Annotated in this window: 111 protein-coding genes, 5 tRNA genes and 1 pseudogene (2 of these 117 only partly in view); 35 read left to right on the forward strand and 82 right to left on the reverse strand. The window is 68.0% G+C overall.

The features are described from left to right. The 21 genes from carB to AB4Y94_RS09580 all read right to left on the reverse strand — a co-directional run. A protein-coding gene (carB, locus tag AB4Y94_RS09480; protein ID WP_441727530.1) for a carbamoyl-phosphate synthase large subunit crosses the window boundary here: on the reverse strand, positions 1-1,856 show its 5' portion. It extends 1,459 nt beyond the left edge of the window; 1,856 of the gene's 3,315 nt are visible here — the first part of the coding sequence; it begins with the start codon at positions 1,854-1,856; its stop codon lies off the left edge, out of view. Beyond that, positions 1,856-2,992 (reverse strand): glutamine-hydrolyzing carbamoyl-phosphate synthase small subunit, encoded by a 1,137-nt coding sequence (carA, locus tag AB4Y94_RS09485; RefSeq protein ID WP_441727781.1) that lies wholly within the window; start codon positions 2,990-2,992, stop codon positions 1,856-1,858. Before carA ends, carB begins: the two co-directional genes overlap by 1 nt. A gap of 100 nt (positions 2,993-3,092) precedes the next feature. Further along, positions 3,093-3,653, reverse strand: a complete 561-nt coding sequence (locus AB4Y94_RS09490) for a PH-like domain-containing protein (RefSeq protein ID WP_441727532.1) — start codon at positions 3,651-3,653, stop codon at positions 3,093-3,095. Further along, the gene (locus AB4Y94_RS09495) at positions 3,646-4,995 is read right to left on the reverse strand and encodes a dihydroorotase (RefSeq protein WP_441727533.1); all 1,350 of its coding nucleotides are present in this window, start codon (positions 4,993-4,995) and stop codon (positions 3,646-3,648) included. Before AB4Y94_RS09495 ends, AB4Y94_RS09490 begins: the two co-directional genes overlap by 8 nt. Continuing rightward, positions 4,996-5,946, reverse strand: coding sequence for an aspartate carbamoyltransferase catalytic subunit (locus AB4Y94_RS09500; protein WP_441727535.1), 951 nt, complete (start codon positions 5,944-5,946; stop codon positions 4,996-4,998). Beyond that, positions 5,943-6,527 carry a bifunctional pyr operon transcriptional regulator/uracil phosphoribosyltransferase PyrR gene (gene pyrR / locus AB4Y94_RS09505; RefSeq protein ID WP_441727537.1) on the reverse strand — a complete coding sequence of 195 codons (585 nt, stop codon included), beginning with the start codon at positions 6,525-6,527 and terminating at the stop codon, positions 5,943-5,945. The genes AB4Y94_RS09500 and pyrR overlap by 4 nt, the downstream gene beginning before the upstream one ends. 126 nt (positions 6,528-6,653) lie before the next feature. Then, a complete protein-coding gene (locus AB4Y94_RS09510; RefSeq protein WP_441727538.1) occupies positions 6,654-7,358 on the reverse strand; it encodes a DsbA family protein in 705 nt (234 codons plus the stop codon). 130 nt (positions 7,359-7,488) lie between these two features. Next, positions 7,489-7,908, reverse strand: a complete 420-nt coding sequence (gene nusB, locus AB4Y94_RS09515) for a transcription antitermination factor NusB (RefSeq protein ID WP_441727540.1) — start codon at positions 7,906-7,908, stop codon at positions 7,489-7,491. Further along, the gene (gene efp, locus AB4Y94_RS09520) at positions 7,908-8,468 is read right to left on the reverse strand and encodes an elongation factor P (RefSeq protein WP_441727542.1); all 561 of its coding nucleotides are present in this window, start codon (positions 8,466-8,468) and stop codon (positions 7,908-7,910) included. Before efp ends, nusB begins: the two co-directional genes overlap by 1 nt. Before the next feature lie 151 nt (positions 8,469-8,619). Beyond that, positions 8,620-9,057: a type II 3-dehydroquinate dehydratase gene (gene aroQ / locus AB4Y94_RS09525; RefSeq protein ID WP_441727544.1), complete on the reverse strand. Its 438-nt coding sequence runs from the start codon at positions 9,055-9,057 to the stop codon at positions 8,620-8,622. A gap of 46 nt (positions 9,058-9,103) precedes the next feature. After that, positions 9,104-10,186, reverse strand: coding sequence for a 3-dehydroquinate synthase (aroB, locus tag AB4Y94_RS09530; protein WP_441727546.1), 1,083 nt, complete (start codon positions 10,184-10,186; stop codon positions 9,104-9,106). Then, complete coding sequence (locus AB4Y94_RS09535; RefSeq protein WP_441727548.1) at positions 10,183-10,713, reverse strand: shikimate kinase; 531 nt, start codon at positions 10,711-10,713, stop codon at positions 10,183-10,185. Before AB4Y94_RS09535 ends, aroB begins: the two co-directional genes overlap by 4 nt. Continuing rightward, on the reverse strand, positions 10,714-11,958 hold the full coding sequence (gene aroC, locus AB4Y94_RS09540) for a chorismate synthase (protein ID WP_441727549.1): 1,245 nt from the start codon (positions 11,956-11,958) through the stop codon (positions 10,714-10,716). Between the two features lie 96 nt (positions 11,959-12,054). Continuing rightward, positions 12,055-12,954 carry a shikimate dehydrogenase gene (locus tag AB4Y94_RS09545; RefSeq protein ID WP_441727551.1) on the reverse strand — a complete coding sequence of 300 codons (900 nt, stop codon included), beginning with the start codon at positions 12,952-12,954 and terminating at the stop codon, positions 12,055-12,057. Positions 12,955-12,964: 10 nt separating this feature from the next. Beyond that, positions 12,965-14,263 carry an endolytic transglycosylase MltG gene (mltG, locus tag AB4Y94_RS09550; protein WP_441727553.1) on the reverse strand — a complete coding sequence of 433 codons (1,299 nt, stop codon included), beginning with the start codon at positions 14,261-14,263 and terminating at the stop codon, positions 12,965-12,967. Then, complete coding sequence (ruvX, locus tag AB4Y94_RS09555; protein WP_441727554.1) at positions 14,264-14,734, reverse strand: Holliday junction resolvase RuvX; 471 nt, start codon at positions 14,732-14,734, stop codon at positions 14,264-14,266. Positions 14,735-14,739: 5 nt separating this feature from the next. Next, positions 14,740-17,394, reverse strand: coding sequence for an alanine--tRNA ligase (alaS, locus tag AB4Y94_RS09560; RefSeq protein ID WP_441727556.1), 2,655 nt, complete (start codon positions 17,392-17,394; stop codon positions 14,740-14,742). A gap of 54 nt (positions 17,395-17,448) precedes the next feature. Beyond that, the gene (locus AB4Y94_RS09565) at positions 17,449-17,682 is read right to left on the reverse strand and encodes a hypothetical protein (protein WP_441727558.1); all 234 of its coding nucleotides are present in this window, start codon (positions 17,680-17,682) and stop codon (positions 17,449-17,451) included. Between the two features lie 45 nt (positions 17,683-17,727). Continuing rightward, positions 17,728-18,099 carry a DUF948 domain-containing protein gene (locus tag AB4Y94_RS09570; protein WP_441727560.1) on the reverse strand — a complete coding sequence of 124 codons (372 nt, stop codon included), beginning with the start codon at positions 18,097-18,099 and terminating at the stop codon, positions 17,728-17,730. 112 nt (positions 18,100-18,211) lie between these two features. After that, the gene (rpsD, locus tag AB4Y94_RS09575; protein ID WP_441727562.1) at positions 18,212-18,841 is read right to left on the reverse strand and encodes a 30S ribosomal protein S4; all 630 of its coding nucleotides are present in this window, start codon (positions 18,839-18,841) and stop codon (positions 18,212-18,214) included. 221 nt (positions 18,842-19,062) lie between these two features. Continuing rightward, on the reverse strand, positions 19,063-20,439 hold the full coding sequence (locus AB4Y94_RS09580) for a replication-associated recombination protein A (RefSeq protein ID WP_441727564.1): 1,377 nt from the start codon (positions 20,437-20,439) through the stop codon (positions 19,063-19,065). 44 nt (positions 20,440-20,483) lie between these two features. Here AB4Y94_RS09580 and AB4Y94_RS09585 point away from each other — a divergent pair, with 44 nt between their 5' ends. The 3 genes from AB4Y94_RS09585 (at position 20,484) to AB4Y94_RS09595 (ending at position 23,318) form a co-directional block, all read left to right on the forward strand. Next, positions 20,484-21,290 (forward strand): peptidylprolyl isomerase, encoded by an 807-nt coding sequence (locus tag AB4Y94_RS09585; protein ID WP_441727566.1) that lies wholly within the window; start codon positions 20,484-20,486, stop codon positions 21,288-21,290. Between the two features lie 138 nt (positions 21,291-21,428). Next, positions 21,429-22,661 (forward strand): DUF349 domain-containing protein, encoded by a 1,233-nt coding sequence (locus AB4Y94_RS09590; protein ID WP_441727568.1) that lies wholly within the window; start codon positions 21,429-21,431, stop codon positions 22,659-22,661. Between the two features lie 96 nt (positions 22,662-22,757). Next, a complete protein-coding gene (locus AB4Y94_RS09595; RefSeq protein ID WP_441727570.1) occupies positions 22,758-23,318 on the forward strand; it encodes a hypothetical protein in 561 nt (186 codons plus the stop codon). Here the strand turns inward: AB4Y94_RS09595 and AB4Y94_RS09600 are convergent. The 16 genes from AB4Y94_RS09600 to AB4Y94_RS09675 form a co-directional block, all read right to left on the reverse strand. Continuing rightward, complete coding sequence (locus tag AB4Y94_RS09600; protein ID WP_441727572.1) at positions 23,315-25,567, reverse strand: RelA/SpoT family protein; 2,253 nt, start codon at positions 25,565-25,567, stop codon at positions 23,315-23,317. The genes AB4Y94_RS09595 and AB4Y94_RS09600 overlap by 4 nt on opposite strands. A 24-nt stretch (positions 25,568-25,591) precedes the next feature. Then, on the reverse strand, positions 25,592-25,933 hold the full coding sequence (locus tag AB4Y94_RS09605; protein WP_441727574.1) for a rhodanese-like domain-containing protein: 342 nt from the start codon (positions 25,931-25,933) through the stop codon (positions 25,592-25,594). After that, a complete protein-coding gene (secF, locus tag AB4Y94_RS09610) occupies positions 25,930-26,943 on the reverse strand; it encodes a protein translocase subunit SecF (protein ID WP_441727576.1) in 1,014 nt (337 codons plus the stop codon). Before secF ends, AB4Y94_RS09605 begins: the two co-directional genes overlap by 4 nt. Continuing rightward, positions 26,943-28,700, reverse strand: coding sequence for a protein translocase subunit SecD (gene secD, locus AB4Y94_RS09615; protein ID WP_441727578.1), 1,758 nt, complete (start codon positions 28,698-28,700; stop codon positions 26,943-26,945). Before secD ends, secF begins: the two co-directional genes overlap by 1 nt. Before the next feature lie 66 nt (positions 28,701-28,766). After that, positions 28,767-29,156, reverse strand: coding sequence for a preprotein translocase subunit YajC (gene yajC / locus AB4Y94_RS09620; RefSeq protein ID WP_441727580.1), 390 nt, complete (start codon positions 29,154-29,156; stop codon positions 28,767-28,769). Between the two features lie 76 nt (positions 29,157-29,232). Then, complete coding sequence (ruvB, locus tag AB4Y94_RS09625; RefSeq protein WP_441727582.1) at positions 29,233-30,267, reverse strand: Holliday junction branch migration DNA helicase RuvB; 1,035 nt, start codon at positions 30,265-30,267, stop codon at positions 29,233-29,235. Further along, a complete protein-coding gene (gene ruvA / locus AB4Y94_RS09630; RefSeq protein ID WP_441727584.1) occupies positions 30,264-30,926 on the reverse strand; it encodes a Holliday junction branch migration protein RuvA in 663 nt (220 codons plus the stop codon). The genes ruvB and ruvA overlap by 4 nt, the downstream gene beginning before the upstream one ends. Then, on the reverse strand, positions 30,923-31,561 hold the full coding sequence (gene ruvC / locus AB4Y94_RS09635; protein WP_441727586.1) for a crossover junction endodeoxyribonuclease RuvC: 639 nt from the start codon (positions 31,559-31,561) through the stop codon (positions 30,923-30,925). The genes ruvA and ruvC overlap by 4 nt, the downstream gene beginning before the upstream one ends. Before the next feature lie 5 nt (positions 31,562-31,566). Further along, on the reverse strand, positions 31,567-32,331 hold the full coding sequence (locus AB4Y94_RS09640) for a YebC/PmpR family DNA-binding transcriptional regulator (RefSeq protein ID WP_441727588.1): 765 nt from the start codon (positions 32,329-32,331) through the stop codon (positions 31,567-31,569). Between the two features lie 284 nt (positions 32,332-32,615). Next, positions 32,616-33,209, reverse strand: coding sequence for a pyridoxal 5'-phosphate synthase glutaminase subunit PdxT (gene pdxT, locus AB4Y94_RS09645; RefSeq protein ID WP_441727590.1), 594 nt, complete (start codon positions 33,207-33,209; stop codon positions 32,616-32,618). A gap of 11 nt (positions 33,210-33,220) precedes the next feature. Continuing rightward, positions 33,221-34,123: a pyridoxal 5'-phosphate synthase lyase subunit PdxS gene (gene pdxS, locus AB4Y94_RS09650; RefSeq protein WP_441727592.1), complete on the reverse strand. Its 903-nt coding sequence runs from the start codon at positions 34,121-34,123 to the stop codon at positions 33,221-33,223. A gap of 79 nt (positions 34,124-34,202) precedes the next feature. Next, entirely contained in the window at positions 34,203-34,787 is a 585-nt protein-coding gene (locus tag AB4Y94_RS09655) for an HIT family protein (protein ID WP_441727594.1), read from the reverse strand. Continuing rightward, positions 34,788-36,719 carry a threonine--tRNA ligase gene (thrS, locus tag AB4Y94_RS09660; protein ID WP_441727782.1) on the reverse strand — a complete coding sequence of 644 codons (1,932 nt, stop codon included), beginning with the start codon at positions 36,717-36,719 and terminating at the stop codon, positions 34,788-34,790. Positions 36,720-36,799: 80 nt separating this feature from the next. Beyond that, positions 36,800-37,879, reverse strand: a complete 1,080-nt coding sequence (locus AB4Y94_RS09665) for a hypothetical protein (RefSeq protein ID WP_441727596.1) — start codon at positions 37,877-37,879, stop codon at positions 36,800-36,802. Beyond that, a complete protein-coding gene (locus AB4Y94_RS09670) occupies positions 37,872-38,429 on the reverse strand; it encodes a HEAT repeat domain-containing protein (RefSeq protein ID WP_441727598.1) in 558 nt (185 codons plus the stop codon). The genes AB4Y94_RS09665 and AB4Y94_RS09670 overlap by 8 nt, the downstream gene beginning before the upstream one ends. A gap of 44 nt (positions 38,430-38,473) precedes the next feature. Further along, positions 38,474-39,055 carry a hypothetical protein gene (locus tag AB4Y94_RS09675; protein WP_441727600.1) on the reverse strand — a complete coding sequence of 194 codons (582 nt, stop codon included), beginning with the start codon at positions 39,053-39,055 and terminating at the stop codon, positions 38,474-38,476. 173 nt (positions 39,056-39,228) lie between these two features. On the opposite strand from AB4Y94_RS09675, the gene AB4Y94_RS09680 reads away from it, so the two are divergent. Together AB4Y94_RS09680 and AB4Y94_RS09685 are read left to right on the forward strand one after the other, a co-directional pair. Beyond that, positions 39,229-40,173 carry a hypothetical protein gene (locus AB4Y94_RS09680; protein WP_441727602.1) on the forward strand — a complete coding sequence of 315 codons (945 nt, stop codon included), beginning with the start codon at positions 39,229-39,231 and terminating at the stop codon, positions 40,171-40,173. A gap of 87 nt (positions 40,174-40,260) precedes the next feature. Then, the gene (locus AB4Y94_RS09685; RefSeq protein ID WP_441727604.1) at positions 40,261-41,454 is read left to right on the forward strand and encodes a hypothetical protein; all 1,194 of its coding nucleotides are present in this window, start codon (positions 40,261-40,263) and stop codon (positions 41,452-41,454) included. A 147-nt stretch (positions 41,455-41,601) separates the two neighbouring features. Here the strand turns inward: AB4Y94_RS09685 and AB4Y94_RS09690 are convergent. The 3 genes from AB4Y94_RS09690 to AB4Y94_RS09700 form a co-directional block, all read right to left on the reverse strand. Continuing rightward, positions 41,602-41,673, reverse strand: a tRNA-Val gene (locus tag AB4Y94_RS09690). Positions 41,674-41,702: 29 nt separating this feature from the next. Further along, positions 41,703-41,773 (reverse strand) — tRNA-Cys (locus AB4Y94_RS09695). Positions 41,774-41,835: 62 nt separating this feature from the next. Beyond that, positions 41,836-41,907, reverse strand: a tRNA-Gly gene (locus tag AB4Y94_RS09700). 158 nt (positions 41,908-42,065) lie between these two features. On the opposite strand from AB4Y94_RS09700, the gene AB4Y94_RS09705 reads away from it, so the two are divergent. The 4 genes from AB4Y94_RS09705 to AB4Y94_RS09720 all read left to right on the forward strand — a co-directional run bounded on the left by AB4Y94_RS09705 (position 42,066) and on the right by AB4Y94_RS09720 (position 43,942). Further along, a tRNA-Val gene (locus tag AB4Y94_RS09705) sits at positions 42,066-42,141 on the forward strand. Between the two features lie 145 nt (positions 42,142-42,286). Beyond that, the gene (locus AB4Y94_RS09710; RefSeq protein WP_441727606.1) at positions 42,287-42,718 is read left to right on the forward strand and encodes a hypothetical protein; all 432 of its coding nucleotides are present in this window, start codon (positions 42,287-42,289) and stop codon (positions 42,716-42,718) included. Beyond that, positions 42,715-43,353, forward strand: coding sequence for an RES family NAD+ phosphorylase (locus AB4Y94_RS09715; RefSeq protein WP_441727608.1), 639 nt, complete (start codon positions 42,715-42,717; stop codon positions 43,351-43,353). The genes AB4Y94_RS09710 and AB4Y94_RS09715 overlap by 4 nt, the downstream gene beginning before the upstream one ends. Before the next feature lie 103 nt (positions 43,354-43,456). Further along, positions 43,457-43,942, forward strand: coding sequence for an HNH endonuclease signature motif containing protein (locus AB4Y94_RS09720; RefSeq protein ID WP_441727609.1), 486 nt, complete (start codon positions 43,457-43,459; stop codon positions 43,940-43,942). Between the two features lie 89 nt (positions 43,943-44,031). On the opposite strand, the gene AB4Y94_RS09725 is transcribed toward AB4Y94_RS09720, so the two are convergent. Next, a complete protein-coding gene (locus tag AB4Y94_RS09725) occupies positions 44,032-45,252 on the reverse strand; it encodes an ammonium transporter (RefSeq protein ID WP_441727611.1) in 1,221 nt (406 codons plus the stop codon). Between the two features lie 183 nt (positions 45,253-45,435). Further along, the gene (gene zapE / locus AB4Y94_RS09730) at positions 45,436-46,488 is read right to left on the reverse strand and encodes a cell division protein ZapE (RefSeq protein ID WP_441727613.1); all 1,053 of its coding nucleotides are present in this window, start codon (positions 46,486-46,488) and stop codon (positions 45,436-45,438) included. A gap of 151 nt (positions 46,489-46,639) precedes the next feature. Between zapE and AB4Y94_RS09735 the strand changes: the two genes are divergently transcribed. Beyond that, a complete protein-coding gene (locus AB4Y94_RS09735; protein ID WP_441727615.1) occupies positions 46,640-47,542 on the forward strand; it encodes a sulfurtransferase in 903 nt (300 codons plus the stop codon). 45 nt (positions 47,543-47,587) lie between these two features. Next, positions 47,588-48,025 (forward strand): SufE family protein, encoded by a 438-nt coding sequence (locus AB4Y94_RS09740; protein WP_441727617.1) that lies wholly within the window; start codon positions 47,588-47,590, stop codon positions 48,023-48,025. Here the strand turns inward: AB4Y94_RS09740 and AB4Y94_RS09745 are convergent. Further along, positions 48,015-49,208 carry an alpha/beta hydrolase family protein gene (locus AB4Y94_RS09745; RefSeq protein ID WP_441727619.1) on the reverse strand — a complete coding sequence of 398 codons (1,194 nt, stop codon included), beginning with the start codon at positions 49,206-49,208 and terminating at the stop codon, positions 48,015-48,017. The genes AB4Y94_RS09740 and AB4Y94_RS09745 overlap by 11 nt on opposite strands. A 64-nt stretch (positions 49,209-49,272) precedes the next feature. Between AB4Y94_RS09745 and AB4Y94_RS09750 the strand changes: the two genes are divergently transcribed. The 4 genes from AB4Y94_RS09750 (at position 49,273) to AB4Y94_RS09765 (ending at position 54,537) form a co-directional block, all read left to right on the forward strand. Further along, a complete protein-coding gene (locus AB4Y94_RS09750; protein ID WP_441727621.1) occupies positions 49,273-49,869 on the forward strand; it encodes a DUF3000 domain-containing protein in 597 nt (198 codons plus the stop codon). Then, positions 49,862-51,079 carry an HRDC domain-containing protein gene (locus AB4Y94_RS09755; protein WP_441727622.1) on the forward strand — a complete coding sequence of 406 codons (1,218 nt, stop codon included), beginning with the start codon at positions 49,862-49,864 and terminating at the stop codon, positions 51,077-51,079. Before AB4Y94_RS09750 ends, AB4Y94_RS09755 begins: the two co-directional genes overlap by 8 nt. A 77-nt stretch (positions 51,080-51,156) precedes the next feature. Continuing rightward, entirely contained in the window at positions 51,157-52,356 is a 1,200-nt protein-coding gene (locus AB4Y94_RS09760) for a thiolase family protein (protein WP_441727623.1), read from the forward strand. Positions 52,357-52,359: 3 nt separating this feature from the next. Continuing rightward, positions 52,360-54,537: a 3-hydroxyacyl-CoA dehydrogenase NAD-binding domain-containing protein gene (locus AB4Y94_RS09765; RefSeq protein WP_441727624.1), complete on the forward strand. Its 2,178-nt coding sequence runs from the start codon at positions 52,360-52,362 to the stop codon at positions 54,535-54,537. Between the two features lie 125 nt (positions 54,538-54,662). Here AB4Y94_RS09765 and AB4Y94_RS09770 read toward each other — a convergent pair whose 3' ends face one another. From AB4Y94_RS09770 to AB4Y94_RS09780, 3 genes are read right to left on the reverse strand one after another with little or no spacing between them, the layout of a single operon-like run. Further along, positions 54,663-55,652 (reverse strand): aldo/keto reductase, encoded by a 990-nt coding sequence (locus AB4Y94_RS09770; protein ID WP_441727625.1) that lies wholly within the window; start codon positions 55,650-55,652, stop codon positions 54,663-54,665. Further along, positions 55,649-56,068 (reverse strand): MerR family transcriptional regulator, encoded by a 420-nt coding sequence (locus AB4Y94_RS09775; RefSeq protein ID WP_441727626.1) that lies wholly within the window; start codon positions 56,066-56,068, stop codon positions 55,649-55,651. The genes AB4Y94_RS09770 and AB4Y94_RS09775 overlap by 4 nt, the downstream gene beginning before the upstream one ends. Before the next feature lie 42 nt (positions 56,069-56,110). Next, the gene (locus AB4Y94_RS09780) at positions 56,111-56,968 is read right to left on the reverse strand and encodes a LysR substrate-binding domain-containing protein (protein WP_441727627.1); all 858 of its coding nucleotides are present in this window, start codon (positions 56,966-56,968) and stop codon (positions 56,111-56,113) included. 52 nt (positions 56,969-57,020) lie between these two features. On the opposite strand from AB4Y94_RS09780, the gene AB4Y94_RS09785 reads away from it, so the two are divergent. Continuing rightward, the gene (locus AB4Y94_RS09785) at positions 57,021-58,379 is read left to right on the forward strand and encodes an MFS transporter (RefSeq protein WP_441727628.1); all 1,359 of its coding nucleotides are present in this window, start codon (positions 57,021-57,023) and stop codon (positions 58,377-58,379) included. Positions 58,380-58,431: 52 nt separating this feature from the next. Here AB4Y94_RS09785 and dxs read toward each other — a convergent pair whose 3' ends face one another. The 5 genes from dxs to dut form a co-directional block, all read right to left on the reverse strand. After that, complete coding sequence (gene dxs / locus AB4Y94_RS09790; protein WP_441727629.1) at positions 58,432-60,387, reverse strand: 1-deoxy-D-xylulose-5-phosphate synthase; 1,956 nt, start codon at positions 60,385-60,387, stop codon at positions 58,432-58,434. 114 nt (positions 60,388-60,501) lie between these two features. Further along, positions 60,502-63,351, reverse strand: coding sequence for an aconitate hydratase (locus AB4Y94_RS09795; protein ID WP_441727630.1), 2,850 nt, complete (start codon positions 63,349-63,351; stop codon positions 60,502-60,504). Positions 63,352-63,506: 155 nt separating this feature from the next. Then, complete coding sequence (locus AB4Y94_RS09800) at positions 63,507-64,286, reverse strand: DUF3159 domain-containing protein (RefSeq protein WP_441727631.1); 780 nt, start codon at positions 64,284-64,286, stop codon at positions 63,507-63,509. Between the two features lie 16 nt (positions 64,287-64,302). Beyond that, positions 64,303-64,887: a DUF3710 domain-containing protein gene (locus AB4Y94_RS09805; protein ID WP_441727783.1), complete on the reverse strand. Its 585-nt coding sequence runs from the start codon at positions 64,885-64,887 to the stop codon at positions 64,303-64,305. A gap of 32 nt (positions 64,888-64,919) precedes the next feature. Then, a complete protein-coding gene (dut, locus tag AB4Y94_RS09810; RefSeq protein ID WP_441727632.1) occupies positions 64,920-65,408 on the reverse strand; it encodes a dUTP diphosphatase in 489 nt (162 codons plus the stop codon). Between the two features lie 38 nt (positions 65,409-65,446). Here dut and AB4Y94_RS09815 point away from each other — a divergent pair, with 38 nt between their 5' ends. Then, complete coding sequence (locus AB4Y94_RS09815; RefSeq protein WP_441727633.1) at positions 65,447-65,944, forward strand: DUF3093 domain-containing protein; 498 nt, start codon at positions 65,447-65,449, stop codon at positions 65,942-65,944. A gap of 21 nt (positions 65,945-65,965) precedes the next feature. On the opposite strand, the gene AB4Y94_RS09820 is transcribed toward AB4Y94_RS09815, so the two are convergent. Then, positions 65,966-66,259, reverse strand: a complete 294-nt coding sequence (locus tag AB4Y94_RS09820) for a DUF4193 domain-containing protein (RefSeq protein ID WP_441727634.1) — start codon at positions 66,257-66,259, stop codon at positions 65,966-65,968. Positions 66,260-66,457: 198 nt separating this feature from the next. Here AB4Y94_RS09820 and sepH point away from each other — a divergent pair, with 198 nt between their 5' ends. The 4 genes and pseudogenes from sepH to AB4Y94_RS09840 all read left to right on the forward strand — a co-directional run bounded on the left by sepH (position 66,458) and on the right by AB4Y94_RS09840 (position 69,226). Continuing rightward, positions 66,458-67,624, forward strand: coding sequence for a septation protein SepH (gene sepH / locus AB4Y94_RS09825; protein ID WP_441727635.1), 1,167 nt, complete (start codon positions 66,458-66,460; stop codon positions 67,622-67,624). 116 nt (positions 67,625-67,740) lie between these two features. Next, positions 67,741-68,034, forward strand: a complete 294-nt coding sequence (locus AB4Y94_RS09830; RefSeq protein WP_441727636.1) for a DUF6504 family protein — start codon at positions 67,741-67,743, stop codon at positions 68,032-68,034. Between the two features lie 167 nt (positions 68,035-68,201). Beyond that, a pseudogene (locus AB4Y94_RS09835) lies at positions 68,202-68,747 on the forward strand (DNA glycosylase AlkZ-like family protein); the annotation flags it as partial. Between the two features lie 14 nt (positions 68,748-68,761). Next, a complete protein-coding gene (locus AB4Y94_RS09840; protein WP_441727637.1) occupies positions 68,762-69,226 on the forward strand; it encodes a DNA glycosylase AlkZ-like family protein in 465 nt (154 codons plus the stop codon). A gap of 40 nt (positions 69,227-69,266) precedes the next feature. On the opposite strand, the gene AB4Y94_RS09845 is transcribed toward AB4Y94_RS09840, so the two are convergent. Further along, positions 69,267-70,121: a hypothetical protein gene (locus tag AB4Y94_RS09845; RefSeq protein WP_441727638.1), complete on the reverse strand. Its 855-nt coding sequence runs from the start codon at positions 70,119-70,121 to the stop codon at positions 69,267-69,269. Between the two features lie 194 nt (positions 70,122-70,315). On the opposite strand from AB4Y94_RS09845, the gene AB4Y94_RS09850 reads away from it, so the two are divergent. Both AB4Y94_RS09850 and AB4Y94_RS09855 read left to right on the forward strand, forming a co-directional pair. After that, on the forward strand, positions 70,316-71,998 hold the full coding sequence (locus AB4Y94_RS09850; protein ID WP_441727639.1) for a hypothetical protein: 1,683 nt from the start codon (positions 70,316-70,318) through the stop codon (positions 71,996-71,998). Positions 71,999-72,072: 74 nt separating this feature from the next. Beyond that, entirely contained in the window at positions 72,073-73,110 is a 1,038-nt protein-coding gene (locus AB4Y94_RS09855) for an FUSC family protein (RefSeq protein WP_441727640.1), read from the forward strand. Between the two features lie 126 nt (positions 73,111-73,236). On the opposite strand, the gene AB4Y94_RS09860 is transcribed toward AB4Y94_RS09855, so the two are convergent. Together AB4Y94_RS09860 and AB4Y94_RS09865 are read right to left on the reverse strand one after the other, a co-directional pair. Then, positions 73,237-73,800 carry a YceI family protein gene (locus tag AB4Y94_RS09860; RefSeq protein WP_441727641.1) on the reverse strand — a complete coding sequence of 188 codons (564 nt, stop codon included), beginning with the start codon at positions 73,798-73,800 and terminating at the stop codon, positions 73,237-73,239. A 112-nt stretch (positions 73,801-73,912) separates the two neighbouring features. After that, entirely contained in the window at positions 73,913-75,127 is a 1,215-nt protein-coding gene (locus AB4Y94_RS09865; RefSeq protein WP_441727642.1) for a glycoside hydrolase family 3 N-terminal domain-containing protein, read from the reverse strand. 73 nt (positions 75,128-75,200) lie between these two features. Between AB4Y94_RS09865 and AB4Y94_RS09870 the strand changes: the two genes are divergently transcribed. Next, positions 75,201-75,989, forward strand: a complete 789-nt coding sequence (locus AB4Y94_RS09870; protein ID WP_441727643.1) for an oxygenase MpaB family protein — start codon at positions 75,201-75,203, stop codon at positions 75,987-75,989. Positions 75,990-76,010: 21 nt separating this feature from the next. Here AB4Y94_RS09870 and AB4Y94_RS09875 read toward each other — a convergent pair whose 3' ends face one another. Next, on the reverse strand, positions 76,011-76,940 hold the full coding sequence (locus tag AB4Y94_RS09875; RefSeq protein WP_441727644.1) for a hypothetical protein: 930 nt from the start codon (positions 76,938-76,940) through the stop codon (positions 76,011-76,013). A 91-nt stretch (positions 76,941-77,031) separates the two neighbouring features. Here AB4Y94_RS09875 and AB4Y94_RS09880 point away from each other — a divergent pair, with 91 nt between their 5' ends. From AB4Y94_RS09880 to AB4Y94_RS09900, 5 genes are all read left to right on the forward strand, one after another. Next, on the forward strand, positions 77,032-78,129 hold the full coding sequence (locus AB4Y94_RS09880; protein WP_441727645.1) for an NAD(P)H-dependent flavin oxidoreductase: 1,098 nt from the start codon (positions 77,032-77,034) through the stop codon (positions 78,127-78,129). Positions 78,130-78,158: 29 nt separating this feature from the next. After that, positions 78,159-78,686, forward strand: coding sequence for an Lrp/AsnC family transcriptional regulator (locus AB4Y94_RS09885; protein ID WP_441727646.1), 528 nt, complete (start codon positions 78,159-78,161; stop codon positions 78,684-78,686). 107 nt (positions 78,687-78,793) lie between these two features. Next, positions 78,794-80,068 (forward strand): pyruvate dehydrogenase (acetyl-transferring) E1 component subunit alpha, encoded by a 1,275-nt coding sequence (gene pdhA / locus AB4Y94_RS09890; RefSeq protein WP_441727647.1) that lies wholly within the window; start codon positions 78,794-78,796, stop codon positions 80,066-80,068. Continuing rightward, entirely contained in the window at positions 80,065-81,084 is a 1,020-nt protein-coding gene (locus AB4Y94_RS09895) for an alpha-ketoacid dehydrogenase subunit beta (protein WP_441727648.1), read from the forward strand. Before pdhA ends, AB4Y94_RS09895 begins: the two co-directional genes overlap by 4 nt. Continuing rightward, positions 81,081-82,544 carry a dihydrolipoamide acetyltransferase family protein gene (locus tag AB4Y94_RS09900; RefSeq protein WP_441727649.1) on the forward strand — a complete coding sequence of 488 codons (1,464 nt, stop codon included), beginning with the start codon at positions 81,081-81,083 and terminating at the stop codon, positions 82,542-82,544. Before AB4Y94_RS09895 ends, AB4Y94_RS09900 begins: the two co-directional genes overlap by 4 nt. A gap of 197 nt (positions 82,545-82,741) precedes the next feature. Here AB4Y94_RS09900 and AB4Y94_RS09905 read toward each other — a convergent pair whose 3' ends face one another. From AB4Y94_RS09905 to paaA, 6 genes are read right to left on the reverse strand one after another with little or no spacing between them, the layout of a single operon-like run. After that, complete coding sequence (locus tag AB4Y94_RS09905; protein ID WP_441727650.1) at positions 82,742-83,515, reverse strand: enoyl-CoA hydratase/isomerase family protein; 774 nt, start codon at positions 83,513-83,515, stop codon at positions 82,742-82,744. 48 nt (positions 83,516-83,563) lie between these two features. Beyond that, positions 83,564-84,691: a 1,2-phenylacetyl-CoA epoxidase subunit PaaE gene (gene paaE, locus AB4Y94_RS09910; protein WP_441727784.1), complete on the reverse strand. Its 1,128-nt coding sequence runs from the start codon at positions 84,689-84,691 to the stop codon at positions 83,564-83,566. Then, on the reverse strand, positions 84,688-85,242 hold the full coding sequence (paaD, locus tag AB4Y94_RS09915; RefSeq protein ID WP_441727651.1) for a 1,2-phenylacetyl-CoA epoxidase subunit PaaD: 555 nt from the start codon (positions 85,240-85,242) through the stop codon (positions 84,688-84,690). Before paaD ends, paaE begins: the two co-directional genes overlap by 4 nt. Positions 85,243-85,256: 14 nt before the next feature. Continuing rightward, the gene (gene paaC, locus AB4Y94_RS09920) at positions 85,257-86,087 is read right to left on the reverse strand and encodes a 1,2-phenylacetyl-CoA epoxidase subunit PaaC (protein ID WP_441727652.1); all 831 of its coding nucleotides are present in this window, start codon (positions 86,085-86,087) and stop codon (positions 85,257-85,259) included. 15 nt (positions 86,088-86,102) lie between these two features. Then, on the reverse strand, positions 86,103-86,411 hold the full coding sequence (gene paaB, locus AB4Y94_RS09925) for a 1,2-phenylacetyl-CoA epoxidase subunit PaaB (RefSeq protein WP_441727653.1): 309 nt from the start codon (positions 86,409-86,411) through the stop codon (positions 86,103-86,105). Further along, positions 86,411-87,397, reverse strand: coding sequence for a 1,2-phenylacetyl-CoA epoxidase subunit PaaA (gene paaA / locus AB4Y94_RS09930; protein WP_441727654.1), 987 nt, complete (start codon positions 87,395-87,397; stop codon positions 86,411-86,413). Before paaA ends, paaB begins: the two co-directional genes overlap by 1 nt. 90 nt (positions 87,398-87,487) lie before the next feature. On the opposite strand from paaA, the gene AB4Y94_RS09935 reads away from it, so the two are divergent. Further along, positions 87,488-88,111, forward strand: a complete 624-nt coding sequence (locus AB4Y94_RS09935; protein ID WP_441727655.1) for a TetR/AcrR family transcriptional regulator — start codon at positions 87,488-87,490, stop codon at positions 88,109-88,111. A 120-nt stretch (positions 88,112-88,231) separates the two neighbouring features. Here the strand turns inward: AB4Y94_RS09935 and paaZ are convergent, their stop codons facing one another. The 4 genes from paaZ to AB4Y94_RS09955 form a co-directional block, all read right to left on the reverse strand. Then, complete coding sequence (paaZ, locus tag AB4Y94_RS09940; RefSeq protein WP_441727656.1) at positions 88,232-90,313, reverse strand: phenylacetic acid degradation bifunctional protein PaaZ; 2,082 nt, start codon at positions 90,311-90,313, stop codon at positions 88,232-88,234. Positions 90,314-90,344: 31 nt separating this feature from the next. Continuing rightward, positions 90,345-91,529 (reverse strand): acetyl-CoA C-acyltransferase, encoded by a 1,185-nt coding sequence (locus tag AB4Y94_RS09945; RefSeq protein ID WP_441727657.1) that lies wholly within the window; start codon positions 91,527-91,529, stop codon positions 90,345-90,347. Between the two features lie 168 nt (positions 91,530-91,697). After that, positions 91,698-92,258 (reverse strand): hypothetical protein, encoded by a 561-nt coding sequence (locus tag AB4Y94_RS09950; RefSeq protein ID WP_441727658.1) that lies wholly within the window; start codon positions 92,256-92,258, stop codon positions 91,698-91,700. Between the two features lie 79 nt (positions 92,259-92,337). Then, positions 92,338-92,814, reverse strand: coding sequence for a hypothetical protein (locus AB4Y94_RS09955; protein WP_441727659.1), 477 nt, complete (start codon positions 92,812-92,814; stop codon positions 92,338-92,340). A gap of 51 nt (positions 92,815-92,865) precedes the next feature. Here AB4Y94_RS09955 and AB4Y94_RS09960 point away from each other — a divergent pair, with 51 nt between their 5' ends. Next, positions 92,866-93,441 (forward strand): NADPH-dependent FMN reductase, encoded by a 576-nt coding sequence (locus tag AB4Y94_RS09960; protein WP_441727660.1) that lies wholly within the window; start codon positions 92,866-92,868, stop codon positions 93,439-93,441. A gap of 27 nt (positions 93,442-93,468) precedes the next feature. Here AB4Y94_RS09960 and treZ read toward each other — a convergent pair whose 3' ends face one another. The 5 genes from treZ to AB4Y94_RS09985 all read right to left on the reverse strand — a co-directional run bounded on the left by treZ (position 93,469) and on the right by AB4Y94_RS09985 (position 101,431). Continuing rightward, positions 93,469-95,235 (reverse strand): malto-oligosyltrehalose trehalohydrolase, encoded by a 1,767-nt coding sequence (treZ, locus tag AB4Y94_RS09965; protein ID WP_441727661.1) that lies wholly within the window; start codon positions 95,233-95,235, stop codon positions 93,469-93,471. Further along, the gene (gene treY, locus AB4Y94_RS09970; RefSeq protein ID WP_441727662.1) at positions 95,225-97,582 is read right to left on the reverse strand and encodes a malto-oligosyltrehalose synthase; all 2,358 of its coding nucleotides are present in this window, start codon (positions 97,580-97,582) and stop codon (positions 95,225-95,227) included. Before treY ends, treZ begins: the two co-directional genes overlap by 11 nt. Then, positions 97,579-99,801, reverse strand: a complete 2,223-nt coding sequence (gene glgX / locus AB4Y94_RS09975) for a glycogen debranching protein GlgX (protein WP_441727663.1) — start codon at positions 99,799-99,801, stop codon at positions 97,579-97,581. The genes treY and glgX overlap by 4 nt, the downstream gene beginning before the upstream one ends. 93 nt (positions 99,802-99,894) lie before the next feature. Next, on the reverse strand, positions 99,895-100,935 hold the full coding sequence (locus tag AB4Y94_RS09980) for an LLM class flavin-dependent oxidoreductase (RefSeq protein WP_441727664.1): 1,041 nt from the start codon (positions 100,933-100,935) through the stop codon (positions 99,895-99,897). 109 nt (positions 100,936-101,044) lie between these two features. Next, positions 101,045-101,431, reverse strand: coding sequence for a YchJ family protein (locus tag AB4Y94_RS09985; RefSeq protein WP_441727665.1), 387 nt, complete (start codon positions 101,429-101,431; stop codon positions 101,045-101,047). 80 nt (positions 101,432-101,511) lie between these two features. Between AB4Y94_RS09985 and AB4Y94_RS09990 the strand changes: the two genes are divergently transcribed. From AB4Y94_RS09990 to AB4Y94_RS10000, 3 genes are all read left to right on the forward strand, one after another. Continuing rightward, the gene (locus tag AB4Y94_RS09990) at positions 101,512-102,168 is read left to right on the forward strand and encodes an SDR family oxidoreductase (RefSeq protein WP_441727666.1); all 657 of its coding nucleotides are present in this window, start codon (positions 101,512-101,514) and stop codon (positions 102,166-102,168) included. Between the two features lie 111 nt (positions 102,169-102,279). After that, positions 102,280-103,074 (forward strand): ABC transporter ATP-binding protein, encoded by a 795-nt coding sequence (locus AB4Y94_RS09995; protein ID WP_441727667.1) that lies wholly within the window; start codon positions 102,280-102,282, stop codon positions 103,072-103,074. Further along, positions 103,067-103,867 carry an ABC transporter permease gene (locus AB4Y94_RS10000; RefSeq protein WP_441727668.1) on the forward strand — a complete coding sequence of 267 codons (801 nt, stop codon included), beginning with the start codon at positions 103,067-103,069 and terminating at the stop codon, positions 103,865-103,867. The genes AB4Y94_RS09995 and AB4Y94_RS10000 overlap by 8 nt, the downstream gene beginning before the upstream one ends. A 116-nt stretch (positions 103,868-103,983) precedes the next feature. Here the strand turns inward: AB4Y94_RS10000 and AB4Y94_RS10005 are convergent. From AB4Y94_RS10005 to rplU, 10 genes are all read right to left on the reverse strand, one after another. Next, positions 103,984-104,060 (reverse strand) — tRNA-Ala (locus tag AB4Y94_RS10005). Positions 104,061-104,133: 73 nt separating this feature from the next. Then, positions 104,134-104,511 (reverse strand): ribosome silencing factor, encoded by a 378-nt coding sequence (gene rsfS, locus AB4Y94_RS10010; protein ID WP_441727669.1) that lies wholly within the window; start codon positions 104,509-104,511, stop codon positions 104,134-104,136. 40 nt (positions 104,512-104,551) lie between these two features. Continuing rightward, positions 104,552-105,640, reverse strand: coding sequence for a hypothetical protein (locus tag AB4Y94_RS10015; RefSeq protein WP_441727670.1), 1,089 nt, complete (start codon positions 105,638-105,640; stop codon positions 104,552-104,554). After that, the gene (gene nadD, locus AB4Y94_RS10020) at positions 105,637-106,239 is read right to left on the reverse strand and encodes a nicotinate-nucleotide adenylyltransferase (RefSeq protein ID WP_441727671.1); all 603 of its coding nucleotides are present in this window, start codon (positions 106,237-106,239) and stop codon (positions 105,637-105,639) included. Before nadD ends, AB4Y94_RS10015 begins: the two co-directional genes overlap by 4 nt. A 12-nt stretch (positions 106,240-106,251) precedes the next feature. Beyond that, on the reverse strand, positions 106,252-106,455 hold the full coding sequence (locus tag AB4Y94_RS10025) for a hypothetical protein (protein WP_441727672.1): 204 nt from the start codon (positions 106,453-106,455) through the stop codon (positions 106,252-106,254). Between the two features lie 63 nt (positions 106,456-106,518). After that, positions 106,519-107,856, reverse strand: a complete 1,338-nt coding sequence (locus AB4Y94_RS10030) for a glutamate-5-semialdehyde dehydrogenase (RefSeq protein WP_441727673.1) — start codon at positions 107,854-107,856, stop codon at positions 106,519-106,521. A 9-nt stretch (positions 107,857-107,865) separates the two neighbouring features. Next, complete coding sequence (gene proB / locus AB4Y94_RS10035) at positions 107,866-108,672, reverse strand: glutamate 5-kinase (RefSeq protein WP_441727674.1); 807 nt, start codon at positions 108,670-108,672, stop codon at positions 107,866-107,868. After that, positions 108,669-110,258 (reverse strand): GTPase ObgE, encoded by a 1,590-nt coding sequence (gene obgE / locus AB4Y94_RS10040; RefSeq protein WP_441727675.1) that lies wholly within the window; start codon positions 110,256-110,258, stop codon positions 108,669-108,671. The genes proB and obgE overlap by 4 nt, the downstream gene beginning before the upstream one ends. Before the next feature lie 92 nt (positions 110,259-110,350). Beyond that, positions 110,351-110,608, reverse strand: coding sequence for a 50S ribosomal protein L27 (rpmA, locus tag AB4Y94_RS10045; protein WP_441727676.1), 258 nt, complete (start codon positions 110,606-110,608; stop codon positions 110,351-110,353). A 19-nt stretch (positions 110,609-110,627) separates the two neighbouring features. Then, complete coding sequence (gene rplU, locus AB4Y94_RS10050; RefSeq protein WP_441727677.1) at positions 110,628-110,936, reverse strand: 50S ribosomal protein L21; 309 nt, start codon at positions 110,934-110,936, stop codon at positions 110,628-110,630. Between the two features lie 222 nt (positions 110,937-111,158). Between rplU and AB4Y94_RS10055 the strand changes: the two genes are divergently transcribed. Next, positions 111,159-111,431: a DUF4031 domain-containing protein gene (locus tag AB4Y94_RS10055; RefSeq protein ID WP_441727678.1), complete on the forward strand. Its 273-nt coding sequence runs from the start codon at positions 111,159-111,161 to the stop codon at positions 111,429-111,431. Positions 111,432-111,509: 78 nt separating this feature from the next. Here AB4Y94_RS10055 and AB4Y94_RS10060 read toward each other — a convergent pair whose 3' ends face one another. Beyond that, a protein-coding gene (locus AB4Y94_RS10060; protein ID WP_441727679.1) for an Rne/Rng family ribonuclease crosses the window boundary here: on the reverse strand, positions 111,510-111,793 show its 3' portion. 2,497 nt of this gene lie beyond the right edge of the window; only the last 284 of its 2,781 coding nucleotides appear in the window; its start codon lies off the right edge, out of view; the stop codon is at positions 111,510-111,512.

Genomic DNA, 111,793 nt, shown 5'->3' on the forward strand with positions numbered 1-111,793 from the left:
ACGTCTTCCAGGGTGAGCGGTTCAAAGTAGAGCCGGTCGGAGGTGTCGTAGTCGGTGGAGACCGTCTCCGGGTTGCAGTTGATCATGATGGTCTCGTAGCCGGCGTCGGAGAGCGCGAACGAGGCGTGCACGCAAGAGTAGTCGAACTCGACGCCCTGCCCGATCCGGTTCGGGCCGGAACCGAGGATGACGACCTTCTTGCGGTCGCTCGGGACGACCTCGGTCTCCTGGTCGTAGCTCGAGTAGTGGTACGGGGTGAGCGCGGGAAACTCGCCGGCGCAGGTGTCGACGGTCTTGAACACCGGGCGCACGCCGAGGATGTGCCGGATCTTGCGGACATCCGCTTCACCGAAGCCGCGGAGTTCGCCGATCTGGGCGTCGGAGAAGCCGTGGTCCTTGGCGAGCCTGAGGGTGTCGGTGTCGAGGGTGTCTGAACCGGCGACCCGGTCGGCGATGTCGTTGATCAGCACGATCTGGTCGATGAACCAGGGGTCGATCTTGGTGGCTTCGAAGACCTGCTCGATGCTGGCGCCCTTCCGGAGCGCCTGCTGCACGGTCACGATGCGGCCGTCGGTCGGGATCTCGGCGGCGACCAGCAGGTCTTCGAGGCTGCGGGTCTCTGCTCCCCAGTGGAACGACGACCCGCGCTTCTCCAGCGAGCGGAGCGCCTTCTGCAGCGCCGACGTGTAGCTGCGGCCGATGGCCATGGCCTCACCGACCGACTTCATGGTGGTGGTCAGGCGCGGGTCGGCGGCGGGGAACTTCTCGAACGCGAAGCGGGGCACCTTGACCACGACGTAGTCGAGGGTGGGTTCGAAGCTGGCCGGAGTCACCTTGGTGATGTCGTTCGGGATCTCGTCGAGCCGGTAGCCGATGGCCAGTTTCGCGGCGATCTTCGCGATCGGGAAGCCGGTGGCCTTCGACGCCAGCGCGCTGGAGCGGGACACCCGCGGGTTCATCTCGATGACGATGATCCGGCCGTCGGCGGGGTCGATCGCGAACTGGATGTTGCAGCCGCCGGTGTCGACGCCGACGGCGCGGATGATGTCGATGCCGATGTCGCGCAGCTTCTGGTATTCGCGGTCGGTGAGGGTGAGCGCGGGGGCGACCGTGATCGAGTCCCCGGTGTGCACGCCGACCGGGTCGACGTTCTCGATCGAGCAGACGACAACGGTGTTGTCGGCCGTGTCGCGCATGAGCTCGAGTTCGTATTCCTTCCAGCCGAGGATGGACTCCTCGAGGAGAACCTCGGTGGTGGGGCTCTGGTGCAGCCCGTCGCCGACGATCCGGCGGAGTTCGGCCTCGGTGTACGCGAACCCGGAACCGAGGCCACCCATCGTGAACGAGGGTCGCACCACCAGCGGGTAGCCGAGGTCCTCGGCGAAACCGACCGCCTCGTCGACGGTCCTCGCGATGAACGAGCGGGCGACGTCCGCCCCGGCCTCGATCACCAGGTCCTTGAAGATCTGGCGGTCCTCGCCCTTGTGGATGGCCTCGAACTTGGCGCCGATCAGCTCGACGTTGTACTTCTCGAGGATCCCCAGTTCGTGGAGCTGGATCGCCGCGTTCAGGGCGGTCTGCCCGCCCAGGGTGGGCAGTATCGCATCCGGTCGTTCCTTGATGATGATCGACTCGATGATCTCCGGGGTGATCGGTTCGATGTAGGTCGCGTCGGCGAAGTCCGGGTCGGTCATGATGGTGGCCGGGTTGGAGTTCACCAGGATGACGCGGACGCCCTCCTCGCGCAGTACCCGGCAGGCCTGGGTGCCGGAGTAGTCGAACTCGCAGGCCTGGCCGATCACGATCGGCCCCGAGCCGATGACGAGGACGCTGTTGATGTCGTCGCGCTTGGGCATTACTTGCTGTCTCCTGCTCCGGCGGCCGCGTTTCGGGCGACCACCACGTCCCTGAACCGGTCAAAAAGGTGGTTGGCGTCGTGCGGGCCGGCCGCGGACTCCGGGTGGTACTGCACGCTGAACGCGTCGATGTCGAGGCAGCGGATGCCCTCGACCACGTTGTCGTTGAGGCTGTAGTGGCTCACTTCGACCCGTCCGAAACCGGCACGGGAGTCGCTGACACCCTCGATCGGCATGTCGACGGCGAAGCCGTGGTTCTGCGAGGTGATCTCCACCCGCCCGGTGCTCTTGTCGAGGACCGGCTGGTTGATGCCGCGGTGGCCGAACGGCAGCTTGTAGGTGCGGAACCCGAGGGCGCGCCCGAGGAGCTGGTTGCCGAAGCAGATGCCGAAGTAGGGCAGGCCGGCGCGCAAACACTCCTGCAGCAGCGTGACGTGGGCGTCGCTGGCAGCCGGGTCGCCGGGGCCGTTGGAGAAGAACAACGCGTCGGGCTTCAGCGAGAGCACGTGATCGCTGGTGACCGACTGCGGCAGCACCAGCACCTCGAAGCCGCGTTCGGCGAGGTAGTCGAGGGTGGACTTCTTCACCCCCAGGTCCAGCACCGCCACCGACCCGATCCGCTCCCCCTGTGCCGGCACGCTGAACGGATCGACCGTCGACACCTGGTCGGAGAGGTTCTGGCCGCGCATCTGCGCGCCGGACTGCACCAGCTCGAGCTGCTCGCTGTCGGAGAGGGAGAACCGGTCGCCGGAGAAGACGCCGGCGCGCATGGCGCCGGCCGAGCGGATGTGGCGGGTGAGCGCGCGGGTGTCGATGCGGCTGATGCCGACGACACCGCCGGCCTCCAGGTCGGAGTCGAGGCTCCGCTGCGAGCGGAAGTTCGACACCGTGCGGGACGGCTCGCGGACCACGAATCCGGCGACCCAGATCCGGCGGGACTCCATGTCCTCGTCGTTGGCCCCGGTGTTGCCGATGTGCGGCGCGGTCATCAGAACGATCTGGCCGGCGTACGAGGGGTCGGTCAGGGTTTCCTGGTAGCCGGTCATGCCCGTGGCGAAGACGATCTCGCCGAGCGTCTGGCCGGTGGCACCGTAGGCGTCACCCACGAAGCGGCGGCCGTCCTCGAGGACGAGCACGGCGGGACCCGGCCGGGCGCCGGCCGTGGTGGCTGGCTCGTTCGCGGGCTCGTTCGTGCCGTCGGTGGCGGGCTTGCTGGTTGGGTCTGAGTAGCTCACGCTACGCCTCGCTTTCGGTGGTTCCAGAAGGGAAATTCGCTGCGGGAGCGATAGAACGGATCGCGTCGGTGAGCCGGGCACGGTCGGCCGGGTCTGTGACGCGGAAGTAGCTGTCGACATCCGTTGCCGGGCTGCCGGCGGTTGCCCCTGACGCGGGCGCCTCGGGAAGCCGCCAGCCGAGGAGCAGCAGCCCGTCGGACTCGACGGCGCGGTCGATGGTCCAGGTGGCGCGGCTGAGCCGGAGGACGGCGCCGACCGGGATGAACACGGGGCGCTCCCCCGCCAGGGCGAGGAGGACGCCGTCGGGGCGGACGGTGAGGTCGGCACGGGCCCGGAAGCCGAGCCCGCGGATGGCGAGGCGTTCCAGCGGCTGGTCGCGGGGGGTGGTGGCCACGTACAGGGCGGGCACGGTGGCGAGGCCCACAGCGTCGGTGTCCGGCACCGGGTAGCTCGCCTGGAGGCCGGCGTCGCGGGCGCGCCGCTTCCACCAGCTCCGTGCCATCAGCGCGAGGACGCCGAGCACCACGATGATGACGATGACGGTGGGGATGGCCCTATCCACGGCGTGGCTCCTTCGCGGTGCTGATCTGTTCCGGATCGCGCAGCACACCGTCGAGTACCGTCGGTCGGCCGCGGTGGAAGGTGGCCTGCACCCGTCCGGGCAGGGTCATCGCGAGGTAGGGCGAGTTGATGCCCTGCCCGGCGAGGTCGCCGGTGCCGAACACGCGGCTGGCTGCCGGGTCGTAGAGGGTGAGTTCTGCGGGCGCGCCGGCCTGTACAGGCCGGCCCTGGCCGTCCAGCCGTCCGATGCGGGCTGGGGTGCTGGAGAGCACCCGGGCGATATCGGCCCAGTCGAGGTGCCCGGTGGCGACCACCGAGGCGTGCACGACGGACAGCGCGGATTCGAGGCCGACCATGCCGTTGGCTGCCGCGTCCCACTCGCAGTCCTTGGCTTCGACCGGATGCGGGGCATGGTCGGTGGCGACGATGTCGATGGTGCCGTCGGCCAGGCCGGCCCGGAGCGCTTCGACGTCTTCCCGCCGGCGGAGCGGCGGATTCACCTTGTACCGGGCGTCATAGCCGGACACGAGTTCCTCGGTGAGGAGCAGGTGGTGCGGGGTGGCCTCGGCGGTCACCGGGATGCCACGGGCCTTCGCCCAGCGGATCACGTCGACCGAACCGGCGGTGGAGACGTGGCAGATGTGCAGGCGCGAGCCGACGTGTTCGGCCAGCAGCACGTCCCTGGCGATGATCGACTCCTCGGCGACCGCCGGCCAGCCGGCCAGGCCGAGGACGGCCGAGAGCGCTCCCTCGTTCATCTGGGCGCCCTGGGTGAGGCGGGGTTCCTGCGCGTGCTGGGCGACGACCCCGTCGAACGCCTTGACATATTCGAGGGCCCGGCGCATGAGGAGCGGGTCCGCGACGCAGTTGCCGTCATCGGAGAACACCCGCACCCGGGCCCTGCTGGCCGCCATGGCGCCCAGTTCGGCCAGCCTCTCGCCCGCCAGGCCGACGGTGACGGCGCCGATCGGCTGCACGGTGACGTAGCCGGCCTGCTCGCCGAGGGCGAGCACCTGCTCGACCACGCCGGCGGTGTCCTGCACCGGCGAGGTGTTGGCCATCGCGAAGATGCCGGTGAAGCCGCCGGCCGCGGCAGCCCGGCTGCCGGTGAGCACGGTCTCGCTCTGCTCGTAGCCGGGTTCCCTGAGGTGGGTGTGCAGGTCGACCAGGCCGGGCAGGGCGATCAGGCCGTCGGCGTCGACGCGGGTCGCCCCGGCCGCCGACAGCCCGGATCCGAGCTCGGTGATCAGCCCGCCGGCCAGCAGCAGGTCGGCCCGTGAACCGTCGGGCAGGGTGGCGCCCTGGATCAGGTAACGCTCGGTTGTTGGTGATTCCACCGACATCTATGAATCCTCCCGGTCACCGGACAACAGCAGGTACAGCGCGGCCATCCGCACTGAAACGCCATTGGTGACCTGTTCGCGCACTGTCGATTGGGCTGAATCGGCCGCCGCCGATGAAATTTCGAGGCCGCGGTTCATCGGCCCGGGGTGCATCACAATGGTATCCGGACCCAGCCGGCCGAACCGCGCGTTGTCGAGGCCCCAGCGCCTCGAGTACTCGCGGCTGTTGGGGAAGAAGGCGTCGCGCATCCGCTCGGCCTGGATGCGGAGCATCATCACCACGTCGGGGCCGGACGCGATCGCAGCGTCGAGGTCGAACCCGATCCTGGCGGGCCAGCCCGAGGTGTCGGAGGGCACCAGGGTGGGCGGCGCGACCAGTGTGACGTCGGCGCCGAGGCTCGCGAGCAGCCACAGGTTCGACCGGGCGACGCGCGAGTGCAGGATGTCGCCGACGATGGTGACCGTGACGCCGTCGAGGTCACGTCCGCGTGAGCCGGCGCCGTGCAGCCGGCGGCGGATGGTGAACGCGTCGAGGAGCGCCTGGGTGGGGTGTTCGTGGGTGCCGTCGCCGGCGTTGATGATACCCGCGTCGATCCAGCCGCTGTCGGCAAGCACCTGCGGCGCGCCGGAGGCGTGGTGACGGATGACCACCCCGTCGGCTCCCATCGCGGCGAGCGTCTGCGCGGTGTCTTTGAGGCTTTCGCCCTTCGACACGCTGGAGCCCTTGGCGCTGAAGTTGATCACGTCGGCGGAGAGCCGTTTCGCTGCGGCTTCGAATGAGATCCGGGTGCGGGTGGAGTCCTCGAAGAACAGGTTGACGACGGTCTTGCCGCGGAGGGTGGGGAGCTTCTTGACCTCGCGGGTGGCGACATCCGCCATGTCTTCGGCGATGTCGAGCAGGTCGATCGCCCGGTCGCGGCCGAGGTGCTGGGTGGAGAGCAGGTGCCTCATGCGCCGGCCTCGATGCCGGCCGTGCCGGCGCCGGTCGCGTCGCTGCGGGCAGTCTCGATGCTGACGAATTCGTCGCCGTCGGTCTCGACGAGGTGCACGTTGATGCGTTCGTCGGCGGAGCTGGGCAGGTTCTTGCCCACGAAGTCGGCGCGGATCGGCAGTTCCCGGTGCCCGCGGTCGACGAGCACGGCCAGGCGCACGCTCTTCGGCCGGCCGTGGTCGTTCAGCGCGTCGAGCGCGGCGCGGATGGTGCGACCGGAGTAAAGCACATCGTCGACCAGCACCACGGTCTTCCCGTCGATGCTGCCGGGCACGTGGGTGGGCGCGGGTGTGCGGGTCCGGGTGCGGGAGAGGTCATCCCGGTACATGGTGACGTCGAGGGCGCCCACCGCGACATCCGTCGCGCTGGGTTCGATCCTCTGGATCGTGTCGGCGATGCGGCGCGCCAGCAGCACACCCCGAGTGGGGATGCCGAGGATGACCAGGCCGTCCGGGCCGCGATTGGACTCCAGGATCTCGTGGGAGATCCGAGTCAGCGCACGATCGATGTCAGCTTGTTGCAGCACGGTGCGTGCCATCAAACCGACCTCCTTCCCCGTCTCACAGGACGGCTCTTAAAGGATGTCTGTTGTTACCGGGAGTGAGCTTATCAGGCTGGGAGGCCGCGGCTCGCCGTGCCGGTCGGAGCGCGTCCAGTCCGAGCGCGTTCAGTTGGAGCTGATGAACGCGGCCAGGGCTGTGGCGTCGTTGACCTTGCCGGTGTAGCTGGTGCCGTTCACGAGCACGGTGGGGGTGCCCGTGACGGCGTCGATGTCGGCGCCGGGGATCGGGCCGGCGAGGGCATCGTCGTTGGCCTGCTGGACCCAGGAGTGGTAGCGGTCGTCGGTGACGCACTCGGTGATGTCCGGCGCCCCGGCGTCGTTCGCCATGCTGATCAGCTGCTTGTCGGTCAGCCCACTCGAGTTCTCTGCCGGCTGGTCGGCGTACAGGGCCGCGAAATAGGACAGGGTCGAGGAGGCGTCGGCCGCGGCCACGCAGGTGAGGGCGGCGGATGCCCTGGTCGAGTAGTCGGTCCCCCGCGATGCGCGGTTGAGGAAGGTCATGGTGTGCAGCTGCAGCGTGATCGCGCCGTCGGCGACCAAGCCGGACAACTGCCGGCCGTTGGCTTCCTCGAATGTGCCGCAGATCGGGCACATCGGGTCGAAGTAGACGTCGACGACCTTCTCGCCGGTGCCCACCGAGAGGAACCCGTCGTCGAAGTGTGCGCCGCCGACGGTGCCGGTGGGCAGCGGGGCGCTTGAGGCGCTGCTGCCGGTGCCGCTGTCCGCCGCCGGTGTGCAGCCGGCCAGGCCGAGGGTCGCGACCGCGGCGACGGCCGTGACCAGGATGCGGAATCTGCGGGACTGGACCATGTGCTGGCTCTCCTGGTTACGGGTGGTGTGAACCGGACGGGCGGAAGCGCGTCTGGTTCAGGCGTTTCTGTTTCAGGCGTGACGGCGCTCAGGCTGCCTGGCTCGGGTTGCCCGGCTCAGGATGTCCGGATCAGGCCGACGGGGCGGTCTGGGCGATGCGACCGAGCAGTCCGTTCACGAACCCGGCCGAGTCATCCGTTGAGAGCACCTTGGCGGCCTCGACGGCTTCATCGATCGCGACCGCGTGCGGCACGGCGTCGTTGAACAGGATCTCCCAGATGCCGATCCGCAGGATCGCGCGGTCGATGATCGGCATGCGGGCCAGGGTCCAGCCCTGCGAGTACGTCTCGATCAGTTCGTCGATCTCGTCGCGGTGATCGACGACGCCGTCGACGATCTCCCGCGCGTACAGCCAGGAGGCGGCGCGGTTGGGCTCGCTGGCCGCGCGTTCGGCCTCGGTGGCCAGCGACTGCGCAATGGTGATCTGCCGCACGTCGGCGACGTACAGGATGTCGATCGCGCGCTTGCGCGCTTTAGTGCGAGCGCTCACTAGTTGACGCGGCCGAGGTAGTCACCGGTTCGGGTGTCGACCTTGACCTTGGTGCCCTGCTCGAGGAACAGCGGGACCTGGATCTGGTAGCCGGTCTCGACGGTGGCGGGCTTGGTGCCGCCGGTCGAGCGGTCGCCCTGCAGGCCCGGCTCGGTGTAGGTGATTTCGAGCGTGACGGATGCCGGCAGCTCGACATACAGCGGGTTGCCGTCGTGCAGGGCCACGGTCACGGACTGGTTCTCGAGCATGAAGTTCGCGGCGTCGCCGACGACGGCGGCGGGAACGCTGAGCTGATCGTAGTCGGACACGTCCATGAACACGTATGAGTCGCCGTCGGCGTACAGGTACTGGAAGTCGCGCCGGTCGACGTTCTCGGTCTCGATCTTCGCCCCCGCGTTGTAGGTGCGGTCGACGGTCTTGCCGCTGACGACGTTCTTCAGCTTGGTGCGGACGAACGCGCCGCCCTTGCCGGGCTTGACGTGCTGGAACTCGATGACGGTCCAGAGTTGGCCGTCGATCTTCAGGACGACGCCATTCTTGATGTCGGCGGTAGATGCCATGGGTGTGGAATTCCGTTCAATTGAAGTTGTGCGGCCGAAGGGCCTCAAACGAGTCTACGTGCCCGAGCTCGCTCCGCGAAAACGCACTTGTTGGGGCTAAGAGGCGCGGATAACCCCAACAAGTGCAGGTTCGCGGGGCCCAGGCGGGGGGTCAGGGGGTGCGGACGATGTAGTCGAGGGCGAGGCGGTAGGAGTCGAAGCCGAATCCGGCGATCACCCCGGTGGCGATGGCACTGACCACGCTGGTGTGGCGGAACGTCTCCCGGGCGTGCGGGTTGGAGATGTGCACCTCGACCAGCGGGATGCCGGCCTTCGTCACCAGGGCCGCGGCATCGCGCAGCGCGTAGCTGTAGTGGGTGAACGCGGCCGGGTTCAGGATCACCGGATGCGCGTTGTCGACGGCTTCGTACAGCCAGTGGATGAGCTCCGCCTCGTCATCGGTCTGGCGCACGTCGATCGTGACGTCCTCGGGGGCGGCGGCGACCAGCAGGGTGCGCAGCTGGGCGAGGTCGGCGGACCCGTACACATCGGGCTCGCGACTGCCGAGCCGGCCGAGGTTGGGGCCGTTGAGGACGAGGACTGTGCGCATCGTCCCAGCCTAGGGGTGGGCACGCCCCATCGACGCAACGGCTGGGCTAGGACCCGATCTCCTGGTATGCGGCGAACAGCAGGGAGGTGTCGGGGCCCTCGAGCACCGTCGGCTTGCCGATGTCGTCGAGCACGATGAAGCGCAGCATGCCGCTGCGGGTCTTCTTGTCGCGTTGCATGGTGGCCAGCAGCGTGTTCCAGCGTCCCACCGGGTACTCGGTGGGCAGGGTCAGGGAGCTCAGGATGCTGCGGTGCCGGTCGACCGCCGCGTCGGAGAGCCGCCCGGTGAGCCGGGCGAGCTCTGCGGCGAACATCATGCCCACCGCGACCGCCGCACCGTGTCGCCAGCCGTACCGTTCGGCGTGCTCGACGGCGTGCCCGAGGGTGTGGCCGTAGTTCAGGATCTCCCGGAGACCGGCCTCCGTGAAGTCCTCCCCCACGATCCGCGCCTTCATCCCGATCGCCAGTTCCACGACCCGGCGGAACTCGGGCGTCGTCGGGTCGGTGGCGACGGCGACATCCGCTTCGATGATGTCGAGGATCTCCGGGACCTGGATGAAACCGGCCTTCACGATCTCCGCGAAGCCGGCCAGGATCTCATTCCGCGGCAGGTCGTCGAGCGTGTCGAGGTCGCACACGACGGCTGCGGGCGCGTAGAAGGTGCCGACCAGGTTCTTGCCCTCAGCGGTGTTGATGCCGTTCTTGCCGCCCACTGCTGCGTCGACCATGCCGAGCACGCTGGTCGGGACCTGCACCAGCTTCACGCCACGCAGCCAGGTGGCCGCGACGAAGCCGGCCAGGTCGGTGACGGCGCCGCCGCCGAAGCCGATCACGGCATCCGTGCGGCTGAAATCGGCCTGGCCCATCACCTGCCAGCAGAACGCGGCCACCTCGACGCGCTTGGCGGCCTCGGCGTCCGGTACCTCGGCGATCAGCACCTGATAGCGGTCGAGGAGGCTCTCCCGCAGCGCGACGGCGCGCGCGCCGAGCGTCGAGGTGTGCACGATCAGCACCTTTTTCACGGTGTCGCCGAGCTGCTCGCCGACGCCGGAGAGCAGCCCGCGCCCGACCAGGACGGGGTAGCTGCCGCCGTTGGTTCCGTTGACGGTGATGGCGGTGGTTTCGGTCATGGTCTCTCGTTCTTCCCGTTCTGGTTGACCCAGTCGACGATGTCGGCGGCGATCCGCTCGACGGGCCGGGTCGAGGTGTCGAAGCGGATGCTCGCCAGAGCCTCGTAGGTCGGCCGGCGTTGGTCGTAGATTCGTTGCCAGTCGCTGACGCCGTTGCGAAGCAGCGGCCGCTTCGGCCCACGGATGCGGCTCTTCACCGCGGCGGCGTTTGTGTACAGGTACACGACGGTGCACTCCGCGAGGTCGGCCTGGGTGCCGGGGTGCAGCACCGCTCCCCCGCCGAGGGACACCACGGCCTCGGTGGCCAGGGCCTCGACCACGGCCTCCCGCTCGAGCACCCGGAAGTAGTCCTCACCCTCACGCGCGAAGATCTCACTGATCGGCCCGTACGCGGCGACGATGCGCTTGTCGGTGTCGATGAGGGGCATGCGGAGCTCTCGCGCGACGCGTTTGCCGATCTTGGTCTTGCCCGACGCCATCGGACCGATGAAGACGAGCGGGAACAGCGGTGCCTGGTGCCCGGCCATCTACGGCGCGCTGACGCTGGCCGCGCCGGTCTTCAGGTTCGCCGGGATGTGGGCGAGGTAGGACTCCAGGTTGCGGCGGGTCTCGTCGATGGAATCGCCGCCGAACTTCTCCAGCACCGAGTTCGCCAGCACCAGGGCGACCATGGCCTCGGCGACGACGCCCGCCGCCGGGACGGCGCAGACGTCTGAGCGCTGGTGGTGGGCCTGCGCCGTTTCACCGGTGGCGACGTCGACCGTGCGGAGCGCGTGCGGGATGGTGGCGATCGGCTTCATCCCGGCGCGGACCCGCAACACCGTTCCGGTGCTCATGCCGCCCTCTGTTCCGCCGGCCTTGTCGCTTGCACGGTTGATCACCGGCTGCCCGGCGGTCTGCGGCGACCCGGCATCCGTCGACTGGAACAGTTCGTCGTGCGCCTCGGAACCGCGACGGGTGGTGGTGAGGAAGCCGTCGCCGACTTCGACGCCCTTGATCGCCTGGATACCCATCAGGGCGGCAGCCAGCTGCGAATCCAGCCGGCGGTCCCAGTGCACGAACGAGCCGAGCCCGGGCGGGAGGTTGTACGCGAGCACCTCGACGACGCCGCCGAGGGTGTCGCCGTCCTTATGGGCGGCGTCGACCTCTGCCACCATCAGGGCGGATGTCGCCGGGTCGAAACAGCGCAGCGGATCCTCGTCGAGGCGGTCGACGTCGGCCGGCACCGGCAACGGGGAACCCTCGGGCACCCGGACGGTGCCGATAGACAGGGTGTGGCTGACCAGGGTGATGCCGAGCTCGTCGAGGAAGCCACGCGCAACGGCGCCGAGCGCCACCCGCGCCGCGGTCTCGCGGGCGCTCGCGCGTTCCAGCACCGGGCGGGCCTCGTCGAAGCCGTACTTCTGCATGCCGACCAGGTCGGCGTGTCCGGGCCGGGGACGGGTGAGGGGTGCGCCACGGCCGCGCGCGCTCCGGTCGGAGTCCCCGGCCACCGGCTCGGGGCTCATCACCTCGGCCCACTTGGGCCATTCGGTGTTGCCGATGCGCAGGGCAACCGGGCCGCCGAGGGTGAGCCCGTGGCGCACTCCCCCGGAGATGTTCAGTTCGTCCTGCTCGAATTTCATGCGCGCACCCCGGCCGTAACCGAGTTTTCGGCGCGCAAGGTCACGGCGGATCGCATCAAGTGTGACCGGGATCCCAGCGGGCAAACCCTCGACAATGGCGATGAGTTCGGGGCCGTGGGACTCTCCGGCGGTGAGCCAACGAAGCATGGGTCTATCCTTCCACAGGCGCCACCATCACCCGCGCCGTCGCCGGTGCTGCCACGTATGGCGCCGCGTGTGGCGGCAGCGACCCGGGTCGTCGGCTCAGGCGGTGAGCGCAGCCCGCATCGCCTCGAGGACCTCGTCCTCGCGCGGGAGCGGTTCGAAGGGGTCGCCGGAGACGAAGATGCGCACCTGCACCAGCGCCTGGTGCAGCAGCATCGCGAGGCCCGAGAGCACCTCTCCCCCGGCATTCGCCCAGGAGCGGGCGAGCGCGCTCGGCCAGGGCGCGTAGCTCACGTCGAACAGGACGGCCCGGCGGCGCACCGGCTCCGGCACCTCGGCGCCTCCGGGCACGGCGCTGCCGAGGTCGATGCCGCCGGGCAGGGTGCTGAACACGAGTTCGCTGGGTCGGTCGGCGCCGAGGCTGTCGAAGCCCGCCACCGTCACGACCAGGCCGACTGTGCGGCCGAGTTCAACCAGGTGCGCCGCCTTCGCGGGGCTGCGCAGCACCACCTCGACGCCTTCGGCACCGAGCTCGGCGGCGGCGACCATGGCGGAGGATGCCGTCGCGCCGGCGCCGAGGATGGTCGCGTGGGTGACGCTGGTCACCCGGACCTCGGCGAGTGCGCGGACCAGGCCGGCGACATCCGTGTTGAAACCGGACAGGCTGCGCCCCGCCTCCGGCCCCGCGCCGCCGTCCCGGAACAGCACCGTGTTCGCCGCGCCGGTGAGCGCGGCCACCCGGTCGAGGTCCGACACCAGCGGCAGTACGGCCTGCTTGAGCGGCATCGTCAGCGAGAGGCCGCGCCAGGACGCGTCGAGGCCGGCGATGAACGCGGCGAGCCCGTCCGCGTCCACCTGGTGCGCCTCGTACGTCCAGTCCAGCCCGAGGGCGAGGTAGGCGGCGTGGTGAAGCGCCGGAGACTGCGAGTGCGAGATCGGGGAGCCCAGCACGGCGAGGCGTGTCGCAGCGGGCGGGAGCGGATTCGTGTCGGTTGCCATGAGTGCGTTTCTACCCGTATTCCGGGTGGTCGTCCATCCAGGCCAGCCACTTGGCGACGGCGGCGTCGTGCTCCGACTCCGTGGTGGAGAAGATCGTCTCCCCGGTGTCGAGGTTCCAGGTGACGAAGTACAGCCAGGGGCCGTCCGCCGGATGCAGGGCGGCGTCGATGGCCTGGTCGCCGGGGTTGGAGATCGGGCCCACCGGCAGTCCGGGGTGCACGTAGGTGTTGTAGATGTTGCCGGCGTCGGCCCGTTCGGCATCGGTCGTGGTCACGAGGTGGGTGTTTCCGGTGCCGTAGGCGACGGTGGCATCGGACTGCAGCAGCCCGCTCGGCCATTGGGCGGGATCGAGACGGTTGAGGAACACCCGGGACACCTTGTAGTAGTCGTCGGCGAGGCCGGCTTCTCGTTGCACCAGGGAGGCCAGGATGATGGTGCGCCACCGGTCTGCCGGAGCAACGCCCGCCTGGTCAAGAGCCTTGAACGCGCGGTCGACCATCGTCTTCAGCGCGTCGTGGGCCGTCGTCCCCGGGGGGAACGTGTAGGTGGCGGGGAACAGGAAGCCTTCCAGCTTGGTCGCCTCCGGCGGGAGGCCGAACGAGCCGACGTCGGCCGCCGCCGCCTGCAGGTCGGCCACCGGAATGTCGGTGCCCTCCGAAATGGACTGCAGCACGTCGGCTTCGGCGAGGCCCTCCTGCACGAGCACGGTCTGCTCCAGTTTGTTCTTCGGGTCGAGGAGGGCGACCAGCGCGGAGCGCGCGCTCATCTTCGTGGCCAGCTGGTACGCGCCCGGGTGGAACACCGGGGCGGGGCTCTCCTTGAGCAGCAGGTTGTAGAACGCGTCGTAGCTCTTCACGACGTTCTTGTCCACCAGGGTGTTGGCAATGTCGGAACCGTTCTCGCCCTCGTGGATCATCACCACCACCTTCTGGTCGCCGGTGCCGGTGTAGTCGGCCGGGCCCTGGGTGGCGGCGAGGATCTGGCTGAGCGGGCCCTGCAGGGCGATCGCGCCGACGCCGAGCATGGCGAGGAACACCACCAGGACGATGAGGCATCCCCAGGCGCCCTTCCGGCTGCGCTTCTCCCGCGGGGGCTCGCCACCGAGCTGCGCGCGGCGGCTGGAGCGGGTGCCACGGCGCTGATCGGCCTCACGTGCGGCCTTGCGGCTGGTCGGGACGAACGATCCCTGACCGCCCGGGTCGCTCGCTGAGCGGCCGGCGGCAGAGCCGCCGAGGAAGTGGTCCCAGTCGATGGATGACGGGTCACCGGGCCCGCCATTGGGCTCGGTGGGAATCGGCGGAAGCGACACTTACAGCCTCTCGGTGGGGGCGACGGGCGAGCCGGGCGGCTTTCCGGAGGCACGTTCGGTGTCGAGGGCGTGCTGCAAAATTATAGTCGCGGCGACCTGGTCGACCACTGGACGCTGCGTTTTCGCCTTCCGGCCGGAGGCACGGAGCGCCGACTGCGCGGCGACGGTCGAGAGCCGTTCGTCGACCAGGCGCACCGGCACGCCCACCGCTTGGGCCAATGACTCGGCGAACCGCACCGCGTCGTTGGTGGAGGCTGTGGTGGCGCCGGACAGTGCCAGCGGCAGCCCGACGATGATCTCCACGGCGTCCAGCTCCGTGGTGATGACAGCGATGCGGGCCAGGTCGCTGCTGCCGCCGAGGTCCCGCGGCACGGTCTCAACCGGCGTGGCCAGCATCCCGTGCGCGTCGGTGCGCGCCACGCCGATCCTGGCCATGCCGACATCGATTCCCAGCCGTACGCCGTGGCGCATGGCGGTCACACCCGGAGGGCCGCGTGTACGGCATCGAGTGCGGCCGGGATCGCGTCCGGGTCGGTGCCGCCACCCTGGGCGAGGTCGTCCTTGCCGCCGCCGCCACCGCCGAGTATCCCGGCGGCCTGCCGGGCGAGGGCCCCGGCGCGCGCACCGGAGTCGCGTGAGGCCGGGTTCGTGGCGACGATGACGACCGGCTTGCCGGCCACGACGGCCGCGAGGGCAACAACGGCCGGGTCGCTGCCGAGGCGTTCCCTGGTCGCCGTCACCAGCATCCGCAGGTCGTCCGCTGAATTCAGTGCGCCGAGGTCCTGGGCGACCACGGTGAACGCACCCGCCCGTGAGGCGCTGGCCACCAGGGCCGGCACCCGGTCGGTGAGGGCGCGGGCTTCGAAGGCGGCGATCTTCTTCTCGGCCGCTTTCAGGTTCTGCACCAGGTCGTTGATACGCTCGGGCAGTTGCTCACGCGGCGTCTTGAGGTTGGCGGTGAGCTGGGAGACGATTGCGCGTTCGGCAGCGAGGTCCCTGAACGCGTCGAGGCCGACGAGTGACTCCACCCGGCGGTTCGCCGAACCGACCGACGCTTCGCTGACCAGGTTGATCATCCCGATTTCCGCGCTGGTGGCGACATGCGTTCCGGCGCAGAGTTCGCGCGACCAAGGCCCGCCGATGTCCACGACGCGCACCCGGTCGCCGTACTTCTCGCCGAACAGCGCCATGGCGCCCAGCGCCTTGGCCTCAGCCAGCGGCAGTTCGCGGGTGACGACCTCGAGGTTGTCGCGGATGGCGTTGTTGGAGATCTCCTCGATCTCGCTGCGGGTCGCCGGGGACAGCGCCTGGTTCCAGGAGAAGTCGAGGCGGAAGAATCCGGCCTTGTTGTACGACCCGGACTGGTGCGCGTTCGGTCCGAGCACCTGGCGGAGCGCGGCGTGCAGGATGTGGGTGCCGGAGTGCGCCTGCCGGGCGCCACGGCGCCAGTCGGGATCGACAATGCTGGTTGCACTGTCCCCCACGCCGACCGTGCCCTCCCGCACCTGCACCTTGTGGCTGATCAGGCCCTTGACCGGCTTCTGCACGTCGAGGACTTCGAGTTCGTATCCGGGCCCGACGATCAGTCCGGCGTCCGCCTCCTGGCCGCCGGACTCCGCGTAGAGGGCAGTTTCGGCGAGGATCACTTCGGCGATCTCACCCGCGACGGCGCTGGTGACGGACACGCCGTCCACGATGAGGCCGAGCACCGAGGATTCGGTCTGCAGGTCATCGTAGCCGGTGAACCGGGTCTCGCCGGCCGCGCGGAACGCGCTGTACACCGAGAGGTCGGCGAGGTGCGTCTTCTTGGCCTTGGCGTCGGCCTTGGCCATGGTGCGCTGCTTGGCCATCAGCGTGTCGAACGCCTCCCGGTTGACGCTGAGGCCGGCTTCCTCGGCGATCTCCAGCGTGATCTCGATCGGAAAGCCGTAGGTGTCGTGCAGCAGGAAGGCGGTGTCGCCGGCGAGTTCGGTCTTGTTCGCGGTCTTGGTCTTGGCCACGGCGAGGTCGAGTACGCTGCTGCCGCTGGCCAGCGTGCGGAGGAACGTCTCCTCTTCGCCGTACGCGGCCTGGCTGATCCGGTCGTAGTCTGCCTGGACCTCGGGGTAGGCCGCGCTCATCGCGTTCCGGGAGGCGGGGAACAGTTCGGGGAACGTGGCGCCCTCGACGCCGAGGAGCCGCATGGCGCGGACGCTCCGGCGCATCAGGCGGCGCAGGATGTAGCCGCGGCCCTCGTTCGACGGCATCACGCCGTCGCTCATCAGCATCAACGAGGAGCGCACGTGGTCGGCTACGATTCGCATCCGCACGTCGTCGCCGTGGTCTGCGCCGTAGCGTCGGCCGGACAGCGCGGCGGCCAGGTCGAGCACCGGGCGCACCTGGTCGATCTCGTACATGTTTTCGACGCCCTGCTTGAGGAACGCGACCCGCTCCAGGCCCATGCCGGTGTCGATGTTCTTCTTCGGCAGGTCGCCGAGGATCTGGAAGTTGTCCTTGCCGGTGCCCTCACCGCGCAGGTACTGCATGAAGACGAGGTTCCAGATTTCGACGTAGCGGTCGTCATCGGTTGCCGGGCCGCCCTCTGCGCCGTATGCCGGTCCGCGATCGAAGAAGATCTCCGAGCACGGGCCCGCCGGGCCGGGCTGGCCGGTTGACCAGTAGTTGGTGTCCATGCCGAGGCGCTGGATGCGGTTCTCTGGCACGCCGATGGCCCGCCAGTACCGGAAGGCGTCGTCGTCGTCCTGGTAGATCGTGACCCAGAGGTCCTTCTCGTCGAATCCGTAGCCGCCCGCCGATTCCGGCGCCGTCAGCAGTTCCCAGGCGTAACCGATCGCCTGTTCCTTGAAGTAGTCACCGAAGGAGAAGTTTCCGGCCATCTGGAAGAACGTGCCGTGCCGCGGGGTCTTGCCGACCTCTTCGATGTCGTTGGTGCGGATGCATTTCTGCACGCTGGTGGCGCGCGGGTACGGCGCCGGCACCAGGCCGGTGAGGTAGGGCACGAACGGCACCATGCCGGCCACGGTGAAGAGAAGGGTGGGATCGTCGCTCACCAGTGAAGCGGAGGGGACGACCGTGTGGCCGCGCTCGGCGAAGAAGTCGAGCCAGCGCCCGCGAATGTCAGCAGTCTGCATGGGTTCCGTCGTTGAAAGGGTGTGTGATCGTGGAAAGGGTGTAGAGCGGGCGGACTAGCTGTCCGACCGGCCGCCGATGGCGGCGTCGCCGGCCGAGTCTGCGCCGCCGATCGCCGCGCGCAGCTCCGCTTCGCGCTGGTGGTATCCGTCCGAGATCGCTTCGCCGAATTCCCGCGCCTTCGCGTCGAGGTCGGCGAAGAAGGCCTTGCCCTGCTGGGTCTTGTTGACTTCGTGAGCGACGACGAACCCTGCTCCAACGCCGACAACGAACCAGATGAAGGTCTTCATGACTATGCTCCCGTGGGGTTGAGGTTGTGAATCAAGCGTAGCGGTCTAGCGCTTGCGGCCGCGGGCGGCCGGGCGCCCCACCCGGAACGCGGCCCGGACGGCGGCGGAGAAACCGGCGAGTTTGACCAGCGGTCCACCGACGGTCGCGGCGAAGAGGGCGACCAGCGCGGAGACGTTGCCGGTGACCTCTGCGACGCTCTGCGTGATGGTGTCCACCCTGGCCAGTTGCTGGTTGGCTTCCCGGATCGTGGTGGTGGTCTCTGTGAGGATCGGGGCGATGCCCGTGCTCGCGTCGCGGATCGCATCCGTTGTCTGGTCGAGGACGCGCCCCAGTTTGACCAGCGGAATGGCGAGCAGGCCGACCAGTACCGCGAACACACCCGCGGCGATCAACCCGGCGATATCTCCACCTGACATTGGTACTCCATCCATTCCAGATCCGGCATGCGATGCGTCCCCAGGCCAGGGGGCGAAAGCCGAAGGGCGGGCCACCCCATGGGTGACCCGCCCTCCAGCGTAGTTGAGATGCTTAGCGCGCTGCGTAGTACTCGACGACGAGCTGCACTTCACAGGTCACGGGGACCTCGGCGCGCTTCGGGCGGCGCACGAGGCGCGCCTGAAGCTTGTCGAGTTCAACCTCGAGGTAGGCGGGAACCTTTGGCAGGACGTCGACGTGTCCGCCGGCGGCGGCAACCTGGAACGGCTCCATGCCTTCACTGCGGGCCTTGACGTGGATCATCTGGCCCGGCTTGACGCGGAAGGAGGGGCGGTCGACGAGCTGGCCGTCGACGAGGATGTGGCGGTGCACCACCATCTGGCGGGCCTGTGCGGTGGTGCGGGCGAGGCCGGCACGCAGCACGAGGGCATCGAGGCGCATTTCCAGCAGCTCGACCAGGTTCTCACCGGTCAGGCCCTGGGCCTTGCGGGCTTCCTGGAAGGCGATCTTCAGCTGCGCCTCGCGGATGCCGTACTGGGCGCGTAAGCGCTGCTTCTCGCGCAGGCGAACGGCGTAGTCCGAGTCGGTCTTGCGCTTGGTGCGGCCGTGCTCACCCGGAGCGTACGGGCGCTTCTCGAGGTACCGGGCTGCCTTCGGGGTGAGGGCGATTCCCAGGGCCCGGGAGAGGCGGGTCTTGCTGCGGGTACGTGACTTGGTAGACACGGTTTCCTTTCGATAGAACTCAAACAATGGAGGTCCGCGGGCACTGGGAAGCGTCCGGGAAAGTCAGAGGGGTGTTGCCACGGGTCGCCCGGCTACTGAGCGAGACCCAACAGGAGTGGATTTGGACGCAGCCGCACGCCAAACCCAGTTGTAGGCAGCGTTCAGACTACCACACGCGCTTCCGTGATCGCGTCCAGACAGGCCCGCCAACGGGTCGAGAGCTACCGGCCACGGATGATCCGGCGGAGCTTGGCGAGGCGGGCCGAGACTTCGCGTTCGTTGCCGTGTTCGGTTGGTTCGTAGTAGCGCACGGTCTTCAGCTCGTTCGGCGGGTATTGCTGCTGCAGCACACCCAGGGCGTCGTCGTGCGGGTACTTGTAGCCGCGACCGTGCCCCAGGCGCTTGGCACCCGGGTAGTGCGCGTCGCGGAGGTGCTTCGGAACCCGGCCGCTCTTCCCCACGCGCACGTCGTTGATCGCCGCGTCGAGGGCCATGTATGCGGCGTTGGACTTCGGCGCGGTGGCGAGGTGCACCACCGCCTGGGCGAGCGGAATCCGGCCCTCCGGCATGCCGATCAGCTGCACGGCATCCGCTGCGGCGACGGCGATCACCAGCGACTGGGGGTCGGCCATGCCGATGTCCTCTGAGGCGAGCACGATGATCCGCCGGGCGATGAACCGCGGGTCTTCGCCGGCTTCGATCATGCGCGCGAGGTAATGCAGCGAGGCGTCGACGTCGGAACCCCGCACCGATTTGATGAAGGCGCTGATCACGTCGTAGTGCTCGTCACCGTTGCGGTCGTAGCGGAGCAGCGCGCGGTCGACGGCGAGGGAGACGATCTCGGTGGTGATCACCGGTTTGGTCTCGGCATCGGTGGGTCCGGCGGCCGTTGAACCAGCAGGGGTGGAACCGGCACGCGTCGATTCGGCACTGACGGATGCCGCCTCCAGCGCCGTCAGCGCCCGCCGGGCGTCGCCGGAGGCGAGCCTGATGATCGCCGACCGGGCGTCAGGGTCGAGCACGTACTTGCCCGCGAGGCCCCGTGGGTCATCGACGGCGCGGTCGACGACGGTGCCCAGGTCCTCGTCGCTGAGCACCTCCAGGGTGAGCAGGAGCGAGCGCGACAGCAGCGGGGAGATGACGGAGAAGGACGGGTTCTCGGTCGTGGCGGCCACCAGGATGATCACACCGTTCTCCACCCCGGGGAGAAGGGCGTCCTGCTGGGCCTTGGAGAAGCGGTGGATCTCGTCGAGGAACAGCACGGTCGAGAGGCCGTAGAGGTCGCGGCTGGTGCGCGCTTCCTCCATCACCTGCCGCACATCCCTCACCCCGGCAGACACCGCGGACAGCTCGACGAAACGCCGGCCTGAGCTGTGCGCGATCGCCTGGGCCAGTGTGGTCTTTCCCGTCCCCGGCGGACCCCAGAGGATCACGGAGACGGACCCCTGCTCACCGCTCTTGTCACTGGCGAGGCTCACCAGCGGCGACCCCGGTGTGAGGAGGTGGCGCTGCCCGGCAACCTCGTCGAGGCTTTTCGGGCGCATGCGCACGGCGAGGGGGGTTGCGCCACTGCGCAGCCCGGGTTGGGCATCCGACATTTCTCCAGCGTAGTTTGTGGTTAGAGTTCAATCTGGCCGAAAGGATGAATGTGGCTCCGAACACGAGGCAAGACCGTGAAGCTCGCGAAACGCGCGCCCGCGTGAGGGCGTACCAGGCCAGGCGGGCCGTGCACGAGCACCAGAAGACGCGCCGGGTGCGGGACAACGTCCTGGCCGGTGTCGCCCTCCTGGTGGTGCTGGTGCTTGCGGTGGCCGCCCAACTGTTCTTCTTCAACGGCGGCCCCGGCACCGCTCTGCCGACGGCGAAGGCATCCGCCTCACCGACCCCGTCGCCCTCCGCGGCCGCCGGGCAGAACAGCGGCGACGTACCGCCATCGACCCTTGCCGAGGGGCGCACCTGGACCGGAACGCTCACCCTCAACGATGTGCCCCTGGGCATCGAACTCGATGGCGCGAAGGCGCCGCAGGGGGTGTCCTCGACGATCAGCCTGATCAAGAGCGGGTTCTATTCCGGCGTGTCCTGCCACCGTCTCACCACCGGGGGCTTCTTCGTGCTCCAATGCGGTGACCCCTCCGGAGACGGCAGCGGCGGGCCCGGTTACAGCTATGGGCCGATCGAGAATGCCCCGGCCGACAACGTCTACCCGGCCGGAACGCTCGCCATGGCCAGGCAGGGCGGCAATGCCTACAGCCAGGGCAGCCAGTTCTTCATCGTCTACGACGACACCACCATCTCAGCGGACGACGCCGGCGGCTACACGGTCATCGGCAAGGTCACCAGCGGCCTCGACCAGTTGAAGACGGCGATCACCGACGCCGGCGTCCAGGGCGGTGCCACCGACGGCAAGCCGGTCGTCCCCACCACTATCACGTCGGCAACGATCCAGTAGGGTTGCCGGTCCGCCGCCCGCGGCATCAGTTCTGCCCGGGCGACGTCCTGCCGGTCGCATTGCAATAGGCTGGTGCCGGTATGGGCGTGGCCTCCAGAGTGGACCCGCGGCAATCCGACTACATCAAAGGTGAGGCTCTTGACTACGACAGATCAGCAACCATGGGGTCGCGTAGACGAATCCGGCACGGTTTACGTTCGCGAGGGTGACGGCGAACGCGCCGTCGGCCAGTACCCGGACGCGACCCCCGAGGAGGCGCTGGCGTACTTCGAACGCAAATACGTTGAGCTCAACGGCCAGGTGACGCTGCTGGAGCAGCGCGCCCGGGGAGGCGCGCCGGCGGCGGACATCGCCAAGACCGTGAAGAACCTGGCCTCCAGCATTGCCACCGCCAACGCGGTCGGCAACCTCCAGGCGCTCACCGACCGGCTCGCCGCCCTCGGCGGCACGGTCAGCGAACTCAACGAGCAGCAGTCGCAGGAGGCGAAGGCCGCCGCGGTGGCCGCAGTCGCCGAACGCGCCGCCATCGTCGAGGAAGCCGAGCGGCTCGCCGCCGAGGATCCCGCGAAGACGCAGTGGAAGCAGACCAGCGCAGCCCTGGACGTACTGTTCACGAAATGGCAGGCCCACCAGCACGACGCCCCGCGAATCCCGAAGGGTGAGGCCAACGAACTGTGGAAGCGATTCCGCGCGGCCCGCACCACGATCGAGCAGAACCGCAAGGCGTTCTTCGCCGAGTTGGACAGCGCCCACAAGGACGTACGGAACCGCAAGCAGCAGCTGATCGAGAAGGCGGAGGCCCTCGCGCCCCAGGGCGCAGACGGAATCCCCGCCTACCGCACGCTCCTCGACGAGTGGAAAATGGCCGGCCGAAGCGGCAAGAAGCAGGACGACGCCATGTGGGCGAAGTTCAAGGCGGCCGGCGACGTGCTGTATTCGGCGAAGTCGGAGGTCGACGCGGTCGAGAACGAGGAGTTCTCCGGCAACCTGGCGCAGAAGCTCGAGTTGCTCACCGAAGCCGAGCCGCTGTTGGCCGAAACCGACCGCACCAAGGCCCGGAACGCCCTCCTGTCGATCCAGCGCCGGTGGGACGCGATCGGCAAGGTCCCGCGTGACCAGGTCAAGGTGATCGAGGATCGTTTGCGCAAGGTGGAGACCGCCGTGCGCAAACTCGACGACGACCACTGGAAGCGCAACAACCCGGAGACCAAGGCCCGCGCAGAGGGACTGGCGGGACAGTTGAACGACGCCATCGCGAAGCTGGAGTCCGCCCTGGCCGATGCCGAAGCGAGCAAGGACCCGGCCCGCATCCAGGAGGCGAAGGAATCGCTCGAGACCCGCAAGGCCTGGCTCAAGGCGATCGGCCAGTAACGACCCGTTTTCCACAGGCGCCGCCGCTCCCTGGGTTCTGCACTGTTCGGTGCACGGGGGCGGCGCCGCTTCGGTTGGAGCGCGCACACTGGGCGGGTGGACGCTCGATTACCGGCGGTACTGTCCATGGCAGACCTGCCGTTGGCGGAACTTGCCGCCGCCGCACTCGACGGCGACCTCTACCGGCTGGGTGACGGCTGGTGCCCGGTCGATGAGCCCATCGGCCCGGTCACCCGCGCCCTCGCGATCGCCGGGTCGATTCCCAGCCGCGTGATCCTGGAGCGGATGACGGCGGCCTGGATTTTCGGGGCCGGGGTCCTTCCCGCCCGGCACCAGGTCTGCGTCGACATCGTGGACCGGGTGAACCTCCCACCGTCGGCCGGGTACGTCCTGCGGGAGGTGAGGGGGGTGGCTTCCGACACGCTTCCCGTGGGCGCCATACTGGTCACCACGCCGCTCCGCACCGTTCTCGACCTGTGCCGGGACGTGAGCCTGGGGTCGGCCGACGTCGTGCCGGTCATCCGTCACCTGCTCGACGGTGGACGGGTGGACCTCACGGACGCCGTGCGCCGGCTCGCCGGAGCACGACAACGGGAGTGTGCCCGCACGCGATTCGCTGCGGCATCCCGACGAGACCGGGACTCGGCCTGGGACTAGCCGTCGCTGACCCGGTACACATCGTAGACGGCATCGATCCGGCGCACCGCGTTCAGCACCCGGTCCAGGTGGGTGGTGTCCCCCATCTCGAACACGAAGCGGCTGAGCGCCAGCCGCTGGTTCGAGGTGTTGACCGTGGCAGAGAGAATGTTGACGTGGTACTCGGACAACACCCGGGTCACGTCGGAGAGCAGGCCGGAACGGTCCAGCGCTTCGACCTGGATCTGGACCAGGAACAGGCTCTTCGAGGTCGGCGCCCACTCGACGTCGATCATCCGCTCTGGTTCCTTGAGCAGGTCCTGCACGTTGTGGCAGGAGGCCTGGTGCACGGAGACGCCGGACCCGCGGGTGATGAAACCGACGATCTTGTCGCCGGGCACCGGGGTGCAACAGCGGGCCAGCTTGACCAGGATGTCGGGGGCTCCCCGCACCAGCACGCCGGAGTCGCTGTTGCGGAGGGTCTGGGTGCGGCTGCGCGGAGCGACCGGCAGCTCGGCGCCGTCGTTGTCTTCAACGTTCTGGAGGGTGGCCACGACCTTCTCGAGAACCGACTGGGTCGAGACGTGGCCTTCGCCGACCGCCGCGTAGAGGGCTGAGACGTCCTCGTACTTCATCACCGCGGCGACCTCGGCGAAGGAATCCTGGTTCATCAGCTTCTGCAGCGGCAGGTTCTGCTTGCGCATCGCGCGGGCGATCGCGTCGCGGCCCTGTTCAATCGCCTCGTCGCGGCGTTCCTTGGTGAACCACTGGCGGATCTTGTTGCGCGCCCGCGGGCTCTTGACGAAGTTGAGCCAGTCCTTGCTCGGGCCGGAGTCCGGGTTCTTGGAGGTGAAGACCTCGACGACGTCGCCGGTGTTCAGTGTCGATTCCAGGGGCACCAGGCGCCCGTTCACCTTGGACCCCATGGTGCGGTGCCCGACCTCGGTGTGCACGGCGTAGGCGAAGTCCACCGGGGTGGCGCCGGCCGGCAGGCCGATCACACGACCCTTCGGGGTGAACACGTACACCTCTTTGGCGCCGATCTCGTACCGCAGCGAGTCGAGGAACTCCCCCGGGTCGGCGGTTTCGGCCTGCCAGTCGGAGATGTGCGCCAGCCACGCCATGTCGGTGTCGCTCTGCGGGCCGGGGCCCGCGCTCTTGCCGTTGACCTGTTCCTTGTACTTCCAGTGCGCCGCCACGCCGAACTCGGCGCGCTGGTGCATCTCCTGGGTGCGGATCTGGATCTCCACCGGCCGGCCGCTCGGCCCGAGCACGGTGGTGTGCAGCGACTGGTACAGATTGAACTTCGGGGTGGCGATGTAGTCCTTGAACCGGCCGGGCAGCGGCGTCCACCTGGCGTGGATGGCGCCGAGCACCGCGTAGCAGTCGCGCACCGAATTCACCAGCACCCGGATGCCGACCAGGTCGTAGATCTCGTCGAACTCGCGGCCCCGCACCACCATCTTCTGGTAGATCGAGTAGTACTGCTTGGGCCGCCCGGCAACCTTGCCGCGGATCCTCGCGGCCTTCAGGTCGTCGTTGATGGCGTCGATGACCTGCTGCACGAACTCTTCACGCTGCGGAGTGCGCTGCCTGACCAGGCTCTCGATCTCGGCGTACAGCTTCGGGTACAACACGGCGAAGGAGAGGTCTTCGAGTTCCCACTTGATGGTCTGGATCCCGAGCCGGTGGGCCAGTGGCGCGTAGATCTCCAGGGTCTCGGTGGCCTTGCGGGCGGCGGACTCCGCCGGTACGAACCCCCAGGTGCGGGCGTTGTGCAACCGGTCGGCCAGCTTGATGATCAGCACGCGGATGTCCTTGGACATCGCCACGATCATCTTGCGCACGGTTTCGGCCTGGGTGCTGTCGCCGTACTTGACCTTGTCGAGCTTGGTGACACCGTCCACGAGCATGGCGATCTCATCGCCGAACTCGGTGCGCAGCTGGTCGAGCGTGTACTCGGTGTCTTCGACCGTGTCGTGGAGCAGGGCGGCGGCCACGGTCTTCGGCCCGATGCCGAGGTCGGCGAGGATCTGGGCGACGGCCAGCGGATGCGTGATGTACGGTTCGCCGCTCCGCCGCTTCTGACCCTGGTGGGCCAGTTCGGCGGCGGCGTACGCGCGGTCGAGGATCGACAGGTCGACCTTCGGGTGATGCACCCTGACGGTCTTGATCAGGGTGTCGACGGCGCCGGCCGGCTGGGCGCGGGAGAAGATGCGCGGCACCAGGCGGCGCAGGGAAGCGGCAGATGGCGTCGTGGTCTCCGTCATCATCTCACCTCACTTCCACAGCAATTATCGCTGGTGGAAGGCGTCCGGCTTGACCACTTCGCCGCCGGCTGAATTCCAGGCCACCATGCCGCCCTCCACGTTGAGGGCTGGATACTCTGCCGCGCGGAGAGCGTCGGTGACCGCACGGGAGCGGGCGCCGCTGTGACAGATCACGAGGATGGTCTGGCCTGCGGGCAGCTCGTCCTGGCGCTGGCCGAGTTCCCCCATCGGGAGATGGTGGGCGCCGGGCGCATGCCCGGCCTGCCACTCGTGGTCCTCACGCACGTCGAGCAGCCACGCGTTTCCGGCGGAGACCAGGACGATGGCCTCCGCTGCGTCGATCACCGCCGGACCCGCGGCGCTCATGACGTGACGTCCTCCGCGATCCGCGGCGCGCCGGCCTTGGCTTTGGCGGCCAGGGCGCGCGCGTCGTGCTTGCGGATGGCCGGCTCGTTCTGCCGCAGATGGGCGTAGAGCGGCGCACCGATATAGATCGTCGAGTAGGTGCCGATCAGAATTCCGATCAGCAGCGCCGTGGAGATGTCGCGCAGCGTGTCGGCGCCGAAGACGAAGGAGCCGATGAACAGGATCGACGCGACGGGCAGGGCGGCGACGATCCCGGTGTTGATCGACCGCACGAGGGTCTGGTTCACCGCAAGGTTCACGGACTGCGCGAAGGTGCGCTGGGTGCCCGAGGAGTCCTCAGCCGTGTTCTCCCGGATCTTGTCGAACACCACGATGGTGTCGTAGAGCGAGTACGCCAGGATCGTGAGGAACCCGATCATGGCCGCGGGGGTGATCTCGAACCCGGTGAGCGCGTAGATGCCGGCCGTGACCACGAGGTCGTGGATCAGCGACAGGATGGCCGCGACGGACATCTTCCAGGTGCGGAAGTAGAGTGCCATGGCCACGGCCGCCAGCAGCAGGAAGGCGACGAGGCCCTGGATCGCCTGTCGAGTGACGTCGGCACCCCAGGTCGCCCCGATGAAGGAGTTCGCGACTTCCGCTTCCGGCACGTTGTACGCGGCGGCAAGGGCTGCCGTGACGTCCTTGGTCTCGTCCGTGGTCAGCTGGTCGGTCTGCACGCGAATGCCGTTGGCGCCCAGGGTGGACACCCGTGCGACGGCGTCCGGCACCACCTTGGCGACCGCGTCGATCGCGGGCGTCTGGGAGGAGTTCTCGACCTGGGTGATCTGGAACTGCGACCCGCCCCGGAACTCGATACCGAAGTTGAACCCGCCCTTGACGATCGGGATCAGGATTGAGGCGACCATGAGCACGATGGCGATCGTGTACCAGATGCGGCGTTTGCCGATGAAGTCGAACGACCGCTCACCGGTGTAGAGGTGGTTTCCGAATTGCGTCAAGCCGGCCATCAGGAATCCTTCCCGTCATTCTGGTTCGTCTTCTGGGCCGAGTCGGCTCCGGATGATGTGGTGGAGCGCGCGCCGGCGCCGGCCATTTCGGCGGCCTTCCGTTCGGCGATGGTCTGGCGCTTCGCCGCCTCCCTGGCGCTACCCGTCGCCTTGCCGGGAACCGGGCTGATGGTCTTCCGGAATTCGGCGCGGCCGCGGTACACGGCACCCAGCGCATTGGGGTCGAGCCCGGACAGAGGATGCCCGCTGCTGAAGAACCGGGTCTGTGCCAGCAGTTGCAGCATCGGGTGGGTGAACAGGATGACGACGAGCACGTCGATCACCGTCGTGAGGCCGAGCGTGAACGCGAAGCCGCGGACGTTGCCGACCGCGAGGATGTAGAGCACGATGGCGGCCAGGAGGTTGGTGCCCTTCGCGGCGTAGACCGTGCGCAGCGCACGCTTCCAACCCGCCTCGACGGCGGACTCGAGGCCCCGCCCGTCTCGCAGCTCATCCCGCACACGTTCGAAGTAGATGATGAACGAGTCTGCGGTGAAACCGATCGCCACGATCAACCCGGCGACGCCGGCTAGTGAGAGCCGGTAGCCTTCCCGCCACGACATGACGAGGATGACGAGGTAGGTGAGCACGCCCGCCACGACCAGGGAGGCCAGCGTGACCAGGCCGAGCAGCCGGTACTGGAACAGCGTGTAGATCGCGACCAGGATCAGGCCGATGATGCCGGCGATCAAGCCGCCCTGCAGCTGCGATGAGCCGAGGGTGGCGGAGATGGTGTCGGAGCTCTGCACGTTGAAGCTGAGCGGCAGGGCGCCGAACTTGAGCTGGTCGGCGAGTACCTTCGACGACTCCTGGGTGAAGTTTCCGGTGATCTGGGGTTTGCCGTCCGTTATCACCGCAAGAGTGCGAGGAGCCGAGATCACCTTGCCGTCGAGCACGATCGCGAACTGGTTCTGCGCGCCCTGCAAGCCGCTCAGCCGCGTGGTGACTGTGGAGAAGGCCTTGGTGCCGGTGCCGTCGAAGACGATGTTGACGGCCCACTCACCGGTGGTCGCACCGGTCTGGGTCGTGACCTGGCCGTTGGTGGCGTCGGAGATGTTCTCGCCGCTGACCTCGACCGGTCCCAGCACATACTTGACCGAGCCGTCGGTCTCGCAGGTCACCAGTGGTTTGTCGGACGGGGCGACAACTGTCGGGTCGACGTCCGCGCAGTTGAAGGCATCGTACTTGGCCTGCAGGGCCGGGGTGATCTGGTTGAGGTCGCTGGCATCCGTCGGACTGACCGTCGGGGTGCTGGGGAGATTGGGATCAGGGGTGGCGGACGGCGACGCCGTGCTGCCGTCCCCGCCGACGCTCTGCGCAGAGGGCTGCCCCGCCACGAGGACCGCCCGGAACTCGAGCTTCGCTGAGGATTCGATCCGGTTGCGGGTCTCGTCGTCGATCGCGCCCGGGATGGAGACCACGACGTTCTGGCCGCCCTGGGTGTTGATCTCTGCCTCCGACACGCCGGACGCGTCGACGCGCTGGCGGATGATGGAGACCGCCTGGTTGAGCTGCTCAGTGGACACCGTCTGCCCGGACGCCAGTTTCGGCGCCAGGATGATCTGGGTTCCGCCCTCGAGGTCGAGGGCGAGCTTGGGCGCCCAGCTCGCGCCCGCGGTGAGGACACCGGTGAGGTTGAGTGCGATCAGTCCGAGGACCACTACTCCAAGCCAGGTCAGGGAACGCCAGGCTTTCTTGACCGGGGTCGACTTTGCCACCTATGAACTCAGCTTTCTATGCTCGTGCCCACGCCGTCTGTGACGTGGGCACGGGTGAGGGGTTGGTTACGCGTCGCCCTTTTTGGGTTCGACGTCCGGCGTGTCGGTGCGGCGCTGGCCGAATTCCGGCTCACCCATGACGGTGTCATCGGCGACGGCCAGGTCGTCGGCGACGACGGCGTCTTCATCCGCGGTGACCGGCTCGACGACGCGGGCGATGGTCTGGCGGTGGATGTGCACGATCGTGCCGGGGGCGATCTCGAGTGCGACCTTGTTGGCTTCCTCGTCAATGGAGACGATGGTGCCGTAGAGCCCGAAGTTGGTCATCACGTCGGCGCCGGGCACCATCGTGGACTGCAGGTTCTCCTGGTCACGCTTGCGCTTGCGACCGTTGCGGAACATGAAGAAGACGAGCAACGCCAAAACGGCGAGCATAATGAGGGTCAGTGGATCCATGAAACTGTGAAACCTTCCGATTGTGGTGCGCTGCCGCGACGCTGGAATGCATGGGGCATGTGCGAACCAGCTTGAATTATAGGTCATCCAGGGTGAGGCCAGCTTGTGGATGGCTGAGCCCGAAATGTCGCCATGCCTCTGGCGTTGCAACTCGCCCCCGGGGCGTGCGCGTGAGAAAGCCTATCCGTACCAGGAAGGGTTCGACGACCGCCTCGATCGTCTCGGCTTCCTCGCCCACTGAAACCGCCAGCGTGCCCAGACCGACTGGGCCTCCACCGAAACGGGTCAGGATGGTGCGCATCACTTCCCGGTCCAGCCGGTCGAGCCCGATCCCGTCCACGTCGTACAGCTCGAGGGCCGAATGCACGGCGGCGAGATCGGCGTCGCCACCGTGCACGAGGGCGTAGTCGCGCACCCGTCGCAGCAGGCGATTCGCGATGCGCGGCGTGCCACGGCAGCGGCCGGCGATTTCCGCCAGGGCAGACCGGTCAACGGTCAGGCCGAGCAGCGCGGCCGCCCGGCCGAGCACCTGTTCGAGTTCGTGTTCCGCGTAGAACTCGAGGTGCGCGGTGAAGCCGAACCGGTCGCGCAACGGGTTCGGCAACAGGCCCGACCGGGTGGTGGCGCCGACGAGGGTGAACGGCGCAAGGTCGAGCGGCACCGATGTGGCCCCGGCGCCCTTACCGACCATGATGTCGATGCGGAAGTCCTCCATGGCGAGGTAGAGCATCTCTTCCGCGGAGCGCGCCATCCGGTGGATCTCATCGATGAACAACACCTCACCGGGGATCAGGGAGGACAGTACAGCGGCCAGGTCGCCGGCGTGCTGGATCGCGGGGCCGCTCGACATCCGAAGCGGCCGGTTGCCCTCGTGCGCGATGATCATGGCCAGCGTGGTCTTGCCGAGGCCGGGCGGGCCGGCGAGGAGGATGTGGTCCGGCGTGCGCTGCTGCATCGTCGCGGCGGTCAGCAGCAACTGCAACTGGCCGCGAACCTTCTGCTGGCCGACGAACTCGGAGAGGCTGTGCGGGCGGAGCGCCCCCTCGAAGGCGATCTCGGCGTCACCGTCGACCAGCGGGCTGGTCAGTTCGACTCCCGGGTCGGCGCTCATCGACGGCCGCCCTCTGTTGCGGTAGCGGATGCGCCGGCGAGCGGGGCCGGGGCGGAGTGCTTCGCCGGACCGAGCCGGGCGAGGGCCTGGCGGAGGACAGCGGCGACCGTGAGCTGGTCGGCGTCCGCCGCGTCGGCCAGGGTCTCCTCCACCACCTGGGCGGCGACCTTCTCCGACCAGCCGAGGCCGATCAACGCGGCCTGCACGTTTTCGGCGACGCCGACCGACGGTCGGGCGCGGGCGTTGGGCGCGACACTGGCAACCGCGACCTTGCCGGCCAGGGAGAGCACGATGAGTTTCGCGGTCTTCGGTCCGATGCCGCTGACCTTGCGGAAGGCACCGTCGTCGTCCGCCGCGACGGCCTGCGCCACCTGGTTCGGGGTGAGCACCGCCAGCACCCCGAGAGCTGACTTGGGGCCGACCCCGGTGACGCCGACGAGAAGTTCGAAGACGGCCAGTTCGTCGGCGGAGGGGAAGCCATACAGGGTGAGCGAGTCTTCCCGCACGATCAGGGTGGTGGAAAGCCGGGCCTCGTCGCCGACGCGCACCGACAGTGCGGTGGCGGGAGTCACCTGGACGGCGAGCCCCACTCCCCCGACTTCGATGACGACCGTGGTGCCCAGGGCGGAGAGGACGGTGCCACGTACGGAGGAAATCACCTCTTTAGACTACGGCGAGCCACCGACACCGGCGCGCTACGCTCCGCGGCGAGCCATGCCTTCTGCGCCGGTGTCAGGCCCGCTGTGGAGTTGCCGGCGGCCGCGGAGGCGCCCGCTCCGGTGAGGGCGGATGCCGTCGGCAGCGTTCCGCCGGACGCGCCGGTGCGCCAGGCGTGGCAGATGGCCAGCGCCAGGGCGTCGGCGGAGTCGGCGGGCTTGGGTACCTCGGCGAGCCCGAGGATGCGGGCGACCATCGTGCCGACCTGCTTCTTGTCAGCCGAGCCGTAGCCGGTGATCGCTGCCTTCACCTCGCTCGGGGTGTGCAGGGTGACCGGGAGCCCGCGTTGGGCGGCCAGCAGCAGTGCGACGCCGCTGATCTGCGCCGTGCCCATCACAGTGCTGAGGTTCTGTTGGGCGAAAACCCGCTCGATCGCCACGAACGACGGCCGGTGCTCATCGAGCAGCGCCTCGATTCCCCTGCTGATGACGAGCAGGCGCTGCTCCAACGGCAGTGTGGGTGCCGTGCGGAGGGTCGCCACGTGCACCAGTGTTGCCGTGCGGTTGCCGGCCACGTCGACGATACCGACCCCGCAGCGGGTGAGGCCGGGGTCGATGCCGAGCACCCGGACCGTCACGGGAGCTACTCCGAGTCGGCTTCGAGTTCGGCCTGCACCGCGGCGGGCACGTCGTAGTTGCTGTAGATGTTCTGCACGTCGTCGAGGTCTTCGAGCGCGTCGATGAGGCGGAACACCTTGCGCGCGGTTTCGGCGTCGACCTCGACCTTGAGCGACGGCACGAACGCGATGTCGGCGGAGTCGTAGTCGATGCCGGCGTCCTGCAGCGCGGTGCGGGTCGCGACCAGGTCGGTGGCCTCGGAGAACACCTCGAACGTTTCGCCTTCGTCGACGACTTCCTCGGCACCGGCGTCAAGCACGGCCACCAGGACGTCGTCTTCGGTCACGCTCCCGGTGTGCGGCACCACAACGATGCCCTTGCGGTGGAAGTTGTAGGCGACACTGCCCGGGTCAGCCATGGTGCCACCGTTGCGGGTCATGGTGGTGCGCACCTCGGCAGCGGCCCGGTTCTTGTTGTCGGTGAGGCACTCGATCATGATGGCGACCCCGTGGGCGGCGTAGCCCTCATACATGATCGTGGTGTAGTCGACCGACTCACCGGAGAGGCCGGCGCCGCGCTTGACCGCGCGGTCGATGTTGTCGTTGGGGACCGAGGTCTTCTTGGCCTTCTGGATGGCGTCGACCAGTGTGGGGTTGCCGGAGAGGTCTGCGCCGCCCATCTTCGCGGCGACCTCGATGTTCTTGATCAGCTTGGCGAACGCCTTGGCACGACGAGAGTCAGTGATGGCCTTCTTGTGCTTGGTGGTGGCCCATTTGGAATGCCCGGACATGAATCTCCCGTGTGGTTCGGTGCTGTAACGTGCCCCGCCATTCTACTCAGCGTGGCAACGGCCCTGTTGCGCTACGCCGAACTCTGCCCGTCTCGTGTCCCCCACACCGGCAGATCGCCACACCGCATGACGCCACAACCGGAAGGAGCCCAGAAAGGGCGCCGATCCTTCCGGTTTTCGGGCTCCATGTGCGATTCATCCGGTTTTCGCGCCGGGACGCGCGGCCGCGACGAGTGGCGGGCTCGCGTGGCGCGAGCTGGCGGGAGACGGATGCCGCAGCCGGGTCAGGCGCGGAAGCGGGTGGCGGCGACCTTGGCCAGGAAGTACTCGTGGAAGCGGTACTCGCCGGTCATCTCCGGGTGGAACGAGGTGCCGAGCAGGTTCCCCTGCTCGACGGCGACGCACCGGCCATCGGCCACGGAGGCCAGGGCTGTGGCAGCGGGCCCGACCGTTTCCACGATCGGCGCCCGGATGAACACCGCGTGCACGGGGGTATCGCCGATCACCGGGATGTGGAGGTCGGTCTCGAACGACGCGGTCTGTGAGCCGAACGCGTTTCGGCGCACCGCGATGTCGAGGCCGCCGATGCCCTGCTGCCCATCGATGCCGTCGAGGATCGTGTCGGCGAGCATGATGAGGCCGGCACAGGTTCCGTAGACGGGGAGCCCGGCGTGCACGGCCGCCTTCAACGGGTCGGCGAGACCGTACGCGCGGCTCAGTTTGTCCATGACGGTGGACTCGCCGCCCGGGATCACCAGGCCGTCGATGACGGCCAGTTCCTCCGGGCGGCGGACGAAGGAGACATCCGCTCCGAGCGCACGCAGGACGGCGGCGTGCTCACGAAAGTCGCCCTGGAGGGCGAGTACTCCAATGGTCATCGAACGAGTGACTACCAGCCGCGCTCGGAGAGGCGGTGCGGTGCGGCGAGGTCGGAGACGTTGATCCCGACCATGGCCTCCCCGAGCCCGCGGGAGACCTCGGCGATGACGCTGGGGTCGTCGTAGAACGTGACGGCCTTGACGATCGCGTTGGCGCGCTGCTGCGGGTTGCCCGACTTGAAGATGCCGGAACCCACGAACACGCCGTCTGCGCCGAGCTGCATCATCATCGCGGCGTCGGCCGGCGTCGCCACTCCGCCGGCGGTGAACAGCACGACCGGGAGCTTGCCGGTTTCAGCGATCTCGGCGACCAGTTCGTACGGGGCCTGCAGTTCCTTCGCGGCGACGTAGAGCTCGTCCTTGCTGAGCGAGGACAGCTGGGCGATCTCACCCTTGATCTTGCGGATGTGCTTGGTCGCCTCAGAGACGTCGCCGGTGCCGGCCTCGCCCTTGGAGCGGATCATCGCGGCGCCCTCGTTGATGCGGCGGAGCGCCTCACCGAGGTTCGTCGCGCCGCACACGAACGGAACGGTGAAATTCCACTTGTCGATGTGGTTCACATAGTCGGCGGGGCTCAGCACCTCTGACTCGTCGATGTAGTCGACGTCGAGCGCCTGCAGCACCTGCGCCTCGACGAAGTGGCCGATCCTGGCCTTCGCCATCACCGGGATGGAGACCTCAGCGATGATCGCCTCGATCAGGTCCGGGTCGCTCATGCGCGCGACGCCACCCTGCGAGCGGATGTCGGCGGGCACCCGCTCGAGGGCCATCACGGCCACGGCTCCGGCGTCCTCGGCGATGCGTGCTTGTTCTGCGGTGACGACGTCCATGATGACGCCGCCTTTCAGCATTTCGGCGAGTCCGCGCTTGACGCGGCTGGAGCCGAACTGCTCTGAAGTCTGGGTGTCAGTCATGAAATCGATTCTATTCCTTGCGTGATGGGCGATGGCGCAGCGGGGTCGGCTGTGGCCGGCTGCGGGCGGGAGGGTGGGGCTAGTTGTCGCCGGCCGGCCAGGCATCGGCGACCTGGCGCCGAACCTCTCCGAGCAGCTGGGGCAGTGCTTTGGTGCGGGCGATGATCGGGAAGAAGTTGGCGTCCTGCGCCCAGCGGGGCACGATGTGCTGGTGCAGGTGGTCGGCGATGCCGGCGCCGGCGATCTGCCCCTGGTTCATGCCGAGGTTGAAGCCGTCGCAGTGGGCGGTCGTCCGCAGCACCCGCATCGCGGTCTGGGTGAGGCTCGCGATCTCGCGGACCTCGTCCTCGGTCGCGTCGTCGTAGCCCGCGACGTGCCGGTACGGGCAGACCAGCAGGTGCCCGCTGTTGTACGGGAACAGGTTCAGCAACACGTACGCGTGGGTGCCACGGGCGACGATCAGGGCCTTCTCGTCGTCCAGGGTCGGAGCCACGCAAAAGGGGCAGTCGTCGGGGTGCGGTTGCTGTCCGTCCTGGATGTAGACCATCCGGTGCGGCGTCCACAGGCGCTGGAAGGCGTCGGGGACCGCGGCGAACTCGGAGGAGTACTCCAGTTGCACGTCGTCGACCTCTGGCGCCCCGCCGGCGCTGGAATCTTCGGCCATTTACATCTGCCCCTGGCCGGTCACCTGCACGCGCGCCTCGATCGACGCGGCGATGCGCCGGATGGCGTCGTCGACGGGCACCCCATTCTCCTGGCTACCGTCGCGGAAGCGGAAGCTCACCGCACCGTTGGCCTGGTCCTCTTCGCCGACGATCAGCTGGTATGGAACCTTGGCCTTGGTGTGGTTGCGGATCTTCTTCTGCATCCGGTCGTCGGAGTTGTCGACCTCGGCGCGCACCCCGGCGGCCTTCAGCTTCCCAATCACGTCGTCCAGGTACGGGCCGTACTGCTCACTGATCGGGATGCCGACCACCTGCACCGGTGACAGCCAGACCGGAAAGGCGCCGGCGTAGTGCTCGGTGAGCACGGCGAAGAACCGTTCGATGGAGCCGAACAGGGCGCGGTGGATCATCACCGGTCGCTGCTTCGTGCCATCCGCCGCCGTGTACTCCAGTTCGAAGCGCTCGGGCAGGTTGAAGTCGAGCTGGATGGTCGACATCTGCCAGGTGCGGCCGATGGCGTCGCGGGCCTGCACCGAGATCTTGGGACCGTAGAAGGCCGCTCCGCCCGGGTCGGGAACCAGCTCCAAACCGGATGCCTCTGCCACCTCGGCCAAGGTCCTGGTCGCTTCATCCCAGGCGTCGTCGCTGCCGACGAACTTCTCCGGGTCCTTGGTCGACAGCTCCAGGTAGAAGTCCTCGAGTCCGTAGTCCTTCAGCAGCCCGAGCACGAAGTTCAGGGTCTTGGTGAGCTCGTCCTTCATCTGGTCGCGCGTGCAATAGATGTGCGCGTCGTCCTGAGTCATGCCGCGCACCCGGGTGAGGCCGTGGATGACGCCGGACTTCTCGTAGCGGTAGACGCTGCCGAATTCGAAAAAGCGCAGGGGCAGCTCACGATAGGAGTGTGCTCCGGCACGGTAGATCAAGTTGTGCATTGGGCAATTCATGGGCTTCAGGTAGTAGTCCTGGCCCTCGCGCTTGAGCGAACCGTCTTCGTTGTACTCGGCGTCGACGTGCATCGGAGGGAACATGCCATCCCGGTACCAGCCCAGGTGGCCGGAGATCTCGTACAGGCGCCCCTTGGTGATGTGGGGCGTGTTCACGAAGGAGTAGCCCTCTTCGATGTGCCGCCGGCGGGAGTAGTCCTCGAGTTCCGTGCGGATGATCCCGCCGTTCGGGTGGAACACCGGCAGTCCGCTGCCGAGCTCCTCGGGAAAACTGAACAGGTCGAGTTCGGCGCCGATCTTGCGGTGGTCGCGCTTGGCCGCTTCTTCCTGGCGCGCCTGGAAGGCGCGCAGTTCGTCCTTGGTGGGCCAGGCGGTGCCGTAGACGCGTTGCAACTGCGGGTTCTTCTCCGAACCGCGCCAGTAGGCGGCGGCGAGACGGGTCAATGCGTATCCGTTGCCGATCATGCGGGTGTTGGGCAGGTGCGGGCCGCGGCAGAGGTCTTTCCACACTGTTTCGCCGGTCTTCGGGTCGACGTTGTCGTAAATCGTGAGCTCAGCGCCGCCGACCTCGGTCGATTCACCTGCGGCGCCTTCTTCGATCGACTTCGGACTGCCCTTCAGCCCGATGAGTTCGAGTTTGTACGGCTCGGCGGCGAGCTCTTCACGGGCCTCATCCTCCGTCACGACGCGGCGGACGAACCGCTGCCCTTGCCGAATAACCCGATCCATCTGCTTCTGGATGGCCTTCACGTCGTCGGGTGTGAACGGCTCGGCGACGTCGAAGTCGTAGTAGAACCCGTCTGTGACGGGCGGTCCGATGCCGAGCTTCGCTTCCGGGTTGATCGACTGCACGGCCTGCGCGAGCACGTGGGCCGCCGAGTGCCGGAGAATATCCAGACCGTCGGGAGAATCGACCGTGACCGGCTCGATGACATCCGTTTCAGTGACGGTTGCGGCCAGGTCTTTCAGTTCGCCGTTGACGCGCATTGCGACAACTGATCGATCAGTGAAGAGCCCAAAACCGTCAGCCACGTGTGTATCTCCCTGTTATTGCGTACCCGTCAACTTTAGTGGGAGTCGTCGGTGGCCGTCACCGCAGCGGTGATGCGCACGAAGATAACGATCCAGCCGAAGATCAGGCCGGATGCGATGAGTTCGAACGCGGTGAGGTTGTAGTAGCCGACCGGAAAATACATCACCCCCGATACGAGGATCCCGGCCAGGAAGGCGTAGGACAGCAGGAAGAAGCTGCGCGGGAATTCCGGCAGCAGGCGCTTCAGCCCGATGACAAGCACCAGGAACAGCAGCACCATCGACGTGGCCACCGTGTTGTGCACCGGCAGGCTCACGCTCACCGGGACCAGCCCGACCAGCGCCAGCAGCACTCCGATGACCACCAGGAACCAGCGGATGACGTCGACCCGGTATCGGGTGCGGGGTGCCCGCCGGGCGATCCAGCTGGTCAGCTCGAGTGTCAGCAGCCCGGCCAGGATGGTGATCGCCGACCCGCCGATGACCATGGTGATGTTGAAGCTGAGTCCGGAGAAGTCCCTGGTGGTGCCGAGGATGCTGAAGTTGGCTTCCCACCAGCGGGGGTTGCTGGCGGTGATCATGCTGAGCAGTACTCCGCCGCCGAGCATTATCGCGAGCAGTGTGGACAGCCGGTTCGCGCTCGTGGAGGATGCGGACAGGTAGAGGAAGTAGGCGCTGGCCGCGCTGGTCAGCCCCACCATCATTGTGCCGGTCAGGGTGTCGACCTGCAGGTGTTTGAAGGCGTCCTGAAGGATAGCGAACAAGACCAGGCCGAGCATCGCGTAGACCGCGACGTGGATGAGCGCGAGCGCGAAGATGTCCCAGATCCGGCGGGGCAGCGACACTCGGACACCGGACCGGCCGGTGTACCGCGCGATGGCGGCCGCAGCGCCATTCGAGAATGCGATGCCGCCGCAGACCGACCCGGTGATCATCGCGATGGCGCCGACCGACCATCCGCCCCAGAGGTCGACCAGTGTTCCGTGGAACACGACGGCGGCCGCGATGGAGGCCAGAGCGAATGACGCGGCGGCGAGGGCGATTGCGCGGGACTCGATTCGAACCGCGTGGCCCTCGGCCGCGTCGGAACCGGTGAGAACGGGTCGCTCAGTCACCGGTGTCGGCGCGGGTGCGCTCACGGAGTGCGTCGCGGGACTGCTGGGCCGCCCGGCGCACCTCCTTGTCCGGGTCGCGCAGTCGCGCCGAGATGGTGTCGGCGTCAGCCTCTGAACCCAGCTCAGCCAGCGCCCGGAGTGCGGCGATCCGCACCCGCGGCACATCGTCCTCGGTCAGCTCGACGATCTTCGGAAGAACGTTCAGCTTCCGAGCCTGGCTCACACGGGCGCACATCTCACGCACCCGCCAGGACTGGTTGTCGAGGTGGTTCAGGATCGCGGCGCCGGCCTTCGGGTCCCACACGTGCAGCAGGGCGCGGGCGCCCCACAGCTCCGGCCAGTACAGCGCCGGGGCGCCGTCGAGCAGGCCCTGGGCGTGCTTGCCGCCGACGTACAGGAGGAAGTCCTCCCCCGCGTTGCCGCCGTTCAGCAGCAGGATCGACCGGTCGACGACACCGGGCTCGCCGAAACGTTCGACGGCGGCGTGGATGCGCCGGGCGACGGGAAGGTCGATCGGAACGTCGGGCTGGGGATTCGGTTGGGTGCGCATGTCGTGTCTACGCTACCGCTCGCACCTGCACGCCGTCACAGCGGTCAGGGCCGCCAGTACCCGGTCTTCCCCAGCAGCTGGGTCTCCCGATCGGCATCGGCCGGCACGTCGACCTCAGGGCCGAACACTCCCATGGCCCGCCAATCACCGGCCTGCGGCAGAACCTGCTCCCACAACAGGTCGACGAGCGGCGCCGGGAGCGAGTACGCCAGTCCGAGGTGCTTCGCGATGGACCAGGCCTGGAAGGCCCGGTAGATGCTCACGTGCTGCAGGTAGTCGGCGAGCGGAAAATCGCCATAGCTCAGGTGCACAGTCGCGTCGGGATCGAGTTCGCCGTTCACGGCCTCGGTGGCCAGGTCGTTCAGCCGGTCGTAGCCTGCGATGGGGTCGTCTCCCAACAGGTCGCCGGCGTGCGTGTCCCCGACGTCCTCGGCCGTTCGTCCGGCCAGCACGTCGGGAACCCAGGCTTCGTCGTAGGCGTGGGCCGCGATGATGTCCCTGAGCACGGGATTCTCGGCACGGGTCCATTCCGCCGGAACCGGGATCGCCAACTGCTCGGGGGTGAACCGGTCCAGGACCGACCGCAGCGCGGCATCCGCATGGAGGAACAGCTCTTTTTGCTTCACTGCGGCACCGTAACAGCCCCGGGCACACACGACAAGAGGGGGTGTCCGGCCGTCGATCGCGGCACCGCTTCACCGCCCCGCACCCGCCGGTCCGGGAAAAGGGGGGTAGACGAATAGTTCAGGACGTGCTTGTCTGGGGTCGACCGATGGCCCACGTACAGGGGGGTGTTGAAGTGGATCGACCAGTCGCGAACTCCGCACGTAGCCCCTTATACCTGTGCCTCCTGGGGGCGTCGTTCGCAGCGGCCGTCGCTGTCGTCACTTTCTTCGCCGGCGGGTCATCCGCTTCCGCGGCCGAAGCTGATGCCGACGGGCCTGGGACGCAGGGCTCGGTCTCCTCCCCGGTGGCCGCGTTGGTATCGCCGATCATCGGGCACGTCGCCGCGTCGGTCGAGCAGCATGCCGCGCCGGACCGTGACCAGGCGGTCGACCGTGTCGGTGCTGCCGTCGTCGCGGCTGTTGCTCCGCCGGTGCCGCCATCCGTCGGTGAGGCGGTGGGCGCAGTCGTTGCCGCTCCACTCCTCGCTGACGTGGGCGCTCCGGTCGTCGGGGTCGCGCAGGCGCCCGTTCTCGGCGACGTGTCGCGGGCCGTGGTCGCCGTCGTTGCGCCGGTCGAGTCCGTCGCAGGTTCGGCTCTCGCGTCGGTGCCGGGCGTGTTGGATGCCACTCGCGTGCATCCCGCTCCCGTTGGCATTTCATCGCTGCCGGGCGGCATCACCGCCTCGAACGCCGGCGCGCCGCTGCCCGCTGCTTATGCCTCCGAAGCCCTGGGCCTCTCCCCCGCGCTCGGCATTCCCGCTCAGGACGGTTCCACGCTGGCCCCCGCGGTCCGATCCGCCGCGCCCCGCACCGGTGATCTGGTGCCACCCGGGGTCCTCTCCGAAGGCCACCCGCCGTTCATTCCGTTCGGCGACCCGGGTGGCGGCCCTGGCCTTCCGGTGGCGCCGCCCGGACCGTCGGGCGGGAACTCCGCGCCCGGTGGCGGTGGTAATCCCTGCCCGTCCGACCTTCCCGGCGCACTGGCGCCGCCACTTCTCCCCGGTGTCCGGCACGGCACAGCGGGCGAAACCCCGGCACCCGCCTCTCCGGCGGTCGAACTCGGCTCCACGCCTGACTGATCGGTTCCCTGCGCCCTCACGGGCCACGCGTGAACCCTGGCTCCCCCGGGAGCTCCATCATCAGTCAGCATAAGGAGTAGCACCATCATGAATTCATTCGTCACAAAGGGCCTTTATTGCGCCCTGTTCGTCGGGGGCCTTTCGCTTCTCGGCATCGGAGCGGCCAACGCCGCAGAGACCAGCGGGGATGAGGGCGTGGCGTCCGGCAGCCAGTTGGTTGCCATACTCGACACGCCGATCACCCTGGGCGGCAACGCCATCAGCATCATCGGCGACTCGTCGTCGACCTCCTCTCCGGACGGGTCGCCGGCGCCCGGCGCGGCACCATCACCGTCCGCAGGTGAAGCCGCACCGTCAGCGACGACCTCAGGAACGGATGCGATCGCGTCGGGCAGCCAGGCCGTGGTCGACGCGGTCGCCCCGGTGACGGTCAGCGGCAATGCGATCACCGTGCTGGGTGACTCGAGCACGTCCGGCGGGTCCGGCGCATCGAACGGTTCCCCGGCATCCAACGGCACCGGTGAACCGGCCGCAACGGCCGAAACCAGCGGCGCTGATTCCCTGCTCGGCGGCACCCAGGTCCCGGTCCAGGCGATGGTTCCTGTCGCCGCGACAGGGAACGCCGTCAGTGTGCTCGGCGACTCGAGCGCCGGCGGCGGGACATCCGCTGCTCCGGGCCCACGCGCGGGGTCCGGCGAGGCGGGTACGGACGGGCGTGATTCGGTGCTGGGCGGCAGCCAGGTGGCTCCGGTGATCGGCGCTCCCGTCACCGTCGACGGCAACGCGGTCAGCCTCCTCGGTGACTCGCGTTCGGCGGCTGGGACGGCTGCCCAAGGCGTCTCGGCGACCGCCGGCGGCACCCCGGGCAGCGGCACTCTCGTTCCGCTCGCCTCCGTCGGCCAGCTGCCCTCGGTCCGGGCCCAGATCGATTTCGCCCCCGGCGAAGCCGTGACCGAAGGCGGATTGGGTGTTGCCCCGGCAGCCTCCGCAGCCCCTCCAGCGTCTGTGGGACCTGCCGCGCCTTCGGGGGCTGCCGCAACTGGCGGACCTGCCGGCGCGGTGACCGGCACCACGTGGACGCCGTCTGCTGCTGCGCCCGGCATCACGGCGAGGGCCTGGGCCGGCGTCGCCACCATGACGGCGGCGACCCAGGTGACGGCGCTCGCCGCCACCGGTGTGGAGATCGCACCGCTCCTCGCGCTGGCTGCGCTGTTCCCACTGGTCGGTTTCGGACTGCTGCTGGTTGCGCGTCGCCGGTTTGACCGTCCGGTCCGTCTCTAACGCGGACCGGGGCGGCTTCGACGCCGTCCCGCACCAATGGTGAGCCCCGAACGGATCTGCGTTCGGGGCTCGCCGTGGCGTGATAGTGCCGCTGTGGTGCCGTCAGGGCAACAAAAAACCCCCGGTCAGAAACCGGGGGTTTTGCTGTGGGCGATACTGGGATCGAACCAGTGACCTCTTCCGTGTCAGGGAAGCGCGCTACCGCTGCGCCAATCGCCCGTTCCCGGTGAATTTCTTCTCCGGGATCGAGGTGGATACGGGATTCGAACCCGTGTATACGGCTTTGCAGGCCGCTGCCTCGCCTCTCGGCCAATCCACCGTGTTTGGGTTCACCACCAAATGAAGAGAACCGCCCCTCTCGGGACGATTCCATTTCATTCGAGCGGATGACGAGATTCGAACTCGCGACCCTCACCTTGGCAAGGTGATGCGCTACCACTGCGCCACATCCGCAACGCCCGCATTTCTGCGTGCTAGGAGACTCTACAACGAACGCGGCCGGATATTCAAACCGAGCGCACGCCGGGCGTTTCGCCCCTGTCGATGTGCAGCGGATGCCTCACCTGGTCTAGTATCGTGAGGCGCGGTTGAACTCGTTTCACCGCAGTAATGGGCGATTGGCGCAGTTGGTAGCGCGCTTCCTTCACACGGAAGAGGTCATCGGTTCGAGTCCGGTATCGCCCACCAGGACAGACGCTTGCTTGGCTCGTCATCGGCAGTCGTCAGCGGCAGTCGTGATCGGATCGAGCAGTCATCGGCATTGACCGCGCGGAGTGAGCGACCGTAACCTGTGGGTGACAGTCCACGTGGAGTGCCGGGACGGAACGACTCAGTGGCGACGGATGACCCGAACCCGGACCGACCTCGCGCCGCCATCCCGGACGCCAGCCCGGATGCCAGCCCGTGGAACGACCTCATCGGGCCGTTCTACGACGCGGCCGGTCTCATCCGCTGGACGAAGACGACGCAGGAGGACCTGCTCTCGGACCTGACGCGGGGAAACATCCTCGGAGTCCGCACCGAAGACGGAGACCTGTTGTTCCCCGCGTGGCAGTTCGGGAACGACGGCGCTTCGACGCCGGGACTCGCTGAGGTGCTCGCCAGCCTGCGGACGACGATGCCAGACCCCTGGGCCAACGCGCTGTGGCTGAACGCCCCGGTCGAACGCTTCGGCGGGAAGACCGCGGCGCAGATGCTCTGGACTGGGCAGCTGGGTCCGGTGCTCGACGCCGCCCGGCACGACGCCGGGATGCTCGCCAGTTGAGCCGGGCCGATGTCGCCCAGGAGCCACCCCCAGCAGGCAGTGACCTGTCCGGGTTCCCGACCGATGCGACCATTCCCGGGCGGGCGTTCCGTGCGCACGACCCCCGGTTCTCGGCCTGGTTCTTCTCCTCCACCGGGGCCGGACGGTTCGATCTTGAGGCGCCCCGCGGCACCTGCTACGTCGCCGACAGCGTGCGGACCGCCGTGCGGGAGAAGCTCGGCCAGACGGCGGTCGGCACCAAAGCTGTCGCCGAATCCGTCGCACGCACGATCATGGTGTCAACCGTGGAGATGCCCGTCGGTCGATTCGCGAACACCAGCGACGAACATGCCGAGGACTTCGGCGTGACCCGCGAACTCACCGTCATGGGCGACTACACGGTGACCCACAGCTGGGCGGAAGCACTGGCCGACGCCGGGTTCAACGGAATCCGATACGCGTCGCGGTACACCACGAGCCCCGGGCCGAACTCGTGGGCGATCTTCGGGCCGGCCGGCCCGGACCCTGGCCGGTCCGTCTTCGAAGCAGGAGCCATCAGCGGCCGGGACGCCTGCGAAGCGGCGGGGCTCTTCGTCCGAGGTGCGCCGCCGGATCGTTCGACGCTGAATGTGATCCCGCCGCCGCCGGGCAGCTAAGCTCCGTTCACTCGGGCTCTCCCTGGGTGTAGGTCGCCGGGCAGCCACACCGGCGGGCCGGACCAGGCATCCGTCTTACGCAGCGTGTGCCAGCTGCGTCCTCGTGCCCGCACTGACCCTCCTCAGCCGCAGCGACGAGCCCGCCGTCCTGGAAGGGTACGGGCCGATCGATGTCGACACGGCGAAGGAACTCGTCGGGAAGGCAACCAGCTTCATCCGGATCCTCACCCATCCCGAAACCGGAGCGTTCCTCTCCGTGGGCCGCAAACGCTACAAGGCCCCTGCGGACCTCCGCATGGTCCTCCGGCTCCGCGACGAGACCTGCCGGCATCCCGGCCGCAACCGCGCCGCCGGGCACACCGACATCGACCACACCATCGCGTTCAACGAGAACGGCGCCGGCGGCGAGACCAGGATCGACAACCTCGCCAGCGTCTGCCCGCCGAACCATCGGGATAAGCACGAGACCGGCTGGAGAGTCACCCGGGACCCCGACGGCACCCTGCACTGGGTCTCACCCACCGGTCACGGCTACGACACCGAATCGGCCATCAGGATCGGACCCGCTTCCGAGGCAGCCCCGTTCTGATCCACGAGCCGGCACGCCGAAGGGCGGTGGGACCGGATGGATGCGACCAGCACATCCACTCCTTCCCACCGCCCTGCGGTGAACGGACGCTACACCCGGTCCAGCGCGTAGCCCTCTTCGCCGTGGACGACGGTGTCGATACCGGCCAGCTCGTCCTCGCTCTTGATCCGGAAGCCGATGGTCTTCTCGATCACGAAGCCGAGAACGAATGCGATCACGAAGGAGTAGACCAGCACCGAGAACGCTGCGATCGCCTGAACGGCCAGCTGGCCGAAGCCGCCGCCGGTGAAGAGGCCGGTGTCGATCGCGAAGAAGCCGAGGTACAGGGTTCCGATCACACCGCCGACGAGGTGGATGCCCACCACGTCCAGCGAGTCGTCGAAGCCGAGCTTGAACTTCAGTTCGATGGCCAGGGCGCAGACCGCGCCGGCGACGACACCGAGCAGGAGCGCCCAGCCCGGTTCCAGGTTGGCGCAGGCCGGGGTGATGGCGACCAGGCCGGCGACCGCTCCGGACGCGGCCCCCACCGAGGTGGCCTTGCCGTCCTTGAACTTCTCGACGACCATCCAGCCGATGATGGCGGCGGCGGTTGCGCCCAGCGTGTTGACCACGATGAGGCCGACATTCGCCAGGCCGTTCAGCCATTCGGCGCCGGCGTTGAAGCCGAACCAGCCGAACCACAGGATCGCAGCGCCCATGAGCACCAGCGGCACGTTGTGCGGCTTGGTGATGCCCTTCTGGAAGCCGACCCGCTTTCCGAGTACCAATGCCAGGGCCAGAGCCGCCGCACCGGCGTTGATGTGCACCGCTGTGCCACCGGCGTAGTCGATCACGCCCGGCAGCCCGAGGGTGTCGCCGAGGTTCATGATCCATCCGCCGCCCCACACCCAGGCCGCCACCGGGAAGTAGACCAGGGTGGCCCAGATCCCGGCGAAGATCATCCAGGAGCCGAACTTCGCGCGGTCCGCGATCGCGCCGGAGATCAGGGCGACGGTGATGATGGCGAAGGTGGCGCCGTAGGTCGCGCCGAGGAGGTTGGTGTTGGAGTCCGCGCCGGTGGCCAGCGCTCCGAGCCCGAAGTCCGCGAACGGGTTGCCCGCGAATTGCCAGGGGCTGTCGACCGCGCTCATGCTGAAGCCGTAGAGGATCCAGAGCACGCTGATCAGCCCCAGTGCGCCGAAGCTCATCATCATCATGCTGACGACGCTCTTGGCCTTGACCAGGCCGCCGTAGAAGAATGCGACGCCGGGGGTCATGACCAGCACCAGTGCGGTTGCTGTGATGCCCCAGGCAATGCTGCCAGTGTCCATTGGTTGTCCTCACACCTCTCGAGTTTCAGGGGGTGTACCGCGAGGAGCGAAGAGACGGATGCCGGGTGTCGTCACCTCGAGTACGGCATCAGTCTCAGCCGGTCAGGTTTCCGCCGGCGTCCGGGCGTGTTTCGCCGCGGTTACGAGGCCGCGCCGAATGTTAAGACAATGTTTCGGGCATCCTCACTCGGCGTGCGGGGGAAGCTCCCCGGTGGTGAGGGCGATCATGCGGGACTGGGAGCGCTGGTACTTCTTGCGGTAGCCGCCTCCCATCATCTCGGCGTCGAACACCTCGTTCAGCGGCAACCCGCTGGCAATGATCGGTATCTCGGCGTCGTACACCCGGTCGATGAACGCGACCAGGCGCAGCGCATCCGTTTGGTTGGTGAGCAGGAAGACGCCCTCGAGGGTGATCACGTCGATGCCCTGGATCATTTTGATGTACTTCGACGGATGCACCGTGGCCAGGTGGCGCATCAAGGTGCCGAAATCGTCGGTCGAGACGGCCTCGCCGCGTTCGAGCATCACGCCGGCCATGTGCCGGAGCGCGTCGGATTCGACGTTCACGGCGCTTCCGCTGGTGTCGCGGCGACGATAATCGAGCCCGTCTATGCGCACGGTCTCGAAGTTCGCCGACATGGCCTGGATTTCACGGAGGAAGTCGGAGGCCGCGAACCGGCCTTCACCGAGCGAGTTCGGCGGCGTGTTCGACGTGGCCGCGACTCGGGTTCCGGTGGCCACGAGCTCGCCCAGCAGCCGGGTCATCATCATGGTGTCGCCCGGGTCGTCCAATTCGAACTCGTCGATGCAGATCAACTTCGCTCCGCGCAGCTGTGCGACGGTGTCAGCGAAGCCGAGGGCGCCCACCAGCGCGGTGTACTCGATAAACGTGCCGAAGTACTTCGGGCCGGGAGCCGCGTGCCAGAGGGCGGCCAGGAGATGCGTCTTGCCGACGCCGAATCCACCGTCGAGATAGATGCCGGGCAGCTCACTCTTCGGCTTGCGATTGCGGGAGAAGAAACCACCCGGCCGCTGCGCGCGCCAGACCCCGGTGAACTGGTGCAGGTGTTCGACCGCGTCGGCCTGCGAGGGGAAGTTCTGGTCGGGCCGGTACGACTCGAACGAGGCGTGCTCGAACTGCGGCGGTGGCACCAGCTCGGCCACGATCTCCGCGCCGGTGATGCTGGGCGAACGGTCGGCCAGCCGGAGCGGCTGGCGCGAAGCGTCTGGCGCCATCTGGGATACCTGGCTTTCTGTGTCATCCAATGTCCGCCGAAGATGCGGACGCCGCCCGGAGTGCGTAGATTCGAAGTGCGGGCGGTGACCAGCCTAAACCGCGCCAGAACCCTAACTTTGCGCCGCCAGCGGCGTCCCCAGGAGGTTTTCCATGCCCGCCCAGCTAGATCCGGCAGCGAAGTTCGCCGAGTACGCCCACCCGGAACGCCTGGTGTCGACCGAATGGTTGCAGCAGCACCTGGACACTCCCGGCCTCGTCGTCGTCGAATCAGATGAAGACGTCCTGGTCTACGAAACCGGCCACATCCCCGGCGCCGTGAAGATCGACTGGCACACCGACCTCAACGACCCGCTCGAGCGCGACTTCATCGGCAGCGACGCGTTCGCCGCCATGCTCGGCTCCAAGGGCATCGCTCGCGACAGCACGGTGGTCATCTACGGCGACAAGAACAACTGGTGGGCTGCATACGCCCTCTGGGTCTTCACCCTGTTCGGGCACGACGACGTACGCCTGCTCGACGGCGGACGCGACAAGTGGGTCGCCGAGAACCGCGAGCTGACGACGGACGCCGCTGTCGTCTCCCCGACCGACTACCCCGTCGTCCCGCGGAACGATTCGCCTATCCGGGCGTTCAAGGACGACGTGCTGGCCCACTTCGGGAGCCCACTCATCGACGTGCGCTCGCCGGAGGAGTACAGCGGCGAACGCACCAGCATGCCCGCGTACCCTGAGGAGGGGGCCCTCCGCGGAGGGCACATCCCGTCAGCGGCCAGTGTGCCGTGGGCTCGGGCGGCGGCCGGTGACGCCACGTTCAAGAACCGCGAGGAGCTCGACGCCATCTACAGGGGCGAAGCCGGCCTGGCCGACGGGGACTCGGTGATCGCCTACTGCCGCATCGGCGAACGGTCCAGCCACACCTGGTTCGTGCTCACCCACCTGCTGGGCTTTGAGAATGTGCGCAACTATGACGGGTCGTGGGTCGAGTGGGGCAACGCGGTGCGGGTGCCGATCGCTCGCGGCACCGAGCCCGGGGCCGCGCCAGAGGCACGCTGAACCTGGCCGGGCCCTGAAAGGACTGGCCGTGAAAGAATGACGGAGATGACTGTGACCGAACTTCCTGCCCAGCTGGCTGAGATCCGTGAGGACTTCCTGGCCCTGGAGCAACGCGACCGGCTGCAGCTGCTGCTGGAGTTCTCGAACGAGTTGCCGGAGCTTCCGCCGCGGTACCAGGACCACCCCGACCTGTTCGAGCGTGTCATCGAGTGCCAGTCGCCGGTGTACATCTTCGTGGAGGTGGACGACTCCGGTGTGCACCTGTACGCCACGGCGCCGCGGGAGTCGCCGACCACGCGCGGGTTCGCGTCGATCCTGGCGCAGGGCCTCGACGGGTTGAGCGTCGAGGAGGTTCTCGCCGTGCCTGACGACTACCCCCAGTCGATCGGGCTCACCGAGGCGGTCTCCCCGCTGCGCATCCGCGGCATGACCGCGCTCCTCGGGCGCACCAAACGCCAGTTGCGGGAGCGCGTCACCGCGTGACCGGCGGCAACGACGCCAGCCAGGTCCTGATCGCCCCGTTCCACCGGTCGGGGTCGTAGTTCCACAGCTTGGTGTGGCGGGCTTCGGTGAACGGCACGAAGGTCACGATGTCCGGCCTGCTCCCGGCCAGGGCGCGCGAGCCGGTGACCGGCACGTAGCCGTCGTCGTCGCTGTGCATCAGCAGCACCGGGAAGTCCAGTTCGCGGGCGCGTGCCACGAAGTCGAGCCGGGCAAAATTGATCGGGGCGATCTGCCCGGTCACGGCCCGGCCCCAGGGCTGGCCGAGCAGCTGCACGGCCCCGGACGAGATCGGCGTCGGCAGTTTCAGCAGGGCACCCTGGAAGGCGACCACGTCGGCCCAGTCGATCACCGGCGAGTCCAGCACGACGCCACGGATGACCCCGGGTTGCGTGGTTCGGGTGGCCGCCTGCAGGCTGATGGCGCCGCCCATCGACCAGCCCATCAACACCACGCTCGTGGCCCCGTGCTCCACCGCGTAGGCGACGGCGGCATCCACGTCCTCCCACTCGGTGTCTCCGAGGCCGTAGCGGTTGTCGGGGCTGTGCGGGGCGTCACCGTCGTTGCGGTAGGAGACCAGCAGGCTGGTGTAGCCCGCGTCCCGGAACACCGGCACGGCACGCAGGCCCTCCTGCCGGCGGACCGCCCTGCCGTGCACCTGGATCACCCAGCGGTCGGTGGGCTCCTCCGCCGGCACCAGCCAGGCCGGCGCCGGCCCGAGCGGGGTGGGCACCTCGACGTCACGATAGGGGGAGCCCAGGTCCCATGGCCCGAGGTACACCCACCCGCCGAGCCGGCCGCGGGAGGCAGTGAGCAGGTCCCCGAAGTCGACCCGGGTGATGACCCGGGTGACCGTGGTCTCGGTGCGGGAGACAATCTCGCCCAGGCGCGCGTGCCCGGTGTCGCCGTCGAACCACAGGGAGTATTCCCCGGGAAGCACCGAATCGGCATCCGCTCGCAGGGTGATCGCCGCCGCCGCCAGATCCACGCCGAGGATGCGGGCCTCCTCCTCACGCCGGGTCGGCGGCATCACGATTCGCCGGGCCATGACGCCGGTCACGACGCTCAGTCCGGCCGCGACGCTGAGCGCGATGCCGCCCAGGATGCCTCCGGCGACGATGAATGGAACGACGGCCCGTGGCGGCCGCGCCTGGTCCCGGGTCATGAGCACCTCTCATCCGTCGGCGTGCCGGAGCGACAGCGCACGCAAAAAACTCTAGTCTGCAGACGTGCCCGATTCACAGGAACAGCAGGGTCTCCCCCCGGAGTTCGCCGCAGCGCTCGACGCCGTCCGCCGCGCCAGGACCCGACAAGAGCTGGTCGTCACGGAGATTCCGGCCCCCGGGCGCCTCGCCCCGTACGCCGTCGCGCTGGCAGCGGATGTCTCGCCCTCCCGGCACGGCAGCGACTCCGATTTCGGAACCGGCCGTTTCATCCTGCTCTACGATCCCGACGAGCCCGAGGCGTGGGGCGGGGCGTTCCGGGTGGTCTGCTTCGCGCAGGCACCGCTGGAAACCGACATCGGGCTCGACCCGTTCCTGGCCGAGGTGGCGTGGGCGTGGCTCGTCGACGCCCTCGACGCCCGGGGCGCCAAGTACACCGCCGCATCCGGCACCGCGACCAAGATCATCTCATCCGGCTTCGGCGAACTCGCCCGGCAGGGCGACGGTGCCCAGATCGAGCTGCGGGCGTCCTGGACGCCGCTGGAGAACAACGTCACCGCGCACGTGGAAGGCTGGGGTGAGCTGCTGTGCATGCTGGCCGGCCTCCCGCCAGCGGGCGAGGGCGTCAGCTCACTGACCGTGCGCCGGGCCGAACGTGGCTGAGTCTTCCGCGGGCGCGGCAAGCCACGAGGTGATCGCGACCCGCGCAGCCTACCTGGAGGCAACGGCGGCGATCGCGGCCGGGAACGGGCCGGTGGGCATCGACGCCGAGCGCGCTTCCGGGTTCACCTACTCGCAACGCGCCTACCTGATCCAGGTCTACCGGCGCGGTGCCGGCACGTTCCTGTTCGACCCTCCCGCAATCGGCCGCTTCGACGAACTCAACGACGTGCTGGCGCCGGCGGAATGGATCCTGCACGCCGCGAGCCAGGACCTCGCGTGCCTGCGCGAAGTCGGGCTGGATCCGGCGCGCATCTTCGACACCGAACTGGCCGCCCGGCTGCTGGGGCTCCCCCGGGTCGGGCTCGGCACGGTGGTCGAGGAACTGCTCGGGATCCACCTCGCGAAGGAGCATTCCGCCGCGAACTGGTCGACCCGCCCGCTTCCAGAGTCCTGGCTCGTGTACGCCGCCCTCGACGTCGAACTGCTGCCCGACCTCCACGACGTGATGGTGGGCATGCTGGCTGAGTCCGGCAAGACCGAGATCGCCGCCGAAGAATTCGCCGCAACACTGGCCAGGGAGACCAAGGCCGTGCGCTCAGAACCCTGGCGACGATTGTCCGGCATCCATTCGATCCGCGGCGTGCGGAACCTTGCCGTGGCGCGGGAACTCTGGCTGGCCAGGGACGCCCTGGCCCAGCAGCTCGACGTCTCCCCCGGCCGGCTGGTCCCTGACGCCTCGCTCACCGCCGCCGCCCGGGTCGCGCCGTCAAGCCGGCAGGCGCTGGCGGATCTCCGGGAGTTCAGCGGCCGGGCCAGTCGCAGCGAGCTCGATCGCTGGTGGGGCGCCGTGCAGGCCGGCCTCACCACCGAAGACCTGCCCTCCTCCCGGCCCAACGGCGACACCCTGCCGCCGCCGCGCGCCTGGGGAGACCGCAACCCCGAAGCGGATGCCCGTTACAAGGCGGCCAGGGCCGTCATCGTCTCCGTGGCTGACGAACTGTCGATGCCGGTGGAGAACCTGCTGACCCCCGAGCACCTCCGCCGGGTCGCCTGGACCCCGCCTGACCCGGTCGACGCCGCATCCGTCGCCCAAACCCTCGCCGGGCTCGGCGCCCGGCCCTGGCAAATTGACGCAACTGCACAGCTGATCGCCGATGCCTTTGTCGATGCCCACCAAAAGCTGGACAGTCCGCCCGATTCGGCTTCGTAGGAACAGTCAAAGGATTCTGGCCTCAAATACCGGCACCATAGGATCGATCTCGATCTGATCCGATTGATGGAGGCATTGTGGCCGATAGAACAGAAGTCGTCTTTGTGGACGGGGTTCGCACCCCGTTCGGGCGTGCCGGTGAAAAGGGAATGTACTGGGGCACCCGCGCCGATGACCTGGTGGTCAAGGCGATGATCGGGTTGATGGAGCGCAACCCCGGCGTCCCCGGTGACCGCATCGACGACGTCGCCATCGCCGCCACCACGCAGACCGGCGACCAGGGCCTGACCCTGGGCCGGACCGCCGCCCTGCTGGCCGGACTCCCCCGGACGGTGCCCGGGTTCGCCATCGACCGCATGTGCGCGGGCGCGATGACGGCAGTCACCACCATGGGCTCGGCAATCGGCTTCGGCGCCTACGACCTCGCGATCGCCGGCGGCGTCGAACACATGGGACGCCATCCGATGGGCTTCGGCGCCGACCCGAACCCGCGGTTCCTCGCAGAGCGGCTGGTCAGCGAGGACGCGCTGGTGATGGGCGCCACCGCCGAACGCATCCACGACCGGTTCCCGGCGTACACCAAGGAACGCTCCGACCGCTTCGCGCTCCGCAGTCAGCAGAAGATCGCCGCAGCCTACGAGGCCGGGAAGATCCAGCCCGACCTGATCCCGGTCGCCACCCGCAGCGAATCCGGCTGGGGCCTCGCCACGCGCGATGAGGCCATGCGACCGGAGACCACCATGGAGGGGCTCGCCACCCTGAAGACCCCGTTCCGTCCCCACGGCCGCATCACAGCCGGGAACGCGTCGGGCCTCAACGACGGAGCCACCGTGTGCCTGCTCGCCAGCGGCACGGCCGCGAAGGAGCTCGGGCTCACCGTGAAGATGAAGATGGTGAGCTTCGCCTTCGCCGGGGTCGAACCGGAGGTGATGGGGCTCGGTCCCGTCCCCTCCACCGAGAAGGCGCTCCGCAAGGCGGGCCTGGCGATCGATGACATCGGCCTGTTTGAACTGAACGAGGCGTTCGCGGTCCAGGTGATCTCCTTCCTCGACCATTTCGGCATCGACGACGACGACCCGCGGGTCAACCAGTGGGGCGGGGCGATCGCGATCGGGCATCCGCTTGCCTCATCCGGGGTGCGCCTGATGAACCAGCTCGCGGCCCAGTTCGCCGAGCACCCGGAGGTCCGCTACGGCGTGACCGCCATGTGCATCGGCCTCGGGCAAGGCGGCACTGTGATCTGGGAGAACCCGCACTTCAACCGGAAGGCAAAATAACCGATGACTGACTACTCCACCATCGACTTCTCCGAGCTGGTCGCCCACTCGGGTGACGAGGTCGTCACCCACTCCTTCGTGCGTGATGTGCCGCTCTCCGGCGGTCGCACGCTCGCCCTGGTGACCCTCGACAACGGACGTGACCACACCCGGCCGAACACGCTCGGGCCGGTCACCCTGCTCGAATTCGCTGCCACCCTGGACACGCTGAAAGAGCGCGCCGCACGCGGCGAAATCCACGGCGTCGCCGTCACCGGCAAGCCGTTCATCCTCGCCGCCGGTGCCGACCTCACCAAGATCGCCGACATCCCGTCGCTGGAGGCGGGAAAGAAGCTCACCCAGCTCGGCCACTACGCCTTCGCCAAGCAGGCGACGCTCGGTGTGCCGTCGTTCGTGTTCATCAACGGCCTCGCCCTCGGCGGCGGCCTCGAGATCGGACTGAATGCCGACTACCGCACCGTCGACGAATCGGTGCCGGCGATCGCCCTGCCCGAGGTGTTCCTCGGCCTGATCCCCGGCTGGGGCGGCTCCTACCTGCTGCCCAACCTGATCGGCATCGAGAACGCCCTCCGGGTGATCGTCGAGAACCCGCTCAAGAACAACCGCACCCTGAAGGCCACGGACGCCCTGGAGCTCGGCATCGCCGATGTCATGTTCCCATCGGCCACGTTCCTCGAGAAGTCGATCGCCTGGGCCGACGGCGTCATCGACGGCTCTGTCAAGGTGACCCGCCCGCACGCGCCCGGCAAGGTGGAACGCCTGGTGAAATGGGACGCCGCCGTCGGCATCGCCCGCAAGATGCTCGAGGGCCGCATCGGCACGGTCGCGAAGTCGCCCTACCTCGCCCTCGACCTGCTGAAGGCAGCGAAGAGCGGGACCAAGGAGGAAGGGTTCGAACGCGAGGACGACGCCCTGTCGTCGCTGATCGCCACCGACCAGTTGCAGGCCAGCGTCTATGCGTTCAACCTGGTGCAGAAGCGCGCCAAGCGGCCGGCCGGCGCCCCGGACAAGGCGCTCGCGAAGCCGATCACCAAGGTCGGCGTCATCGGCGCCGGCCTGATGGCCAGCCAGTTCGCGCTGCTGTTCGTGCGCCGGCTACGGGTTCCGGTCGTCATCACCGACCTCGACCAGGCCCGCGTCGACAAGGGTGTCGCCTACATCCACGATGAGATCGCCGCGCTCGAGTCCAAGCAGCGCATCTCCTCCGATGAGGCCAACCGGCTGCGCGCGCTGGTCACGGGCACAACGGACAAGGCCGACTTCGCCGACGCCGACTGGGTGATCGAGGCGGTGTTCGAAGAACTCGGCGTCAAGCAGGAGGTCTTCGCCGAGATCGAGAAGCACATCGCCCCCGACGCGATCCTCGCCACCAACACCTCGTCGCTGTCGGTGGAGAAGATCGGCGCCAGGCTTGAGCACCCGGAGCGCCTGGTCGGCTTCCACTTCTTCAACCCGGTCGCCGTGATGCCGCTGATCGAAGTGGTGACCACGCCCCTCACCAACGACTCCACCCTCTCCACCGCGATGGTCGTCGCCGGCAAGCTGAAGAAGAACGCCGTCATCACCCGCGACACCCCTGGCTTCGTGGTCAACCGGGTGCTGGCCAGGCTGCTCGGCGAGGCCATGCACGCCGTCGACACCGGAACGCCGTTCGAGGTCGTCGACCACGCCCTCGACGGGTTCGGCCTGCCGATGACGCCGTTCGAACTGCTCGAACTGGTGGGCCTGAAGGTCGGCGCCCACGTGCTCGACACCCATCACGCCGCCTTCCCCGACCGCTTCTTCGAAAGCCAGAACCTGCACAAGCTCGCCGAGTACGGGAAGATCCTCGACCGCGACTCCAAGGGCAGGATCAAGGGCTTCGACAAGGGCGCACAGAAGATCGTCGCCGGGGGAACCACGCCGATGACCGCGGAGCAGATTCTGCGGCGGGTTGAAGACGGGCTCGCCGACGAGATCAGGCGGATGCTGGACGACGACGTCGTGCACGCGGCCGAGGACATCGACCTGTGCATGATCCTCGGCGCCGGCTGGCCGTTCCAGATGGGCGGAGCCACACCGTACCTCGACCGGGTCGGCGCGAGCGAGCGTGTCTTCGGCGACACCTTCCACCACCCGGTGATCAAGGGTGTCGGTGCCGGGTCACCGGCCGACGTGCCGGCGGCCGCCGACTCGCACTGATCGAAGTTGTCTTATCGAGGTACGCGGGTTGAACGCTGGTGCGCGGGCTGAATTCAGCCCGCGCAGTGGCGTTCAACCCGCGCAGTAGGAGCCCCGCGTCCTGGCTGAGTGGCCAGCGACTGCACTCAGCGGTTCAACGGGGTCATGTCCGCGTAACGGTCGCCGACCGGCGCCTCGATCGCACCGAGGGTGGCGAGCTGGTCCGCGGTCAGCTCGATCGCATCCGCTGCCACGTTCTCCTCAACCCGCGTCACCCGCTTGGTTCCGGGGATCGGCGCGATGTCGTCACCCTGCGCGAGCAGCCAGGCCAGGGCCACCTGGGCCGGCGTCGCACCGGTCTGGGAGGCGACGGCATCCACTTGCTCGACGATGCGGATGTTCGCGGCCAGGTTCTCGCCGGCGAACCGCGGGTTGCTGCGCCGGAAGTCGTCGTCGTCGAGTTGGTCGAGCGAGCGGATGCTTCCGGTCAGGAACCCGCGCCCGAGCGGTGAGTACGGAACGAAGCCGATCCCCAGTTCCCTGACCAGGGGCAGGATGAACCTCTCGGGGTCCCGCGACCAGAGCGAGTACTCCGTCTGCAGCGCGGTCACCGGGTGCACGGCGTGCGCACGGCGGATGGTCTCCGGCCCTGCCTCTGAGAGCCCGTAGTGGCCGATCTTGCCCGCGGTGATCAGGTCGGCCAGGGCGCCGACGGTGTCCTCGACCGGCACGCCCGGGTCCATCCGGTGCTGGTAGTAGAGGTCGATGTGGTCGGTCCCGAGCCGCTTCAGCGAACCGTCGACCGAGAGGCGAACGTTCTCCGCACTGCCGTCGAGGCCGCGACCCCCGTCGCCCCGGTGCAGGATGGTGCCGAACTTGGTGGCGATGACCACCTGGTCCCGCCGGGAGGCGACGGCCCGACCGAGGAGCTCTTCGTTCAGGTAGGGCCCATAGATCTCCGCCGTGTCGAACAGGGTGACGCCGAGGTCGATCGCCCGGTGGATGGTGCGGATGGACTCCGCGCCGTCGGTGCCGGCGCCGGAGTAGAAGGCGGACATGCCCATGCAGCCGAGCCCCAGCCGCCCGACGTCGAGTCCGGTGCCGCCAGCGGTGGTTCCGAGTGTGATGTGTTTCATTTCTTTCCAACCTGTTCTGTGTAGACGGAGATTTTGTAGTCGATGGCGGCCAGGCTGCGCTGGACCTCCTCGAGCTGGGCCACGACACTGATCCGGTGCCGCAGCAGCAGCTCGAGCCGGTCGGCGCTGGTCGCATCACCCCGGCGCGCCAGTTCGACGTATTCCTTGATCCGGCTGATCGGCATCCCGGTGGAGCGGAGCCGGGTGAGGAAGACCACCCAGGTGATGTCGGCCTCTGAGTAGCGCCGGTGCTGTGATGGGGCCCGCTCCACCTGGTGGAGCATCAGCCCGGTGGCTTCGTAGTAGCGGAGGGTGTGGGCCGTCAGCCCGGTGCGCGTGGCGACCGCGGCGATCGAGAGCCGCGCTCTCGGTTCCACTGCGACGTTCTGTGATGGCACAACGTTCTGTGATGGCATAGGGCAACCCTAGAACTTAGAGCGCACTCGAAGTCAACCGGGTTATCGGCGCCGCACCAGGGTCCGGTTCAGGATCGCACTGGTCAGGGCGTCGATCGGCTCACGCGCGGCGGACGGGTTGGCGAGGAGGGTGAAGTCCACCAGGCCGAGTTCGGGCAACCCGAAGCGGTTGCTCACAGTGACCAGGTCGTCGGGGATGAGCGACCGCGGAAAGACTGCGATGCCGATACCGGCCCGCACCGCCGCCAGCACCCCGTTCACCTCACGGGTGGTGCAGGTGATGCGCCAGGTGCGTCCTGACCCTTCGAGCGCGTCGATGGCCATCTGCCGGCTGAGGCTCGGCGACCGGTAGGTGATCAGCGGAACCGGTTCTCCGGGTTCGATCATGGTCTTCTCCTGGCCGACCCAGACCAGGTCATCGGTGCCGACCAGGGTGCCCTCGCCGCCCTCGCCGACCGATTGCTTGATGAAGATCAGGTCGAGGTGGCCCGCTTTCAACCTCCGGTAGAGCGGCGCACTCTGGTCGACTGTGAGCTCCAGGTTCACCCGTGGGTTGAGCTGGCGGAAGTGCCGCAGGATTCGCGGCAACTGGGTCAGTGCCAGGTCGTCGGCCGCCCCGAACCGCAACCGGCCGCGCGTCGCCGAGCCGCTGAAATAGTCGACCGCCGCCGTGTGGGCGGCCAGGATGGTGCGGGCGAAGCCGGCCAGGGCGTCACCGTTGTCGGTCAGGCGCACGTCCCTGGTGTCGCGGGCCACCAGGATCCGCCCGACCGAATCCTCGAGCTTCCGCACGTGCTGGCTCACGGTGGGCTGGCTGATGCCCAGTTGCGCGGCAGCGCCGGTGAAGCTGCGGGTGCTCGCCACCGCGAGGAAGGTCTTCAGCAAAACCGGGTCGTACATGCCGCTCCATTCGAAACAGTAATGGGAGTAATTGGTTCAATTTAGCGAAGTAATGACGTCGCCGCGAGTAGCGTCGAAGACCCAACCCCTTCCAGGAAAACCCGTGACTGCCGACACCCATCCCCTGACCGAGCCCATCCCCGTCGCCACCGGACCCCAGCCGTGGAGCAAGACGCTCGATTCCCTGAGTGTGCCCAACTTCCGTCTGTTCACCGCGTCGAACGTGATCGCGATGACCGCCACCTGGATGCAGCGCATCGCGCAGGACTGGCTGGTGCTCGAACTCACCGGCAGCGTCACCGCGGTGGGCGTGACCGTGGCGATGCAGTTCGCGCCGATGCTGCTCTTCGGGCTGTACGGCGGCGTGATCGTGGATCGGTATTCCAAGCGGATGCTGCTGATGCTCACGCAGTCCGTCGCAGCCGTCCTCAGCCTTGCGCTCACCATTCTCACCCTCACCGACGTGGTCGAGGTGTGGCAGGTCTGGGTGATCGCCTTCGCCATCGGCCTGGTCACCGTGATCGACAACCCGACCCGGCAGGTCTTCGTCAACGAGATCGTCGGCCCGCGCTACCTGCGGAACGCGATCACGGTGAACTCATCGGTATTCCAGCTCGGCGGGCTCGTCGGGCCGGCGATCAGCGGCGCGTTGATCGTCGCGGTGGGGGCGGGCTGGTCGTTCGGAATCAACACGCTCGCCTGCTTGGTGACCGTCCTCGCCCTCTCGCGGCTGAAGTCCGGGGCCCTGCACCGCACCCCGCCGGCACGGAGGGAGAAGGGGCAGCTGCGGGAAGGCATCCGCTACGTGGTGGCGAAACCCACCATCCTGTGGCCGATCGTGATGCTGGGCTTCCTGTCGGTCTTCGCGCTGAACATGCCGGTGCTGCTGGCGGCGTACGCGAGCGACGTCTACCGCGTCGGCGCCGGCGGGTACGGGCTGTTCAACACCATGGTTGCCGTCGGCGCCTTCGCCGGGGCGCTGGCCTCGACTCGGCGGGCCAACATCAGGCTGCGCACGGTGATCGCCTGCGGTGGCGTGTGGGCGCTGGTGCAGGCCGGTTCCGGCCTGATGCCGACCGAGCTCGCGTTCGCGGTCGCACTGGTGGCAACCGGCGTCGCCAACCAGTACTTCTTCACCGCCGGGAACCCGCTGGTGCAGATGTCCTCGAACGTGCGGGTGCGCGGACGGGTGATGTCGGTGTGGGTGCTGGTGTTGCTCGGCGGCCAGGCGATCGGGGGGCCGCTGATGGGGTGGGTGGTTGAATCATTCGGACCGCACGTGGGAATGCTGGTGTCCGGGCTGGTGCCGGCCGCGGCGGCAGGGGTGATCGCCGTGGTCCTGGCCAGACGCCACCAGTTGCACCTCGTGCTCCCGCTCCGGGCCCGCCTGCGCCGGTCTCGGGTCTCCTGACCAGTCGAGCCCGGGCGCGACCAGCGACGGTCTCGGCCAGTCCCGGGCCAAATCAATCCTGGGCGCGGGGGCGCAACGGGATCGACCCGGTGTTGGTGCCGTCGGCCGCGAGCGGCCGGGCGACCGGGATCTTGCTGCCCAGCACCATTGCGACCACGTCGCGGGCGATGTGCTGGGGGGTGAGGCCGACTCGCTCCAGGATCTCGGCGCGCGATCCGTGCTCCAGGAACTGGTCGGGCAGGCCGAGCTCGGTGACGGCCGTGTCGACCCCGGCTTCACGCAGGTCCTGGCGGATGCGCGTGCCAATTCCGCCGACCCGGATGCCGTCCTCGATGCTGACCACGATGCGGTGCTCGGCGGCCAGGTCGATGATGCTCTCCGGCACCGGAACCACCCAGCGCGGGTCCACCACAGTCGCGCCGATCCCCTGCGCCGCGAGCCGCTCGGCGACGTCCAGACCCATTCCCGCCATCGGCCCGACGGTGACGATCAGCACATCCTTGCGCGCGTCGTCCCTGAGCACGTCGACGCCGTCGTCGAGGCGTCGTACCGCGGCGTACTCCACGCCGACGGTTCCCTTCGGGAAGCGCAGCACGGTCGGAGCATCGTCAACCGTGACCGCTTCTGCGAGTTCTTCGCGCAACCGGACGGAGTCGCGGGGCGCGGCCAGGCGGATGCCGGGCACCACCTGGAGGATGGCGAGGTCCCACATGCCGTGGTGGCTGGGACCGTCGGGCCCGGTGACCCCGGCACGGTCAAGCACGAACGTGACGCCGGCCTTGTGCAGGGCGACGTCCATCAGAACCTGGTCGAAGGCGCGGTTCATGAAGGTCGCGTAGAGGGCCACCACCGGGTGCAGCCCGCCGAAGGCGAGTCCGGCAGCGGATGTCACGGCGTGCTGCTCCGCGATGCCCACGTCGTGCACCCGCGCGGGGAAACGTTCGGCCATCTTGTGCAGCCCGGTGGGGCGCAACATCGCAGCGGTGATGCCCACCAGGCGCTCGTTCGCGGTCGCCAGGCGCAGCAGCTCGTCGGCGAACACCGAGGTCCACGACGGCCCGCTGGCGGATTCAGTCGACTCGCCGGTCTCCGGGTCGATCTGCCCGACCGAGTGGAACTGGTCTGCGGCGTCTTGCACGGCGGGTTCGTACCCCTTGCCCTTCTCGGTGATCGTGTGCACGATCACCGGGGCGCCGTAGCCCTTCGCCTGGGCGAGGGCCTCCTGCATCGCGTCGAGGTCGTGGCCGTCCACCGGGCCGATGTACTTGATGTCGAGGTTGGAGTACAGCGCTTCGTTGTTCGTCAGCCGGCTGAGGAACCCATGCAGGCCGCCCCGCACTCCGCGATAGACGGCGCGGCCGGGGGCACCGAGCCGGTCGAATGCCTTACGGCTGGAGAAGTACAGGTCACGATAGGCGCTCCGGGTGCGCACGGTGTTGAGGAACCGGGCCATCCCACCGATAGTCGGGGCGTAGGACCGGCCGTTGTCGTTGACAACGATGATCAGCCGACGGGTGTTGTCGTCGCTGATGTTGTTGAGGGCCTCCCACGTCATACCCCCGGTGAGGGCGCCGTCACCGACGACGGCGATCACGTGCCTGTCGCTCTGCCCGGTCATCTCGAAGGCGCGGGAGATCCCGTCGGCCCAGGACAGGGAGCTGGAAGCGTGCGAGCTCTCGACGATGTCGTGCACGGACTCTGAGCGCTGCGGATAGCCGGCGATGCCGCCGGTCTGGCGGATCCGGCTGAAGTCCTGCCGCCCGGTGAGCAGCTTGTGCACATAGGACTGGTGGCCGGTGTCGAAGACGATGGCGTCTTTGGGCGATTCGAACACGCGATGGATGGCGATGGTCATTTCGACAACGCCGAGGTTGGGTCCGAGATGTCCCCCGGTCTTGGCGATCTCCGTGACCAGGAACTCGCGGATCTCCGCGGCGAGTTGGACCAGCTGATCCTTCGAGAGAGCATCGAGGTCCCGGGGACCGGTGATCGTCTCCAGAAGGGTCATACGTGTCACCTTTCGTTCGCCTCTCAGCTCATTCGGCTCTGGGCATTGGCCTCAAACCCCGAGTCTACGCGCCGACCCCGGTGGCCGGGCCTGTGGGCCCGGCCACCGGATCCACTACGCGACGAGCGAGCGCAGAACGTACTGCAGGATGCCGCCGTTCCGGTAGTAGTCGGCCTCACCCGGGGTGTCGATACGCACGACCGCGTCGAATTCCACGGTCTGCTTGCCGGCCGGCGAGTGTTCGCTCGGCGCGGCGACGACGTGCACCGTCTTCGGGGTGGCGCCCTGGTTCAGTTCTTCCAGGCCGGTGATCGAGACGACCTCGGTGCCGTCGAGGCCGAGCGACGCCCAGCTCTCACCCGCCGGGAACTGCAGTGGCACGACGCCCATTCCGATGAGGTTCGAGCGGTGGATCCGTTCGAAGCTCTCGGTGATGACGGCCTTGACGCCGAGGAGGCTGGTGCCCTTGGCCGCCCAGTCCCGGCTCGATCCGGAGCCGTACTCCTTGCCGCCGAAGATCACGAGCGGGGTGCCCTGCGCCTGGTAGTTCTGCGAGGCGTCGTAGATGAATGCCTGCGGCGCGTCCGGCTGGGTGAAGTCGCGAGTGTATCCGCCCTCGACACCGTCGAGCAGCTGGTTCTTCAAGCGGATGTTCGCGAACGTTCCGCGGATCATGATCTCGTGGTTGCCGCGGCGCGACCCGTAGGAGTTGTAGTCCTTGCGGTCGACGCCGTGCTCGTCGAGGTACTTGCCGGCTGGGCTGTCGGCCTTGATCGAACCGGCGGGGCTGATGTGGTCGGTGGTCACCGAGTCACCGAGCTTCGCCAGCACCCGGGCGCCGGTGATGTCGGCGACCGGGGTGGTCTCCATCGTCATGCCCTCGAAGTACGGCGGGCGGCGCACATAGGTCGACTCCGGGTTCCACTCGAACGTGGCGCCGGTCGGCGTGTCGAGCGACTTCCAGCGCTCGTCGCCTTCGAACACGCCGGCGTACTGGTGCGTGAACATGCCGGAGTCGATCGACTCGTCGATGGTCTTCTGGACCTCGGCGGCGTCGGGCCAGATGTCCTTGAGGAACACGTCGTTGCCTTCGGTGTCCTGGCCGAGGGCATCCGTTTCGAAGTCGAAGTTCATCGACCCGGCGAGGGCGTATGCGATCACCAGCGGCGGGCTGGCCAGGTAGTTCATCTTCACGTCGGGGTTGATGCGGCCCTCGAAGTTGCGGTTACCGGAGAGCACAGCGGTCACGGCGAGGTCGTTCTTGTTGACCGCGGCGGAGATTTCGTCTTCGAGCGGGCCGGAGTTGCCGATGCAGGTGGTGCAGCCGTAGCCGACCAGGTAGAAGCCGAGGTCCTCGAGGTAGCCGTTCAGGCCCGCCTTCTCGTAGTAGTCGGTGACGACCTTCGAGCCCGGTGCGAGGGTGGTCTTCACCCACGGCTTGGACTTGAGGCCCTTCAGGCTGGCGTTGCGGGCGAGCAGCCCGGCGGCGAGCATGACCGACGGGTTGGACGTGTTGGTGCACGAGGTGATCGCGGCGATCGCCACCGCACCGTGGTCGATGGTGAACTCGCGGCCGTCGGCCAGCTGGACGTCGGTGGGCATCGGCCGGGTCTTCGGGGTGTGGCTGGCGTGCTTGGACTCGCTGCTCACGTGCGACACCTTGTGCGCAGACTCTTCGTCCTGCGGCGTGAACCCGATCGGGTCGGAGGCGGGGAACGTGCCCTCGACCGCGGCGTCGACCTGGGAGATCGGAACCGAGATGTATGCCTCCAGGTCGGTCTCGAACTGGTTCTTGGCGACACTCAGTTCGATGCGGTCCTGCGGGCGCTTCGGGCCGGCGATCGACGGAACCACGGTTCCGAGGTCCAGTTCGAGGTATTCGCTGTACGCCGGTTCGACGGATGCGTCGTGCCAGAGACCCTGCAGCTTCGAGTAGGCCTCGACCAGTTCGATCTGCTCGGCCGGGCGGCCGGTCAGGCGCAGGTAGTCAAGCGTCACGTCGTCGATCGGGAACATCGCCGCGGTAGAACCGAACTCCGGGCTCATGTTGCCGATGGTGGCGCGGTTGGCCAGCGGTACCGCGGCGACACCGGCCCCGTAGAACTCCACGAACTTGCCGACCACGCCGTGGCGACGCAGCATCTGGGTGATGGTGAGGACGACATCCGTCGCTGTCACACCGGTGGGGATGGTGCCGGTGAGCTTGAAGCCCACGACCTTGGGGATCAGCATGGAGACGGGCTGGCCGAGCATGGCCGCTTCGGCTTCGATGCCGCCGACGCCCCAGCCGAGCACGCCGAGGCCGTTGACCATGGTGGTGTGGGAGTCGGTGCCCACGCAGGTGTCCGGGTAGGCCTGGAGCACGCCGCCCACGGTGCGGGTCATGGTGACACGGGCCAGGTACTCGATGTTGACCTGGTGCACGATGCCGGTTCCCGGCGGCACGACCTTGAAGTCGTCGAACGCGGTCTGGCCCCAGCGGAGGAACTGGTAGCGCTCACCGTTGCGTTCGTACTCGATTTCGACGTTCCGTTCGAACGCGTTCTCGGTGCCGAACAGGTCGGCGATGACGGAGTGGTCGATGACCATCTCGGCGGGGGCGAGCGGGTTGATCTTCTTCGGGTCTCCGCCGAGCGCTTCGACCGCTTCGCGCATGGTGGCCAGGTCGACGATGCAGGGCACACCGGTGAAGTCCTGCATGATCACGCGGGCGGGCGTGAACTGGATCTCGGTGTCCGGCTCAGCGGTGGGAACCCACGCGCCGAGTGCGCGGATGTGCGCGTCGGTGATGTTCGCGCCGTCTTCGGTGCGGAGAAGGTTCTCCAGCAGCACCTTCAGGCTGAACGGAAGCTTCTCGTAACCAGCGACCGCGTCGAGACGAAAGACTTCATAGTCCGTCGAACCGACCCGGAGGGTGTCCTTTGCTCCAAAGCTGTTGATCGCCGTGTTGTTAAGCTCCGACACGATTCCCTCTCCTTCGTGGAGGCGGGCGGGTAGCCGCCAGCCGTTGTCAATCTTCGTGGTCGCGAACCCGCTGCTGCCAGCAAGGCAAGCCTAACCACGCAGCCGGTGATCCCGGCCGGTTTCGTACTTCAAACTATCTTGATGTCGAGATAACTCTAGCCCAGATCCGACGGCTCCGCCTTGCGATATACCGCCCGCACCAGAAGCCACGACACCACGAGCAGGGGCGCATAGAGAGGGATGCCCATCAGCAGCCTCGTGGCTCCCAGCCACTCGACATTCCCCGCGTAATAGAGAGGGAGCTGGACGGCCAGGCGCAGCACGAACAGTCCGGCCCAGCACACGGTCAGAACGGTGAGCATCCGGCGTTTCACCGGGTCGAGCCGCCAGGCCGTTCCCTCGCCCATCAGGAAGCCGACCGCCAGGCCGACGAGCGGCCAGCGCACGAACACCGAAACGAGCAGTGCGGCGGCGTAGGCGGCGTTGGTCCAGAAGCCGGGCAGGTAGAAGTTCTCCGCCTTGCCGCTGAGGAGCACCAGCACCGCGCTGACACCGATGCCGACCAGGCCCCCGATGGCCTGGGTGACGGTCTGCTTCTGCGCCAGCCGGGCCGCCGCGAAGCCGATTCCAATGACGACCGGGGCGATCAAAGCAGGGACCAGGTCCTGGCTGAAGGTGTAGGTGAGCAGGAATACGAGGCCCGGGAGCACCGCTTCGACGATCCCGCGGATGCCGCCCATCGCGGCGAGCAGGGCGTGGTGGGTGATCGGTTCCCCGTCCGCGACCTGGCCCAGTCCGGCGCGCCGGGCGGCCTGCGCCATGCCGTCGGCGAATGCGCCGGCTACCGGGCTGGGGTCAGCGCCGGAGGTGTTCGCCGGCTGGCCGGGCCCTGGCTCCGGGATGGGCTCACCGGGATCGTTGTCATGGTCCTGCATCATCGCGCCGGCGGCGTCACGCCTCGCTGGGTTCGCCCGCCGGCGTGGACGGCATCCGAAGCGGAATCAGGTCCCGTGGCGGCATCGGGGTGCTCCCGCGCACGACGACGATGCTGCGGAACAGGTCCTCCACCTCGGCTGCGGCCTCCGGGTTCACCGCACCTTCCCCCGCGATCACGCCGCGGAGGAACCAGCGCGGGCCGTCGACGCCGACGAATCGGGCCAGCCGGGTGGTGCCGCCGTCCCCCTGGCCTGCGGCGACGGGGATCTCCGCGACGAGTTCAGGACCGAACGGCCCCTCGCGCAGGGTGGTCGTGCCGCCCTGCTTGCCGATCTGGTCGGCGATCTGGTCACGGATCTCGTGCCACAGCCCGCTCGAGCGGGGTGCCGCGAATGGCTGCACCTGCAGCGTGGATCCGGCGAAGTCCAGGCCGACAGCGACGACCCGCTTGCTGCCCTCTTCGATCTCAAGCCGCAGGTGCAGGCCCTCACGGGGAAGGATCTTGATACCGCCGAGATCGACGTAGGGCCGAACCGGGTTTGCCTCCGCGTCGTCGAGCGGCCCCTCGGTCTCCCGGTCTTCGGGGGCCGACTTGGGCATGGGTTCGGGAAATTCTTCGCCAGTGACGTCGCTCACCGTGCTGCTCCTGTCTGCTGTGCGCTGGTTTGCTGGGCGCCGGCTCTCTCTTTGGCCAGGCCGGTCGACCCGAATCCGCCGATATCGCGCTGGCTGCCGGGCAGGCGGTCCACCGGTACGAATTCAGCTCGAACGACAGGCATGATGACCAGCTGGGCGATGCGGTCGCCCACCTCGATGGAGTACGACTCCGCGATATCGGTGTTGAGCACAGCGACCTTGATCTCGCCGCGGTAGCCGGCGTCGACGGTGCCCGGCGAGTTCACGATGGTGATGCCGTGTTTGGCAGCCAGCCCGCTGCGCGGAACCACGAAGGCGGCGTAGCCGTCCGGCAGGGCGATGGACACCCCGGTGCCGACCAGTGCCCGTTCACCGGGAGCGAGGACGACGGCTTCGCTGGAGTGCAGGTCCGCCCCTGCGTCACCGGGGTGCGCATAATCGGGGACAACGGATGCGGTAATCAGTACTTCGACGCTTTCTGCCACGTGTCGAGGCTAGTGCAGATATCTGATCGAATAGAGCCATGCCTGAAGAACGCGGAAAGCACCCTGATGAGCGGCCCGGCCAGCCGGTGTACCGGGAGAGAGTGTGGGCCTCGCCCTGGATGTTCGTGGCGACCGCCCTCGTGATTCCCGCCAGCCTGCTGGTGTTCGCGCCCATCTCCATGGTCGCCGGCGTGGTCACAGCGATCGTGTTGTACAGCGGATGTGTCGCGCTGTTGGTCCTGGCCTCACCCGTTGTCGAGGTGCGAGACGGGAAGTTCACCGCGGGCAAGGCACAGATCGACACCCGGTTGCTCGGCGACGCCGAGGCATCCGTTGGCGAGGAAGCACGGCAGGAACGCGGTCCGCGCCTCGATGTGCGCGCCTGGCTGCTGATCCGCGGCTGGGCCGACGGGGTGGTGCGGGTTCCGCTCCAGGATGAGAACGACCCCGCGCCCTACTGGCTCGTCTCGAGCCGTCGTCCAATGAAACTGGCCGCCGCGATCAATCGATCGCGACGGCCGGCTTCACAGGGGTGATTCCCTGAGCAACGTGTGCCCCTAGGCGTCGCACTCCAGGCAAATCGGGCCGAGCTTGGTCTCGTGGGAAATCTGTGACCGGTGCTTCACCAGGAAGCACGAGACACAGGTGAATTCGTCGGCCTGCGGGGGCAGGACGACAACGTCGAGGTCGAGGTCGGACAGATCGGCGCCGGGCAGCTCGAAACCGCCGGGGTTGTCGGCGTCGTCTACATCCACAACGCCGGACATCTTGTCTGGCACACGCTCCTTGAGGGCCTCAATCGACTCAGAGTCGTCTTCGGTCTTCCGCGGTGCGTCGTAATCGGTTGCCATGCCCATCCATTCCAGTAACGCCGATCAAACGAAATCGGCGGGCACAGTTTGCATCATTCCTATTCGAATAGCAAACCCGGATCAGCCCACTTCAATCGGCACAGGCATCAACTTCCGGCACGCCCGGTGTATTCCCCGGAAATGGGCACGGGGCATGGCAGTCTTGGGCACATCAGTGATCGCGAGAGGGCTTTCGCCATGCAGGAATTGAAGGTAATCGGAGTCGAGAACGGCGCGCTGCTCGCAGCGAGCGAAGAGGGTGATCGTTTTCGGATCGCCATCGATGAAGTTCTCCAGTCCCGGCTTCGCCAAACCCAAACGGAGCCGACCACGGGCCCGAAGCTGTCGCCGCGGGAAATCCAGACCCACATCCGCTCCGGCATGTCGGCTGAGGATGTGGCGGCCGTCACCGGCGCGTCACTTGACTACGTGCGCCGGTTCGAAGGACCGGTGCTCGCCGAACGCGAATACATCGTGTCATCGGCGCTCAGCGTGCCGGTGCACACCGCCATCGACCCCGACCCGGTCGACGATGAGGCCAATTTCGGCAGCGTGATCCGGGAGCGGCTTGCCGCCCTCGGCGCGTCGAACGAGCGCTGGGCCAGCTGGAAGGAACCCGACGGCGGGTGGATCGTGAAGCTGTCGTTCACCGCTGACGATATCGACCACGACGCGCGCTGGGGGTTCGAGCCGAAGAAGAACTCGTTGTCGCCGCTCGGCAGCGAAGCGATCGCCCTTTCCCAGCAGGGAGAGCTCAAGGGTGCGCTGATCCCCCGCCTCCGCGCCGTCGGCGCCGAGACCAGCGCCGCCGACATCTCACGATTCGACAGTGGAGCCTTCACCTTCAAGGATTCACTGCCGGATGAAATCCTGAACGACACGGCGCCCCAGTTGGAGCCGGTACCCTATGGCCGGTCGATCGCACGGGACGACGCGGTCTCCAAGGCCGCGATCAAGCGCGCCGACGAGCCCAAGCAGAGCCTGAGCGAGACGGCCGACCTGCTCGAGGCGCTGCGCAAGCGGCGCGGGGAACGGGAAGCCGCCACGTTCGGCGAGGACGACTCCCCCGTTCACTCCGGCGGCATGCGGCTGGTCGACGTGCCACTTGAGACCTTCGACGAAATCGACAACCACGTCGACACGACACTGCCTGACGCGCCGATCGCCCCGTCGCGAGCGGCCCGGAACCCCTGGGCGAACCAGGGAGCGCAGGCGCAGTCATCGGCTGCGGCGTCGCCGCCGAAGTCATCCGACGCGAAGACGTCAGCCCGGAACACCGGCAGCCATGGCAAACGCGGCCGCGCTTCGATGCCCAGCTGGGACGAGATCGTCTTCGGCGCCCGCACCGACGACGACCTGGCCTGATTTCCGGACACGCTACCCCTTACCGTCTTCACTCGTCGAGTGAAAACGGGGGGTGAACCGGGACGCATCCGTCGTATAGTTGTTCGAACGAATGTTCGAACAGGCGGGTGAGTGGCATGTCCCAGATCGATGAACCGGTGACCGTGTGGACCAAGGATACGGGCGAACCGGAACGCCTGGTCTGGCGCACCCGGCGGTTCCGCGTCACCGACATCCCGACCGCGCTGGTCGGGCCTTGTGACTGGTGGGGGCCCTTCTCCCCGCACGGTTTCGGCATCGGACATCCACCGTTGGCCATCGCCGGCTGGCGGTTCCAGGCCACAGCGGATGACGGGGAGACGCACGTGTTCGACGTACACCACGAGGACGACGGCGCCCATCCCTGGCGCCTGATGCGTATTTTCGACTGAATCTTTCGACTGGGTATTCGACTGGGTATTCGACTGGGCCGTTTCTCGCAGGCATACTGATCACCATGGTGACACCGGCCTCCCGCACCGACGTGGTGCGCCTCAGGCTTCGCGGCCAGGCCCTGGTCGACCACGACCTGAACTCCCCCGTCGACGTGGTCGAACGGATGCTGGCGCTGCAGGCGCAGGACTTCCTCGCCGGAAAGTGGGCCATCGGAATCCGCTCACCCGGCTTGTCGTCGGCAGACGTCGACACCGCCATCAACTCCGGCGCCATCGTGCGCTCCTGGCCGATGCGCGGAACCCTGCACTTCGTACCCCCGGCCGACCTCAACTGGATGCTGCAGCTGACGACGCCGCGACTGCTCGCCGGCACCCGGACACGCCAGGCGCAACTCGACCTGGACCAGTCAGTGATCGAGGGCGCCAGGGCGGTCGCCGTCGACGTACTCTCCGGCGGGCGGAGCCTGAGCCGCGCAGGATTTCAGCACGCGCTCGAGGACCGGGGCATCGTCACGTCGGGCCAGCGCGGCTATCACCTGATCTGGCATCTGGCGCAGTCGGGCACCCTGTGCTGGGGACGCATCGACGGCACCGCCCAGGTGCTCGTGCTGCTCGACGAGTGGGTGCCGCGTCCTCGACGTCTCGAGCGTGACGAGGCGCTGGGTGAATTCCTGCTGCGGTACCTGCGCGGCCACGGACCGGCGACGATCAGGGATTTCGCCTGGTGGTCGCAGCTCACGCTGGCGGACGCTCGCACCGCCCGTGCAGTCGCCGGCGATCGGCTACCGAACTCGACGTGCACGGCGAGACCCTGTACCTCGATGCCGCAACGGATGCCGGCGAGCTCGGCAGCCGCATCCGCCAACGCTCACCGGTGCTCACCCTCGGCAATTTCGACGAATACCTGCTCGGGTACCGCGACCGCTCCTTCTGCGTCGACCCCGCGGACCTGGTGCGGGTGGTGCCGGGCAAGAACGGCATCTTCCTGCCGCTCATGGTCTCGAACGGGCGGGTCATCGGCACCTGGCGGAGGCTCGCAAAGGGGCGCTCGATCACGGTGGAGCCCCAACCCTTTGCGGCCTTCTCCGATCGAACAGCGGCGAGCTTCGCGCGGAGCATCAAGCGGTACGCGACCTTCCTCGACCTGACGGCCACGGTGACGTCCCCCACACCGGCGCGTGGGCGGTGACGACCGAAGAGCAGCGGCCTCATCATCGATGATCAGCGAATCAGACTGGCGTCGCTGTCGCCTCATTCCGCCCGTAAGCTGTGACGGCGTTTTGCGTTAGCTTCTCCGCGATGGCCAACGCCTCCAAGCCCTTGCGTCTCCGAGAGGTGAGTGCACCACGGGAACCGGTCTCCTGGCTGATCGCGTCGGCGAAAGCGGGGTGCTGGGTGAACAGGGCACCATCGCCGGTGACTTCACGGAGCGCCGATGACGGATCGTGGCCCAGCGGAACAGGCGATTTCGTGTTTGTGAGCAGGAGACTGGCGACGAAGGCGGTCAAGCCCTTGAACGCCTGGTAGGACCGGTACCCGTCGTGGCCTGTGGCGCCATGTTGGTCAGACCTCCACCACTCCAAATCGAGCCCGTCTTCGATGGCATACCGAAGCGACTTGAAGCTGATGCGCAGAGACCAGAGCGCCGCGCGCTGTTCGAAAGAGAGGTTGTGTTCTACCGCGATCCGCAGAAGGAGAGATTCCAAGTCGCCCTCTGCCGTGGCTGACTTGGCCAAGAATTCGCCTCGCCTCTCTGCTGACGTACGGTCAGGCGCGCTCATGTCCAGTGCCGCGGTCGTACCGGAGACCGGACGACTGTTCCACGACTTCCACGTGGCGAAAAAGGATCCGTACACGCGGTACAACTCAGCTGCCGCCGCCATATCCCTCTCACGCAGGCCGACTAGCTCCTCGGCCTGTTGCTGCAGCCTGGTCTGGCTTTTTTCCCACGCTCGACTATCGACGATTCGTTCGGATTCGCGTCGGTTCGCACGTCTCTCCGTGAACAAAAGGGTCACCAACGCAGCAAACACGCCGAGGACAACCCCTGAGATCACGTTGACCGCGATGTCGTTCCACATCATGCTCACCCAGCCGTCCGCCAGAAGCCCCACCGCCCGGAAGACCAACTCGCCAGCGGCGTAGTCTCAGTGTTTCTCATCCCCCACCTGTAAGCAACGGTCCGGCTACCCGCTTTCGAACCCATGATCGTTGACAAAATGCGCGCTGGAGACGAGTGTTTGCCTGACGCGGTTGTGTGCGCAGAAGGAGTCGGCGAATGTCCAACGCAGAACATGCTTCAGTCTCTGGCCACACGTTCGGGCCCGCAACCCATGCCTCGCAGACTCCCACCGACAAGGCGGCCCCCGTCGATGACTCGTCGGCTCATGGACCCGACCCGGAACTGGCGTCGTGGGCGCACTTCACTCTCGACGTGGGCGTGCCGCTGAACAGAGGTCCTGGTCCGGGCGCGTTTTATGATGATCAATCGCACCGCTACAACACGAAGTACATCAATCCCGACTCGTATCTCCTCAACCTCAGTGCGAAGGTCGGCCTGGATTTGAATCGCCGGGATCAGAGTAACTCGTCCGCCGGGTCTTCCCTCCCACCAGGAAAGAGCGGGGGCGGTGGACCTTCAACGAAACCGATGATCCCCGACGACCTTGTCGCCTTCTCGTGGAACGTTGTATCGAGAGATAACGAATTCCATGACACCAAGATCATCCAGCGCCCTCTCTCCCCGATGGAAATCGTCACCTTCCAACTGCCGCCGCGGCCGGATTCGTATAGCGTTCGCTTGAGGGTGGCCTTCGCGGACGGCAGGTTCGGTGAACGCACGGTTGACTTTGAAGTCAGGGACCTGTTGGTAGTTTCGATCGGCGATTCCTCGGCATCAGGGCAGGGCAATCCCGATGAAATTGGCAGTCTTGCACCATTCGGAGGAACGATTTGTGCACACCCGACAGCAGCAATGATCCTGAGTGCTACGCCGCCCATGGGCAACGACGCTCAGTGGTTGGAGCGAAAGGCGTACCGATCGCTGAAAAGCGTTCCCGCTCAGGCAGCATTGTCACTCGCGACCACATTCGGCTCCACCTTCGCTCCGCCGGACGGAGAACGCCACAATTTCAGCTTCGACCGGATCACCTTCGTCTCGTTCGCACGAAGCGGCGCGGAGGTCCTCAAGGGGCTGCTCGATCCGCAGGAAGGCGATGGTGACTTCATAGGTGCGGGTCAGTTGGAGGAGTGCCGCCGATCGATTGGCGGGCGGCGAATCGACGCATTGCTGATCAACATCGGCGGCAACGACGCCGGTTTCTCGGTTGTTCTGGAGGATCTGGTGAAGAAGGACACGGTGTATACCGGCAGCCTCGCGGGCACCCTCGCCGCGGTTGCCTCTGGGTCTCAAGGGGATGACAAACTCGGGCGAGATCAAGTTGAGAGACGATTGAGCGCCCTGCTCGGGATCGGTCTGCCAGACAACGCCAAAGGCGTACTCGAGGTCCACTACGACGCCTTGGCGGCGATGGTTGGAAATCTGCAGGCGAGCCCCGGTATCGGGGAGGTGTACATGACGGGCTATCCAACCGGCTTATTCGAGGATCGGCAGGCGGACGAAAAGGTCGTGTTCCGCTCATGTGAAATCTTTGACGGCCCTGACATGGATATCACGGACGCCGACGCGAAAATGGTCAAACGCCACGGTAAACATCTGAACGACTTGATCGAGCGCAAAGCGAATGAGTTCAACTGGCATTTCGTCAGCGTAGAGAAGGAGTTCGAAGGTCACGGCTATTGTGCGACGACTTCGGGCTCATTCTGGCGAAAGGCCGCTGAAAGCTGCCGAACACAGGGAGACCTCAACGGTACGATGCACCCGAACGAGCATGGTGTAGCGGCATGGGCGGCCAAGTACGCGGAGGCGTTACGGGCGCATACATTGTCGAAGCAGACCTAATCGTCCGGGACCGTCCTGCGCAGCGTACCGGAACCTCCACTTATCGGTCCACACCGCCACGCTAGCCTGAATACGTGCGACTGACAGCGAACCTTCGATCGACAAGCAGGGTTCCGTTCCTGCAAGCCGTGAAGACGTCAGTGGCCACCATCCTGGCGTGGCTGATAGCGCAGGCCCTGCTTCCGACCGAACTGCCGATCTTCGCCGCGATCGCCGCTCTCCTGGTGGTGCAGCCGAGCATCAACCAGACCGTCGGCAAAGCGGTGGAACGCAGCCTCGGCGTCATCGGCGGTGTCATCGTCGCCTTCGGCGTCGGTCTCCTCTTCGGGCAGTCCAGCTGGATCGTGCTGTTGACGATCGTGCTGTGCATCCTCCTGGCCTGGGCGTTGCGGCTGGCCCCTGGTTCATCGAACCAGATCCCGATCAGTGCCATGCTGGTGCTCTCGATCGGAGCGACCTCGCCGAACTACGCTTTCGACCGGATCATCGAAACAGTGATCGGGGCGGTGATCGCGCTGATCGTGAACCTCGTGATCGTGCCGCCCGTGCTCCTGGCTCCGGCGCACGAAGCCGTCGCCCGCCTGGCGTCCGAAATCGCCGACACCCTCGATCGGGTCGCAAACGGGCTCCGCACGCCGCAGTCCATGGCGCAGCTGGAAGAGATGATGATCACGGCCCGGTTGTTGCGGCCGATGCTGGGGGCAGCGGACCAGGCCATCACCCAGGCCGAGGAGAGCCTCACCCTCAACCCGCGGCAGGCCAAGCTGCGCCGGGAGCTCGACGCCGATGTCGAGTTGCTGCGACGGCAACGGCCACTGGTCACCCGCGCGATCGGCATGTCGCGGGCGCTCCGTGACCACTACGACGATTCCCTGCGCCACGAACCAACCGTGCAGGCGGTATCCCGCGAACTGGGCCGGGCGGCACACGACTTTCGGGTGCTGACCCGGCAGGGCGAGGCAGCGACCGACGACCAGGCGACGGATGCCCAGACGGAGTTGACTCTGACGGCGCCGCTGCAGATTCCAACGCCGCATCCGCAACACTGGATCCTGATCGGAGCCCTGATGGAGGACCTGAGGCGGGTGCGCGAGGAGATCGTCGGCGAGTAGGCATCCGCTCAACTGTCGAATGACCCGTCAACCCGCGACTTAACCACGCGACGACCGCGATGGCTGGTTCCCACCGCGGTCGTCGGCTTGCCGGCCGCTCGGGGCCGAGAGGGGTGATGAAGGAAATTACGCCTGGTTCAGCGCAGCCTGCAGTTCGAGGGTGATGGTCACCTTTTCGCCGAGCAGCACGCCGCCGGTCTCGAGGGCTGCGTTGTAGCTGAGGCCGAAGTCTTCACGGTTGATCTCGGCCTTCGCGGTAGCGCCGCCCTTGTAGTTGCCGTAGGGGTCGCTGCCGAATCCGCCGAATTCGAAGTCGAACGTGACCGGCTTGGTCACGCCCTTGATGGTGAGGTCGCCATCGACGAGGAAGTCGCCCTTGACCTCGCGCACTCCGGTCGACACGAAGTCGATGGTCGGGTAGGTCTCGGCGTCGAAGAAGTCACCGGTGGCGAGGTGGCCGTCGCGGTTGGGCTCGTTGGTGTTGATCGACGCCACGACGGCGTGGGCCGTGACGCTTGAGTCGACCGGGTTCTCGCCGGTGACGAAGGTGGCCGAGAACTGCTCGAACTTGCCCTTGACCTTGCTGATCATCAGGTGACGGATGCTGAAGCCGACCTCGCTGTGGGTCGGGTCGATGGTCCAGGTGCCTGCACGGTAGCCGGGGATCGTGGTGGTGATGGTTTCGCTCATGCGTTGTCCTCCAGGGGAAGTCGACGGGGCACGTTCCGCGCCCTCGGATATATGCAAGTGCATGGAACCTGCTGGTATTCCGAATCCGGGAGAATTTCTTTCCCGGCGGCCGTCAGGGTGCTGCGGCCAGGGAGTGCCGGAGGGTGAGCAGTCGCCGCGCATCGTCGTCGATGACGGATGCCGGAATCCTGCCGGAGCCCACCGCCTGGGCGATACTGCCGATCAACCCCGGAAGGTCGATGTTCTCCACGGCCGGGTCGGCGGGGAGGACGTAGAGGAGCATTGTGTTGCCGGCGGCCAGCGCCCGGATAGCGTTCTCCGCGGGATCGGCGTATTGCGGAAGACCGGTGTGCTGGAGCATCAGCATGTCATCTGTGATCGTCACCCCGTCGAAGCCCAGCGGTCCGCGAAGCACCTCGTGCCAGCGGGCGGACAGGCTCGCCGGCAGCGGGTCGACCGCGGGGTAGGCAAGGTGGCCGAACATGACCAGCTCAGCACCGGCAGCGATTCCGGCCTGGAACGGCAGGGCCGGACCGTTCAGCCAGGACTGGTAGTCCAGGCCTGCCACCGGAACGGTATGGTGCGAATCCCCCGGAGCCCCGCCATGACCGGGGAAATGCTTGAGCGTACTCAGCACCTGCCCGCGCTCACCGGCCGCGGCCGCAGCCACCCGCACGGCTGACGAACCGGCATCGGTGCCGAGCACCCGGTCGAAGATGAATGAGCCCGGGTCGGCCGTGACATCGGCGACGATGCCGAAGTTGACGTTCACACCGGAGGCGGCCAGCAGGCGGGCCCGGCTGCCGAACGCCTCCCGGGTCGCCTGCGGCGGCAGGGTGCGAAGCTGTTCGGCCCCTGGAGCGGTGTCGGAGGGGAGCCGGCTGACGGTGCCCCCCTCCTGGTCGATGCCCACCAGAAGCGGAAGGCGGGCATCCGCGCTCAGCGCCCCGGTGACGGCGGGGAGCTGGCCGGGGTCGGCCGGCACGTTGTCACCCATCATGATGAGACCCCCGAGGCCGTACGTATCGACCAGCGAGCGAAGCGGAGCCGGGTCGGTGCCGGGATAGTGAAGCATCAGCATGCTGCCGATCCTCTGCTCCAGGGTCATGCTCGCCAGCGTGTCGGCGACGTAGGCCCGCGCCGGATCAGGCCGGGTCTGGGTGGGTGACGGATGCCCGGGCGCTCGCCCCGCTTGGGACGCAGGGCCGGTGGAGCAACCCGCGACAAGGAGCACCGGCACCAGGGCGAGGATCCCGGCCAGACGTCCGGCGGTGGAGGCCCACCGCCCGGTGATGCGCCCTGGCGAGACCGCGCTGAGAAAACCCATCAGTCGAGACTAACCCGGCTGGCTGCGAATTCCCGGCCCGGTTGGCTAGGCTCACACAGCACAGGAGGCCGTGATGCAGGTGCGAGACTTCGCCGCCGAAGCGGTGCTCATCGCCGGGGGCGGGCGGGCGATCCTGCTGCAGCTCGCCCATCCGGCCGTCGGCCACGGGGTGGCCAATCACAGCGATTTCGCGTCCCGGCCGCTCGATCGCCTGCACGCGACGCTGACCTACGTGTACGCGGTCGCCTTCGGAACACCGGAAGACGTCGCGACCGTGGTGCGCCGGGTCAACCGGGCGCACGGTCCCGTGCACGGGACGCGCGATGACCGGTCCCCCGCGTACAACGCCTTCGACCCGGAGCTGCAACTGTGGGTCGCGGCCACGTTGTACGACTCGGCGATAATGGTGCGGGAACTGGTCTTCGGGCCGCTGACCGACTCAGAATTGGATGCCCTGTACGCGCAGTACGCCGACATCGGCACCACGCTGCAGATGCCGGCGACGCTGTGGCCACCCGATCGGGCCGCATTCAACCGCTATTGGGAGGAACACCTGGGCGCACTGGCACCGGATGCGGTCACGCGCGACGCCGCCCGCCGGTTGCTGTACCCGCCGGTCGGACCGGTACTGTTTCGAAGTTTCATGCCGCTGGTGCGCCTGCTGACCGTGGGTCTCCTTCCACCCCGGGTGCGGGAGCTGTATGGACTGCGGTGGACACCAGAGCTGGAGCGCCGGTTCCGGCGCGTCTTCCGCATCGTCTCGATGGTCTATCCGAGGCTTCCCCGGCGCCTGCGGCACTGGCCGAAGAACCACTACCTGCGCGCCCTGCGGGCTTCCGCCGATGTGCGCCGGGTCAGATAGGCCGGGAGGAGGAACCGCCGGTCAGCCGATCGCGTCGAGCCGTTCCCGGGCCCGACGCTCGCGCGCCAGCGCGGTGTCGGCCCGGTCCGCGGCGGCGGCGCGTTCGCGTTCGAGGCGATCTGACTCGCGCGCCAGTGCCGCGATCATCGTTGTCACCTCATCCGCTTTCTGTTGGAGGTCGGTGAGTTCGTCCTCCAGGGCGGCACGCCGCGGCGAGAGGTCATCGATGCTTCGTTCGACTTCCGCCAGCCGCGTCTCTGCTTCCTCGGAATGCCGGATGGCCTCATCGGCGGCACGCTGCGCCTCCTCGCGGCGTTTGGACGCGGCCGCCTCGCGGGCAGCCCGCCCGCGTGCCGCAGCAGAATCCCCTGCCTCATCGCGGTGCTCCGCATCCGTGCCGCTGGCAGGCCGGGTGCCGTCGCCCTTCGCTGCGGTACCCCCGGACGATGGAATCGCCAGGGCGTGGGTGGTGTCCACCGGCTCCAACCCGGTCGACGCCAGCGGACGGATCAGGCACCCGGTGCGCACGGCCCCTTCCGCGTCCGGGTCCGCCAGGGCAGCCTGCAGCGTCTGTTCCACATCGTTGACTGCCGACGGACTGACCGTCATGCCGAGCTCGACGGCGATTGCGGTGCCTTGTCGCGCGATCGCCCTGACCAGTTCCTGCCGTGCCCGCCCCAGCCGCTGCAGTTCTGTCCGATCCAGCTCGTCCTGCGCTGCCCGCAGAGCCGCCCCCAGCTCGAACAGCCGCTCGAGTTCATCGGGGCGCGCACGCACCAAGAGGTTCAGCACCGCCGCGCTCGTTGCGGGCTTCGGCAGCGCTCCGATGGTCTTCGCCAAAGCCGCATCGCCGCCGGTGCGAGCCTCCTTGGCCCTGGCGGTGCGGGCGGCTGTGAACTCCGCGGGCACCAGCCCGTACAGTTCTGCGGCGACATCGGCCAGCTCCACCATGTGGGAACACTATCGTGCGTCGCGCTGCCCCCGGCGCGGTGCCGAGCCGTAGAGTCGGTGGGAGACACTCGACCAGCGACGGAGGACCAGCATGGCGGGCAGAACCTCGGATTGGCGGAGCACCCGGCTCGCCGGGCTCCTCGGCCTGCGACTGCCGATCGTACTGGGACCGTTCGGTGGCATCTCCTCGGTGCCGCTGGCCGCGGCCGTGAGCAACGCGGGAGGACTTGGTTCCTTCGGCCTCTATGGTTACGACGCCGGACGCATCAGCGAGACCACCACCCGGCTGCGCGCCGCAACCGACCGGCCGTTCAACCTCAACCTGTGGCTTGACCACGACGAGGCCACCTCCCTCCGCCCGAGTGAGGCTGAATTCGCGGAATGGCTTCGGCCCCTGGTGCCGTATTTCACTGAACTCGGCGTTCCACTGCCCACCCGGCCAGACCGGTTCCTGCCGACTTTCGACGAGCAGTTCGAGGCGGTGCTCTCGGCCCGACCCGACGTGGCAAGTTTCGTCTTCGGGGTTCCGTCCGCCGACGTGCTCGAGCGGTGCCGCACCGCGGGCATCCGTACCGTCGGCTCTGCGACCACCGTCGATGAGGCTGTCGCGCTTGACGCGGCCGGTGTCGACGCGATCGTGGCGACGGGGTTCGAGGCGGGCGGCCACCGGGTCTCGTTCCTCCGCGAGGCCGAGGAGTCCCTCACCGGGTTGTTCGCCTTGCTCCCGCACATCGTCGACGCGGTCAGCGTGCCGGTGATCGCCGCGGGCGGCATCGCCGACGGCAGGGGAATCGCCGCAGCGCTCACCCTCGGCGCCGACGCGGCACTGATCGGAACGGCGTTCCTGGCCACCCACGAGTCGGTCGCCCCCGCCGTCCACAAAGCGGCCATTCACGGCGGCGAGGCGGGGCACACCGTGTTGACGCGGGTGTTCAGCGGACGCCTGGCCCGGGGCATCCCGAATCGCATGCAGCGTGAGCTGGACCAGGTCAGCGCCGACCTGGCGCCTTTCCCGGTGCAGAACTGGCTCACCGGACGATTCAAACCGATCGCCGCGGAACAGGGGAACGGCGAACTGATGTCGATGTGGGCGGGCCAGTCGGCGCCCCGTGCCCGGAGCATTCCGGCGGCGGATCTCATCTCGGCCCTGGAAGCGGAGACCGACGCCGCCCTCGGTCGCTGGCGGTAGTCTGGAATTCCACGACGTAGAGGATTCCAATGACGCAACGCCCGGCGACGGACGAGCCAGGCCGGCGTGGCGGCTCGGTCGCCCGGAACCCCGGGCTCGACGACATCGACCGGAGAATCGTCGCCGAACTCAGCCACGACGGCCGGCTCTCCATCCGAACGATCGCCGATCGGGTGCACATCTCACGGACGGCGGCGCACACCCGGGTGCAACAGTTGCTGGCACGCGGCGTCATCACCGGTTTCGGCGCCCAGGTCGATCGAAAATCACTCGGCCTCCACGTCTCTGCGCTGGTCGTCGTGAAGATCGGCGATGTCTCCTGGGCCGAGATCGCCGCCAGACTGACCGCGCTCCCGTTCGTGGAGAAGGCGCAGGCGGTCAGCGGCGACATCGACATCATCCTCACCGTGAGCGCGCCGGACCCGGAACAGTTGAGCCAGGCGATCCTGCGTGACATCCACAGCATGAAGGGCGTGATCTCCACTCGCTCGCACCTCATCCTGGAAGAGATGCAGGGCCACGCCCCGACCTCTTCTGTGGACAGTTGGCCTGACTAAGGCCACTTCCCGGCCCAATTGGCGGCCCCGTGCCGGTGTTCGGGCCAATCGTACATATCTGGCTCCAGAACGGTGCCCGCGTGGCCGCCGTGACGCACGATAGCGTCATGAGCCTCAGTGTTGAGAACAGCGGCGTCGCCGGCGCCGCCGCCGAGTACAGTGCCACAGCGGACCGGGCGGTGAGCGACTCCCTCGCCCCCGATCCCCTGCGCCTGATCGATGAAACAGGGCACGCGGTCAGCCAGGCGGACGTCGACCGGGTCGTCCTGGGACAAGCGGCATACGGCCAGACCACGACCGGCGAGATCCGGATGCCCGATGGCGCGACCCTGCTCGGGCTGTATCGGCAGATGGTGATCGCACGCCGCTTCGACCTGCAGGTCACGGCGCTCACCCGGCAGGGCCGCCTCGCCACCTATCCGTCCGCACTCGGGCAGGAGGCCTGCGAAATCGCCGCGGTCGCCTCGCTGGAGCGCGGGGACTGGCTGTTCCCCACCTATCGAGACAGCATCGCCCTGCTCACCCGCGGCGTGCAACCGGCGGACATCCTCACCTCGTTCCGCGGCGACTGGCACAGCGGCTACGACTACCGCGCGCACCACATCGCGCCGCAGGCGACCCCGCTCGCCACCCAGGCGCTACACGCGGTCGGACTCGCGACAGCCTCGAAGCTCAAGCAGGACAGCGTCGTCGCCCTCACCCTCCTCGGCGACGGCGCAACGAGCGAGGGCGACGCCCACGAGGCGTTCAACTTCGCGGCGGTCTGGCAGGCCCCGGTCGTGTTCGTGGTGCAGAACAACCAGTTCGCCATCAGCGTGCCCCTGGACAAGCAGATGCACTGCCGCACCATCGCCGACAAGGCCGTCGGCTACGGCATGCCCGGCTACTACGTCGACGGCAACGACGTGGCGGCGATGTACGCGGTGATCTCGACAGCGGTCGCGAATGCACGCAACGGCCACGGCCCGACGCTCATCGAAGGCCTCACCTACCGGATGGAGGCGCACACCAACTCCGACGACCCCACCCGGTACCGCGCCGCCAGCGAGGTCGAGGCCTGGAAGGGCAAGGATCCGATCCAGCGCCTCGAACGGTACCTCCGGGCGGCCGGGCTTCTCTCCGACGCCGAACAGGCCGAGATAGCGGATGCCGCGGAGCAGGTCGCCGCCGAGACCCGCGACTGCATGTCCCGCGACGCCGTCATCGATCCGCTCGAGCTGTTCGACCACCTCTACGCGACACCTCGCCCCGCCCTCGCCGGGCAGCGGGCCGCGCTGGCCGGGGAACTGGCCGAGCACGCAGCGCACGCAACGCCGGCGCCCGGCGAGCACCAGACCACCCCCGCGGCATCCGTCGCCCCCCAGGACGGCAACCGCTCATGACCACCACGACGCCCATCGCACCCGTGGTCGCTCGGAAACCAGCCGCCCCGACCACCATGGCCGCCGCCCTCAACGCCGCGATCCACGACGCGATGGCCGCCGACCCGGCGGTGGTGTTGTTCGGGGAGGACGTCGGGCCGCTCGGCGGAGTGTTCCGGGTCACCGACGGCCTGTATGCCGAATTCGGTGAGACCCGGGTCAGCGACTCGCCGCTGGCGGAATCGGGGATCGTCGGCACCGCGATCGGGATGGCGATCTATGGGCTGCGACCCGTCGTTGAGATGCAGTTCGACGCGTTCAGTTACCCGGCCTTCCAACAGATCGTGTCTCACGTCGCGAAGATGCGCAATCGCACCCGTGGCAAGATCGAGCTGCCGATCGTGATCCGCATCCCCTACGCCGGCGACATCGGCGGGGTGGAGCACCACTCCGACTCCTCAGAGGCGTACTGGACCGCGACGCCGGGGCTCACGGTCGTCACACCGTCCAACCCCGCCGACGCGTACTCGATGCTGCGCGAAGCGATCCAAAGCGACGACCCGGTGATCTTCATGGAACCGAAGAGCCGCTACTGGATGAAGGACGAACTCAGCCTCCCGGTGCAGACCACGCCAATGAACAAGGCCGACGTGCTGCGCGAGGGCGCCGACGTCACCCTGATCGCATACGGCCCGACCGTCAAAACCGCGTTGGCCACCGCCGAGCTGGCCGCCGAGGAAGGCTTGTCGGTCGAGGTGATCGATCTCCGCAGCCTCTCCCCGTTCGACGACGAGACGGTGAACGCGTCGGTGCGGAAGACCTCCCGCGCCGCCGTCATCCACGAAGCCGCCCAGTTCGGCGGCTACGGGGCGGAGGTCGCGGCCCGGCTCACCGAACACAACTTCTTCCACCTGGCCGCGCCGATCCTGCGGATCACCGGCTTCGACATCCCGTACCCCTCCCCCAAGCTCGAGGAGCATTTCCTGCCCACCCCGGACCGAATCCTCGCCGCACTCGGCCGCTGGGAATGGTCATGAGCGACTTCCTCCTTCCCGACCTCGGCGAGGGACTCACCGAGGCGTCAATCGTGTCCTGGCTGGTGCAGCCGGGTGACACCATCGCCATCGACCAGCCGGTGGTCGAGGTCGAATCGGCGAAATCCGTCGTCGAATTGCCCTCGCCGTACGGCGGGGTGGTCGAGAGAGTCTTCGGCGCGGTCGGCGACGTCATCCACGCCGGTTCGGTGCTCGTGACGGTGGCGGATGCCGCGCCTCGCGAGGCGCGTACCGGTCCGGGTGCCGGGGTCGGCGAGGGCGTCGGCCCCGGCGTGGGCGCCAGCCTCGGCTCTGTCGACGAAACCACAGTGGCCGCGGCCGCCGCCAGTACCCCCACCGAAACCTCCGGCGCTGTGCTCGTTGGCTATGGCACCAGCAGCCGCCCCCGCCCGGCACGCCGCCCGGTCGAGGGCCGGTTCGGCCGGAAGGACCGCGACAGTGCCGCCCCTTCCGCCCCTGCGACAGTCCTCGACCCCGATCGCCGATCGCCCGTCGTGTCGCCGTTGGTACGGCGGCTCGCCCGCGAGAACGGCTTCGACGCCAGCCAACTGGCCGGCAGCGGTCGCGACTCGCTGGTGGTGCGGGGCGACGTGGAGTCCTTCATCCGGGAGCGCCACCGCGCCGCGGCGACGCAGTCGCCCGCACCACGGGCGTCGGAGCCCGTAGCCGTGCCAACCGCTGCAGCGGCCGAGACCGAACCAACGGCATCCGCTCGGGACGCATCCGCATCGGCCGGCGCCACGGCACCGCCAGAGGATACCCGTATCGCGATCACCGGACTGCGGAAGGCGGTGGCCCAGCGGATGAGCGTGTCGCGGCGGGAGATCCCCGAGGCGACGATCTGGATGGACGTGGACGCGACCGCACTCTTCGCCGCGCGGGACCAGCTGCTGGCGGCAACCGGCGAACGGTTCAGCGTCACCGCGTTGATCGCCCGCTTCGTGGTGGCCGCGCTGAAGGCGTATCCGTTGTTGAACTCGTCGGTCGACACCGCCAGCCAGGAGATCCTGCAGCACGGTGCGATCAACCTGGGGATCGCGGCGCAGACCCCCCGCGGGCTGATGGTTCCGGTGATCCATGACGCCCAGTCGATGACCACCCGGCAACTGCGCGACGCTGTCGCCACCCTGGTCACCGAGTCGGCGGACGGCTCCTTCGCCCCGAGCGCACTGGCCGGCGGCACCTTCACCCTGAACAACTTCGGTTCCCTCGGCGTCGACGGGTCGGCGGCGATCATCAACCACCCCGAGGCCGCGATCCTCGGCATCGGCCGGATGATCGAACGGCCCTGGGTAGTCGACCACCAGCTCGCGGTGCGGACCGTCGTTGAGCTCTCGATGGTGTTCGACCACCGGGTCTGCGACGGCGGCACGGCGGCCGGCTTCCTCACCCACGTCGCCCGCTCGATCGAGTCGCCGGTGTCGCTGCTCGCCGAACTATGAGCGCGCCCGCGTTCGCGACGGGACGCGATCCCGGTAACCGGTCGGACACTGCGCTGCGTCACGGGCTGAACGGATCGCAATGCGCGGGCTGAACGCCGCTGCGCCCGTTGAATACGGTACGCGCACTGGCGTTCAACCGGCGCAGCTTGTCGCGCCCCCGTTCGACGTGCGCAGCTGCAGGCGAAGCCGGCCGGGCATCAGCTGCGACCGCGGAAGACCGGCGCCCGCTTCTCCTGGAAGGCGCGGAACCCTTCTACGAAGTCCGGGGTGCCGGCGAGGTCGGCCTGCGCCCGGTTCTCCCCCGCGATCGAATCCCAGAGGCCCAGTCGTTCGTCGCGGACCGCCGCGACCAGGGCCTTGCTGGCCAGGAACGCCTCGGTCGGGCCGGCAGCGACCCGGGCCACCTTCGCGCGGGTGAAGTCCAGCACCTCGTCGTCTGGCATGGCACGGCTGAACAGACCGGATGCGACGGCGTCGGCCCCACTCATCAGCTCGGCCGTGTAGATCAGGTCGAGGGTGCGGTGGGCGCCGAGTCGTTCGATGAACAGGGCGTGGCCGCCGGAGTCCAGGGTCGCCCCGAGTTTCGCGAAGGGGGAACCGATCTTCGCGCTGTTGCCCACGTACACGACGTCGGTGGCAATCAGCAGCCCCAGTCCGACGCCGAGGCACGCCCCGTGCGCGACCGCGAACGTCGGCGCCGGGAACGCGCTCATCGTCCTCAGGACCGGGGTGAGGACATCCGTCATGAAGCCGAACGCGTCATCCGTTGCCGGGTCGACGCCGGCGATGTCCCGCCCGGCGCAGAAGGCCCGCCCCGCACCGCGGAGCAGGAGCGCGCGCACCCCGGCGGAGGCGGCCTCGTCGTACGCGGCACCGAGTTCGGCGAGGGACGCGGGATCGAGCGAGTTGAGCTTCTCGGGCGCGTTCAGCACCACCTCGGCGACATCGTTCTCGATGGTCAGCTCGATCACTGCGGCCCCCCGTGTCGGTTGTCGAGCCAGTCGAGACGCGACCACTGACTAGACGTCATAGTCGACGCTCACGGCTTCGCTGGTGGGCAGCGACTGGCAGGTGAGCACGTAGCCACGTTCCAGTTCCTCCGGTTCGAGCGCGAAGTTCTCTTCCATTTCGACCGTGCCACCGACCAGCTTGGCGCGGCACGTGCCGCACACACCACCGGCACAGGCGAACGGCACGTCCGGCCGCACCCGGAGGGCGGCGTTCAGCACGCTTTCCCGACCGTGCACGGGCGTGGTCACGGTGGATGCTCGACCATCGAGGGTGAACGTGATCGAATGCACCGCGCCGCCCGGGTCCACCTCGACCGGCCGCCCATGTGAGCCTTCGGGTCGGTTCGGTTCCCCGGTCGTGAAGAGTTCGAAGTGGATGTCGCCGGCCGCGACTCCCGCTTCGGCGAGGGTGTCCCGGCAGAGTTGCACCAGTTCGAACGGGCCGCAGATGAACCACTCGTCGACGGTTTCCGGGCGCACCAGCGTCCCGAGGATCGCCTGCAGCTTCTGGTGGTCGATGCGACCGGAGAGAAGCGGGGAGGTGCGCGTCTCGCGGGTGAGCACGTGGTGAAGCGCCAGCCGGGCCGGGTAGGTGTCTTTGAGGTCGGCGAGGTCCTCGAGGAACATCGTGTCCAGGGCGGTGCGGTTGGAGTAGACGAGTGTGAACTGCGAGTGCGGCGAGGCAGCCAGCACGCTGTGCGCCAGCGCCACCACCGGGGTCACCCCTGACCCGGCGGCAATGGCCGCGAAGTGCCGGTCGAGGTTTGCGCCCGGCGAGACGACGAAGTTGCCCTCCGGGCTCATCACATCCAGCTGGGCACCCGGGGCCAGGTTCCCCAGCGCCCAGGTCGAGAACGCTCCTCCGAGGTCGCGTTTGATGGCCACCCGGATCTCCCCCGGCGCCGGAGCGGCGCAGATGGAATAGCTGCGGCGCAGCTCCGTGCCGTCGATGGTGGCGCGGATCGCCACGTACTGCCCCGGGTCGTAGTCGTAGGCGCCGGCCAACTCGGCCGGCACGGCGAAGGCGACCTCGATCGAATCCTCGGTGAGCGGTCGCACCTGCGACACCGTCAGGGTATGGAACCGGGCACGTCGACGCGGCACGACCTGGGTATCCGTTGTCGCGGCCACGGTCAGTGGTCCTTGAAGAAGTCGAACGGCTCCTGGCAGCGCTGGCAGGCGTAGAGCGCCTTGCAGGAGGTGGACCCGAACCGGCTGAGCTGGCGGGTGTGCAGCGAACCGCAGTGCGGGCAGCGCACCCCGAGCCCGAGCGACACCGGGCCGGCCGGCCGGGTGCCGGTGGGTGGGGCGATGCCGAACTCCTCGAGTTTGCGTTTGCCGTCGGCGCTCATCCAGTCTGTGGTCCACGCCGGGCTGAGCACCACCCGCACGGCCACGTCGGAGTAGCCCGCGGCGGCCAGCACGGTGACGATGTCGTCGCGGATCGCCTCGACGGCGGGGCAACCGGAGTAGGTCGGGGTGATCGACACGAGGACACTGCCGCCGGAAACGGAGGCCTCGCGCAGGATCCCGAGGTCCGCGATGGTCAGCACGGGCACCTCCGGATCGACCACGGTGGCGGCCAGGTCCCAGACGGCGGCGGAGGCGGCATCCGTCGGGCGGGGGCGGGCGACGGATTCGGTGTGATCCGCGGCGGCCGGCGAATGAGCCAGTCTGCCCACTGTCATGGGGGTCATCGTGCTCACCAGCTCGCCCCCGGGTGCTGCCGGGCGAGGACCTGCATCTCGGCCAGCAGGGCGCCGAAGCTGCCGGAGTGCACACCGTGGCGGCCGCCGCCGCGGGCGACGAAGCCCTCGGGCAGGGCAAGGCCGGCCCGGCCCATGACCGTTGCGACGAGGACGTCGAACGGCTCCCGCAGGGTGGACGGGCGAACGGCGACACCGCGAGACGCGTCGGCCAGCGCGTCGGTCAGCTCGTCATCGCGAAAGAGTTCGTCCACGTACGGCCAGACGTCGCGGAGGGCGACATCCACGCGGTCGCGGGACTCCTCCGTGCCCTGGCCGAGCCGAAGCATCCACTGCGCACTGTGGTCGCGGTGATAGTCGACTTCCTTGACCGCCTTGGCGGCGATCGCCGCCAGGACCGGGTCAGCGGATGCCGACAGCCGGGTGTAGAGCTCGAACTGGTAACACGAGACGGCAAGCTGGCGCACGATGGTGTGCGCGAAGTCCCCGTTCGGCAGTTCGAACAGTTGCGCGCACCGCCAGTCGGGTTCATCGCGGAGGTAGGCGAGGTCGTCTTCGGTCTTGCCCCAGGCGCTGCCGGCATAGGTGAGGAAGGAGCGGGCGTGCCCGATCAGGTCGAGGGCGATGTTGCCGAGTGCGATGTCCTCTTCGATCTCCGGGGCGCGGGCGATCCATTCGCCCAGGCGCTGGGCGAGGATGAGGGCGTCGTCGCCGAGGCGGAGCGCGTATTCGGCGACCGGCGCCGAAGCGGCGGCGGCGGGGTCGCGGAGCTGCTCGGCGATCCGTTCGGGGGTGAGCGCGTCACCCGGGGTGATTTTCTGCGACATGGTCAGCGCTCCCAGTTACAGATGGCGGACCAGGCCGGCTTCGGTGTAATAGCTGGCGTGGCGGTAGTCCTTGCCCTGGGGGGACTCGAAGAACGCACCGCGCGCGTCGGGGTCCGACGCGGTGATCATCGCCGACGGCACCACCCACACCGAGACCCCCTCGTTGCGCCGCGTGTAGACATCACGGGCGTTGCGGACCGCCATCTCGGCATCCGGTGCATGCAACGACCCGGCGTGCACGTGCGACAGGCCGCGTGACGAGCGGATGAAGACCTCCCACAGCGGCCACTGCTCGCGGCCGCCGGATTCGCCTGGACTCGTCATCAGGCCACCTTTCGGTCGCTCTGGTCAGCCTGGACAGCCTGCTTGCGGGCGTATTCGCGGGCGGCTTCTCGAACCCATTCGCCGTCTTCGTGGGCCTGCCGGCGGCGTTGCAGCCGCTCGGCGTTGGCCTGCCCGCGCCCGGCGAGCACCTCGTGGAACTCAGCCCAATCGAGCTCGCCGAAGTCGTAACCGCCGCGCGCCTCATTCCACGCGATATCGGGGTCTGGCAGGGTGATGCCCAGCACCTCGGCCTGCGGGACCAGCATGTCGACGAATCGCTGGCGCAGTTCATCGTTGCTGAACCGTTTGATGTTCCACGCCATCGACTGCTTTGAGTTCGGCGATTCGTCGTCGGGCGGCCCGAACATCATCAGGGCGGGCCCGTACCAGCGGTTCACGGATTCCTGGGCCATCTCCCGCTGTGCCGGCGTGCCGCGCATCAGGCTGAGCAGGATCTCGAACCCCTGCCGCTGGTGGAAGGATTCCTCCTTGCAGATGCGCACCATGGCGCGTCCATACGGTCCGTAGGAGGCCCGGCAGAGCGGCACCTGGTTGCAGATCGCGGCGCCGTCGACGAGCCAGCCGATGGACCCCATGTCGGCCCAGGTCGGGGTGAAGTAGTTGAAGATCGATGAATACCGGGCCGTGCCCGTGATCAGCTGCTCGAACATGGTGTCCCGGTCGGTGCCGAGGGTCTGTGCGGCCGAGTAGAGGTAGAGGCCGTGACCGGCTTCGTCCTGCACCTTGGCCATCAGGATGGCCTTCCGCTTCAGGCTCGGGGCCCGGCTGATCCAGTTGCTCTCCGGCTGCATGCCGATGATCTCGGAGTGCGCGTGCTGCGAGATCTGGCGCACCAACGTGCGGCGGTAGGCCTCCGGCATCCAGTCGGTCGGTTCGATCCGGCCGTCTGAGGCGATCAGTTCGTCAAACGCCACCTGCTCCGGGCTCGGGCTTGAAACCGGATCTGCGACACTGGGAATCGACATCGACCACACCTTGCCCTAATTACTGACTGACCGTTCGTTTAGGCTAACATTGGACATCGCAGCGGTCAAGCGAGCCGGAATCGAGGACTCATGGGTACGACGGATGCTCTCACGCCAGCAGTCACGTCGGTACAGCGGGCGGGCCGGCCCGGCCACGACCGGCAGAGCGTGCTGACGATTGCCGTGGAGACGTTCAACGAGTTCGGCTACGAGGCCACCTCGATGGGCACCCTGGCCGAGCGCCTCGGCACCAGCAAGTCGGCGATCTACCACCACTTCCCGAGCAAGGAAGAGGTGCTCAACCGCGCGCTCGACTACGCGCTGGATGGGCTCGAAGCGATCCTCGACGAGCCCAGGGCCAGCGCCGGGACCGCCGAGGCGCGGCTGCGCTTCGTGGTCACCGAGGCGGTGCGGGTCTTGTGCGAACGACTGCCCTACGTGACCCTGCTGTTGCGTCTCCGCGGCAACACCCCGATCGAGCGGCATGCGCTGGATCGTCGGCGCGCGTTCAACGCGGCGATGGCGGGGCTGGTGGAGTCCGCCAGCTCAGACGGCACGTTGCGCACCGACGTGGACGCCCGCACGATCACCCGGTTGTTGTTCGGCATGATCAACTCGATCGTCGACTGGTACCGGCCGGGCGGGCCGATGAAGCCGGCCCAGCTGGCGGAGGACGTGCTCGCGGTCGCCTTCGACGGCATCCGCTCGCACTGAGCCACCCTCGCCGACCCCTGAAGCCCCCGCATCACCCCGTGGCCGGCGGCTGCCGGGCTGCGCGGGCCCAACGCCGTTGAGCGGGCTGTATTCACCCCGCGCAGCGGCGCCCGGCCCGCGCTACGCGTCCTTCGCCACCAGGGTCAGCACGTCATAGGTCGCGACGATCTCGTCGTTCTGGTTCTGCAGCACCGCGTCCCAGCGCACTTCGCCGTACTCCTCGGTCTCGCGCGGGGTGATCCGCTTGGCGGTCAGTGCCACGCGGATGCTGTCCCCCGGCGACACCGGCGTCACGAACCGCAGGTTCTCCAGTCCCGAGTTCGCCAGCACCGGGCCCGGCGCCGGGTCGACGAACAGCCCCGCAGCCCACGACACCAGGAGGTAGCCGTGGGCCACGATCCCGGGGAAGAACGGGTTCGCCGCCGCGGCCTCCGCGTCGGTGTGGGCGTAGAAGGTGTCGCCGGTCGAGGCGGCGAACGCCGCGATGTCGTCGGCGGTGACGGTGCGCGGCCCGGCTTCGACCCGGTCGCCCACCTTCAGCTCGGCGAGCGATTTGCGGAACGGATGCACGGCGGTGTCGACTGCCGCGCCGGCGTGCCACTCCCCGGTGATCGCGGTGAGCATGTCCGGCGACCCCTGGATGGCGGTGCGCTGCATGTGGTGCAGGACCGCACGGATTCCGCCGAGTTCCTCGCCACCACCGGCCCGCCCCGGCCCACCGTGCACCAGGTGCGGCACGGGCGACCCGTGGCCGGTGCTGGTCTTCGCGTCGTCCCGGTCGAGCACCAGCACCCGCCCGTGGTGGGCGGCGATGCCGAGCACCAGCGCGCGGGCGATCAACGGGTCGTGGGTGGCGACGGTCGCCACCAGCGACCCGCCTCCGAGTGCGGCCAGCGTGACGGCGTGATCGAGGTCACGGTATTCGAACACCGAGGCGACCGGCCCGAACGCCTCCACCTCGTGCACCGCCTCGGCCTCCGGGTCGTCGAAGGCCAGCAGCAGGGGCTCCATGAATGCGCCGTCGGCGTCGGTTCCCGCCGGCGCGTCCAGCGATCCGAGTACCACCCGGCCGCCGCCGGCCACGAGTCGGCTGGCGCTCGAGCGCACTTCGCGCAGTTGCTCCGGGCTGGCGAGCGGGCCCATGGTCACGCCCTCCGCCCGCGGGTCGCCGATCCTGACGCGGCGCCCCACCCGTTCGGTGACCGCGGCGACGACGTCTTCCATCCGGCCGGCCGGCACGATGAGTCGGCGGATACTGGTGCACTTCTGCCCGGTCTTCGCGGTCATCTCGGTGACCACCGATGCGACGTAGGCGTCGAATTCGGGCGTGCCCGCAGTCGCATCCGTTCCGAGGATCGCCGCGTTCAGCGAATCGGTCTCGGTGGTCAATCGCACGCCGCCCTGGACGACGTTGGGGTGCGCCCCGAGCACGCGGGCCGTGGATGCGGAACCGGTGAAGGCGACCAGGTCGCGGTAGTCGAGGTGGTCGACCAGGTCGCGGGCCCCGCCGGAGACCAGCTGCAGGGCGCCGTCGGGGAGGATCCCGGAGGCGAGGATGTGCCGCACGACGGCTTCGGCCAGGTAGCCGGTTGGTGTGGCGGGTTTGACGATCGACGGCACCCCGGCGATGAAGGCCGGGGCGAACTTCTCCAGCATGCCCCAGACCGGGAAGTTGAAGGCATTGATCTGGCAGGCCACCCCGGGCAGGCGGGTGTAGATGTGCTGGCCGAGGAACGAGCCGTCCCTGGAGAGGGATTCGGCTGGGCCGTCGATGTAGACCTGGCTGTTGGGCATCTCCCGGCGGCCCTTGGAGGAGAACGTGAACAGCACGCCGATGCCGCCGTCGATGTCGATCATTGAATCGAAGCGGGTCGCGCCGGTCTGCGCCGACAGGGCGTAGAGCTCCTCCTTCACACCCCCCAGGTACTGGGCGAGTTCCTTGAGCAGCATCGCCCGCTGGTGGAACGTCAGCCCGCCGAGCGAGGCCTGGCCGACAGTGCGGGCGTAGTCGACCATCCCGGCCAGGTCGACGCCTTCACTGCTGACGGATGCGACCCGGCGACCGGTGCTCGCGTCGAGCACGGCCTGGATCGCGGCGTCGGTGAGGGTGTCGGGGGCGGGCGACCACCAGGCGTCCCTGACGAAGCTCGGGACGATCGGGATCGGGGCGTCTTGGTCGGTACGGGGGTCGAGCAGGGTCATTGTTCAGCCTTCCAGTCGAAGAGTGTGGTCATCAGACGAGCTCCACGGCGAGGGACACGCCCTGGCCGACGCCGACGCACATGGTGGCCAGCCCGGTCCGGGCGGCTTCTCGTTCCATCCGGCCGAGCAGGGTGACCAGGATCCGGGTTCCCGACGCGCCGAGCGGATGCCCGAGGGCGATCGCCCCGCCCTCGCGGTTGACGATCTCCGGGTCGAGCCCGAGTCGCCTGATGCAGGCCAGCGACTGGGTGGCGAAGGCCTCGTTGAGTTCGACGGCGCCGAAGTCACCGACGCCGAGCCCGAGCCGGTGAAGCAGCTTCTGGGTGGCCGGCACCGGGCCGAGCCCCATGATCTCGGGGGCCACGCCGACGCTGGAACCGCCGAGCACTCGGGCGCGCGGAGTGAGTCCGAGCCGCAGGGCCGCCGATTCGCTGGCGACGATGAGCGCGGCGGCCCCGTCGTTCAGCGAACTGGCGTTGCCCGCTGTCACGACCCCGCCGGGTCGCACGACCGGCCGCAGGGCGGCCAGCGCTTCGATCGTGGTATCCGGGCGCGGTCCCTCATCGACGGTGACCGTGCCGGCGCGGGTGGGAACGCCGACGATCTCGTCCTGGAACAACCCGGCGTCGCGGGCGGCCACGGAGTTGTGGTGCGAGCGCAGGGCGAACGCATCGGCATCCGCCCTGCTGATGCCGTCGACGGTCGCGACCTCCTCCGCCGTCTCCGGCATCGAGTATGTGGCCTTGTCGCGCGCCGCGAACTTCGGGTTGGTGAACCGCCAGCCGATGGAGGTGTCGACGATCTCACCCGGTTTGGCGAACGCCGTCTCGGGCTTTGCCAGCACCCACGGCGCGCGGGTCATCGACTCGACGCCTCCGGCGATCACGACGTCGGCCTCGCCCGACTTCACCATCATTGACGCCAGGTGCACGGCGGACAGGCCTGAGGCGCACAGCCGGTTGACGGTGATGCCGGAAACAGAGTCGGGGAGCCCGGACAGCAGCACCGCCATCCGGGCGACGTTGCGGTTGTCCTCGCCGGCCTGGTTGGCGGCGCCCCAGACCACGTCGTCCACCTCTGCCGGGTCGAGCCCGGCGCGGGCGACGACGGATTCCATCACCAGCGCGGCGAGGTCGTCCGGCCGCACGCCGGAGAGTGCTCCGCCGTAGCGGCCGATCGGGGTGCGCACGCCGTCCACGAGGAATGCTTCGCCCATTGCTCCATCACCTTCGCTGGATGATTACTGACTGACCGTTCGTTCTGTAAAGGATGTCACACGATCGCCGAAAGCGCACTTGTTGGGTCTAAAACGCCCGCATAACCCCAACAAGTGCAGGTTCGGCGAAGGGGGCGGGGCGAAGAGGGGCGGGCGAAGAGGGCGGGGTTAGAAGAAGTCGTCGGGAGTGCCGGCAGCCTTGGTGACCTCGTCGGTGCCGATGCCGGCGGCGGTGAGCTTGGCCATCGCGACGCGGAGGCCCGATTCCATCTGCGCCGCCCAGATCTCGGTTTCCCTGGCCGACGTCACCGCCGCATCCGCTCGCGCGATCGCCTTGTCCTTCTCGGCGCGCTCGTTCCGCACCTGCTGGATGCTCAGTGTGATGCCGTAATACGCGGCCACCATGGTGGCGATCGGAGTCGCGATGACCGCCAGCGCATTGATGCTCTCACTGCTGACGTTCACGAAGATCATGATGATGAATGCGAGCGCCAGGGCGACAATGCCGACCAACACCACGAGCGCGATGCGCTGCGGTGCCCGAACGGATGCCCCCGGTCCCGGCCGCACTGCCACCGCACCCGGTTCTGCGCTGCGTTCGTCCGGCGCCGAGGCCGGTACCGAGGCCGGTACCGAGGCCGGCAGGATCTGGGTGGTGTCGGCCGGAGCAGTGGCGACCGGATCCTGTGCATCGCTGCCGAGGGGCTGGGTCGGGTGAAGGTCAGTCATCGTTGTCTCCGGGTCTGGATTCGCACCGCGCCTGTGGTGGCGGCGGCTTCGCCCATTGTGCTGTGCCCAGGACGGGGGGTCAAGCCGAGCCCTCGTCCAGGAACACCCGTTGGTAGCTCCGACCGTCGTCACGTTGAACGGTCTGGCTGCGCATTGTGCCCCGGCGCACCCGCAGGTAGATCGCCTGCGGCGTCACGCCGAGGGTACGTGCAGCGTCGGCGACGGAGTACCCGGGCAGGTCGGTAGGCACGCTACTCGGCCGTGCGGCGCGCTTTCGCCCCGCCTCGTGCCGCGCGGCGATCTCCTCGTCGCTCCCCTGCCAGCGCCATTTGGCCGCCGCGGCTTTCAAGCCGGCCGCGGCGGCGACGTCGTCCCAGGTCGCCCCGTCGGCCACCGCCCTGCGGACCGCCCGGAGCGTGGCCGGGTCGGCGTCCAGGTCGGCAATCGCCGAGCGGATGCCGCGGACGACGTTCAACGGATCCCCCGCCGGCTCGTCGTCGAGCGCCGTGAGCCGGGCGAGTGATTCCCGGCTGGAGGGCGTGAGGAAGTGTCCCATAGTGAACTCACGGTACACGGCGTAGCGTTGCGCGCAGGAAAGGACGACACCATGACACGACAATTCACGGTCGGCTATCTCATCGGCAGCCTCGCCACCGAATCGATCAACCGGAAACTCGCCATGGCACTGGTCAAGGTGGCCCCACCCGAATTCCACATGACGGAGATCCCGATCCGGGACCTCCCGCTGTACAGCTACGACTACGACGCGGACTACCCGCCGGAGGGCCGCGCGCTCAAGGACGCGATCGCCGCCGTCGATGCTGTGCTGTTCGTGAGTCCGGAGTACAACCGATCCATTCCCGGTCCGCTGAAGAACGCCATCGACTGGGCGAGCCGCCCGTGGGGCACGAACTCGTTCTCCCGCAAACCGACCGCGGTGATCGGCACCTCTCCTGGCGCGATCGGCACGGCGGTGATGCAGCAGGACCTGAAGGCCGTCCTCAGCTTCTGCGACTCACCGCAGATGAACGCCCCGGAAGCCTACATCCAATTCACGCCCGGGCTGATCACCGACGACGGCGACATCACCAATGACGGCACGGCGGACTTCCTGCGCACCTGGATGGAAGAGTTCCACCAGTTCACCCGGCGGGTGCTCGCCGCCCTGGCCGAGTCACAATAGCGAAAGCCCACGGTCTGGGCGACGGATTCAGCGACCCCCACGGACCACGATCGAGTGGGCGGGCAACAGCGTCGCGCTCGCGCCGGTCGTGAACTCTGCCGCGGCATCCGGTGCGAAGCCGAGCAGGAGCTCGCCGGCGCCGCTCGGCACGGTGCGGGGCTCCGCGCTGAAGTTGGCCAAGATCTCAGAACCACCACGACGAAGCCTCAGCCACCGTTCGTTCTCGTCGAACTCGACCTGCACCCGGTCGAAGCGCGGGTCGGTGAACTCGGGGCGGTCCCGGCGCAGCCGGGCGAGCGCGCGATACACCTCGAGCATGCGGGCGTGGTCCGGTTGGGCGACTTCCTCCCAGTCCAGGTGGGATCGCTCGAACGTCGCCGGGTCCTGCGGGTCCGGCACCAGGGCCGGGTCCCAGCCCATCCGGGCGAATTCGGCGATGCGGCCGTGCGCGGTCGCCTCCCCCAGCTCCGGCTCCGGGTGCGAGGTGAAGAACTGCCACGGCGTTGACGCGCCCCACTCCTCCCCCATGAACAGCATCGGCGTGAACGGCCCCAGCAGGGTGAGGGCGGCGGCGATCGCCAGTTGCCCCGCGTCGAGGTGGGCGGTGAGCCTGTCCCCGGTGGCGCGATTGCCGATCTGGTCGTGGTTCTGGCTGGCGACGACGAGGCGCCAGGTCGGCATCCTCTCGGTGTCGATGCGGCGACCGTGGGTGCGTTCGCGGAAGCTCGACCAGGTGCCGTCGTGGAAGAACCCGCGTTCGAGCACCTTGGCCAGCGCACCGAGCGGCGCGAAGTCAGCGTAGTACCCGGTGGTCTCCCCGGTGAGGGCCACGTGCACGGCGTGGTGGAAGTCGTCGCTCCACTGCCCGTCGAGCCCGTACCCGTTGGCGTCCCTCGCAGTGATCAGTTTCGGGTCGTTGAGGTCGGACTCGGCGATGAGGCTGAGCGGGCGGTGGACGGATGCCTCCAGCGCGGCCACCTCGCCGGCGAGTTCTTCGAGCAGGTGCGTGGCGCGGTCGTCCTTCAGCGCGTGCACGGCATCCAGGCGCAGCCCGTCGACGTGGTAGTCGCCCAGCCACATCAACGCATTCTCGATGATGTAGCGGCGCACCTGGTCGGACAGCGGCCCGTCGAGGTTCACCGAGGAGCCCCAGGTGTTTGCGCCCTCGGTGCTGAGGTAGGGGCCGAACTTCGGCAGGTAATTGCCGCTGGGGCCGAGGTGGTTGTAGACGACGTCCTGGATCACGCCGAGGCCGGCCTGGTGGCAGGCGTCGACGAACCGCTGGTAGGCGGCCGGACCGCCGTAACCCTCGTGCACCGCATACCAGAGCACCCCGTCGTAGCCCCAGTTGTGGCTGCCGTTGAAGGCGTTCACCGGGAGCAGTTCCACGAAGTCGACCCCGAGGGCAACCAGGTGACCCAGCCGTTCGATCGCGGAGTCGAGGGTGCCCTCCGGCGTGAATGTGCCGATGTGCAGCTCATAAATGGCGCTCCCGGCCAACGGGCGGCCGGTCCAGCCGGCGTCCTGCCAGTCGTACCGGCCGGGGTCGAAGCTGCGGGAGAGTTCGTGGACTCCGCCCGGTTGCCGGCGCGACCGCGGATCGGGGAACGGACCCTCGCCGTCCACGACGAACCCGTAATCGACGCCGGCGCCGGCGCCGCCCATGGTCGCCACAACCGACCACCAGCCGTCGTGCCCGCGGTTCATCCGATGCCGGTCACCGCCGGCGACCAGCTCGACCTGTGACGCGTTGGGCGCCCAGACGTCGAAGTGACCGGAAGGTTCACCTGACATGCGTCTCACCTCGAGTCTCTCCCCCATCGGGGACGAGCAGCGCCACCGGGTAGTGCCCGAGCAGCATGCGCAGTGGCAGCGCCCGCTGGTCGTAACGGATGCCGGTCAGCACGTCGGTCAGCCCGGTGGCGTCCAGGCCGGTGTCGACCGCCGTGTCCCGCCAGCCGCCGCCGGCGGCCAGCCCAGCCGGACGTCGCGTCGCGACGGTGATCGCACCGCTGTCCGCGTGGCCGAAGGCGACCACGTGGTCCGCGGCCGCGCCGTCGGCCTGCAGAGGCCGGTAGCCGGTGAACAGGTCGGCGCGGTCCCGGCGCAGCCGAAGCGCACGCGAGGTGACCAGCAGCTTCGCCGCGCCGCCCTCGTCGACCTGCGGCAGCCATCCGTCGTCGATGGCGGTCAGCAACTCGCGCCGCGCCGCGTAATCGATGGGGCGCCGGTTGTCGGGGTCGACCAGCGAGGTCTCCCAGAGTTCGCTGCCCTGGTAGACGTCTGGCACGCCGGGGGCGGTGAGCTGGAGTAGCTTGGCCGAGAGCGAATTGCTCCAGCCGAACGGCCGCACCCGGGCGACGAACGCGTCGATCGTCTGCGCGACCTGCGTGTCGTCGAACGCGGAGTCGACGAGCCGGCCGAGCGCGGTTTCGAAGGCCTGGTTCGGGGCCGTCCAGGTGGTGGAGAGACCGGCCTCCCTGGCGGCCTTGAGCGCGTAGCCGGCGAGGCGTTCCCGACTGGCCGGCCAGGCGCCGACGATCGCCTGCCAGAGCAGGTTCTCGAAGGGCGCGTCGCCCAGTGGCGCGAGCTCGCGCAGCCGCGCGAGGGTCGCCCTCCACTCGGCCGGGACCTCCGCCAGCACCGCGATCCGGGCGCGCACGTCCTCACCGCGTTTGGTGTCGTGGGTGGACAGCGTCGTCATCGAGGCCGGGAACGATTCGAGCCTGGCCTGCTGGCGCCGGTGGAACTCGTCGGTGCCGATGGCGAATTCGGCCGGGTCGGCGCCGACCTCGTTGAGTGACGTCAGCCGGCTGTACCGGTAGTAGGCGGTGTCTTCGACGCCCTTGGCCATCACCATGCCGGAGGTCTGCTGGAACCGAACGGCCGCCGGGTGTGCCGGGTCGGCGAGCACCACGAGCAGCGCGTCGATGCGGTCGGTGAGGTTCGGACGCCGTTCGGCGGCGCGGCGGGCCGCGGTGCGCAGGTGCTCGCTGCCCAGCGGAAGGTATGACCGGTACACCGGGAACGCGGCCAGGAGTTCCGCGAGGGCATCGGCGGTGGTGTCCGGGTCGCCGAGCCGGGGTACCAGCCGGGCGATCCGCAGCACCTCTGAACGCAGGATTCCGTCGGCGATTGAGCGCTTGCCGGCGTGCACCCGTTCCTCCCAGCTGGTGTTGGCGTTCCCGGCTTCCGCCTGCAGGGCGGTTTCCAGTTCGTCAAGCGGATGCTGGCCGGCCGGGTCGACAAGCACCCGGTCGAAGTCGGCGAGTGCGTCGTAGCCGCTGGTTCCTTCGGTCTGCCACCCGTCGGGCAGCGCCTCACGGCCCTCGAGGATCTTCTCCACCACGATGTACTCGGCGCCGGTCTCTGCGCGGAGCGCGTCCAGGTAGCCACCGGGGTCGGCCAGGCCGTCCGGATGGTCAACCCGGAGCCCCTGCACCAGCCCGTCGTGCACCCAGCGGATGATCTCGGCGTGCGACTCGTCGAACACCCACGGCACCTCGACGCGCACCCCGGCGAGGGTGTTCACCGCGAAGAAGCGACGATAGTTGAGTTCGGCGTCCGCACGCCGCCAGTTCACCAGCTCGTAGTGCTGGCGATCGTGCACCACCGTCGCGGGGGCGCCGTCGTCGGCGGTGCCGGGGGCGACCGGGAAGCGGTGGTCGTAATACCGGAGTTCACCGTCGACCAGCTCGAGCCGGTCGAGCTCGTCGTCACCCGTGGCATCGCCGAGCACCGGCACCCGAACCCTGCCGCCGCCGAAATCCCAGTCCACGTCGAATGCTTCGGCGTAGTGGGAGTCGCGGCCGTGGGTGAGCAGGTCCCACCACCACGGATTGTGCGCGGGCGTCGCCACCCCGGTGTGGTTCGGCACGATGTCCACCAGCACGCCGCGACCGGCGCGCCGGGCGGTGTCGGCCAGGCGCGCGAGAGCGCCGGGGCCGCCCCTGGCCGGGTCGACGACGCTGAAATCAACCACGTCGTATCCGTGGTCCGACCCGTCCTCCGCCTTCAGCAGCGGCGACAGGTAGACCCAGTCGACGCCGAGGCGCGCCAGGTAGTCGACCTGCGATGCCGCGTCGTCGAGGGTGAATCCGGAGGTGATCTGCAGGCGGTAGGTCGACTGTGGAGTGGTCACAGTCCCAGCTCCGGTGCAGACCTGGTGAGTGTCGAGCGTCCCAGCTCGTGCTCCCGCGTGGTCGGCATCCCGGCCAGGGAGGCAGCGACCGAGTGGTCGGGCAGGATCTCAGCGGGCTGGAAAGCGCGCAGCACAACGAGCGAGCGCCCGTAAACGGTATGCAGGGCGCCTGCGGGGCGCGGCTCAGAATCGGCGCCCTCACCGGCGGTGTCGACCACGATTTCCCACGCCGGGGAGTATTCCTCCGACGGCAGGGAGAATTCCACGTCGTCCGCACCGGCGTTGAAATAGATCAGGAAGTTCACGTCGGTGACGTCCTGGCCCCGGGGGTCGCGTTCCCGGATGCCGTGGCCGTTGAGGAACACCCCGAGGCTGAGCGTGCGCTGTTCGTCCCAGTCTTCCGGCTGCATCTCCTCGCCGTCGGTGGTGAGCCAGACGATGTCGGGCAACGGCTCGCCCTCACCGCGCCGCACCGGCCGGCCGTCGAAGAAGCGGCTGCGCCGGAACGTCGGGTGCTCGTGCCGCAGCCGGGAGACGGCGGCGGCGAACTCGACCAGCGGATGGTCGGACTCGTCCCAGTGGATCCAGCTGATCGCGGAGTCCTGGGCGTAGGTGTTGTTGTTGCCGTTCTGGGTGCGCCCGAGTTCGTCGCCGTGCAGGATCATCGGCACCCCCTGGGACAACAGCAGGGTGGCGATGAAGTTGCGCTGCTGGCGGGAACGGAGACTCCGCACGTCGGCGTCATCCGTTGGTCCCTCGACCCCGGAGTTCCAGGAGCGGTTGTGGGACTCCCCGTCCTGGTTGTCCTCACCGTTGGCCTCGTTGTGCTTCTCGTTGTATGAGACGAGGTCGGCGAGGGTGAACCCGTCGTGCGCGGTGATGAAGTTGATCGACGCGACCGGGCGCCGGCCGGAGTGCTCGTAGAGGTCGGCGGAGCCGGTGAACCGGGAGGCGAACTCTCCGAGGGTCGACGGTTCTCCGCGCCAGAAGTCGCGCACCGTGTCGCGGTACTTGCCGTTCCATTCCGTCCATTGCGGCGGGAAATTCCCGACCTGGTAGCCGCCGGGCCCGACGTCCCACGGCTCGGCGATGAGCTTCACCTGGGAGACGACCGGGTCTTGCTGCACAAGTTCGAAGAAGGTCGACAGCTTGTCGACGTCGTACAGGTCCCGGGCCAGCGCGCTCGCCAGGTCGAACCGGAACCCGTCCACATGCATCTCCGTCGCCCAATACCGCAGCGAGTCCATGATCAATTGCAGCACGTGCGGGTGGCGCACGTTCAGGGTGTTCCCGGTACCGGTGTAATCCATGTAGTAATTTTGGTCGTCATCAACGAGCCGGTAGTAGGCCCCGTTGTCGATGCCCTTGAATGAGAGGGTGGGCCCGAGGTGGTTTCCCTCAGCTGTGTGGTTGTACACCACATCGAGGATCACCTCGATGCCCTCAGCGTGGAGGCTCCGCACCATTCCCTTGAACTCCTGGACCTGCTGGCCGCGGTCGCCGGTGGAGGAGTAAGTGTTCTGCGGGGCGAAGAAGCCGATCGTGTTGTAGCCCCAGTAGTTGGAGAGCCCCTTCTCGACCAGCGTGCTGTCGTTCACGAACTGGTGCACCGGCATCAGTTCGATCGCGGTCACGCCGAGTTTGTTCAGGTGTTCGATGACCGACGGGTGCGCGACGCCGGCGTAGGTTCCGCGCTGCGACTCCGGCACGGCCTCCTGCAGTTCGGTGAGGCCTTTCACGTGTGCTTCGTAGATCACTGTCTGGTTGTAAGGCGTGCGGAGCGGCCGATCGCCGGCCCAGTCGAAGAATGGGTTGACCACCACGCCGAGCATCATGTGCGGCGCGGAATCCTCGTCGTTGCGCGACTCAGGGTCGCCGAAGTTGTACGAGAACAGCGACTGGTCCCAGTCGATGGCCCCACAGGTTGCCTTGGCATACGGGTCGAGCAGCAGCTTGTTCGGATTGGCGCGTTGCCCGGTCGCCGGACCGTACTCACCGTGTACGCGATAGCCGTAACGCTGGCCGGGCTGCGCCTCAGGGAGGTAGCAGTGCCAGACGTAGGCCTCCGACTCACGAACCTCGATGCGGGTCTCGGTTCCCTCATCGTCGAACAGGCACAGTTCCACTCGGTCTGCCGCTTCGCTGAACAGGGCGAAGTTCGTGCCGCTCCCGTCGAATGTTGCTCCAAGCGGGTATGCGGATCCAGGCCAGACTTCCATGCGACTCCTCGGGTAGCCTAAAAGGGGGGTTGAATCACAAACTATCCCGAAAGCGGTTCCCGCGGTCAGTCCAGCCGAGCGGGTTCGGCTGAGCTACGCCTCTGGCATCCGCTCCCGCACCAACGGTGCCACCCGGCTGCCGTACAACTCGATGCTGGTCATCAGTTTCTCGTGGGACAGCGTGCCGACGCTGTACTTCAGGTCGAAACGGGAGAGGCTGAGCTCGCCGGCGACCTTCACGATCTTGGTCGCCACGGTCTCCGGCGAACCGACGAACAGCGCACCGTCCGGTCCGGCGGTGTGCTCGAACTGCTCCCGGCTCATGGGACCCCAGCCGCGTTCCTTCCCGATGCGCTCCTGCATGGCGGCGTAGTGCGGCCAGAGCTCCTCCCTGGCCTGCTCGTCCGTCGCGGCCACATACCCGGGTGAGTGGGCGCCAATCGGGCGCTGTCCGATCCCGAACTGGCTGAGTGCGCGGTGGTAGAGGTCGACCATGGGCGCAAACTGGCGGGGCTCGCCGCCGATGATGGCGAGCATCAGCGGCAGGCCGTAGTGGGCGGCGCGGATGACGGACTGCGGGCTGCCGCCGACGCCGACCCAGGTGCGAAGCGACCCGGACCCGGTGGGCGGGTACACCTGCTGCTCGGTCAGCGCGGCCCGGGTGCTGCCGGCCCAGGTGACGGGCTCTTCCTTCAACAGCTCGGCGAACAACTCCAGCTTCTCTTCGAACAGCTGCTCGTAGTCGCGCAGCTCGAGGCCGAACAGCGGGAACGACTCGGTGAACGAACCGCGACCGAGGATGACTTCCGCCCTTCCGCCTGAGACGGCGTCAAGTGTGGCGAAGCGCTGGAATACCCGCACCGGGTCGTCCGAGCTCAACACGGTGACGGCCGATCCCAGACGGATGCGGCTGGTCCGGCCCGCGATGGCGGCGAGGACGACCTCGGGTGCTGAGACGGCGAAGTCTTCCCGGTGGTGCTCCCCGACGCCGAAGAAATCAAGCCCGACGTCGTCGGCGAGGATTGCCTCGGCGACAACGTTCCGGATCACCTGCGGCATGGGCAGCGGGCTCCCGCCGGCGTCCCAGGTGACGTCTCCGAAGGTGTCGAGGCCGAGCTCGAGGGTGTGTGCCACGGTGGGTGCCTTTCGATGGGGACTGCGGTCAATATCAATGCATACGCATCTACCTGGGCAACAGCCGTGCGGCATCCGCTATTCCGGGGGCGCGGCGCCAGGCCGTCTTTCAGGCCGGGCCGACATAGAGCCAGCGTCGGCCCTCACGCCGGAACCGGCTCGTTTCGTGCTGTACACCGGCATCGCCGCCGTCCCGGTAATACGCCCGGAACTCCACGACGCCGGTGGAGTCTCCCCGGCCTCCCTGGCTGGAGCGGAGGATGTCGAGTCGGTACCAGCGCAGCCCGGGGTCGAGGTCGAGCGCCTTTGGTCGGGTGAGCGGATGCCACGTCCGCAGCAGGTAACCGACGTCGCCCACCGCGAAAGCCGAGAACCGGGAGCGCATCAGGAGGCCCGCGGTCGGAGCCTCCGCGTCCCCGCGGTGGAACCGTCCGCAACAGTCGTCGTACGTGTCGCCGCCGAGGCACGGGCAGCGCGTGGGTGGAGAGACGGGCACACTCCATTATCCGTCTGCACAGCCGGTGCGGCGCGGGCAACCTGTGGTTGTCTGGGACTACCTCCGCGAAAGGAACGACAATGTCACGCATCGCGATCATCGGCGGCCACGGCAAAGTGGCGCAGCACCTCGCCAGGACTCTGACGCAGGGCGGCCATTCCGTCAGCTCGATCATCCGCAACCCCGAGCACCAGGACGAGGTGAGGCGAACCGGGGGCACGCCCGTGCTCCTTGACCTCGAGACGTCATCCACCGAGGAGTTGGCCGCGGCGCTGGCCGGCCACGACGCCGTCGTGTGGTCCGCCGGTGCGGGCGGAGGCACACCGGCCCGCACCTGGGCGGTCGACCGCGATGCGGCCATCCGCTCGATGAATGCCGCAGCGGATGCCGGAGTCGCCCGCTACGTCATGGTCTCGTACTACGGGGCCGGCCGAGACCACGGCATCCCACCGGAGGACTCGTTCTTCGCCTATGCGGAAGCCAAGGCCGCCGCAGACGAGTACCTTCGCGGCACCGCACTGACGTGGACCATCCTCGGACCGGGCGTGCTCACCCTGGACCCGGCGACCGGGCTGATCGACGTCGGCGATGCCGCCGCGGGCGGGACGGTCACCCGTGAGGATGTTGCGCTGGTGGCGGCCGCGGTACTGCAGCAGCCCCGCACGGCCGGGATGTTCATCCAGTTCAACAACGGGAAGACGCCGATCGCGCAGGCGCTGGAGACCCTCACCGCCTGAGCCGGTGGGGAGGCGGCGGGGTCCGGTATTGTCGGCATGATCCCAGTCGCGACTGCTTGACGTAGTGCAAGTACCGTCTCATAGTGAAGCTATGGTTCACCCGGAGGAGCGATGAGCGCGGCGGTCGCACCGGAACCCGCCGCCGCCCCGATTCTCGCGGTTGACCGCCTGGTTGTCCGGTACGGCGCACGGACGGCGGTCGATGAGGTGAGCCTCCAGTTGCGGCGCGGCGAGATCTTCGGACTGCTCGGCCCGAACGGCGCCGGGAAGACCAGCATGCTCAGCGCGATCGAGGGGCTGGTGACGCCGTCCGGCGGCGTGGTACTGGTGGACGGCATCGATGTCCGGCGCGATCCCCTGCCGGCGAAAGCACGCCTGGGGGTGCAGTTGCAGGCGTCCAGTTTCCAGCCCGAACTCACCATCGAACAAATCGTGCGCCTGTACGCGGGGTTGTACGGGGTGGCCATCACCGGGCAGGGCATCGCCGAGCGCATTCGTGGCGTGGGACTGGGAGCCGAACTCGGCAAGCGGTTCAAGTCCCTCTCCGGCGGACAGCAACAGCGGCTCTCGCTGCTGATCGCGGTCATCCACCAGCCGGTTCTGCTGCTGCTCGATGAGCCGACGTCGGGTCTTGACCCGCAATCGAGGCGACAGTTATGGGATCGTATCGAATCGCTGCGCACCGGGGGCGGGAGCATCCTGCTCACCACCCATTCGATGGAAGAAGCGCAGGCCGTCTGTGACCGGGTGGCGATCATCGACCATGGAAAGCTGATCACCGTCGACACCCCGGCGGGGCTGGTCGCCGCGCACCGGCACGACCCACGGGTCCTGAAAATCGCGCGAGGCGACGTCACCCTGGAGGACGTGTTCATCGGACTGACGGGGAGTGAGATCCGTGACTGACACCCTCCCTGACCCAGCGGCGGGCAGCAGCCTGCGCCCGGCGATCGGAGGGATTTTCTGGTCACTGCTGCGCGCGGACTTCACGGTGCTGCTGCACAGCGGGAGGACCCTGCTGCTCAATGTCGCGCTTCCAGTTCTCATTCTGATCATCACCAACCTGCACGGGAGCACGAGTACCGGCCCGCTGGGATTCAGTCGCGTCGGGTTCGACATCGGCCTCGCGCTGACGTACGGCCTCATGTCGTCCAGCCTGATCGGCTACTCGCTGACCGTCGCCCGCGACCGCGAGGCCGGCGTGTTCCAACGGCTGCGCGTCACGCCGGCACCGACCTGGGCGATCATGGCGAGTCGCCTGCTCGTGCAGGTCATCGCCGACCTGATCATGACCGTCGTCGTCGTGCTCGTTGGCATGATCATTCACGCCACCTTTTTCAGCTTCGGCCAGATCTTCCTGCTCGTGTGCGTCTCGATCGGCGGCGGCGCAATGTTCCTCGCGATCGCCCAGGCCATCGTCGGGCTCGTCAGGTCCGCGGCCGTGGTCAATGCCCTGGGCCGCGTGTTCTACGTCATCTTCCTGCTGCTGGGCCTTCTCGGGTCCAGCGGCCTGCTGGGCACCGAGGTGAAGGCCGTGTCAGATTGGTCGCCGGTCGGCGCGATGATCAGCCTCTACAGCGCCGTCGTCGACCTCTCCCCCTGGGGCTGGAGCGAGACCAGCGCAATCATCGCGACAGCCGGTTACATCCTGGTCGGGGCCTTTGTCGGAATCCGCTGGTTCCGGTGGGAGACACACTGACCGCATACCGGTGCGGCTGCCACGACACCGCCATTCCCGGCGTCGATTAACGACCTGAGGACCGGCCCATCCGGGCCGGTCCTCAGGTCGTGCTTCTCTTGCTTCGTGCTTCTCTTTGGTGGATCCAAGGGGATTCGAACCCCTGACCCCCTGCATGCCATGCAGGTGCGCTACCGGGCTGCGCCATGGACCCATTTCGCTGTTCAGATTGCTCCGAACAACTTGATTAGATTACTACACGGAGGCGTCGAATACGAAACTGAGCGCTACTCGCGAGTCTCGTGCGCGGGCAACTCGATCGGGATGACCGGGCAGTCCTTCCACAGGCGCTCCAGGGAGTAGTACATGCGTTCCTCCTCGTGGAAGACGTGCACGACGAGGTCGCCGAAGTCGATCAGGATCCAGCGGCCCTCCGCACGACCTTCACGCCGGAGCGGCTTGCTGCCCGCTTCAATGAGCTTGTCTTCGATCTCACCGGCGATGGCGACGACGTTGCGTTCTGACCGGCCGGTGACGATGAGGAAGATGTCGGCAAGCGGCAACGGATTCGAGACGTCGAGCGCAACCAGGTCCTCCCCTGCCTTCGAGTCGGCGGCGGCGGCGGCCACCTTGAGAAGCTCGAGAGCGTGGGCAGAAGCAGTCATCGGGTGAACCTCGGTGTCGGTGGTGCGGTGAAGTCGAGCATTAGAAGATCTGGAACAGGTAGCCGGCCGCGAAGAGCGCCAGCACGCCGACCAGGAGAACGCCGGCGGTGACGGCGAGGATGACCGGGAGCGAGGCCACCCGCTTCGTCGGCGGCGTCATCACCCCGCGGGTGGAGGTGTGCGTGCTGACGGCACGGCTGGCGCTCACCGGGGCGACCCCGGCGGTGGGACCCGTCTCGTCGAGCGGGTCGAGGAGGTGATCCATCTCCGAGGAATCGAAGTGGCTCGGGTGCTGGCCGGTGGAACCCAGGCTCCGCGGCAGGTCGATGGATCCCGTGATCAGGATCTCGCCGGTGCTGGTCATCGACCCGGACGGGTTTCCCTGCTGAGGGATCGACGGCAGGATCAGCGCGTTCGTGGTCGTCGGGATACCGCCGGCTGCTACTCCGCGGGACAGGAGCTGGTCGAACGGCTGGTTCTGTCCGGTGACCTGGGTGTGCTCGTCGACGTCGCGGTCGATGGACCAGTGGCCCACCGGTGGGTTCAGCGGACTGCCAAGGGTCTGCGGCGGCAGGCTGAGGGCAGGCGCCGCCGGCTGGTCATCTCCGGCTCCCGCGGGGATGACGCCGCGCTGGATCGGGCTGCCGTACTCGGTGTCCTCACCGGCGTCAGTGTCGACGGGAGGTGCACCACGGGAGAGGTCGACTTCGGATGTGTTGTCGTCAAGGGCGTCTTCGGGGATGTCGTCGTCGATGACATCCTCGTCGATGACGAAGCCACTCGGCACGACATCGGCATCCGGTGCCACACCGGTCTCCGCTTGGCGGGCAGCCATGAGTTCACGGAGTTCGCGGCGGGTGAGGGTGCGCTCGGGCACCGTCGTCCGCTCGCGGGCCGGCTCATCCGAGCCGTCGGCCTGCCCTGCACCATCGTCGGAACGTGGTGCGGTGCGGGGTGCGAAGGCGGACGGCTGGGTCGTTGACGCCGGAGTCGTTGACGGCCGGCTTGGTTCGAACTCTACATCGGGGTCGGTCTCGGTAGCTGCGTCGCCGGACTCCGGCGCCTGTGACCGGGCCATTTCACGCAATTGCCGCCGCGTGAGTGGCTGCGGGTCGTTACCCAACGTCATGCCACACTCCGATATAGATGATGCTTCGAGATGTACTGGACTACCCCATCGGGGACCAGATACCAGACCGGGAAGCCCCGGTTGACGCGTGCCCGGCAGTCTGTGGACGATATCGCCAGAGCCGGAACCTCCAACAAGCTTACGTCCTGGTTGGGCAATCCTGAAATGGTCAGTTCATGTCCCGGCCGACTCACAGCGACGAAATGGGCGAGGTTCCAGAGCTCCTGCACGTCCTTCCAGCCGAGGATCTGGGCGATGGCGTCCGCACCGGTGATGAAGAACAACTCCGCGTCCGGGTACTCGGCGTGGATGTCGCGCAGCGTGTCGATGGTGTACGTCGGACCGTCCCGGTCGATGTCGACACGACTGACCGTGAATCGCGGGTTCGAGGCTGTCGCCACGACGGTCATCAGGTAGCGGTGCTCGGCCCGGGTGACGGCGTGCTTCTGCCAGGGGTTCCCGGTGGGAACGAAGACGACCTCGTCGAGGTCGAAACTCTGCGCCACTTCACTGGCGGCGACGAGGTGGCCGTGGTGGATCGGATCGAAGGTGCCGCCCATCACACCGATGCGCGGGCGCCGTGCGGTGGCTGTAGTCACCGGCGGTGGGCGTCAGTGCCCGCCGTGACCGGCGGCTCCGCCGTGCGCGGCCGCATAGGCGTCGGCCTTGGCCGCATGGCGGTTGGACACGTCACGGAAGGTCCAGATCACAATGGCAAGCACGAAGAAGATGACCAGGGCGATGACGCCATATGCCCAGGTCGGCATGGGCAAATCGACGAGATCGTGCTCGACTGCCGTGAGCAGCAATGACATGGAATTCTCCGTTCAGGCAAAAAATCGTTGGCTGGCAAGCCATCGGAATCAGTCTAGCGGGGGCTATGCGCGCACCTGCCCGGTGCCACGCACAATCCACTTGGTGCTGGTGAGCTCCGGCAGCCCCATCGGACCTCTGGCGTGCAGCTTCTGGGTGGAGATGCCCACCTCCGCGCCGAATCCGAATTCTCCGCCGTCGGTGAAACGGGTGGACGCGTTCACCATCACCGCGGCGGAATCCACCTCATTGAGGAACCGTTCGGCGTTGACCACGTCGTTGGTGACGATGGACTCGGTGTGCCGGGTGGAATAACGACGGATGTGATCGATCGCGTCATCGAGGGAGTCGACCACGCGGACCGCGAGGTCCAGGCTCATGTACTCGGTCTCCCAGTCGGCCTCGGTGGCGGGCACCGCGTCGGGATAGATCGCACGGGCGCGTTCGTCGGCGTGGACGGTCACGCCCGACGCGGCCAGGCGAGCCAGCACACTGGGAAGCAGCCGTTCGGCGGAGCCGGCGTGCACGAGCAGGGTCTCCAGCGCGTTGCAGACACTCGGCCGCTGCACCTTCGAGTTGTGCACGATCTCGACGGCCCACTCGGCGGTGGCGCTCTCGTCGAGGAAGATGTGCACCACTCCGGCACCGGTTTCGATCACCGGCACTTTCGACTCGCTGACGACGGTGTTGATGAGGTTCGCACTTCCCCTGGGAATCAGCACGTCGACGAAGCCCCTGGCCTGCATCAGCGCGGTCGCCCCATCACGGCCGAACGGGTCGATCGTCTGCACGCACTCGGCGGGCAGGCCGACAGAGCCGAGGGCATCCTGGATCAACCCGACCAGCACGCGGTTGCTGTTCTCGGCCGCGGACCCGCCGCGGAGAACGACCGCGTTGCCGCTCTTGAGCGCGAGCGACGCGATGTCAACCGTCACGTTCGGCCGCGCCTCATAGATGGCGCCGACGACGCCGAACGGCACCCGCACCTGGCTGATCTTGACACCGTTGGGCAGACTGCTGCCGCGCACCACCTCGCCCACCGGGTCAGCGAGGCCGATGATCGCCGTGACAGCGTCGGCCAGCGCCCCGACCCGGGCCTCGTCGAGTGTGAGCCGGTCGAGCAGGCCGGCCGAGAGACCGTTGGCGGCGCCGTTTTCCCGGTCGAGCTGGTTGGCGTCGATGATGTCCCGCGCGTTGTCGCGGAGGGCCGCGGCGATGGCGGCCAGCGCGGCGTTCTTCTGGCCGGTGATCGCGTTCGCGAGCTGCAGTGATGCTCGGCGCGATCCCTCGAGGGTGGGCGTGATCGGGGAAGCGGTCGTGGGTGACTGCTGGACCGGGACCGGCCGGGCCGTTGTCGCGGGGTCTGCTGTCGCCGGGATAACTGGTGCTGAGCTCGTTGCCATTGCGCCAGTTTACGGGAGCGGATGCCCGCTCGGCCGGGCGGCCGCCTCGAACCAGGTTCCCACCGGTTCGCCACGCAGCGCTTCCGCGACCAGTGTCGTGGCCGTGACCAAGACGGCGGTGCCGGCGTCGGCGGCGATCCGGGCTGCGGAGACCTTGGTACTGGCTCCCCCGGTACCCACGCCGGAAGCCCCGGTAGCGGTGAATTCGACGCCGGGCAGTTCGTCACCGGGGACGACGTTGGCGATGCGGGTGGCGCCCGGCAGGTGCGGCGGGCGGGTGTAGAGGGCGTCAACGTCACTGAGCAACACCAGGAGGTCAGCCCGGATCAGCGTTGCGACCAGGGCGGCCAGGCGGTCGTTGTCACCGAACCGGATCTCGTGGGTGGCGACGGTGTCGTTCTCGTTCACGATCGGAAGGATCCTGAGGTCGAGCAGCCGTTCCATCGCCCTCTGGGCGTTGCTGCGGTGCGCCGGGTTCTCCAGGTCACCCGCGGTGAGCAGCACCTGGCCGGCGACGATGTCGAACCGGTCGAGGCTGTCCTGGTAGCGGAAGATGAGCAGGTTCTGGCCGACGGACGCCGCGGCCTGTTGGGTGGCGAGGTCCGTCGGCCGCTCATCGAGCTGAAGGTAGGGCATCCCCGTCGCGATGGCCCCTGAGGACACCAGTACGATCTGTGCGCCTCGGGCGTGGGCGGCGGCGAGGGCTTCAACCAGCGGCGCGATCTGGCCGGCATTGTCACCGCTGATCGATGACGACCCGACCTTCACGACGATTCGCGCTGCCGTCGCGACCTGGTGGCGCCCGATCGGGCTCACTCCGACTCGCCCTCCGCGCCCTGGGCGACGGACGAAGCCGTGTCGCCCTTCCCCGCGCCATCGTCGGCGCCGTCGAACTCGTCGCCGTCGCTGTGCCACAGGCCGGCCTCGCGCTCACGGATGAGTTCGGCCCGGGCGGCCGCTTTGGCGTCCATCCGGCCGAAGTACTCTTCACGGCGCTCGTTGCTGGTGCGGCGGCGCGGCTCGTCGAGCCTGGCGTCGGTGCCGCGGGGCGCGGTGATGAGCTCGGCGGTCGAGGTGAGGGTGGGCTCCCAGTCGAACACCACGCCGTGGCCCGGCCCGATGATCACTGTCGAGCCGGATACGGCGCCGGCCTTGAACAGCTCGTTCTCGATGCCGAGCTTGGCCAGCCGGTCGGCCAGGAAGCCGACGGCTTCGTCGTTGGTGAAGTCTGTCTGCTGCACCCAGCGCTCCGGCTTGGCGCCGAGCACGCGGTAGATGTTCCCGAACGATCCGCCTTCGACGCGCACCTCGAAGCCGCCATCGTCGACAGCCTTGGGCCGGATCACGATGCGCGGCTTGGCTGCGGCGGCTGCGGCTGCATCAACCCGTCCGGCCTCGACGACTTCGGCCAGGGCGTAGTTGAGCTGCTTGAGGCCTTCGTGGCTCACGGTGGAGATCTCGAACACCCGGTAGCCGCGCGCCTCGAGGTCACCGCGCACGAACTCGGCGAGTTCACGAGCCTCCGGCACGTCGATCTTGTTCAGGGCGATCAGCTGCGGGCGCTCCAGGAGCGGCTTCTGGCCGTCGGGCACCGGGTATGCGGCCAATTCGCCGAGGATGACGTCGAGGTCGCTGAGCGGGTCGCGGCCGGGGTCGAGGGTGGCACAGTCGAGGACGTGGAGCAGGGCCGTGCAGCGCTCGACGTGGCGCAGGAATTCGAGGCCGAGGCCCTTGCCTTCGCTGGCCCCTTCAATAAGGCCGGGAACGTCCGCCACGGTGTACCGGGCTTCTCCGGCCTGGACCACCCCGAGGTTCGGGTGCAGCGTGGTGAACGGGTAGTCGGCGATCTTCGGGCGGGCCGCGGAGATGGCCGCGATGAGGCTGGACTTGCCGGCCGACGGATACCCGACCAGGGCGACATCCGCTACCGTCTTCAAGACCAGCTGGACGTCGCCTTCCCAACCGAGGGTGCCGAGGAGGGCGAATCCGGGTGCCTTGCGCTTGGTGCTGGCGAGGGCGGCGTTGCCGAGCCCGCCCTGGCCGCCGGGCGCGACTACGAGCCGGAACCCGGGCTCGGTCATATCACTGAGCTCGTTGCCTTCTGCGTCCTTGACGACCGTTCCGAGCGGCACCGAGAGTTCCATGATGTCGGCGTTGCCGCCGTTGCGGTGGTCGCCCATGCCGGGACCGCCGTTGCCCGAGCTGCGGTGCGGTGAGCGGTGGAAGCCGAGCAGGGTGGTCACCTGCGGATCGGCGACAAGGACGATGTCGCCGCCGTTGCCGCCGTTGCCGCCGTCCGGTCCGGCCAGCGGCTTGAATTTTTCGCGCTTGACAGAGACACAGCCATTGCCGCCGTTGCCCGCTCTCAAATGCAGCGTGACGTGGTCAACGAATGTGGCCATGGTTTTGCCCCTTTCAGGTGCGTAACAGTGCTGTCTAAAACGCACGTGAGGGCGAGCCGAAGCCCGCCCTCACGCCGCAAATCAGTGGATGCCTATTCGGCGCCCACCACGATGTTGACGACCTTGCGGCCACCCTTCGCACCGAACTGGACCGAGCCAGCCTCGAGAGCGAACAGCGTGTCGTCGCCGCCACGGCCGACGTTGACGCCGGGGTGGAAGTGCGTGCCGCGCTGGCGAACGATGATCTCGCCTGCGCTGACGACCTGCCCACCGAAGCGCTTCACGCCGAGGCGCTGAGCGTTTGAGTCACGACCGTTGCGAGTGGAACTCGCACCCTTCTTGTGTGCCATCTGTTCTTCTCCTCAGGCCTTAGGCGATGCCGGTGACCTTGACGCGCGTGAGCTCCTGACGGTGCCCCTGACGCTTCTTGTAACCGGTCTTGTTCTTGAACTTCTGGATGACGATCTTCGGGCCGCGGAGGTCGTTCAAAACCTCGGCGGTGACCTTCACGTTGGCCAGTGACTTGGCGTCGGAGGTGATCGAGGAGCCGTCGACGAGAAGCACGGCGGCCAGCTCGACGTTGCCGTCCTTGTCAGCCTTGATTCGGTCCATCGTCACGATGGTCCCGACCTCTACCTTCTCCTGCCGGCCTCCGGCGCGCACAACTGCGTAAACCACTTTACGTACCAATCTCTGGGGAGCCGAACGGCCCCGATTCCTCTTCTGGAAAGTCACTGGGTTGGACAGGCCGGTACGGCACGTCTCAATCAGAAAACCCTGGCAAACGCGCGGACTCACAGCCCAACGCACACCAACGGTCAACTTTAGCTGACCGGCGTACCTCAGGTCAAACCGGGGCGAGCCCACGGCGAGATCCGAATGTCTTCGTACAATGATGCCATGACCGTGCTGATTGACCGCCCAACCTGGCCGGCACACGACACGGTGTGGTCGCATTTGGTCAGCGACGAGTCCCTGGACGAGCTCCACGCGTTCGCTGCCGCGCACGGTATCCCCCGGCGTGGCTTCGACCGTGACCACTATGACGTGCCAGAGCGCAGCTACGACGAACTGGTCGCCGGCGGGGCGGTGCCGGTGTCCAACCGCGAGCTGGTGACCCGCTTGCGGGCGAGCGGGCTTCGGGTGAACGGCCGGGAGCGCAGGGGGCTTTGACGCGGTCCCGTGTCGACAAGAATCGCCGCCCCCGGAACGGGGACGGCGATTCCCGGTGAAGTGCCAGGCGCGCGGCAGCTAGCTGTGCGACTCGTGGGACGGGGTGACGATCGTCGGTGCGATCTGCGTCGAACCGCCCGCTGTAGTCACCCTGCGGCTGCGGGAACGACCCTGGCCGGGCTGCTTCGGCTCCGGCAGCGCCTCGAGCACTGAATCCAGAAGCTGCTCGGTGACCTGCTTGCTCACAGGGCGCTTGCCACGGGGTGACTTCCGCACCGGAATGTCGAGAATCGCCACCGATTCGGCCTCGGGGGCCACGGCGGCGGCGGTCCCGACGTCCGTTGCCGCCGCTGCGACCGCTT

It is taken from the genome of Glaciibacter sp. 2TAF33 (genome assembly GCF_052114945.1).
Lineage (GTDB): Bacteria > Actinomycetota > Actinomycetes > Actinomycetales > Microbacteriaceae > Cryobacterium.

What these genes read in the sequence shown, in the direction of transcription:
- AB4Y94_RS09495 (WP_441727533.1), bottom strand. Translation starts at nt 4,995, where the DNA reads ATGTCGGTGGAATCACCAACAACCGAGCGTTACCTGATCCAGGGCGCC.
- AB4Y94_RS09500 (WP_441727535.1), bottom strand. Translation starts at nt 5,946, where the DNA reads ATGAGGCACCTGCTCTCCACCCAGCACCTCGGCCGCGACCGGGCGATC.
- AB4Y94_RS09510 (WP_441727538.1), bottom strand. Translation starts at nt 7,358, where the DNA reads ATGGTCCAGTCCCGCAGATTCCGCATCCTGGTCACGGCCGTCGCCGCG.
- efp (WP_441727542.1), bottom strand. Translation starts at nt 8,468, where the DNA reads ATGGCATCTACCGCCGACATCAAGAATGGCGTCGTCCTGAAGATCGAC.
- aroQ (WP_441727544.1), bottom strand. Translation starts at nt 9,057, where the DNA reads ATGCGCACAGTCCTCGTCCTCAACGGCCCCAACCTCGGCCGGCTCGGC.
- aroB (WP_441727546.1), bottom strand. Translation starts at nt 10,186, where the DNA reads ATGACCGAAACCACCGCCATCACCGTCAACGGAACCAACGGCGGCAGC.
- AB4Y94_RS09535 (WP_441727548.1), bottom strand. Translation starts at nt 10,713, where the DNA reads ATGGCCGGGCACCAGGCACCGCTGTTCCCGCTCGTCTTCATCGGTCCG.
- aroC (WP_441727549.1), bottom strand. Translation starts at nt 11,958, where the DNA reads ATGCTTCGTTGGCTCACCGCCGGAGAGTCCCACGGCCCCGAACTCATC.
- AB4Y94_RS09545 (WP_441727551.1), bottom strand. Translation starts at nt 12,954, where the DNA reads ATGGCAACCGACACGAATCCGCTCCCGCCCGCTGCGACACGCCTCGCC.
- ruvX (WP_441727554.1), bottom strand. Translation starts at nt 14,734, where the DNA reads ATGCGCCACGGCGTACGGCTGGGAATCGATGTCGGCATGGCCAGGATC.
- alaS (WP_441727556.1), bottom strand. Translation starts at nt 17,394, where the DNA reads ATGCAGACTGCTGACATTCGCGGGCGCTGGCTCGACTTCTTCGCCGAG.
- AB4Y94_RS09565 (WP_441727558.1), bottom strand. Translation starts at nt 17,682, where the DNA reads ATGAAGACCTTCATCTGGTTCGTTGTCGGCGTTGGAGCAGGGTTCGTC.
- AB4Y94_RS09570 (WP_441727560.1), bottom strand. Translation starts at nt 18,099, where the DNA reads ATGTCAGGTGGAGATATCGCCGGGTTGATCGCCGCGGGTGTGTTCGCG.
- AB4Y94_RS09580 (WP_441727564.1), bottom strand. Translation starts at nt 20,439, where the DNA reads ATGTCGGATGCCCAACCCGGGCTGCGCAGTGGCGCAACCCCCCTCGCC.
- AB4Y94_RS09585 (WP_441727566.1), top strand. Translation starts at nt 20,484, where the DNA reads ATGAATGTGGCTCCGAACACGAGGCAAGACCGTGAAGCTCGCGAAACG.
- AB4Y94_RS09600 (WP_441727572.1), bottom strand. Translation starts at nt 25,567, where the DNA reads ATGACGGAGACCACGACGCCATCTGCCGCTTCCCTGCGCCGCCTGGTG.
- AB4Y94_RS09605 (WP_441727574.1), bottom strand. Translation starts at nt 25,933, where the DNA reads ATGAGCGCCGCGGGTCCGGCGGTGATCGACGCAGCGGAGGCCATCGTC.
- secF (WP_441727576.1), bottom strand. Translation starts at nt 26,943, where the DNA reads ATGGCCGGCTTGACGCAATTCGGAAACCACCTCTACACCGGTGAGCGG.
- yajC (WP_441727580.1), bottom strand. Translation starts at nt 29,156, where the DNA reads ATGGATCCACTGACCCTCATTATGCTCGCCGTTTTGGCGTTGCTCGTC.
- ruvB (WP_441727582.1), bottom strand. Translation starts at nt 30,267, where the DNA reads ATGAGCGCCGACCCGGGAGTCGAACTGACCAGCCCGCTGGTCGACGGT.
- AB4Y94_RS09640 (WP_441727588.1), bottom strand. Translation starts at nt 32,331, where the DNA reads ATGTCCGGGCATTCCAAATGGGCCACCACCAAGCACAAGAAGGCCATC.
- pdxT (WP_441727590.1), bottom strand. Translation starts at nt 33,209, where the DNA reads ATGACCATTGGAGTACTCGCCCTCCAGGGCGACTTTCGTGAGCACGCC.
- pdxS (WP_441727592.1), bottom strand. Translation starts at nt 34,123, where the DNA reads ATGACTGACACCCAGACTTCAGAGCAGTTCGGCTCCAGCCGCGTCAAG.
- AB4Y94_RS09655 (WP_441727594.1), bottom strand. Translation starts at nt 34,787, where the DNA reads ATGGCCGAAGATTCCAGCGCCGGCGGGGCGCCAGAGGTCGACGACGTG.
- thrS (WP_441727782.1), bottom strand. Translation starts at nt 36,719, where the DNA reads ATGCGCGTCAACGGCGAACTGAAAGACCTGGCCGCAACCGTCACTGAA.
- AB4Y94_RS09670 (WP_441727598.1), bottom strand. Translation starts at nt 38,429, where the DNA reads ATGCGCACCCAACCGAATCCCCAGCCCGACGTTCCGATCGACCTTCCC.
- AB4Y94_RS09685 (WP_441727604.1), top strand. Translation starts at nt 40,261, where the DNA reads ATGAATTCATTCGTCACAAAGGGCCTTTATTGCGCCCTGTTCGTCGGG.
- AB4Y94_RS09725 (WP_441727611.1), bottom strand. Translation starts at nt 45,252, where the DNA reads ATGGACACTGGCAGCATTGCCTGGGGCATCACAGCAACCGCACTGGTG.
- zapE (WP_441727613.1), bottom strand. Translation starts at nt 46,488, where the DNA reads ATGGCGCCAGACGCTTCGCGCCAGCCGCTCCGGCTGGCCGACCGTTCG.
- AB4Y94_RS09735 (WP_441727615.1), top strand. Translation starts at nt 46,640, where the DNA reads ATGCCCGCCCAGCTAGATCCGGCAGCGAAGTTCGCCGAGTACGCCCAC.
- AB4Y94_RS09740 (WP_441727617.1), top strand. Translation starts at nt 47,588, where the DNA reads ATGACTGTGACCGAACTTCCTGCCCAGCTGGCTGAGATCCGTGAGGAC.
- AB4Y94_RS09745 (WP_441727619.1), bottom strand. Translation starts at nt 49,208, where the DNA reads ATGACCCGGGACCAGGCGCGGCCGCCACGGGCCGTCGTTCCATTCATC.
- AB4Y94_RS09765 (WP_441727624.1), top strand. Translation starts at nt 52,360, where the DNA reads ATGACTGACTACTCCACCATCGACTTCTCCGAGCTGGTCGCCCACTCG.
- AB4Y94_RS09770 (WP_441727625.1), bottom strand. Translation starts at nt 55,652, where the DNA reads ATGAAACACATCACACTCGGAACCACCGCTGGCGGCACCGGACTCGAC.
- AB4Y94_RS09775 (WP_441727626.1), bottom strand. Translation starts at nt 56,068, where the DNA reads ATGCCATCACAGAACGTTGTGCCATCACAGAACGTCGCAGTGGAACCG.
- AB4Y94_RS09780 (WP_441727627.1), bottom strand. Translation starts at nt 56,968, where the DNA reads ATGTACGACCCGGTTTTGCTGAAGACCTTCCTCGCGGTGGCGAGCACC.
- AB4Y94_RS09785 (WP_441727628.1), top strand. Translation starts at nt 57,021, where the DNA reads ATGACGTCGCCGCGAGTAGCGTCGAAGACCCAACCCCTTCCAGGAAAA.
- dxs (WP_441727629.1), bottom strand. Translation starts at nt 60,387, where the DNA reads ATGACCCTTCTGGAGACGATCACCGGTCCCCGGGACCTCGATGCTCTC.
- AB4Y94_RS09800 (WP_441727631.1), bottom strand. Translation starts at nt 64,286, where the DNA reads ATGCAGGACCATGACAACGATCCCGGTGAGCCCATCCCGGAGCCAGGG.
- AB4Y94_RS09805 (WP_441727783.1), bottom strand. Translation starts at nt 64,887, where the DNA reads ATGCCCAAGTCGGCCCCCGAAGACCGGGAGACCGAGGGGCCGCTCGAC.
- AB4Y94_RS09815 (WP_441727633.1), top strand. Translation starts at nt 65,447, where the DNA reads ATGCCTGAAGAACGCGGAAAGCACCCTGATGAGCGGCCCGGCCAGCCG.
- AB4Y94_RS09820 (WP_441727634.1), bottom strand. Translation starts at nt 66,259, where the DNA reads ATGGCAACCGATTACGACGCACCGCGGAAGACCGAAGACGACTCTGAG.
- sepH (WP_441727635.1), top strand. Translation starts at nt 66,458, where the DNA reads ATGCAGGAATTGAAGGTAATCGGAGTCGAGAACGGCGCGCTGCTCGCA.
- AB4Y94_RS09830 (WP_441727636.1), top strand. Translation starts at nt 67,741, where the DNA reads ATGTCCCAGATCGATGAACCGGTGACCGTGTGGACCAAGGATACGGGC.
- AB4Y94_RS09845 (WP_441727638.1), bottom strand. Translation starts at nt 70,121, where the DNA reads ATGATGTGGAACGACATCGCGGTCAACGTGATCTCAGGGGTTGTCCTC.
- AB4Y94_RS09850 (WP_441727639.1), top strand. Translation starts at nt 70,316, where the DNA reads ATGTCCAACGCAGAACATGCTTCAGTCTCTGGCCACACGTTCGGGCCC.
- AB4Y94_RS09860 (WP_441727641.1), bottom strand. Translation starts at nt 73,800, where the DNA reads ATGAGCGAAACCATCACCACCACGATCCCCGGCTACCGTGCAGGCACC.
- AB4Y94_RS09865 (WP_441727642.1), bottom strand. Translation starts at nt 75,127, where the DNA reads ATGGGTTTTCTCAGCGCGGTCTCGCCAGGGCGCATCACCGGGCGGTGG.
- AB4Y94_RS09870 (WP_441727643.1), top strand. Translation starts at nt 75,201, where the DNA reads ATGCAGGTGCGAGACTTCGCCGCCGAAGCGGTGCTCATCGCCGGGGGC.
- AB4Y94_RS09875 (WP_441727644.1), bottom strand. Translation starts at nt 76,940, where the DNA reads ATGGTGGAGCTGGCCGATGTCGCCGCAGAACTGTACGGGCTGGTGCCC.
- AB4Y94_RS09880 (WP_441727645.1), top strand. Translation starts at nt 77,032, where the DNA reads ATGGCGGGCAGAACCTCGGATTGGCGGAGCACCCGGCTCGCCGGGCTC.
- AB4Y94_RS09885 (WP_441727646.1), top strand. Translation starts at nt 78,159, where the DNA reads ATGACGCAACGCCCGGCGACGGACGAGCCAGGCCGGCGTGGCGGCTCG.
- pdhA (WP_441727647.1), top strand. Translation starts at nt 78,794, where the DNA reads ATGAGCCTCAGTGTTGAGAACAGCGGCGTCGCCGGCGCCGCCGCCGAG.
- AB4Y94_RS09895 (WP_441727648.1), top strand. Translation starts at nt 80,065, where the DNA reads ATGACCACCACGACGCCCATCGCACCCGTGGTCGCTCGGAAACCAGCC.
- AB4Y94_RS09900 (WP_441727649.1), top strand. Translation starts at nt 81,081, where the DNA reads ATGAGCGACTTCCTCCTTCCCGACCTCGGCGAGGGACTCACCGAGGCG.
- paaD (WP_441727651.1), bottom strand. Translation starts at nt 85,242, where the DNA reads ATGACAGTGGGCAGACTGGCTCATTCGCCGGCCGCCGCGGATCACACC.
- paaC (WP_441727652.1), bottom strand. Translation starts at nt 86,087, where the DNA reads ATGTCGCAGAAAATCACCCCGGGTGACGCGCTCACCCCCGAACGGATC.
- paaB (WP_441727653.1), bottom strand. Translation starts at nt 86,411, where the DNA reads ATGACGAGTCCAGGCGAATCCGGCGGCCGCGAGCAGTGGCCGCTGTGG.
- paaA (WP_441727654.1), bottom strand. Translation starts at nt 87,397, where the DNA reads ATGTCGATTCCCAGTGTCGCAGATCCGGTTTCAAGCCCGAGCCCGGAG.
- AB4Y94_RS09935 (WP_441727655.1), top strand. Translation starts at nt 87,488, where the DNA reads ATGGGTACGACGGATGCTCTCACGCCAGCAGTCACGTCGGTACAGCGG.
- paaZ (WP_441727656.1), bottom strand. Translation starts at nt 90,313, where the DNA reads ATGACCCTGCTCGACCCCCGTACCGACCAAGACGCCCCGATCCCGATC.
- AB4Y94_RS09945 (WP_441727657.1), bottom strand. Translation starts at nt 91,529, where the DNA reads ATGGGCGAAGCATTCCTCGTGGACGGCGTGCGCACCCCGATCGGCCGC.
- AB4Y94_RS09950 (WP_441727658.1), bottom strand. Translation starts at nt 92,258, where the DNA reads ATGACTGACCTTCACCCGACCCAGCCCCTCGGCAGCGATGCACAGGAT.
- AB4Y94_RS09955 (WP_441727659.1), bottom strand. Translation starts at nt 92,814, where the DNA reads ATGGGACACTTCCTCACGCCCTCCAGCCGGGAATCACTCGCCCGGCTC.
- AB4Y94_RS09960 (WP_441727660.1), top strand. Translation starts at nt 92,866, where the DNA reads ATGACACGACAATTCACGGTCGGCTATCTCATCGGCAGCCTCGCCACC.
- treZ (WP_441727661.1), bottom strand. Translation starts at nt 95,235, where the DNA reads ATGTCAGGTGAACCTTCCGGTCACTTCGACGTCTGGGCGCCCAACGCG.
- glgX (WP_441727663.1), bottom strand. Translation starts at nt 99,801, where the DNA reads ATGGAAGTCTGGCCTGGATCCGCATACCCGCTTGGAGCAACATTCGAC.
- AB4Y94_RS09990 (WP_441727666.1), top strand. Translation starts at nt 101,512, where the DNA reads ATGTCACGCATCGCGATCATCGGCGGCCACGGCAAAGTGGCGCAGCAC.
- AB4Y94_RS09995 (WP_441727667.1), top strand. Translation starts at nt 102,280, where the DNA reads ATGAGCGCGGCGGTCGCACCGGAACCCGCCGCCGCCCCGATTCTCGCG.
- rsfS (WP_441727669.1), bottom strand. Translation starts at nt 104,511, where the DNA reads ATGACTGCTTCTGCCCACGCTCTCGAGCTTCTCAAGGTGGCCGCCGCC.
- AB4Y94_RS10015 (WP_441727670.1), bottom strand. Translation starts at nt 105,640, where the DNA reads ATGACGTTGGGTAACGACCCGCAGCCACTCACGCGGCGGCAATTGCGT.
- AB4Y94_RS10025 (WP_441727672.1), bottom strand. Translation starts at nt 106,455, where the DNA reads ATGTCATTGCTGCTCACGGCAGTCGAGCACGATCTCGTCGATTTGCCC.
- AB4Y94_RS10030 (WP_441727673.1), bottom strand. Translation starts at nt 107,856, where the DNA reads ATGGCAACGAGCTCAGCACCAGTTATCCCGGCGACAGCAGACCCCGCG.
- obgE (WP_441727675.1), bottom strand. Translation starts at nt 110,258, where the DNA reads ATGGCCACATTCGTTGACCACGTCACGCTGCATTTGAGAGCGGGCAAC.
- rpmA (WP_441727676.1), bottom strand. Translation starts at nt 110,608, where the DNA reads ATGGCACACAAGAAGGGTGCGAGTTCCACTCGCAACGGTCGTGACTCA.
- AB4Y94_RS10055 (WP_441727678.1), top strand. Translation starts at nt 111,159, where the DNA reads ATGACCGTGCTGATTGACCGCCCAACCTGGCCGGCACACGACACGGTG.